This window comes from Alteriqipengyuania lutimaris, from assembly GCF_003363135.1.
Lineage (GTDB): Bacteria > Pseudomonadota > Alphaproteobacteria > Sphingomonadales > Sphingomonadaceae > Alteriqipengyuania > Alteriqipengyuania lutimaris.
Map to the genome: position 1 here is coordinate 2,138,748 of NZ_QRBB01000001.1, position 111,470 is coordinate 2,250,217.

Annotated in this window: 110 protein-coding genes, 1 tRNA gene and 1 pseudogene (2 of these 112 cut by a window edge); 43 read left to right on the plus strand and 69 right to left on the minus strand. The window is 65.3% G+C overall.

Annotation, left to right across the window (positions count from 1 at the left end):
* The 3 genes in view from DL238_RS10230 to rpiB are tightly spaced (at most 19 nt apart) and all read right to left on the minus strand, a layout consistent with a single transcriptional unit that may run on beyond the window.
* A protein-coding gene (locus DL238_RS10230; protein WP_115492166.1) for a hypothetical protein crosses the window boundary here: on the minus strand, nucleotides 1-131 show its 5' portion. It extends 91 nt beyond the left edge of the window; the window shows 131 of its 222 coding nt (coding positions 1-131); it begins with the start codon at nucleotides 129-131; its stop codon lies beyond the left edge, outside the window.
* 19 nt (nucleotides 132-150) lie between these two features.
* Complete coding sequence (gene glyA / locus DL238_RS10235; protein ID WP_115492167.1) at nucleotides 151-1,482, minus strand: serine hydroxymethyltransferase; 1,332 nt, start codon at nucleotides 1,480-1,482, stop codon at nucleotides 151-153.
* A gap of 3 nt (nucleotides 1,483-1,485) precedes the next feature.
* The gene (gene rpiB, locus DL238_RS10240; RefSeq protein WP_115492168.1) at nucleotides 1,486-1,950 is read right to left on the minus strand and encodes a ribose 5-phosphate isomerase B; all 465 of its coding nucleotides are present in this window, start codon (nucleotides 1,948-1,950) and stop codon (nucleotides 1,486-1,488) included.
* Nucleotides 1,951-2,146: 196 nt separating this feature from the next.
* Between rpiB and DL238_RS10245 the strand changes: the two genes are divergently transcribed.
* Nucleotides 2,147-3,400 carry a sensor domain-containing phosphodiesterase gene (locus tag DL238_RS10245; RefSeq protein WP_115492169.1) on the plus strand — a complete coding sequence of 418 codons (1,254 nt, stop codon included), beginning with the start codon at nucleotides 2,147-2,149 and terminating at the stop codon, nucleotides 3,398-3,400.
* Nucleotides 3,401-3,718: 318 nt separating this feature from the next.
* Here the strand turns inward: DL238_RS10245 and rpoD are convergent, their stop codons facing one another.
* From rpoD to DL238_RS10265, 4 genes are all read right to left on the minus strand, one after another.
* On the minus strand, nucleotides 3,719-5,719 hold the full coding sequence (rpoD, locus tag DL238_RS10250) for an RNA polymerase sigma factor RpoD (RefSeq protein WP_115492170.1): 2,001 nt from the start codon (nucleotides 5,717-5,719) through the stop codon (nucleotides 3,719-3,721).
* Between the two features lie 9 nt (nucleotides 5,720-5,728).
* The gene (gene dnaG, locus DL238_RS10255) at nucleotides 5,729-7,624 is read right to left on the minus strand and encodes a DNA primase (protein ID WP_115492171.1); all 1,896 of its coding nucleotides are present in this window, start codon (nucleotides 7,622-7,624) and stop codon (nucleotides 5,729-5,731) included.
* Nucleotides 7,625-7,689: 65 nt separating this feature from the next.
* Nucleotides 7,690-8,436, minus strand: a complete 747-nt coding sequence (locus tag DL238_RS10260; protein WP_115492172.1) for a hypothetical protein — start codon at nucleotides 8,434-8,436, stop codon at nucleotides 7,690-7,692.
* On the minus strand, nucleotides 8,433-8,885 hold the full coding sequence (locus tag DL238_RS10265) for a GatB/YqeY domain-containing protein (protein ID WP_115492173.1): 453 nt from the start codon (nucleotides 8,883-8,885) through the stop codon (nucleotides 8,433-8,435). The genes DL238_RS10260 and DL238_RS10265 overlap by 4 nt, the downstream gene beginning before the upstream one ends.
* Before the next feature lie 160 nt (nucleotides 8,886-9,045).
* Between DL238_RS10265 and carA the strand changes: the two genes are divergently transcribed.
* The 5 genes from carA (at nucleotide 9,046) to greA (ending at nucleotide 14,934) form a co-directional block, all read left to right on the plus strand.
* Nucleotides 9,046-10,224, plus strand: a complete 1,179-nt coding sequence (gene carA / locus DL238_RS10270) for a glutamine-hydrolyzing carbamoyl-phosphate synthase small subunit (RefSeq protein ID WP_115492174.1) — start codon at nucleotides 9,046-9,048, stop codon at nucleotides 10,222-10,224.
* A complete protein-coding gene (locus tag DL238_RS10275) occupies nucleotides 10,221-10,595 on the plus strand; it encodes a hypothetical protein (RefSeq protein ID WP_147291009.1) in 375 nt (124 codons plus the stop codon). The genes carA and DL238_RS10275 overlap by 4 nt, the downstream gene beginning before the upstream one ends.
* The gene (locus DL238_RS10280) at nucleotides 10,592-10,888 is read left to right on the plus strand and encodes a hypothetical protein (RefSeq protein WP_115492176.1); all 297 of its coding nucleotides are present in this window, start codon (nucleotides 10,592-10,594) and stop codon (nucleotides 10,886-10,888) included. Before DL238_RS10275 ends, DL238_RS10280 begins: the two co-directional genes overlap by 4 nt.
* Complete coding sequence (gene carB, locus DL238_RS10285; RefSeq protein ID WP_115492177.1) at nucleotides 10,889-14,344, plus strand: carbamoyl-phosphate synthase large subunit; 3,456 nt, start codon at nucleotides 10,889-10,891, stop codon at nucleotides 14,342-14,344.
* A gap of 122 nt (nucleotides 14,345-14,466) precedes the next feature.
* Entirely contained in the window at nucleotides 14,467-14,934 is a 468-nt protein-coding gene (gene greA / locus DL238_RS10290) for a transcription elongation factor GreA (RefSeq protein ID WP_115492178.1), read from the plus strand.
* Nucleotides 14,935-14,962: 28 nt separating this feature from the next.
* On the opposite strand, the gene DL238_RS16380 is transcribed toward greA, so the two are convergent.
* The 7 genes and pseudogenes from DL238_RS16380 to DL238_RS10320 all read right to left on the minus strand — a co-directional run bounded on the left by DL238_RS16380 (nucleotide 14,963) and on the right by DL238_RS10320 (nucleotide 17,676).
* Nucleotides 14,963-15,136: a hypothetical protein gene (locus DL238_RS16380; RefSeq protein ID WP_234031038.1), complete on the minus strand. Its 174-nt coding sequence runs from the start codon at nucleotides 15,134-15,136 to the stop codon at nucleotides 14,963-14,965.
* 77 nt (nucleotides 15,137-15,213) lie between these two features.
* Nucleotides 15,214-15,507, minus strand: a pseudogene (locus tag DL238_RS16560) (hypothetical protein); the annotation flags it as partial.
* Nucleotides 15,464-15,709, minus strand: coding sequence for a DUF4170 domain-containing protein (locus DL238_RS10300; RefSeq protein WP_115492179.1), 246 nt, complete (start codon nucleotides 15,707-15,709; stop codon nucleotides 15,464-15,466). The pseudogene DL238_RS16560 and the gene DL238_RS10300, both read right to left, overlap by 44 nt.
* Before the next feature lie 99 nt (nucleotides 15,710-15,808).
* A complete protein-coding gene (locus DL238_RS10305) occupies nucleotides 15,809-16,288 on the minus strand; it encodes a hypothetical protein (RefSeq protein WP_115492180.1) in 480 nt (159 codons plus the stop codon).
* A gap of 77 nt (nucleotides 16,289-16,365) precedes the next feature.
* Nucleotides 16,366-16,674, minus strand: a complete 309-nt coding sequence (locus DL238_RS10310) for a hypothetical protein (protein WP_115492181.1) — start codon at nucleotides 16,672-16,674, stop codon at nucleotides 16,366-16,368.
* On the minus strand, nucleotides 16,671-17,108 hold the full coding sequence (locus DL238_RS10315) for a phage holin family protein (protein ID WP_115492182.1): 438 nt from the start codon (nucleotides 17,106-17,108) through the stop codon (nucleotides 16,671-16,673). Before DL238_RS10315 ends, DL238_RS10310 begins: the two co-directional genes overlap by 4 nt.
* Before the next feature lie 22 nt (nucleotides 17,109-17,130).
* Entirely contained in the window at nucleotides 17,131-17,676 is a 546-nt protein-coding gene (locus DL238_RS10320) for a hypothetical protein (protein ID WP_115492183.1), read from the minus strand.
* A 167-nt stretch (nucleotides 17,677-17,843) separates the two neighbouring features.
* Between DL238_RS10320 and eno the strand changes: the two genes are divergently transcribed.
* The gene (gene eno, locus DL238_RS10325) at nucleotides 17,844-19,130 is read left to right on the plus strand and encodes a phosphopyruvate hydratase (RefSeq protein WP_115492184.1); all 1,287 of its coding nucleotides are present in this window, start codon (nucleotides 17,844-17,846) and stop codon (nucleotides 19,128-19,130) included.
* Here the strand turns inward: eno and DL238_RS10330 are convergent.
* From DL238_RS10330 to ribB, 3 genes are all read right to left on the minus strand, one after another.
* Nucleotides 19,127-19,402, minus strand: coding sequence for a hypothetical protein (locus tag DL238_RS10330; protein WP_115492185.1), 276 nt, complete (start codon nucleotides 19,400-19,402; stop codon nucleotides 19,127-19,129). The two genes, eno and DL238_RS10330, sit on opposite strands and share 4 nt — an antisense overlap.
* Nucleotides 19,403-19,465: 63 nt before the next feature.
* Complete coding sequence (gene ribH, locus DL238_RS10335) at nucleotides 19,466-19,894, minus strand: 6,7-dimethyl-8-ribityllumazine synthase (RefSeq protein ID WP_115492186.1); 429 nt, start codon at nucleotides 19,892-19,894, stop codon at nucleotides 19,466-19,468.
* 4 nt (nucleotides 19,895-19,898) lie between these two features.
* Nucleotides 19,899-21,167, minus strand: coding sequence for a 3,4-dihydroxy-2-butanone-4-phosphate synthase (gene ribB, locus DL238_RS10340; protein WP_115492187.1), 1,269 nt, complete (start codon nucleotides 21,165-21,167; stop codon nucleotides 19,899-19,901).
* A 363-nt stretch (nucleotides 21,168-21,530) separates the two neighbouring features.
* On the opposite strand from ribB, the gene DL238_RS16245 reads away from it, so the two are divergent.
* Both DL238_RS16245 and DL238_RS10350 read left to right on the plus strand, forming a co-directional pair.
* Complete coding sequence (locus DL238_RS16245) at nucleotides 21,531-22,265, plus strand: acid phosphatase (RefSeq protein WP_199798043.1); 735 nt, start codon at nucleotides 21,531-21,533, stop codon at nucleotides 22,263-22,265.
* Nucleotides 22,266-22,384: 119 nt separating this feature from the next.
* Entirely contained in the window at nucleotides 22,385-25,180 is a 2,796-nt protein-coding gene (locus DL238_RS10350) for a TonB-dependent receptor (protein ID WP_234031039.1), read from the plus strand.
* A gap of 225 nt (nucleotides 25,181-25,405) precedes the next feature.
* On the opposite strand, the gene DL238_RS10355 is transcribed toward DL238_RS10350, so the two are convergent.
* The 10 genes from DL238_RS10355 to DL238_RS10400 all read right to left on the minus strand — a co-directional run bounded on the left by DL238_RS10355 (nucleotide 25,406) and on the right by DL238_RS10400 (nucleotide 38,550).
* Nucleotides 25,406-26,884 (minus strand): tryptophan halogenase family protein, encoded by a 1,479-nt coding sequence (locus DL238_RS10355; protein WP_115492190.1) that lies wholly within the window; start codon nucleotides 26,882-26,884, stop codon nucleotides 25,406-25,408.
* Between the two features lie 12 nt (nucleotides 26,885-26,896).
* Nucleotides 26,897-27,919 carry a cupin-like domain-containing protein gene (locus DL238_RS10360; RefSeq protein WP_115492191.1) on the minus strand — a complete coding sequence of 341 codons (1,023 nt, stop codon included), beginning with the start codon at nucleotides 27,917-27,919 and terminating at the stop codon, nucleotides 26,897-26,899.
* Nucleotides 27,916-28,641: a SapC family protein gene (locus tag DL238_RS10365; protein WP_147291011.1), complete on the minus strand. Its 726-nt coding sequence runs from the start codon at nucleotides 28,639-28,641 to the stop codon at nucleotides 27,916-27,918. The genes DL238_RS10360 and DL238_RS10365 overlap by 4 nt, the downstream gene beginning before the upstream one ends.
* A 111-nt stretch (nucleotides 28,642-28,752) precedes the next feature.
* Nucleotides 28,753-31,818 carry a TonB-dependent receptor gene (locus DL238_RS10370; protein ID WP_199798044.1) on the minus strand — a complete coding sequence of 1,022 codons (3,066 nt, stop codon included), beginning with the start codon at nucleotides 31,816-31,818 and terminating at the stop codon, nucleotides 28,753-28,755.
* Between the two features lie 708 nt (nucleotides 31,819-32,526).
* Nucleotides 32,527-32,602, minus strand: a tRNA-Lys gene (locus tag DL238_RS10375).
* A 117-nt stretch (nucleotides 32,603-32,719) separates the two neighbouring features.
* Complete coding sequence (gene rodA, locus DL238_RS10380; RefSeq protein ID WP_115492194.1) at nucleotides 32,720-33,841, minus strand: rod shape-determining protein RodA; 1,122 nt, start codon at nucleotides 33,839-33,841, stop codon at nucleotides 32,720-32,722.
* A complete protein-coding gene (gene mrdA, locus DL238_RS10385) occupies nucleotides 33,838-35,937 on the minus strand; it encodes a penicillin-binding protein 2 (RefSeq protein ID WP_115492195.1) in 2,100 nt (699 codons plus the stop codon). The genes rodA and mrdA overlap by 4 nt, the downstream gene beginning before the upstream one ends.
* Nucleotides 35,937-36,494, minus strand: coding sequence for a rod shape-determining protein MreD (gene mreD / locus DL238_RS10390; RefSeq protein WP_234031040.1), 558 nt, complete (start codon nucleotides 36,492-36,494; stop codon nucleotides 35,937-35,939). The genes mrdA and mreD overlap by 1 nt, the downstream gene beginning before the upstream one ends.
* Nucleotides 36,491-37,459 (minus strand): rod shape-determining protein MreC, encoded by a 969-nt coding sequence (gene mreC, locus DL238_RS10395; RefSeq protein ID WP_115492196.1) that lies wholly within the window; start codon nucleotides 37,457-37,459, stop codon nucleotides 36,491-36,493. The genes mreD and mreC overlap by 4 nt, the downstream gene beginning before the upstream one ends.
* A gap of 47 nt (nucleotides 37,460-37,506) precedes the next feature.
* Nucleotides 37,507-38,550: a rod shape-determining protein gene (locus DL238_RS10400; RefSeq protein WP_115492197.1), complete on the minus strand. Its 1,044-nt coding sequence runs from the start codon at nucleotides 38,548-38,550 to the stop codon at nucleotides 37,507-37,509.
* Nucleotides 38,551-38,742: 192 nt separating this feature from the next.
* On the opposite strand from DL238_RS10400, the gene mutL reads away from it, so the two are divergent.
* Nucleotides 38,743-40,602, plus strand: a complete 1,860-nt coding sequence (mutL, locus tag DL238_RS10405) for a DNA mismatch repair endonuclease MutL (RefSeq protein ID WP_115492198.1) — start codon at nucleotides 38,743-38,745, stop codon at nucleotides 40,600-40,602.
* Nucleotides 40,602-41,123, plus strand: coding sequence for a hypothetical protein (locus tag DL238_RS10410; RefSeq protein WP_115492199.1), 522 nt, complete (start codon nucleotides 40,602-40,604; stop codon nucleotides 41,121-41,123). Before mutL ends, DL238_RS10410 begins: the two co-directional genes overlap by 1 nt.
* Before the next feature lie 4 nt (nucleotides 41,124-41,127).
* Here DL238_RS10410 and DL238_RS10415 read toward each other — a convergent pair whose 3' ends face one another.
* From DL238_RS10415 to DL238_RS10485, 16 genes are all read right to left on the minus strand, one after another.
* Nucleotides 41,128-41,613 (minus strand): MaoC family dehydratase, encoded by a 486-nt coding sequence (locus DL238_RS10415; protein WP_115492200.1) that lies wholly within the window; start codon nucleotides 41,611-41,613, stop codon nucleotides 41,128-41,130.
* A 19-nt stretch (nucleotides 41,614-41,632) separates the two neighbouring features.
* Complete coding sequence (locus DL238_RS10420) at nucleotides 41,633-42,370, minus strand: MauE/DoxX family redox-associated membrane protein (protein ID WP_115492201.1); 738 nt, start codon at nucleotides 42,368-42,370, stop codon at nucleotides 41,633-41,635.
* 31 nt (nucleotides 42,371-42,401) lie between these two features.
* On the minus strand, nucleotides 42,402-43,205 hold the full coding sequence (locus DL238_RS10425; RefSeq protein WP_115492202.1) for a DUF1206 domain-containing protein: 804 nt from the start codon (nucleotides 43,203-43,205) through the stop codon (nucleotides 42,402-42,404).
* Nucleotides 43,206-43,275: 70 nt separating this feature from the next.
* On the minus strand, nucleotides 43,276-44,376 hold the full coding sequence (ychF, locus tag DL238_RS10430; protein WP_115492203.1) for a redox-regulated ATPase YchF: 1,101 nt from the start codon (nucleotides 44,374-44,376) through the stop codon (nucleotides 43,276-43,278).
* Nucleotides 44,377-44,527: 151 nt separating this feature from the next.
* The gene (locus tag DL238_RS10435; RefSeq protein ID WP_115492204.1) at nucleotides 44,528-45,526 is read right to left on the minus strand and encodes an SDR family oxidoreductase; all 999 of its coding nucleotides are present in this window, start codon (nucleotides 45,524-45,526) and stop codon (nucleotides 44,528-44,530) included.
* A 34-nt stretch (nucleotides 45,527-45,560) separates the two neighbouring features.
* Nucleotides 45,561-46,163 (minus strand): CPBP family intramembrane glutamic endopeptidase, encoded by a 603-nt coding sequence (locus DL238_RS10440; RefSeq protein WP_115492205.1) that lies wholly within the window; start codon nucleotides 46,161-46,163, stop codon nucleotides 45,561-45,563.
* 82 nt (nucleotides 46,164-46,245) lie between these two features.
* On the minus strand, nucleotides 46,246-46,815 hold the full coding sequence (gene pth / locus DL238_RS10445; protein ID WP_115492206.1) for an aminoacyl-tRNA hydrolase: 570 nt from the start codon (nucleotides 46,813-46,815) through the stop codon (nucleotides 46,246-46,248).
* Between the two features lie 210 nt (nucleotides 46,816-47,025).
* Nucleotides 47,026-47,703 carry a 50S ribosomal protein L25/general stress protein Ctc gene (locus DL238_RS10450; RefSeq protein WP_115492207.1) on the minus strand — a complete coding sequence of 226 codons (678 nt, stop codon included), beginning with the start codon at nucleotides 47,701-47,703 and terminating at the stop codon, nucleotides 47,026-47,028.
* 128 nt (nucleotides 47,704-47,831) lie between these two features.
* Entirely contained in the window at nucleotides 47,832-48,740 is a 909-nt protein-coding gene (locus DL238_RS10455; RefSeq protein WP_234031041.1) for a TraB/GumN family protein, read from the minus strand.
* Nucleotides 48,741-48,745: 5 nt separating this feature from the next.
* Nucleotides 48,746-49,687, minus strand: a complete 942-nt coding sequence (locus DL238_RS10460) for a TraB/GumN family protein (protein WP_115492208.1) — start codon at nucleotides 49,685-49,687, stop codon at nucleotides 48,746-48,748.
* A gap of 56 nt (nucleotides 49,688-49,743) precedes the next feature.
* Nucleotides 49,744-50,169, minus strand: coding sequence for a hypothetical protein (locus tag DL238_RS10465; protein ID WP_115492209.1), 426 nt, complete (start codon nucleotides 50,167-50,169; stop codon nucleotides 49,744-49,746).
* Nucleotides 50,156-50,350, minus strand: a complete 195-nt coding sequence (locus DL238_RS10470) for a helix-turn-helix transcriptional regulator (protein ID WP_115492210.1) — start codon at nucleotides 50,348-50,350, stop codon at nucleotides 50,156-50,158. Before DL238_RS10470 ends, DL238_RS10465 begins: the two co-directional genes overlap by 14 nt.
* Before the next feature lie 94 nt (nucleotides 50,351-50,444).
* Nucleotides 50,445-50,915, minus strand: a complete 471-nt coding sequence (locus DL238_RS10475) for a hypothetical protein (RefSeq protein WP_115492211.1) — start codon at nucleotides 50,913-50,915, stop codon at nucleotides 50,445-50,447.
* Between the two features lie 301 nt (nucleotides 50,916-51,216).
* A complete protein-coding gene (locus DL238_RS10480) occupies nucleotides 51,217-51,603 on the minus strand; it encodes a hypothetical protein (RefSeq protein WP_115492212.1) in 387 nt (128 codons plus the stop codon).
* Nucleotides 51,603-51,731, minus strand: coding sequence for a hypothetical protein (locus DL238_RS16510; protein ID WP_267897137.1), 129 nt, complete (start codon nucleotides 51,729-51,731; stop codon nucleotides 51,603-51,605). The genes DL238_RS10480 and DL238_RS16510 overlap by 1 nt, the downstream gene beginning before the upstream one ends.
* Before the next feature lie 86 nt (nucleotides 51,732-51,817).
* Nucleotides 51,818-52,141 (minus strand): UrcA family protein, encoded by a 324-nt coding sequence (locus DL238_RS10485; RefSeq protein WP_147291012.1) that lies wholly within the window; start codon nucleotides 52,139-52,141, stop codon nucleotides 51,818-51,820.
* A gap of 197 nt (nucleotides 52,142-52,338) precedes the next feature.
* Here DL238_RS10485 and DL238_RS10490 point away from each other — a divergent pair, with 197 nt between their 5' ends.
* From DL238_RS10490 to ppdK, 3 genes are all read left to right on the plus strand, one after another.
* A complete protein-coding gene (locus tag DL238_RS10490; protein ID WP_115492872.1) occupies nucleotides 52,339-53,238 on the plus strand; it encodes a glycine--tRNA ligase subunit alpha in 900 nt (299 codons plus the stop codon).
* A gap of 118 nt (nucleotides 53,239-53,356) precedes the next feature.
* Nucleotides 53,357-55,759: a glycine--tRNA ligase subunit beta gene (gene glyS / locus DL238_RS10495; RefSeq protein ID WP_115492214.1), complete on the plus strand. Its 2,403-nt coding sequence runs from the start codon at nucleotides 53,357-53,359 to the stop codon at nucleotides 55,757-55,759.
* A 163-nt stretch (nucleotides 55,760-55,922) separates the two neighbouring features.
* Entirely contained in the window at nucleotides 55,923-58,592 is a 2,670-nt protein-coding gene (gene ppdK / locus DL238_RS10500) for a pyruvate, phosphate dikinase (RefSeq protein WP_115492215.1), read from the plus strand.
* Here the strand turns inward: ppdK and DL238_RS10505 are convergent.
* Nucleotides 58,589-59,344: a hypothetical protein gene (locus DL238_RS10505; protein ID WP_181883887.1), complete on the minus strand. Its 756-nt coding sequence runs from the start codon at nucleotides 59,342-59,344 to the stop codon at nucleotides 58,589-58,591. The two genes, ppdK and DL238_RS10505, sit on opposite strands and share 4 nt — an antisense overlap.
* A gap of 42 nt (nucleotides 59,345-59,386) precedes the next feature.
* On the opposite strand from DL238_RS10505, the gene DL238_RS10510 reads away from it, so the two are divergent.
* The 4 genes from DL238_RS10510 (at nucleotide 59,387) to DL238_RS10525 (ending at nucleotide 63,158) form a co-directional block, all read left to right on the plus strand.
* On the plus strand, nucleotides 59,387-60,169 hold the full coding sequence (locus DL238_RS10510; protein ID WP_115492216.1) for a ComF family protein: 783 nt from the start codon (nucleotides 59,387-59,389) through the stop codon (nucleotides 60,167-60,169).
* 296 nt (nucleotides 60,170-60,465) lie between these two features.
* On the plus strand, nucleotides 60,466-60,849 hold the full coding sequence (hisI, locus tag DL238_RS10515) for a phosphoribosyl-AMP cyclohydrolase (protein WP_115492217.1): 384 nt from the start codon (nucleotides 60,466-60,468) through the stop codon (nucleotides 60,847-60,849).
* Between the two features lie 32 nt (nucleotides 60,850-60,881).
* The gene (locus DL238_RS10520) at nucleotides 60,882-61,322 is read left to right on the plus strand and encodes a MerR family transcriptional regulator (protein WP_115492218.1); all 441 of its coding nucleotides are present in this window, start codon (nucleotides 60,882-60,884) and stop codon (nucleotides 61,320-61,322) included.
* 30 nt (nucleotides 61,323-61,352) lie between these two features.
* Nucleotides 61,353-63,158 (plus strand): acyl-CoA dehydrogenase C-terminal domain-containing protein, encoded by a 1,806-nt coding sequence (locus tag DL238_RS10525; protein ID WP_115492219.1) that lies wholly within the window; start codon nucleotides 61,353-61,355, stop codon nucleotides 63,156-63,158.
* A gap of 153 nt (nucleotides 63,159-63,311) precedes the next feature.
* On the opposite strand, the gene DL238_RS10530 is transcribed toward DL238_RS10525, so the two are convergent.
* From DL238_RS10530 to tyrS, 6 genes are all read right to left on the minus strand, one after another.
* Nucleotides 63,312-63,662: a hypothetical protein gene (locus DL238_RS10530; RefSeq protein WP_115492220.1), complete on the minus strand. Its 351-nt coding sequence runs from the start codon at nucleotides 63,660-63,662 to the stop codon at nucleotides 63,312-63,314.
* A gap of 142 nt (nucleotides 63,663-63,804) precedes the next feature.
* Entirely contained in the window at nucleotides 63,805-64,515 is a 711-nt protein-coding gene (locus DL238_RS10535; protein ID WP_115492221.1) for a helix-turn-helix transcriptional regulator, read from the minus strand.
* 12 nt (nucleotides 64,516-64,527) lie between these two features.
* Nucleotides 64,528-65,445 carry a cysteine synthase A gene (gene cysK, locus DL238_RS10540; protein WP_115492222.1) on the minus strand — a complete coding sequence of 306 codons (918 nt, stop codon included), beginning with the start codon at nucleotides 65,443-65,445 and terminating at the stop codon, nucleotides 64,528-64,530.
* A complete protein-coding gene (locus DL238_RS10545) occupies nucleotides 65,442-66,761 on the minus strand; it encodes an MFS transporter (protein ID WP_181883888.1) in 1,320 nt (439 codons plus the stop codon). Before DL238_RS10545 ends, cysK begins: the two co-directional genes overlap by 4 nt.
* 85 nt (nucleotides 66,762-66,846) lie before the next feature.
* The gene (locus DL238_RS10550; protein WP_181883889.1) at nucleotides 66,847-67,185 is read right to left on the minus strand and encodes a PilZ domain-containing protein; all 339 of its coding nucleotides are present in this window, start codon (nucleotides 67,183-67,185) and stop codon (nucleotides 66,847-66,849) included.
* A 115-nt stretch (nucleotides 67,186-67,300) separates the two neighbouring features.
* The gene (gene tyrS, locus DL238_RS10555) at nucleotides 67,301-68,524 is read right to left on the minus strand and encodes a tyrosine--tRNA ligase (RefSeq protein ID WP_115492224.1); all 1,224 of its coding nucleotides are present in this window, start codon (nucleotides 68,522-68,524) and stop codon (nucleotides 67,301-67,303) included.
* A gap of 91 nt (nucleotides 68,525-68,615) precedes the next feature.
* On the opposite strand from tyrS, the gene DL238_RS10560 reads away from it, so the two are divergent.
* Both DL238_RS10560 and DL238_RS10565 read left to right on the plus strand, forming a co-directional pair.
* Complete coding sequence (locus DL238_RS10560) at nucleotides 68,616-69,137, plus strand: DOMON domain-containing protein (protein WP_234031042.1); 522 nt, start codon at nucleotides 68,616-68,618, stop codon at nucleotides 69,135-69,137.
* Nucleotides 69,134-70,330 carry an exo-beta-N-acetylmuramidase NamZ family protein gene (locus DL238_RS10565; protein WP_115492226.1) on the plus strand — a complete coding sequence of 399 codons (1,197 nt, stop codon included), beginning with the start codon at nucleotides 69,134-69,136 and terminating at the stop codon, nucleotides 70,328-70,330. The genes DL238_RS10560 and DL238_RS10565 overlap by 4 nt, the downstream gene beginning before the upstream one ends.
* A 7-nt stretch (nucleotides 70,331-70,337) precedes the next feature.
* Here DL238_RS10565 and DL238_RS10570 read toward each other — a convergent pair whose 3' ends face one another.
* From DL238_RS10570 to DL238_RS10585, 4 genes are read right to left on the minus strand one after another with little or no spacing between them, the layout of a single operon-like run.
* Nucleotides 70,338-71,141, minus strand: a complete 804-nt coding sequence (locus tag DL238_RS10570; RefSeq protein WP_115492227.1) for a lipid II flippase Amj family protein — start codon at nucleotides 71,139-71,141, stop codon at nucleotides 70,338-70,340.
* Nucleotides 71,142-71,152: 11 nt separating this feature from the next.
* A complete protein-coding gene (locus tag DL238_RS10575; RefSeq protein WP_115492228.1) occupies nucleotides 71,153-72,049 on the minus strand; it encodes a DUF817 domain-containing protein in 897 nt (298 codons plus the stop codon).
* Between the two features lie 34 nt (nucleotides 72,050-72,083).
* Nucleotides 72,084-72,458, minus strand: a complete 375-nt coding sequence (locus DL238_RS10580; RefSeq protein WP_115492229.1) for a hypothetical protein — start codon at nucleotides 72,456-72,458, stop codon at nucleotides 72,084-72,086.
* 29 nt (nucleotides 72,459-72,487) lie between these two features.
* Nucleotides 72,488-73,669 carry a vWA domain-containing protein gene (locus DL238_RS10585; protein WP_115492230.1) on the minus strand — a complete coding sequence of 394 codons (1,182 nt, stop codon included), beginning with the start codon at nucleotides 73,667-73,669 and terminating at the stop codon, nucleotides 72,488-72,490.
* Between the two features lie 132 nt (nucleotides 73,670-73,801).
* Between DL238_RS10585 and DL238_RS10590 the strand changes: the two genes are divergently transcribed.
* Complete coding sequence (locus tag DL238_RS10590) at nucleotides 73,802-74,896, plus strand: L,D-transpeptidase family protein (protein ID WP_234031043.1); 1,095 nt, start codon at nucleotides 73,802-73,804, stop codon at nucleotides 74,894-74,896.
* Nucleotides 74,897-74,912: 16 nt separating this feature from the next.
* Here the strand turns inward: DL238_RS10590 and DL238_RS10595 are convergent, their stop codons facing one another.
* Complete coding sequence (locus DL238_RS10595) at nucleotides 74,913-75,758, minus strand: AAA family ATPase (protein ID WP_115492232.1); 846 nt, start codon at nucleotides 75,756-75,758, stop codon at nucleotides 74,913-74,915.
* 82 nt (nucleotides 75,759-75,840) lie between these two features.
* On the minus strand, nucleotides 75,841-77,142 hold the full coding sequence (locus DL238_RS10600) for a serine hydrolase (protein WP_115492875.1): 1,302 nt from the start codon (nucleotides 77,140-77,142) through the stop codon (nucleotides 75,841-75,843).
* A 118-nt stretch (nucleotides 77,143-77,260) separates the two neighbouring features.
* Between DL238_RS10600 and DL238_RS10605 the strand changes: the two genes are divergently transcribed.
* A complete protein-coding gene (locus DL238_RS10605; RefSeq protein ID WP_115492233.1) occupies nucleotides 77,261-78,484 on the plus strand; it encodes a bifunctional alpha/beta hydrolase/OsmC family protein in 1,224 nt (407 codons plus the stop codon).
* 98 nt (nucleotides 78,485-78,582) lie between these two features.
* Here the strand turns inward: DL238_RS10605 and DL238_RS16385 are convergent, their stop codons facing one another.
* A complete protein-coding gene (locus tag DL238_RS16385; RefSeq protein WP_183312836.1) occupies nucleotides 78,583-78,909 on the minus strand; it encodes a hypothetical protein in 327 nt (108 codons plus the stop codon).
* 14 nt (nucleotides 78,910-78,923) lie between these two features.
* On the opposite strand from DL238_RS16385, the gene DL238_RS10615 reads away from it, so the two are divergent.
* A complete protein-coding gene (locus DL238_RS10615; protein WP_147291013.1) occupies nucleotides 78,924-79,181 on the plus strand; it encodes a hypothetical protein in 258 nt (85 codons plus the stop codon).
* Nucleotides 79,182-79,212: 31 nt separating this feature from the next.
* On the opposite strand, the gene parE is transcribed toward DL238_RS10615, so the two are convergent.
* Complete coding sequence (parE, locus tag DL238_RS10620) at nucleotides 79,213-81,201, minus strand: DNA topoisomerase IV subunit B (protein WP_115492235.1); 1,989 nt, start codon at nucleotides 81,199-81,201, stop codon at nucleotides 79,213-79,215.
* A gap of 80 nt (nucleotides 81,202-81,281) precedes the next feature.
* Nucleotides 81,282-82,535, minus strand: coding sequence for a penicillin-binding protein activator (locus DL238_RS10625; RefSeq protein ID WP_115492236.1), 1,254 nt, complete (start codon nucleotides 82,533-82,535; stop codon nucleotides 81,282-81,284).
* A gap of 27 nt (nucleotides 82,536-82,562) precedes the next feature.
* Between DL238_RS10625 and rsmI the strand changes: the two genes are divergently transcribed.
* The 4 genes from rsmI (at nucleotide 82,563) to DL238_RS10650 (ending at nucleotide 85,823) form a co-directional block, all read left to right on the plus strand.
* Nucleotides 82,563-83,429, plus strand: a complete 867-nt coding sequence (rsmI, locus tag DL238_RS10630; protein WP_115492237.1) for a 16S rRNA (cytidine(1402)-2'-O)-methyltransferase — start codon at nucleotides 82,563-82,565, stop codon at nucleotides 83,427-83,429.
* The gene (locus tag DL238_RS10635) at nucleotides 83,426-83,782 is read left to right on the plus strand and encodes a YraN family protein (RefSeq protein ID WP_115492238.1); all 357 of its coding nucleotides are present in this window, start codon (nucleotides 83,426-83,428) and stop codon (nucleotides 83,780-83,782) included. Before rsmI ends, DL238_RS10635 begins: the two co-directional genes overlap by 4 nt.
* A 114-nt stretch (nucleotides 83,783-83,896) precedes the next feature.
* Nucleotides 83,897-84,874, plus strand: a complete 978-nt coding sequence (gshB, locus tag DL238_RS10640) for a glutathione synthase (RefSeq protein ID WP_115492239.1) — start codon at nucleotides 83,897-83,899, stop codon at nucleotides 84,872-84,874.
* 343 nt (nucleotides 84,875-85,217) lie between these two features.
* The gene (locus tag DL238_RS10650; protein WP_115492241.1) at nucleotides 85,218-85,823 is read left to right on the plus strand and encodes a DedA family protein; all 606 of its coding nucleotides are present in this window, start codon (nucleotides 85,218-85,220) and stop codon (nucleotides 85,821-85,823) included.
* Here DL238_RS10650 and DL238_RS10655 read toward each other — a convergent pair.
* The 4 genes from DL238_RS10655 to rph are packed head-to-tail and all read right to left on the minus strand — an operon-like array spanning nucleotide 85,820 to nucleotide 89,266.
* On the minus strand, nucleotides 85,820-86,719 hold the full coding sequence (locus DL238_RS10655; protein WP_115492877.1) for a tyrosine recombinase XerC: 900 nt from the start codon (nucleotides 86,717-86,719) through the stop codon (nucleotides 85,820-85,822). The two genes, DL238_RS10650 and DL238_RS10655, sit on opposite strands and share 4 nt — an antisense overlap.
* The gene (hemW, locus tag DL238_RS10660) at nucleotides 86,716-87,879 is read right to left on the minus strand and encodes a radical SAM family heme chaperone HemW (protein ID WP_115492242.1); all 1,164 of its coding nucleotides are present in this window, start codon (nucleotides 87,877-87,879) and stop codon (nucleotides 86,716-86,718) included. Before hemW ends, DL238_RS10655 begins: the two co-directional genes overlap by 4 nt.
* Nucleotides 87,880-87,926: 47 nt before the next feature.
* Nucleotides 87,927-88,556 (minus strand): RdgB/HAM1 family non-canonical purine NTP pyrophosphatase, encoded by a 630-nt coding sequence (gene rdgB / locus DL238_RS10665; protein WP_115492243.1) that lies wholly within the window; start codon nucleotides 88,554-88,556, stop codon nucleotides 87,927-87,929.
* A complete protein-coding gene (rph, locus tag DL238_RS10670; protein ID WP_115492244.1) occupies nucleotides 88,553-89,266 on the minus strand; it encodes a ribonuclease PH in 714 nt (237 codons plus the stop codon). The genes rdgB and rph overlap by 4 nt, the downstream gene beginning before the upstream one ends.
* 110 nt (nucleotides 89,267-89,376) lie before the next feature.
* Between rph and DL238_RS10675 the strand changes: the two genes are divergently transcribed.
* The 4 genes from DL238_RS10675 (at nucleotide 89,377) to DL238_RS10690 (ending at nucleotide 91,971) form a co-directional block, all read left to right on the plus strand.
* Entirely contained in the window at nucleotides 89,377-89,886 is a 510-nt protein-coding gene (locus tag DL238_RS10675; protein ID WP_115492245.1) for a DUF6438 domain-containing protein, read from the plus strand.
* A gap of 26 nt (nucleotides 89,887-89,912) precedes the next feature.
* A complete protein-coding gene (gene hrcA / locus DL238_RS10680; protein WP_115492246.1) occupies nucleotides 89,913-90,953 on the plus strand; it encodes a heat-inducible transcriptional repressor HrcA in 1,041 nt (346 codons plus the stop codon).
* Between the two features lie 23 nt (nucleotides 90,954-90,976).
* Nucleotides 90,977-91,609, plus strand: coding sequence for a nucleotide exchange factor GrpE (locus DL238_RS10685; RefSeq protein ID WP_115492247.1), 633 nt, complete (start codon nucleotides 90,977-90,979; stop codon nucleotides 91,607-91,609).
* 71 nt (nucleotides 91,610-91,680) lie between these two features.
* The gene (locus DL238_RS10690; RefSeq protein ID WP_115492248.1) at nucleotides 91,681-91,971 is read left to right on the plus strand and encodes a glycine zipper domain-containing protein; all 291 of its coding nucleotides are present in this window, start codon (nucleotides 91,681-91,683) and stop codon (nucleotides 91,969-91,971) included.
* A 54-nt stretch (nucleotides 91,972-92,025) separates the two neighbouring features.
* On the opposite strand, the gene DL238_RS10695 is transcribed toward DL238_RS10690, so the two are convergent.
* Genes DL238_RS10695 through DL238_RS10705 form a run of 3 tightly spaced genes read right to left on the minus strand, consistent with a single transcriptional unit; the run spans nucleotide 92,026 to nucleotide 93,627 of the window.
* Nucleotides 92,026-92,598 carry a hypothetical protein gene (locus tag DL238_RS10695; protein ID WP_115492249.1) on the minus strand — a complete coding sequence of 191 codons (573 nt, stop codon included), beginning with the start codon at nucleotides 92,596-92,598 and terminating at the stop codon, nucleotides 92,026-92,028.
* Nucleotides 92,595-93,125, minus strand: coding sequence for a vgr related protein (locus tag DL238_RS10700; RefSeq protein ID WP_234031044.1), 531 nt, complete (start codon nucleotides 93,123-93,125; stop codon nucleotides 92,595-92,597). Before DL238_RS10700 ends, DL238_RS10695 begins: the two co-directional genes overlap by 4 nt.
* Nucleotides 93,126-93,162: 37 nt before the next feature.
* The gene (locus DL238_RS10705; protein ID WP_115492250.1) at nucleotides 93,163-93,627 is read right to left on the minus strand and encodes a copper chaperone PCu(A)C; all 465 of its coding nucleotides are present in this window, start codon (nucleotides 93,625-93,627) and stop codon (nucleotides 93,163-93,165) included.
* A gap of 173 nt (nucleotides 93,628-93,800) precedes the next feature.
* Between DL238_RS10705 and dnaK the strand changes: the two genes are divergently transcribed.
* Both dnaK and dnaJ read left to right on the plus strand, forming a co-directional pair.
* Nucleotides 93,801-95,753 carry a molecular chaperone DnaK gene (gene dnaK / locus DL238_RS10710; RefSeq protein WP_115492879.1) on the plus strand — a complete coding sequence of 651 codons (1,953 nt, stop codon included), beginning with the start codon at nucleotides 93,801-93,803 and terminating at the stop codon, nucleotides 95,751-95,753.
* An 86-nt stretch (nucleotides 95,754-95,839) separates the two neighbouring features.
* Nucleotides 95,840-96,955, plus strand: coding sequence for a molecular chaperone DnaJ (gene dnaJ / locus DL238_RS10715; protein ID WP_181883890.1), 1,116 nt, complete (start codon nucleotides 95,840-95,842; stop codon nucleotides 96,953-96,955).
* A 5-nt stretch (nucleotides 96,956-96,960) separates the two neighbouring features.
* On the opposite strand, the gene DL238_RS10720 is transcribed toward dnaJ, so the two are convergent.
* The gene (locus DL238_RS10720; protein WP_115492252.1) at nucleotides 96,961-97,458 is read right to left on the minus strand and encodes a DUF2199 domain-containing protein; all 498 of its coding nucleotides are present in this window, start codon (nucleotides 97,456-97,458) and stop codon (nucleotides 96,961-96,963) included.
* Nucleotides 97,455-99,776, minus strand: a complete 2,322-nt coding sequence (locus tag DL238_RS10725; RefSeq protein WP_115492880.1) for a patatin-like protein — start codon at nucleotides 99,774-99,776, stop codon at nucleotides 97,455-97,457. Before DL238_RS10725 ends, DL238_RS10720 begins: the two co-directional genes overlap by 4 nt.
* An 85-nt stretch (nucleotides 99,777-99,861) precedes the next feature.
* On the opposite strand from DL238_RS10725, the gene radA reads away from it, so the two are divergent.
* The 9 genes from radA (at nucleotide 99,862) to DL238_RS10770 (ending at nucleotide 110,387) form a co-directional block, all read left to right on the plus strand.
* Entirely contained in the window at nucleotides 99,862-101,223 is a 1,362-nt protein-coding gene (radA, locus tag DL238_RS10730; protein ID WP_115492253.1) for a DNA repair protein RadA, read from the plus strand.
* 24 nt (nucleotides 101,224-101,247) lie between these two features.
* Nucleotides 101,248-101,817 carry a CvpA family protein gene (locus tag DL238_RS10735; RefSeq protein ID WP_115492254.1) on the plus strand — a complete coding sequence of 190 codons (570 nt, stop codon included), beginning with the start codon at nucleotides 101,248-101,250 and terminating at the stop codon, nucleotides 101,815-101,817.
* A gap of 10 nt (nucleotides 101,818-101,827) precedes the next feature.
* A complete protein-coding gene (locus DL238_RS10740) occupies nucleotides 101,828-102,253 on the plus strand; it encodes an iron-sulfur cluster assembly scaffold protein (RefSeq protein WP_115492255.1) in 426 nt (141 codons plus the stop codon).
* Between the two features lie 31 nt (nucleotides 102,254-102,284).
* The gene (locus tag DL238_RS10745; protein ID WP_115492256.1) at nucleotides 102,285-103,916 is read left to right on the plus strand and encodes an MFS transporter; all 1,632 of its coding nucleotides are present in this window, start codon (nucleotides 102,285-102,287) and stop codon (nucleotides 103,914-103,916) included.
* Complete coding sequence (gene alr, locus DL238_RS10750; RefSeq protein WP_115492257.1) at nucleotides 103,913-104,977, plus strand: alanine racemase; 1,065 nt, start codon at nucleotides 103,913-103,915, stop codon at nucleotides 104,975-104,977. The genes DL238_RS10745 and alr overlap by 4 nt, the downstream gene beginning before the upstream one ends.
* A gap of 77 nt (nucleotides 104,978-105,054) precedes the next feature.
* Entirely contained in the window at nucleotides 105,055-105,624 is a 570-nt protein-coding gene (gene phaR / locus DL238_RS10755; protein WP_115492258.1) for a polyhydroxyalkanoate synthesis repressor PhaR, read from the plus strand.
* Between the two features lie 150 nt (nucleotides 105,625-105,774).
* Nucleotides 105,775-107,319, plus strand: coding sequence for a proline--tRNA ligase (gene proS, locus DL238_RS10760; protein WP_115492259.1), 1,545 nt, complete (start codon nucleotides 105,775-105,777; stop codon nucleotides 107,317-107,319).
* 108 nt (nucleotides 107,320-107,427) lie between these two features.
* A complete protein-coding gene (gene rnr, locus DL238_RS10765; protein WP_115492260.1) occupies nucleotides 107,428-109,785 on the plus strand; it encodes a ribonuclease R in 2,358 nt (785 codons plus the stop codon).
* An 80-nt stretch (nucleotides 109,786-109,865) separates the two neighbouring features.
* Nucleotides 109,866-110,387, plus strand: a complete 522-nt coding sequence (locus tag DL238_RS10770) for a peroxiredoxin-like family protein (protein ID WP_115492261.1) — start codon at nucleotides 109,866-109,868, stop codon at nucleotides 110,385-110,387.
* Nucleotides 110,388-110,416: 29 nt separating this feature from the next.
* On the opposite strand, the gene DL238_RS10775 is transcribed toward DL238_RS10770, so the two are convergent.
* Nucleotides 110,417-110,875 (minus strand): universal stress protein, encoded by a 459-nt coding sequence (locus tag DL238_RS10775; RefSeq protein ID WP_115492262.1) that lies wholly within the window; start codon nucleotides 110,873-110,875, stop codon nucleotides 110,417-110,419.
* A gap of 169 nt (nucleotides 110,876-111,044) precedes the next feature.
* Between DL238_RS10775 and DL238_RS10780 the strand changes: the two genes are divergently transcribed.
* Nucleotides 111,045-111,470 carry the 5' end (the start) of a pyruvate dehydrogenase complex dihydrolipoamide acetyltransferase gene (locus tag DL238_RS10780; protein WP_115492263.1) on the plus strand. 951 nt of this gene lie beyond the right edge of the window, so 426 of the gene's 1,377 nt are visible here — the first part of the coding sequence; its start codon is at nucleotides 111,045-111,047; its stop codon lies beyond the right edge, outside the window.

Genomic DNA, 111,470 nt, shown 5'->3' on the forward strand with positions numbered 1-111,470 from the left:
ACTCCGACCGCTGCGCCGGTCAGGACGGGCTTGGTGGAGGGATGGTCCATCCCTTCCTTCAGCATGCCCGAAAGCTCGCGCCGGGCATCTTCGACCCAGTCCTGGCCGTTATCGGGATCGCGATCGTTCATCGGCGTTGTCCTTGGTTTCTCAGCGGCCGGGATAGACCGGGAACGCGGCGCACAATTCGCCGACTTCGGCGCGCACCGCCTGTTCGATCTGAGCATCGCCTTCGGGCCCGTTCTTGGCAAGCCCGTCGACCACACGTGCGATCAGCTCGCCGATCTTGGTGAACTCGTCGGTGCTGAAACCGCGCGTCGTGCCCGCGGGGCTGCCCAGACGCAGGCCGCTGGTGACGAAGGGGCTGCGCTTGTCGAACGGGATGCCGTTCTTGTTGGAGGTGAGATAGGCGCGATCGAGGCCCTTCTCGGCGTCCTTGCCGGTCACATCCTTGGCACTTAGGTCCACCAGCATCGAGTGGTTGTCCGTCCCGCCCGAGACGATCCGCAGGCCGTGTGCCTCGAGGCTCTGGGCGAGGGCGCGGGCGTTATCGACCACGCGGCTCGCGTAATCCTTGAACTCGGGCCGCAGCGCTTCGCGGAAGGCGACCGCCTTGGCCGCGACGATGTGCATCAGCGGGCCACCCTGCATGCCGGGGAAGACCGCCATGTTGAGCGGCTTGGAATACTTCTCGTCGTTCCACAGGATCACGCCCGAGCGCGGACCGCGCAAGCTCTTGTGCGTGGTGGTGGTCACGATGTCGCAATGCGGGAAGGGGGAGGGGTGCGCGCCGCCCGCCACCAGCCCCGAGATATGGCTCATGTCGCACAGCAGGATCGCGCCCACTTCGTCGGCGATCTTGCGGAAGGCCGGGAAATCCCAGGTCCGCGAATAGGCGGTGCCGCCGCAGATGATCAGCTTGGGCTTGTGCTCGCGCGCGGTCGCCGCGACCGCATCCATGTCGATCAGCTCGTCGCCTTCGCGCACGCCATAGGCTACGGGATTGAACCACTTGCCGCTCATGTTGACCGGCGAACCATGCGTCAGGTGGCCACCCGAATTGAGGTCCAGCCCCATGAAGGTGTCGCCCGGCTGCAGCATGGCGAGGAACACTGCCTGGTTCATCTGGCTGCCCGAGTTGGGCTGCACATTGGCGAATTCGCAGCCGAACAGCTGCTTCGCGCGGTCGATCGCGAGCGTTTCGATCACGTCGGCATATTCGCAGCCGCCGTAGTAGCGCTTGCCCGGATAGCCTTCGGCATACTTGTTCGTGAACACGCTGCCGGCGGCCTCGAGCACCGCCTTGCTGGCGATATTTTCCGACGCGATCAGCTCGATTTTGTCACGCTGGCGGGCAAGCTCGTTGTCTACTGCCGCAGCGATCTCAGGGTCCGCATCGGCGAGACTGTCATGCCAGAACCGGTTCATCGGGTCGGCTCCCTTCGCGTCGGGGGCGGTGAGGTCGGCGGTTTGCGTGGCCATGATCTATGCGCTTTCGGAAGTTGGCGTGGCGGTTGCGGGCGGTGCGGAGAGCTTGTCGACCCGGCCCTGGTGCCGGCCGCCCTCGAACGCGGTTTCCAGGAAAGTCTGTACGCAGGCCTTGGCCTGTTCGATGCCGATCAGGCGTGCGCCCATCGCGATCACGTTCGCATCATTGTGCTCGCGCGCAAGCCGGGCCGAAGTCGGCTCGGACACCATCGCGCAGCGGCAGTTCGGATTGCGGTTGACGCTCATCGAAATGCCGAGGCCCGAACCGCACAGGGCAATGCCGCGCATCGCCGTGCCGTCGGCGACGACGCTCGCCAGCTTGTAGCCGTAGTCGGGGTAATCCACCCGCTCGCCGTCGGCCGGCCCGAGATCGGCGACCTCGTGCCCCTTCTCGACAAGCCATTCGTGCAGAGCGGCCTTCATTTCGATGGCGGCATGGTCTGAAGCTATCGCGATACGCATGGGGAGGCACATAAGGCCTTCCGGCGCGCTATGCTACCCGGAGGAACACGCTCTTTCGCAGGTGCGTGCGCTTGCCTGCGGATCAGCAGAAGAAACGACCAGAGAGGCCGTCACGCGTCGCATGATGAGCGGCGCGTTTACCGGTCTGGTCAGTGTATTCATAAAATAAAGAGGATTGCAGAACCATACGGACCGTATGACTGCGAATCTTGCCCTTGCCGCTCCTACCGCCGGTTCCGATGCGGGTACGCCGATCCGGTTCGAAGCGATCGAGAACGAATCCGTGCAGCGGATCCTGAAGGCGACGAGGGAGCATCTTGGCACGGAGATCGCCTTCGTCGGGCGCTATGTCGAGGGCGACCAGCGTGAGCTGATGCACGTCGATACCGATCTCGACCTGCCGATGGGCGCGGGATTTCGCGAGCCGCGCGAGGACAGCTTCTGCTGGCACATTCTGGAAGGACGCCTGCCGGAACTAATCCCCGATGCGCAGGCCATCCCGCTGGCGCGGAGCTTGCCGGTGACGGGCATGCTCCCGGTGGGATTGCACCTCAACGTGCCGCTTCGCCTTTCCGACGGGAGCGTGTTCGGCAGTTTCTGCTGCGTGAGCAGGGATGCAGACCGCACGATCACCCAGCGCGACATGAACGTCCTGCGCGCCTTCGGTCGCCTCGCCGCCGAACAAATCGAAACCTCGCTGGCCGGAGAAGAGCAGCGCCTTGTGACGAGGCGCAAGATCGACGACGTCATGGCCGCCAGGGGCCTGTCGATCGCGATGCAGCCGATCCACGAGTTGAGCACGAACAGGGTCGCAGGGTTCGAATGCCTGTCCCGATTCGCCGCGAACGGCGACCTGCGCAGCCCGGACCTGTGGTTCGGCGAAGCGAAAACGGTCGGCATGGGCGTGGATCTCGAAATATTCGCGATCGAATGCGCGCTCACCGAAGCGCGCAGGATGCCGGGTGACATCTACATATCGCTCAACGCCTCGCCCGAAACGATCCTGAGCGGACGGGTGGCGCAGGCCCTGCGTACGGCCGGCGACCGGCGGATCGTCCTCGAAGTGACCGAGCACGAGCAGGTGGGCGATTTCGCAGGTCTGGCCGAAGCCCTGAGAGAGATTGCGCCATTCGCGAAGATCGCGATCGACGATGTCGGCGCGGGCTATGCCGGGCTACGATACCTCGTGGATCTTGCGCCCGACATTCTCAAGCTCGATACGAGCCTGACGACCAACATCGATACCGACCTTGCGCGGCAGGCAATGACCGCGGCCATCGTCCATTTCGCCAAGGCGATCGGCAGCGAAGTGGTGGGCGAGGGGATCGAACGGCAGGGCGAACTGGACATGCTGCGCGAGCTCGGCGTGCATTACGGGCAGGGCTATCACTTCGCCAAGCCGATGCCGTTCGTCAGGGCGAACCAGTATCTGCTCAAGAGCATGATCTGAGAGCAGGCACGAGGGCCGAGCTCGCGCATCGCGGCAGAGGTCCTTTCGGCTATCCTGCGCCCCGCTATCAACGGCACCGATGATCGTGTGTCGCCCGGGCGCGAAGCCCATGAAGCGGAAGATGTTGCGTCTCGACCTCTTCAGGCAGTGACCTCCGGCCGCGCAACCTTGGCATAGGCATCGGCAAGGGCGTGGACGAACCGCGCCGGATCGGGGTCGGGTGGCCGTCGATAAGCGCTCGCGGCGATCGAACAGCGCGGCCTATTGAGCTGATCCAGACGGACATGAAAAACCCCGCCGAAGCGGGGCCTTTCGAAGTTACTGATCCAGGAAGCTGCGCATCTTGCGGCTGCGGCTCGGGTGCTTGAGCTTGCGCAGCGCCTTCGCCTCGATCTGGCGGATACGTTCGCGCGTCACGCTGAACTGCTGGCCGACTTCCTCCAGCGTATGATCGGTGTTCATCCCGATGCCGAAGCGCATGCGCAGCACGCGTTCTTCGCGCGGCGTCAGGCTGGCGAGCACGCGGGTGACGGTTTCCTTGAGGTTGCTCTGGATCGCGGCATCGACGGGGATGATCGCGTTCTTGTCCTCGATGAAATCGCCGAGGTGCGAATCTTCCTCGTCGCCGATCGGCGTTTCGAGGCTGATCGGCTCCTTGGCGATCTTCATCACCTTGCGCACCTTTTCGAGCGGCATCGAAAGACGCTCGGCCATTTCCTCGGGCGTGGGTTCGCGGCCCTGCTCGTGGAGGAACTGGCGGCTCGTGCGAACCAGCTTGTTGATCGTCTCGATCATATGGACCGGGATGCGGATCGTGCGCGCCTGGTCGGCGATCGAGCGGGTGATCGCCTGCCGGATCCACCACGTCGCATAGGTGCTGAACTTGTAACCGCGGCGGTACTCAAACTTGTCGACCGCCTTCATCAGGCCGATGTTCCCTTCCTGAATCAGGTCGAGGAACTGCAGCCCGCGGTTGGTGTACTTCTTGGCGATCGAGATCACGAGGCGCAGGTTCGCCTCAACCATTTCCTTCTTGGCGATGCGCGCCTCGCGCTCACCCTTCTGGACCATGTTCACGATCCGGCGGAACTCGGGCAACGCCATGCCGGTCTGGCTGGCGATATCGCTGATTTCCTGACGGATACGCTCGATCGAGTCGCCTTCCTTCTCGGCGAAGGCGCCCCACTTCTTGTCCTTGGTGCGGCTGGTCAGCCATTCGTCGTCCAGCTCGTTGCCGATATAGGCATCGAGGAAGTCGATCCGCTTGATCTTGTGACGCTCGGCAAGGCGCAGCATCTGGCCGCCCAGTGCGGTCAGGCGGCGGTTGAAGGCGTAGAGGTTGTCGACCAGGAATTCGATCTTGGTCGCGTGGAACTGCACGCTTTCGACTTCCGCCGTCAGCTGTTCGCGCAGCGCCTCATATTTCTTTTCCTTGGCGGCGGGGAAGACATCGCCCCGGCCAAGCGTGTCGACGCGTTCGCCCTGCAGCTTCTCGAACTTCTTGAACAGGTCGGTGATGCGCGCGAAGCGCTCCAGCGCGTCGGGCTTGAGCGCGGCCTCCATCTGGGCCAGCGACATCGTATTGTCTTCTTCGTCGTCGTCGTCGCGGCGCTTGCTCTCGCCGTCGCCATCCTCGTCGCCGTCTTCGGAATCGTCGTCCTCATCCTCGTCTTCGCGGATGGTCGGACCGGCGGTTTCTTCCGAAATCTCGCCGCTGTCATCCTCGTTCTCCTCCTCCATCTTGTCGACGGGAGGTTCCTTGGAGAGCATCGCGTCGAGATCGAGGATCTCGCGCAGCTGCATCTCGCCTTCGTTGAGCGCGTCGGACCACTGGATGATGGCGTGGAAGGTGATCGGGCTTTCGCACAGCCCGATGATCATGGTGTCGCGACCCGCCTCGATACGCTTGGCGATGGCGATTTCGCCTTCGCGGCTGAGCAGTTCGACCGCGCCCATTTCGCGCAGGTACATACGCACCGGATCGTCGGTGCGCGCATCGACGGTCTTCTTGGCAGCAGCGGCAGCGGGCTTGTCGGTCTTTTTCGTATCCGATTCGGCCGCGATCTCCTCGACCTCATCCTTTTCGGCTTCGACCTCGTCGTCCGATTCGACGATCTGCACGCCCATCTCCGAGATCGCGGCCTGGATATCCTCGATCTGGTCGGAGCTCATCTCGCCTTGCGGCAGCGCCTCGTTCAGCTCGTCATAAGTGACGTAGCCGCGCTTTTTCGCCTTTGCGATCAGCTTCTTGATCGACGCCTCGTTGAGGTCGATCAGGGGAGCATCTTCGGTTTCTTTGGTCTTCGCTTCGGACGCCATAGGGCCTTGCTAATCCGTTTCCTGGCCGATGCGTTCCCCGTTTTCGGGAGAAGCCGCAGCGGCTTTTGAATTTTCAACCGGTCGCGGTCGCGCGATCCGTCTCGTTGCCATCTGGCCCAAGCGTGCGTCGAACGCCAGCTTCCGCTTGAGCAGTCGCTGCTGTTCGGCGAACGCGCCCTCCGGATCGTGATCGAAGCGCTCCGTCGCGGCGGCCAATGCTTTCTCGAGCGCCGGCCCTTCGACCAGCAACTCGATGGCTTCGGCCAGGTCCTCGCGCGCGGTCGCTGCATCTGTGGCCTCATCGAGGAGGCCGGATACGGAGTGTTCAGCGGACCGGGAGCCCCAGCGTGCCCCAGATATGGCCTTTCCGCCGTCGGCTTCAAGCGTTTGTGCGCGGCTCATCACCGGTTCGAGCAAAGAAACCGTTGACGGATCGGTTTCGCCCAGCTCGCTCAGCGCCTCGCGATGGGTCTCGACCAGCTCCGGAAAGGTCGCGAGCTTGGCCAGCACATCGGCCAGCAGACGGGCCCGCGCGCCGCCCTGGGCAAGGTTGGCGAGCCGCTTTGCGAGGTCGGGTGCGAGCGGTTCGGGCGCGTCGCGCTTCCATGCTTTTCGTGGCTGAAACGGCGCTTTTTCGCGCTTGGGAAAGGCGAACGCGGAAAAACGATCGAGCAGTTCGCGGCGGTAAAGCGCGCGCACGTCGGGCTCTTCGATGGTCTCGACATGCGCCATCAGGCGGGCCTTCAGGCCGGCCTTGGCCTCGGGGCTGTCGAGCGGCGCGGCGCGCGCCTCGAGCGTCCACAGCGCCTCGAGCAGACCTTGCGCTTTTTCGAGCACCTGTTCGAAAGCGGCAACACCTTTGGCCTTGATCAGGTCGTCGGGATCGAGCCCAGAGGGCAGCCACGCGATCCTCAGCGTGTGTCCGGGCCTGAGCAGCGGCAGCGAACGCTCGATCGCGCGGCGCACTGCACGCTGGCCCGCAGCATCGCCATCGAAGCACAGGATGGGGGAGGGGGCGTGGCGCCACAATTCCTCGATGTGGTTCTCGGTCAGCGCGGTGCCGAGCGGGGCGACGCCTTCCGCGATCCCCGCATTGGCGAGTGCGATGACGTCCATGTAGCCTTCGACGACGACGATCCGGTCGGCCTTGCGCGCCGCCGCACTGGCGCGGTGGATATTGTAGAGCGTGCGACCCTTGTCGAAGAGCGGGGTCTCGGGCGAATTGAGATACTTCGGCGCGCTTTCCTTGGGCGTCAGGATGCGCCCGCCAAAGGCGATGACCCGGCCGCGCACATCGTGGATCGGGAGCATCAGGCGATCGCGGAAGCGGTCGTACGGGTCCTTGCCGTCGATCGCGATCCGCAGGCCCCCTTCGACCAGCAGTTGCGGCGGCAGGGAGCCGAGCGCGGCGGCGAGCGCCTGCCTTTCGTCGGGCGCGTAGCCGAAGCCGAATTCGCGCATGATGGCGGTCGAGAAACCGCGCTTGGCCAGATAATCGCGCGCCGCACTACCGCGCGGGCTTGCGAGTTCCGCGACGAAGAATTCCTGCGCCGCGCCCATCGCATCGTGCAGCCCGGCGCGCTTCTTCGCCCGCTGCGCTTCGCGCGGGTCGGGCGCGGGCATGTCCATGCCTGCCGTGACCGCCAGTTCCTTGACCGCATCCATGAAGGTGAGGCCGCGCTGGTCGGTCATCCAGCGAATCACGTCGCCATGGGCACCGCAGCCGAAGCAATGGTAGAAGCCCTTCTGGTCGTTGACCGTGAAGCTGGGCGTCTTCTCGTCGTGGAACGGGCAGCAGGCCTTCCATTCGCGGCCCGCGCGCTGCAGCTTGGTCGTGCGCATGATGACGCTGGAAAGCGTCACGCGGGTGCGCAACTGATCGAGCCATTGGGGGGAAAGCGCCATCGCGTCGCCGACCCTACTCCGGTGCCGGTCGAGTGACCAGAGTCGAAGGTGCCCCGCCACCCATTTCAGGGAGCGGAGCCGCGATCTCCGCCGTCCTCTGAATCCTTCGCGCGGGGCGGGAAGGGGCCCGAGGCCATCCCGATCTTTTCATCGGCGCGCAGGGTGAACGCCTCTTCCGCGCCTTCGGGCGGAAGATTGCTCTGCCAGAAGAAGGTGATCGTCTCTCCCGTCGACCAGCCATCGCCGCCCACGATCCGCCAGGCCAGCGTGCCGTTGTCGTCGAGCACGCGAACGACGCCGTCCGGCCCCAGCGCTTCGCGCGCCTGTTCGCGGTCGTAGCCGATCGCGCCGTTGAAACCGGTCGCTGCGCGCAGAGTGGCGAACAGGCTCGCCGTCTCGACCTCGTCCAGCCCGACCGGGCGTAGGAAGGGCGGATCGTTGGGCTCGTCGACCCCCGGCGTCACGATATGGACATAGGTATAGACGGTGCCCTCGGGCAGGTCCTCCGGGTCGCACTCGTCGTATTCCTGGGGGCAGGCGACGTAGCTGACGATATCGCCGATCGAGCGATTGCCCGCGACGATCGATCCCTCGACTTCGGGGCCCAGCGGCCCCTCGATCCGCGCGCCGAGTTCGATTTCGTCGAAATCCGCGGCGACGAGCGTGCGCGGCTCGGATGGCGCATCCGGCGCTGTCGAGGCGCTGGTCGTGGGCGAGGGGGTCGGCTCGCTGTCGCCGGCCTCGCCGGAACAGGCGGCAAGCGTGCAAGCCAGCGCGCCCGTGAGCGCGAAAGTGGCGACGAGCGCCCTCATGAAAGCGATTCCTTCACCCAGCCGCTGGTGCGCGTCATGTCGAGCGTGGCGCCATGGCGCGCTTTCAGCTCGGCCATGACCTTGCCCATCGACTTGATGTCGGCCGCGTCCAGATCGGTCTTCACCTGATCGATCGCGGCACGGGTTTCCGCCTCGTCCATCTGACGGGGCAGGAATTCCTCGATCACCTGCAACTCGGCCTCTTCCTGCGCCGCCAGTTCGTCGCGCCCGCCGTCGCGGTACATCGCAATCGATTCCTTGCGCTGCTTGGCCATCTTGAGAAGCACGTCGGTGACAAGCTCGTCGTCATCGACTTCGCCCTTGGCCGTACGCTGTTCGATGTCGCGGTCCTTGATCTTGGCCTGAATCAGCCGGAGCGTGGCCGTCCGCTCCTTGTTGCCGCTCTTCATTGCGGCGATGGTTTCCTGCTTGATAGTCTCGCGAATCATGGTTTCCGGTTTGCCTTTATCTCTTACCCACCAGACGTGCCGCTATAACAAATGTTCCTGTGGGTGGGAGATGGCTCGGGCGCTTGACGAGCGTGGAATGCAGGCCTAGCCGGATGGCTTAGCGCACATCGCCGGAAACACTAAAGGAACGGATAAGCCCATGGCTTCAGCCGAGATCACTCCTGCGCAGCCTGAAGGCGCGACGGGCTTGCTGCTTCTTGCCGATGGCACGGCGCTTTGGGGCATCGGCTGCGGCGCCGAAGGCAGCGCGGTGGGCGAGGTCTGCTTCAATACTTCGATGACCGGCTACCAGGAAGTGATGACCGACCCCTCCTATGCCGGGCAGATCGTCACCTTCACCTTCCCGCATATCGGCAATGTCGGTGCGAACCCCGAAGATATCGAGAGCAAGGTCGAGAGCGCGCTGGGCTGCGTGATCAGCGAAGTGCCCACCGGGCCGAGCAACTTCCGCTCCGAGGTCGATCTCGACACCTGGCTGAAGGACGAAGGCAAGATCGGTCTCGCGGGCGTCGACACCCGCGCGCTGACGCGCCTCATCCGCCTCAACGGCGCACCTAACGCGGTGATCGCACACAGCGCCGACGGTGTGTTCGATCTCGACGCGCTGCTAGAGAAGGCGCGCGACTGGCCGGGACTGGAGGGCATGGACCTCGCCCGCCGGGTGAGCCGCAAGGCACACGAGGGCTGGCGCGGCGGCCACTGGGAGCTGGGCAAGGGCTACGGCGATAGCACGGCGGAAAAGCCGCACGTGGTCGCGATCGATTACGGCGCGAAGGACAATATCTTCCGCCAGCTGGTCCGCGCAGGCGCGCGGGTGACGGTAGTGCCCGCCGAAACTCCGCTGGAGGACGTGCTGGCGCACGAGCCCGACGGCGTGTTCCTCTCCAACGGCCCGGGCGATCCGGCCGCGACCGGCGCTTATGCGGTGCCGGTAATCCAGGGTCTGCTTGAGCGTGACGTGCCGATCTTCGGCATCTGTCTTGGCCACCAGTTGCTCGGCCTCGCGGCGGGCGCGAAAACCTCGAAAATGTTCCAGGGCCACCGCGGCGCGAACCATCCCGTCCAGCGTGTCGGCGAAGGGTGGGGCGAGGCGACGGGCCTGGTCGAAATCACCAGCATGAACCACGGCTTCGCAGTCGACGGCGACACGCTGCCCGCGAATGTCGAGCAGACGCACGTCTCGCTGTTCGACGGCACCAATTGCGGCATCGCGATCAAGGGCAAGCGGGCGTTCGGGGTGCAGTACCATCCCGAGGCGAGCCCGGGGCCGCAGGACAGCTTCTACCTGTTCGAGAAGTTCGTGGGGATGCTGGGGTGAGTGAAATTCCAGACATGCGGGGGGTCGCTGACGTTACTAGGACGCTAGCATCAAAGAGTTCACTCAACCCTACGCTCATTTTAGCCGCAATCGTCGTGCCGATTTCGTTGCTACTTAGCTTCTTATCGGATGGTCAAACGCAGCTGATATTTTTTAGCCCCGCGGCGATCGTTATTCTTTTAGCCGTTTTTCAGATTGTCTGGTTCTCGATATTCGATCGGGACCGCTTGGATGATCATAAGCACACAGAAAATAAGATGATAATCGCTCAAATGAGGCCGCATTTTGGGGATTCAGAGGATACTAATTTTATACAGGGCGACGGTGAATTAATCGAGAACCCGATGCTTGAAAGGGGAGATGGAAAATGAACGTCTATCTTCTTTCTTTCAATCCTTTTGCCACAAATTTCTCTTACAACCAGCTTCTCTCTTACATTAAAGATAACAGGAAGGTTTATCAGTTTTATAGTCCGTATGCCGGGACATATATTCTAAAATCAACTGATGATACCGCATCATTACAGGACAGCTTCAAGGGATTTTTCGAGGGAAGCCACTTCATCATCACGAAGTTGCATGTTTTCGAGACCGGCGGTTTTCTGAATCAAGAAGCTTGGAACTGGATGGCTGCGGGCCAAAACCCCTTTTTGCCAGGAAATTAGATGCCCAAACGTACCGACATCTCCTCCATCCTCGTCATCGGCGCGGGGCCCATTATCATCGGGCAGGCGTGCGAGTTCGATTACTCGGGCACGCAGGCGATCAAGGCGCTGAAGGAGGAGGGCTATCGCGTCATCCTCGTCAATTCGAACCCGGCGACGATCATGACCGATCCCGAGTTCGCCGACGCGACCTATATCGAGCCGATCACGCCCGAGGTGGTCGAGAAGATCATCGCCAAGGAAAAACCCGACGCGCTGCTGCCCACGATGGGCGGGCAGACTGCATTGAACTGCGCGCTCAAGCTGTTCGAAAGCGGCGCGCTTGAGCGGCACGGGGTGCAGATGATCGGCGCCGATGCCGACGCGATCGACAAGGCGGAGAACCGCCAGCGTTTTCGTGAGGCCATGGACAAGATCGGGCTGGAAAGTGCGCGCTCGCGCACGATCAATGCCGACGATCTGGCCGCCGAAGACCGCGCCGAGTTCACACGTCGCGCGGCCGAGCTCTCGGGCAGCGAACTGGAAACCTTCGAGACCGAGTGGCGCCGCGGGGAGCAGCGCCGCAAGGAGAAATACGTCGCCGCCGCCGTGCAGCGCAGCCTCGACGCGCTCGACTTCACCGGCCTGCCCGCGATCATCCGCCCCAGCTTCACGCTCGGCGGCACAGGCGGGGGCATCGCCTACAACAAGGCGGAGTTCGAGCAGATCGTACGCTCCGGCCTCGACGCATCGCCCACCACAGAAGTCCTGATCGAGGAATCGCTCCTCGGCTGGAAGGAATACGAGATGGAGGTGGTGCGCGACCGCAAGGACAATTGCATTATCATCTGCGCGATCGAGAACGTCGATCCGATGGGCGTGCACACCGGCGACTCGATCACCGTCGCCCCCGCGCTGACGCTGACCGACAAGGAATACCAGATCATGCGCAGCGCCAGCATTGCGGTGCTGCGCGAGATCGGGGTGGAGACGGGCGGATCGAACGTCCAGTTTGCGGTCAATCCGAAAGACGGTCGCCTGATCGTGATCGAGATGAACCCGCGCGTCTCGCGCTCTTCGGCACTGGCGTCGAAGGCCACCGGCTTCCCCATCGCGCGCGTCGCGGCCAAGCTGGCGGTTGGCTACACGCTCGACGAGATCACCAACGAGATCACCGGCGCAACGCCTGCCAGCTTCGAGCCGACGATCGACTATGTCGTCACCAAGATTCCCCGCTTCGCCTTCGAGAAATTCAAGGGCGCCGAGCCCTACCTGTCGACCGCGATGAAGTCGGTAGGCGAGGTCATGGCGATCGGTCGTTGCTTCGCCGAGAGCCTGCAGAAGGCGCTGCGCGGGCTGGAGACGGGGCTCGACGGGCTCGACCCGGTCGAGGAGCTCGAAGGCGCGTCGCATGACGAGATCGTGGCCAGCATCAGCCGGCGCACTCCCTCGCGCCTGCTCGGGATCGGGCAGGCCTTCCGCGAAGGCGTGCCGTTCGAAACGATCCGCGACACGACCACCTACGATCCGTGGTTCCTGCGCCAGATCGAAGCCATCGTGGCGGCGGAGAAGGACGTGCTCGACAATGGCCTGCCGCGCGAAGCGGCAGCGTTGCGCAAGCTCAAGGCGCTGGGCTTTTCGGATGCCCAGCTCGCGCGGCTTGCGGTCAAGTCGGTCGGTGCGGCGCGCGGGCAGGAAAACGCGCGCTCGGGCCTGCTCCACGATGCGATGCAGGCGATGGCCGGCGCGACGAACGCCGCCGAAGTGCGCAAGCTGCGCCACAAGCTGGGCGTGCTGCCCGTCTACAAGCGGATCGACAGCTGCGCGGCCGAATTCGAGGCGGCCACGCCCTACATGTATTCGACCTACGAGGCCCCGGCCTTCGGCGCTCCGGCAGACGAATCCGATCCGTCAGATCGTCGCAAGATCGTGATCCTGGGCGGCGGGCCGAACCGGATCGGGCAGGGCATCGAGTTCGACTATTGCTGCGTCCACGCCTGCTTCGCGCTGAGCGAGGCCGGGTTCGAGACGATCATGGTCAACTGCAATCCGGAAACTGTCAGCACCGATTACGACACCTCCGACCGCCTCTATTTCGAGCCGCTGACCGCCGAGGACGTGCTCGAGATCCTGAGCCGCGAGATGGTGAATGGCGAGCTGGTCGGCGTGATCGTGCAATATGGCGGGCAGACCCCGCTCAAGCTGGCGCAGGCGCTGGAGGACGAGGGGATCCCGATCCTCGGCACCAGTCCGGACGCGATCGACCTTGCCGAAGACCGCGAACGCTTCGCCAAGCTGGTCAACAAGCTGAAACTCAAGCAGCCCGAAAACGGCATCGCCAAGAGCCGCGACGAGGCGGCGGGCGCGGCGCGCCTGATCGGCTATCCGGTGCTGCTGCGCCCCTCCTACGTGCTTGGCGGCAGCGCGATGCAGGTGGTCGATTCCGAAGCGCAGCTGGATGATTACATCGCCAGTGCGGTGAAGGTGTCGGGAGAGAGCCCGGTGCTGGTCGACCAGTATCTGCGCGACGCGATCGAATGCGATGTCGACGTGCTGTGCGACGGCACCGACATCGTCGTCGCCGGCGTGATGCAGCATGTGGAAGAGGCGGGCGTGCACTCGGGCGACAGTGCCTGCACCCTGCCGCCCTATTCGCTGAGCGCGGAGGTGGTCGAGGAGATCGAGCGGCAGTCCGAAGCGCTGGCGCGCGAGCTCAAGGTCGTCGGCCTGATGAACGCGCAGTTCGCGGTCAAGGAAGGCGAGATCTACCTGATCGAGGTCAACCCGCGTGCGAGCCGCACGGTGCCCTTCGTCGCCAAGACCATCGGGCAGCCGATCGCCAAATTCGCCGCGCGGATCATGGCGGGCGAAAAGCTGGCCGACCTGCCGCCGATCAATCGCGAGCTGAACTACGTGGCGGTCAAGGAAGCGGTGTTCCCGTGGGGCCGCTTCCCCGGCGTGGACCCGGTTCTGTCGCCCGAGATGAAATCCACCGGCGAGGTGATGGGGCTGGACGGCGATTTCGCAATGGCCTTCGCCAAGGCCCAGCTGGGCGCAGGGATGATCCTGCCGCGCGAGGGCAGGGCCTTCGTTTCGGTGAAGGATGGCGACAAGCCCGCTATCGTGGATGCGGTGCGCGGGCTGGTGGACGCCGGGTTCGAGATCGTCGCGACCGGAGGCACCCACGCCTACCTGACCGACCAGGGCCTGCCGGTCACGCTGGTCAACAAGGTGGCGCAGGGGCGGCCGCATATCGTCGACCGGATCATCGATCACGAGATCGATCTGATCCTGAACACGACCGAGGGCTGGCAGAGCCTGCGCGACAGCCAGTCGATCCGCGCCAGCGCGCTGGAGCACAAGGTGCCGTACTTCACCACGGCGTCGGCCGGGCGGGCAGCTGTGGAGGCGATTACCGCGCTCACGTCGCATACGCTTGAAGTTCGGTCCCTCCAGTCCTATTATTCAGCGGCCTGACGACGCTACCTTCCTGAAAAACCTTCTCCGTCACTTCCGCCCCGCAAGGGCGCGGCGCGGGATAGACTTTCGGAAAAGATGGCGGCGGCGGTCGGGTCACTTTGTATAGATCGGGGGTACCCATGGAAAAAGTTCCGATGCTGGCAGAAGGTTACGAGCGGCTTACGACCGACTTGAAAGCCCTGCGCGCGGAACGTCCGAAGATCGTCGACGCGATTGAAGAAGCGCGTGCACATGGCGATCTGTCGGAAAACGCCGAATATCACGCCGCGAAGGAGCGGCAGGGCCAGGTCGAGGCGCAGATCGCCGAGATCGAGGACCGCGTGACCCGTGCGCAGATCATCGATCCATCGACCCTCTCGGGTGACAAGGTCGTGTTCGGCGCGACCGTGACCCTGCTGGACGAGGACGACAAGCCGATCAAATACCAGATCGTCGGCCAGACCGAAGCGGACGCCAAGTCGGGTCGTATCTCCTACAACTCGCCATTGGCGCGCGCGCTGATCGGCAAGAAGGTGGGCGACGAGATCGAGGTGACGGTGCCGTCGGGCGACAAGTTCTACCTCGTCGAGAAGATCGAATTCGTCTGATCTGCTGAGCTCCTGCCTTCGCGGGACCTCACTTCAGCACCTTTTCCATTGCGAAGTTGTGGATGGCGACACCGTCCACTTCGAAGTCGCGCCTGTGCGACACGTGGTAACCGGCGCGTTCGAACGCGCCGTGGTAACCGGCGCGTTCGAACGCGGGGCGGGCGAGTTCGCTCGCCTCGGTGTAAAGCCGCGTTGCGCCCAAGGCGCGCGCTGCGCTCCGCCAAGGCCGCGCCGCGTATGGTCCGGGTGGCAATAGAGATGGTCGAGGTGTGCGCCATCCGCGCCGGGCGGCTCCAGCAATGCGTAGGCCACCGGCCGGTCCGCCGCGTTAGCGGCCACGATGATTGCATCGCCATCCGCGGCACGCGCGAGGTAGCGTTCTGCCCTGCCATGGCGAGCGGCCCATGCGGCCACCTGGGCGGGCGCATAGGCGCGTGGACCGATGGTCCGGATCGCGCGAACGGCGAGTTCGGCAAGGACCTCCGCATCCGCCGGGCGGAACGGGCGGATGCGGTAGGTCATGCCAAGGTCAGGCTGCGGGTTCGAGCAGCTTGTGGATATGCACGATGACATACTTCATCTCGGCATCGTCGACCGTGCGCTGGGCGTTGGCGCGCCATGCCTCTTCGGCCTGTTCGTAGCTGCTGAATACACCGACCACGTGGATGCTTTCGGGGTCCTGGAATTCGACCGAACGCGGATCCTTCACGCGGCCGCCCATCACCAGATGGAGCAGCTGTGGGCTGGTGGTTTCCTGAACCTGATTGTCTGACATATCTATCTCCATCGAATTTAAAAAAGCCCGCGAGCCATAACGCGCGCGGGCTTTCGGGCAAGGGTGGTGCCTTGCTATTATGAAAGGACGCCAGATCCCTTAGAAAGGAAGGCGCGCCTTGAGGTCGCGATAGCCGCGACCGGTCTTGCGAGCGGCACGGCGACCGGCGTGGCGTGCGGCGTCACGCTGGCGTTCGGCGTAGTAATGCGCATTGCGGCGGGCGGCACGGCTTCCGAAAGCGACATCGTCGCCGAAATCGACCAGACGGTCGCCGCTATGGCGGGTCACGTCACCGACCTTGGTGGCGGCAACGCCGGCATATGCCATCGCCAGATCGGCGAGGTGATCCGCGAAACCGATCGCACGGCCGGTCACTTCACGACCCTTCGAGGTGCGCGAACCGATGGCGAGACCAATGAGAGCGACGGCGCTGACGGTCAGGATCGGGTGCTCCTTGACGAACTCGGTCGCGCTGTCGGTCGCGTCGCGTGCCATGTCGGCAATACTGCGATCTTCGTTGCGCTGCTCGCTCTCTTCGATCTTGCGGCGCAGTTCGTCGCGCTGTTCCTGGGTGCTCATGCGTGTTCTCCAACCTCGTTGTGTGCGTTATTAATCAAGCGCGGGGAGAGGCTTAGAGTTCCGCGATTTCGGGACAATCAGTCGATTTCGTCCCACGCGTAGTCCTCATCGTCCGATTCGTCGGACTTGCCGCCCAGCGCCCACCAGCCCAGGATGGCCGCGAACACCGCGCCGATGCCGTAAGAAGCGGGCTTGTGCTTCTCGAAAAGTTCCTTGCCTTCGGAAAAGATGTCGCTGACGCCCATCAGGGCCGAGCTGGCGATCCGCGCACCGATGCCCTTTTCCTCTACGTCGCCCTTGAGATGGGCGATGTCGTCCTTGACCAGGGCCCGTGAGGCATCGCGCAACGCGCGGTCTTCTTCCATCCGCAGCTTGCGTGCGCTCATGCGCCGTCTCCCTTGAATGCCCGGCTGACCCGCTTGAACCGGCTGCGGGCGAGCAGGCCGACGATGGCCATCAGGACCAGCAACGTGCCAACGACGATGCCCGTCGCGGCGAAAGCTCCGACGATCGGGGTGAGCGCGATGATCAGGCCGACTACCAGGCCGATGAGGGCGAGGTGCAGGAAGGCCAGTGCGCCCAGCGCAAAGACCACTCCCGATCCCGTTTCGCGCGAGGCATAGCCCGCACGCGACTTCTGGAAGGCCACTTCGGCCTCCACATAAGTACGCCCGTCCTCGTATAACGCATAGGCGTCGTCGAAGAGCGAGCCCAAGGGCTCTTCATCGGCACGCGTGGTGCGCGGCGGGGCCTGCGAATGGATGGAGCCTGCCGCATCGGGCGACGCGACAGGCTCACCAAGATCGGTGCGATCTGGCACAGCTTCTCCTCAGCCGACCCGCTTAGCGGCGGAACAGGCGTGCGAAGACGTAGCCGCCGAATGCCGCCATGCCGACGGACAGGCCGGGGTTCTTCTTCACGAACTGGCGCGCTTCGTCGCCAAGCTCGTCGTAGGATTTGGTGTCGATATGCGCGGCCGCGTCCTGCAGGCCGCGTGCTGCGTTTCGGGCGTGATCGCCATACTTCGGACCGAAATTGTCGTCGATCTTGGCGGCATTTTCGGCCACCATGCGGCTCAGCGAGACAAGTGCCTCGCTCGCCTTGTGCTTGCCTTCGACGGCCAGCTCGCCGCCCTTGGCCTTCGCCTGCTCGGCATATTCCGAACCCTTGGCGCGGGCCTCTTCCTTGTAGCCCCTGGCGCGGGTTGCGGCTTCGCCGCGCAGCGCCTGGGCGCCGGCCTTCGCTTCATCGAGCGCGGAGTTGAAGCGCGTTTTGGCTTCTTCCTTGCCGCCGGTTCCCTGGGCTGCTGCCGAACCACTTGCGGCACCTGCCGCGTCGGTCGTCAGCGGAACAGCACTCGTTTCAGTAGTCTTGTCGTCAGCAGCCATGGGTTTTTCCCTCTTTTCGCGTTTCGTGTTCGACAGGCCGAACCCGGCACAGTCCTCGTTTTTGCAACGCAGCTTGCATGGCTTCGTTCCATTGCATAAGCCGCGCCGCAACCGAGGCTGGCGGACCGCCCCCCGGGCCTGAATAGCACGATCCGACCGGAGGCTCCATGACTGCCATTATCGACCTGCACGCGCGTGAAGTTCTTGACAGCCGGGGCAATCCGACCGTCGAAGTCGATTGCCTGCTGGAGGATGGCAGTTTCGGTCGCGCCGCCGTGCCTTCGGGCGCGTCGACCGGCGCACACGAAGCGGTCGAGCTGCGCGATGGCGACGCAACCCGCTATCTCGGCAAGGGCGTGCTGAAGGCGATCGACGCGGTGAACGGCGAGATCGCCGACACGCTGCTGGGCATCGATGCCGAGGACCAGCGCGATGTCGATACGCTGCTGATCGCGCTCGACGGGACGGACAACAAGGCGCGCCTCGGCGCGAACGCGCTGCTCGGCGTCAGCCTCGCGGTGGCCAAGGCGGGCGCGAACGCGCGCGGACTGCCGCTGTGGAGCTATGTCGGCGGCTTGTCGGCCCATGTCCTGCCGGTGCCGATGATGAACATCATCAATGGCGGCGAACACGCCGACAACCCGATCGACATCCAGGAATTCATGATCATGCCGGTCGGCGCGGAAACGCTGGCCGAAGCGGTCCGCTGGGGCGCGGAGGTGTTCCACACGCTCAAGAAAGAGCTCTCCTCGCGCGGGCTGTCCACCTCGGTGGGCGACGAGGGCGGCTTCGCGCCGAACATCGCGAGCACGCGCGACGCGCTCGACCTTATCATGCATTCGATCGAAAAAGCGGGCTTCAATCCCGGCAGCGACATGGTCCTCGCGCTCGATTGCGCGGCGACCGAGTATTTCAAGGACGGGCAGTACGTCCTGTCCGGCGAAGACACGACGCTGAGCGGAGAGGCGATGGCCGATTATCTCGCCGCGCTGTGCGCCGACTATCCGATCCGCTCGATCGAAGACGGCATGAGCGAGGACGATTTCGAAGGCTGGAAGGCGCTGACCGAGAAGATCGGCGACAGGGTCCAGCTGGTCGGCGACGACCTTTTCGTCACCAACCCCGCGCGCCTGCGCGACGGGATTTCACGCGGCCTCGCCAATTCGCTGCTGGTGAAGGTAAACCAGATCGGCACGCTGTCCGAAACGCTCGATGCCGTCGATATCGCGCACCGTGCGGGCTACACCGCGGTGATGAGCCACCGTTCGGGCGAGACCGAGGATTCGACCATCGCCGATCTCGCGGTCGCCACGAATTGCGGGCAGATCAAGACCGGCAGCCTCGCGCGGTCAGACCGGCTTGCCAAGTACAACCAGTTGATCCGGATCGAGGAAGAGCTGGGCGACAGCGCGCATTACGCGGGCCACGCCTGCTTCGGGAAGCTCAGCCGCTAGGTTTGCCTCGCACCTGACGGCGCTTTATCGCTCCGGTTCTTCGGGTGGAACCAGTACTGCCACACGCCCCAGGCGTTGATGAGCAGCAAGACGGCGTTCATCGCCGCGAGCGGGATCGCGTCGGAGGTGAGCCCGATATAGACCCACAGCATCGCCACGGCGCAGAAGAGCACAAAGCCCCAGGCAGTGGCGCGACGCCCCATGTCGAAGGCGATGAGCGATGCGGCGATAATCGTGCCGATCGAGGCGATCCAGTCGAGTGGTCCGTTCATGGCGAGGCTAATCCCTCGCCGACCCGAAAGGGTGCGCAAATGCGCAAAGGTTAGGTTTCGCGGCTAGCCACGCGGGCCGAAGCGGCCTGCCAGATCGAGCAGGACCATGGCGGCGCGGGCCGCTTCGCCACCCTTGTTCTTCTGCGCCGGATCGGCGCGAACCTGGGCCTGGAGCTCGTTCTCGACCGTCAGGATGCCGTTGCCGATGGCGATGCCGTCCATGGTCAGCGCCATGATCGCGCGCGCGCTTTCCCCCGCCACGATCTCGAAATGATAGGTCTCGCCGCGGATGACCACGCCGATGGCAACGAAGCCGTCATACTGGCCGCTGTCGGCCGCCAGCGCGATCGCGCCTGGAATTTCGAGCGCGCCGGGAACGGTCAGCACGTCGACGTCGTGGCCGGCCTCGACCAGCGCTGCGCGCGCGCCCTCGATCAGCTTGTCGTTGAGGTCGGCGTAGAAACGCGCTTCGATGATCAGGAAACGGGCCATCAGTTCACTCCGGGATAGGGCGTTCGCCCACCACGGAGATGCCGTAGCCTTCGAGGCCGACGACATTGCGGTGGGAATTGGTCAGCAGGGTCATCTCGGACACGCCGAGATCGGCGAGGATTTGCGCGCCGATACCATATTCGCGCAGGGTCTCGCCCCCGTCGGGCGTGCCCGCGACCTCGCGGCGCAGGTTTTCGGGCTGGCCGGGCATCAGGCACACGATCAGTCCGCTGCCGTCTTCGCCGATCACGCGCATCGCGCGCTGGAGCGTGTCGCGCCGGTCGCTCTGGCGACCGAGGACGTCGTCGAACAGCGAGATGCGGTGCATCCGCACGAGGGTGGGGCTGTCGGCCAGCACGCGGCCCTTCTGAAGCACGACCGAGACGCTGCCGTCGATGGTGCTGCGATAATTGATCGCGCGCCATTCGCCGCCATGCTCGCTGGTGAAGGTGCTTTCGCCCGCACGCTCGACGAGGTGATCGTGCTTCATGCGATATTCGATCAGGTCGCGGATCGTGCCGATCTTGAGCTTGTGACGGCGCGCGAAGTCGACGAGGTTGTCGAGCCGCGCCATCGTGCCGTCCTCGTTCATGATCTCGCAGATCACGCCCGAGGGGTTGAGCCCGGCGAGGCGTGAGATATCGACCGCCGCCTCGGTATGGCCCGCACGCACCAGCACTCCTCCGTCGCGTGCGATCAGCGGGAAGACGTGGCCCGGCGTGACGATGTCCTGCGCGCCGCGCGAGGGATCGATCGCGACCGCAACCGTGCGCGCACGGTCGGCGGCGCTGATGCCGGTGGTGACGCCTTCGCGCGCCTCGATGCTGACGGTGAACGCGGTTTCGTGGCGGCTGCCGTTGCTGCGGCTCATCAGTTCGAGGCCGAGCGCCTCGACGCGCTGGCGCTGCAACGTCAGGCAGATCAGGCCGCGACCATGCGTGGCCATGAAGTTGACCGCATCGGGCGTGGCCATCTGTGCGGGGATCACGAGATCGCCCTCGTTCTCGCGATCCTCGTCGTCGACCAGCACGAACATGCGGCCGTTGCGCGCTTCCTCGATGATTTCCTCGATCGGCACGAGGACGGGCGCGTCCTCCTGCCGATCGAGAAATGCGTCGAGCTTGCGTAGCGTTTCCGCCGTGGGGTTCCAGTCGGCCTCCCCGCAATCGCGCAGCGTATTGGCATGGAGCCCTGCCGCACGGGCGAGGGCGGCACGGGTCATCTCACCGCTGGAGATCGCGTTGCGTACGCGGGCAATGGTCGATTCGCTCATGCCGTCGCTGTATCACAACATAATGTGATGTCCAACGCGGATCGATCACATTGCGATGGTATTCACTCGGGGCGATGGCGCCGCGCAGGGCTCAATTTCCGGGACCGCTGGACGGTCGCTCTTTATAATCAGACCGGCGATCCTCAAACGCTCGAGCCGTCGCGTACGCCATGCGGGCCGAGCATTTCAATGATGAATCAACCCATCGCCTGTAAAGGAAACACCCCTCTGCCCGAGCCGCGCTTCTGCCGGCTCGAGCAGACGATGCGCCCGGGGACATGTGTCGGCCGCAACAGTCTTTATAGCGTAATAACGTCTCGCCACTGGAGCGCCCAACAAGTTCACAGGTGTCGGGGGCCGACAATGCGCAAAGCCATAATCGTGTTTCTTCTGGCGATCGGTGTGGCCGCGCCCGCGGGATCGCAGGCGCCGGAGGACGGGTATCTCAGACCCGAACTCCGGCCCGATCTGGTCGAGGTCCTGCCGCCTCCGCCAGCCCCCGATTCGGCGCGGGCCCAGGCCGACCGGCGGATATACCGCGAGAGCCGCAAACTGGAGGGAACGCCCCGCTGGGACCTCGCCACCAGCGACGTGCGCGGCGGTATGCTCGAGCATTTTTCCTGCGCTCTGGGGGCCCGGCTCGACGAAGACGACGTGCCCGCGCTCCATCACCTCATCGAGAAGGCGGGGAACGACCGCCGCGTGGTCGGCGATGCCAAGCGGCACTACCAGACGAAGCGCCCTTGGCTCGATAACGACCTGCCGATCTGCGAGGCGCGGACCGATCATCTCGCAGGCAATGGCGACTATCCGTCGGGACATGCTGCGCATGGTCAGCACGTGGCAATGATCCTCGCCGCGCTGGCGCCGGATCGCGTCACGCAGCTACTCGCCCGGGGGCGCGAATTCGGGGAAAGCCGCTGGGTCTGCGGCTCGCATAGCCAGAGCGCGGCCGAGGCGGGAACGCTCGCCGGCGCAGTGATCTTCGCGGCCGAGATGAACTCCGAGGAATTCCGCAGCGATCTGGAAGCTGCGCGTCAGGAACTTGCGGCGGCACGTGCCACCGCACCCGCACCGCAAGGCTGCGGCACCCAATAACGACAACGAGATCTCCGCCGTCCGAAGGGGCGAGCGGGACGCGGCATCGGGCGAGGAGCTTGAGCGGTGCGCCGTCGGCGCTGTCCGACTCAAATGACAAGGGATCGATTCAAATGCTTGTGAAGCCAACATCTCTTCGCCGCACTGCGCGGCTGCTGGGCGGAGCCGCGCTGGTCGCGCTCGCCGCAGCTCCTCTCGCCGCGCAAACCGCGCAGGAAACGCCCGACGAGGATTCGGCGGTCGAAGATGCCCCGGTCGAAGGCGCCCCGGTCGAAGACAACGTCATCGTCGTCAGTGGCTACCGCGAGGCGCTCGAGCGCGCGATTGACATCAAGCGCGACACGATCGGCTTCTCCGACTCGATCGTGGCCACCGACATCGCCGACTTCCCCGAACAGAACCTGTCCGAAGCGCTGCAGCGCGTCCCCGGCGTGACGATCGAGCGTGACAAGGGCCTCGGCACAAGGGTCAACGTGCGCGGTCTGCCGACCGAGTTCACGCATGTTCAGATCAACGACCTGGCGACCGCGTCGGGTTCGGGCGGGCGCGATGTCGAGTTCGACATGTTCGCATCCGAACTGATCCAGACCGTCACGGTCTACAAGTCGCCCACCGCGGCGCAGGAAGAAGGCGGAATTGCCGGCAGCGTCGCCATCCGCACCGCGCGCCCGTTCGACTATTCGGACACCCGCGTGGTCGGCTCGGTCGAAGGCGCGTACAACTCGATTTCGGAGCAGGTCGATCCGCAGGCATCCCTGCTGGTCAGCAACACCTGGGGCGATTTCGGCGTGCTGCTGTCGGCCGCTTACGGCCAGCGCACCAACCGCACCGATTCCAATTCGGGCATTAACTTCCGCCCGATCTCGCGCTGGACCGATCGCGGCAACGCGCAGACCGACCAGGCGATCGCCGTTCTGGAACGCGATGCAGGCATAACGCTCGATCCGGATGACGACGATCAGACCGCCCGCGTGGTCTTCCTCGATAAGGTCGGCGACCGGGTGTATCTGAACGACCAGGAGCGCCTCGGTTTCTCCGGTTCGCTCCAGTACAAGCCGAGCGATGACCTTAGCGTCACGTTCGACGGCTTCATCGGCTCCTACGACACGGCTGAGGACGAATACGATGCCGCCGCCTATTCGGCATCGAGTCGCTCCACGCTCGACACGATCCACGAATACGACGACACCACGCTCGCCGATTACGGGATCGTGGTGCTGCGCGATGTCTCCTACACCGCGACCCAGCACGAATTCCTGAGCAAGGAACGCCTCAACGAAACCGATTACCGGCAGTTCGGCGGAGAGCTGAACTGGAGCCCGGGCGACTGGTCGATCGACATTCTCGGCGGCTATTCGGGCGCGGACAAATCGTCCGACTACGCCAATCTCAAGCACGTGGCCTACGCGCCGTCGCGCACCCGCTATACCGAGACCGGCGGCGAGACGATCCCGAGCGACGATCCGAACACGATCGACATGTACAACTCGCCCGCTTCCTATCTCTTCGAAGCCTACGAGACGACCTACGAGGAAATCTCGGACGACAAGTACGCGGCGCAGATCGACCTCGGTCGCACGTTCGATCGGGGCGGGCTGCTGGGCCTCAGCGCCATCCGGATCGGCGCGCGCTACACCGACAAGACGAAAGAGCGCAATTACGGCGAAGAGAAGATCCAGGGCCCGACCCGTGGTGACAGCTCCTACGTCAACACCCGCACGCTTGCGGACAGCGAGCTGCAGGACGTGATCGATATCGTCGGCGGCAAGGATTACCAGGCACGCGACCTGACGTGGGCGCAGATTTCCAACGAATACGCGCGCGATTTCTTCCGCCCCGACGGGTTCGTCTCGCCGTTCGACGAGGGCGCCTATTACCGGGTCGAGGAGAAGACCTGGGCGGCCTACGCGATGGCCGATTTCGACTTCGACCTGGGTTCGGTGCCGGTCTTCATCAACGCAGGCGCGCGTTACGTCAAAACCGACGTGCGTTCGTCCGGGTACTTCCAGATCCAGAACCCGGACGGGTCGACCGGCTATTCGGATGATCCCGTGTCGAGCGAGGGCGAGTACGACAAGGTGCTGCCCGCCATCAACGCGACCGCCGAGCTGTTCGACGGGCTGATCCTGCGCGGCGCGGCCTCGCAGACGCTGATCCGCCCGGCGCTGACCGATCTCGCCTACAAGCGTACCGCCAGCTTCAACGAGTTCCGCTTTACGGACGGCAACCCGAACCTGAAGCCGACCTATGCCGACCAGTGGGAAGCGGGCCTCGAATATTATTTCGGGTTCGGCGGGCTGCTGGCCGCATCCTACTTCTGGAAGAACATCGAAGGCGTCGTCCAGAACGAGCTGACCGGCGTGGTGCGCGACGTGACCAAGTACAACGCCAACGGCACGATCGACGGGGTTTACGATTTCGACGTCTACCAGCCGGTCAACGCCGAAGGCTCCTACGACGTCAGCGGCGTGGAACTGGTCGCGGTCCTGCCGTTCGGTGCGGTCGTGCCGGCGCTCGAAGGCTTCGGCATCAACGCCAACGTCACCTTCCTCGACAGTTCGCTGACCGGGGAATCGGACCTCGACGTTCCGACCTCGCCGGTCGGCCTGGCGGACAATGTCTACAACGTCACCGCGTTCTACGACAGCGGGCCGGTGCAGGTTCGCCTCAGCTACAACCGCAAGGGCGCCTACGTCGAGCGGATCGAGCGGAACATGTACCCGGTCTATCGCGACGCATACGGCCAGTTCGACTTCGCCGCGAGCTATCAGGTCACGCCGAATTTCCGGCTCGAATTGCAGGCGATCAACCTGACCGACGAGGCGACGACCGGATATACGATCGATCCGTCCTTCCCGACGACCTACGAGTTTTCGGGCAGCCGCGTCAGCCTGGGCCTTCGCGCCCAGTTCTGATCGCAGGACACGGCCAACTGAAGAGTGCACCGCCCAAGCCCGGGCGGTGCATTCACCGGGTCTGGCAAGAAGCGGGCATCGCAGACGAAGCAGATCGTCGCAGGCTGTGTCGGGTCCCCGCACGCAGGTTCAGGCGTCTGGGCCCAGCGAAGCCCAGCAAGAAGACACGTCTCCTGCTGATTCACCTCCTCCGGGCTACCCTTGCAACATCGGGCGGCCGGCTGCTCAACCGAGCAAGGACTTCAGGTAGTCGTCATGGCCTGGCAATCCGGCGCTGAGCTGCTTCGAACCCTGTGCGAGCGTGGCGAGCGACCGCTCGAGATCTTCCGTGCCGATCAGGCTCGCAAAGGGATGGTAGGCTTCGGGAACGATGCCTTGGCCCAGCATGACCTGCGCCCACGAATCTACTCGGAACAGCTCGTCCTGGTCCTGATAGGCGTGGCCCCGTTCGCGGAAGGCGTCGATCCGCTCCTGCAGGCTGTGCGGAAGGTCCATTTCGGCCTGCCGCCGCCAGAACGGTTCGTCCCGGCGGTTGAGACAGTAGTGAAGGATGATGAAGTCACGCACATGCTCCAGTTCGCGGCGCGACACGTCGTTAAACCGCTCGACCATTGCGGGGGAGATGTCCTCCACCGGGAAGAATTGCAGCAGCCGGATGGCGGCGATCATGATGAGGTGGATGCTCGTCGATTCGAGCGGTTCGACGAAGCCTGCGGTCAGGCCGATCGCGATGCAGTTGCCGTTCCACACCTTGCGCCGCATCCCGGTGCGGAAGCGGATCAGGCGCGGCTCGGTCGTGAAGGCGCCTTCGGTGCGCTCCTCCAGCAGGGCGCTCGCGGCATCGTCCGACAGGTATTCGCTGCAATAGACGAGGCCGTTGCCGACGCGCTCCTGCAGCGGGATGCGCCACTGCCAGCCTGCCGCGTGCGCCGATGCCCGCGTGTAGGGCTGGGCGGGGCCGACGCGTTCGGTCTGCACGGCCAGCGCCCTGTCGGTGGGCAGCCATTCGCTCCAGTCCTCGAAGCCGGTCCCCAGCGCCTGTTCGATCAGCAGCGCGCGAAAGCCGGTGCAATCGATGAACAGATCGCCCTCGACCCGCTGGCCATCCTCCAGTTCGAGCGCCGCGATATGCCCGTTCTCGGGCCTGCGCTCGACCCGCGCGATCCGTCCCTCGCGGCGCGAGACGCCCAGCGCCTCGGCATGGCGTCGCATGAACTTCCCATAGGCTGTCGCGTCGAGGTGGTAGGCGTAGTTGAGTGGGGTGTCGGGCCCGCCCGCGAACTTGCCGGCAAGCGCCGCCTGATGCTCGGTGCAATAGTGGCCGAACGGCTCGGCGAGCCCGAGCTCCCGCGCGCGCAGCCAGATATGGTGGAAGTCCGCCAGCCACGTCGATCGCCCGGTAGTGCCGAAGGAGTGGAAATAGCTCTCCTCCTCGGCGCCCCATCCTTCGAACAGGATGCCAAGCTTGAAGCTGGCGCCCGTCGCCTTGACGAAGTCCCGCTCGTCCACGCCGACGAGTTCGTGGAAGCGGCGTGCGGTGGGGATGGTCGATTCCCCCACGCCGACCGTGCCGATCTCATCCGATTCGACGAGCGTGACATTGAGGGCCTGCCCGAGGTTTTTCGCGAGCGCCGCCGCGACCGTCCATCCCGCGGTACCGCCCCCGGCGATGACGACGTTCCTGATTCTCTGCCGATCCGTCATGAAGGCACCCGGTTAGCGGTTGAGGCGATGGAGCAGGCGCGCGCGCAGCTTGCGCGCCTCGAGATCGGTCATCGGGCCCAGCGGCCCGCGCGCATCTTCGGGCAGGTGCGCACCGGCGCGATCCGCCTCGCCGAAGACGTAATAGTCGAACAGCGCAGCCCACCCGCGCTTCTCGTGCTCGGGCCGGTCGCGCAAGCTGAGGAGCGCGTGGAGCAGCGTCGTCTCGGGCGTGTCGATGTGGGCGGGCACGGCATTCCACCAGTAATTGATCATCACGTTGAACACGTCGAGCGCCTCGACCTGATGCCACCACAGGGCCGGGTAGAAGAGCACGTCGCCCGGCTCCAGCTCGGCGACGATGGCGTTCTCGAGCGCCTGCTCGAAACGCGGGAACGCTTCCAGGTCGGGCGCCCGGAAATCGACCATGCTGACCACTTGTCCTGCGGGCGTCGGGTCGAGAGGGCCGGGGTACAGGTTGCCGACCTGATCGGGCGGGAAGAGCGTGAAACGCCGATGCCCGACCATGCAGCAGGCAAGGTTGTTCGAGATGTCGTAATGCGCGGGCACCGTGGTGGCGTTGCCGATCCATACGCTCGCCAGCGGCGGGCGATGCGTGAAATCGGGATGATCGAGCGGCAGGTCGTTCGCCTGTCGCAGTCCGGGCAGGAACCGGTCGATATCGGTCGACCCGATATAGCGCACGTCACCATCCGCGTCCGCGATCATCGCCGCCAGCGTGTCCTCGAAATCGGCGCGGCCCGCCGTGAAATTCATACCGCGCGCGCCGGGGGCGTAGTGGAGACGCCCTCCTTCGCTTTCGGGACTGTGGAAGACCGTGACCGTCTGACCCGATCCGAATTGCGTCATATACTGCACCGCTGCCGCGGGCGACTTGCGCCCCTGTTCGACCAGCGGCCAGTCGGACGCCAGCCCCTCCATCACCACGGGTTCCTGCGCGGCGAAGAGATCGTCGAAGGGGATCGCGTCGGCCGTGACATTCGCCAGCCGTCGGGCCGGGGTGGGGCCCTTGGTCATGCTCCGGCTGGCGCAGAAACGCCTCCGGCCTGCGCCTTGCGATTTGCCAGACGCTGGATGTTATCGAGCGATGCGGCAGCGAAGAATATGGGCGCCAGCAGGCCGTCGCGGTGCAACGTCTCCAGTTCGGCGCCGCCGATGGTCGCCAGACGCTCGCCATCGATGACGAAGACCTGCGAAATGGCATAGACCTCGTCCTCGGACACGCGGACGTGGAGATCGACCGGGCGGAGAAGGTCCAGTCGCTCCAGCGCCGCCATCAGCCGGTCGAGCATGGCTTGCCCGGTATAAATCGTGCGCAGCACCTCGGCGATCTCATCGAGAAAAGGCGAATGGCCGCCCTGCGGGAGAAAAATGGGCGTCCCCTCGGTGCGCGAGAGGCGCGTGTCATCGATATCGACAAGGATCTTGGGTTCGCCCGCTTGGTCCTCTGCGATCGCGAAAGGTCCACGACGCAGGACCGCGGGGACGTAGATACCGGCATCCCACGAGCCATCCTCTGACAGGAAGAGATTCTCATCGCGGTCGAGACCAAGAATAGCGGCCGGGCGAAGCGGCCCTTCCGCGCTCTTGCGGAAGACGATGGGAAAATGGCGCTGGAGAGCCGCGAACTCGGAGGGAAGGGCGAGGACCTGGTTGACCGTCTCCTCGGTCCGTCGACCACGCGCAGTAACGATTCGCAGGTCATGATGATCGACGTTGTTCAGCAATTCCATGGTCATCGATGCCCAGGCGACCTCCTCTTTCCATGCACGATCCTGCCGCGCATGCACGTCGGGCTCAAGAAACAAAAATGGGCCGCTACTTGCGTAGCGGCCCGAGTCGGGAGGATTTCAGAAACGATAGCGCGCGCCGAGGAAGACGCGTGGCTTCAGCTCTTGAGCAAACCACAGCTGCTGCTCGTCGCGCCCGTAGGAGCGAACGGGTTCGCTGAGGATGTTGATCGCCTCCAGCGAGACCGAGAAGCTGTCGTTAACATCGTAGCTGACATTGGCATCCAGCGTGCCGAACGGCTCGAAGAACACCGGGCTGCGGCCACCCCCGCGGTTGACGCCCGCGAGGAACTTGTCGCGCCAGTTGTACGCGACCCGGCTCGATAGCGGGCCCTGTTCGTAGATCGCCGTCACGTTGAAACTGTCGGCGAGACCGACGAGTGCGTAGACGTTGGTGCTGGGATCCGAAAGGATATCCACATTGACGTCGCCGTAGACCTTGGTGAACGACCCCGACACACCGAAACCGGAGGTGCCGAAGAAGTACTGTCCCTGGAGTTCGAACCCGTGGATGTTGCCGTTCTGGTTGTTGATCGGCGTCGTGACATCGAATTCGAACAGCGGATCGTTGCCATTCGCGATGATGTCCCGAGCGGCGAGCACATTATCGACGAAGGCCTGGTCCAGCTGGCCGTTTGCACCGAGGTTGGCCTGGAACTGCGCCGAAGCCGCAGCCACATCGCCGCCATTTGCGTCGATCAGCGCCGTCAGCGTGAACAGGCTCACATCGCTCAGCACCGCGCCCAGACGTTCGATCTCGGCCAGAGCTGCACCCGAACGCGTGCCCGGCGCGCCCGATGACGGATCGCGCAAACCGAAGAGGTTGATCCCCGTACGGCCGACGCCGACGAAGTTCTTCACATCCTTGAAGAAGAAGGCGCCCGATACATAGCTGGACGGTGCGAAGTACCATTCCAGCGAAACATCGAAGTTGTCGGAGACCAGCGGAAGCAGGTTGGGATCGCCCTGCGAACCGCCGGTCACGCCGCCCAGCGCAACGGGCCGGTTCGGCGCGCCTGCCGACTGCGAGGCGAACAGGTTGCCGTAGTCGGCACGTGCCAGCGTCTTGCTGTACGAGATGCGCGCGACGACGTCTTCCGCGGGCTCGATGCGGAAGTCGAAGGCCGGAAGCAGGTTGTTGTAGCTGCCGTTGGCCGTGAGTTCGGTCGTGCTGTCGCCGATGACGACGGTGAAATCGTTGTCCGAATCCCACTCGATACGCTCGGGCGCGGCGACGATTGCGAGCGAATTGACCTCGGTATTCTCGAACCGGGCACCCGCCACGAGAGCCGCCGGGCGGCCGAAGAGTTCGCCGTCCCACGTGACCTGGGCATAGAGCGCGAAGATCTGCTCCGACACCTCGTCATAGTCGTTGCTGGTGACGTTGATGGGATTGCCCAGCCCTTCGTAGTAGGAGGCGAAGGCCTGGTAGAGGTCTACCGCGTTGCCACGGAAGGCGATGTCCGCATTGGTCGCGTTGTACTTATCGAACTGGCACGAAAGGCAGTATTGCTCGATCAGGTCGCCGGCGATCGCCTCCACGTCACCGACATTGTTGATCCCCCAGTCGCCCAGCGTCTGCTGCGTCTGCACGCGTGCGCTGGTCATCTGCGAATCGATGTAGCTCATGCCGATATCGAAGCGGCTGTTGCCTTCGAACTCCCATCCCAGGTTCGCGCTTACCTGATCGACCCGCTGGCGCTGGTTCGCTGCGTTCGTGCGCTGCACCTGCGTACCCAGATCCCCGATATCGAGGACGCCGTTATTGTTGCCGCGATCGTCCGCCGTGCCGAGAATACCGTCGGTACCCGCGCCGCCGTCGTTCAGGACCCAGCTCTGTTGCGGAATCTTGCCGCTGTAATCGACCGAGTGCGCGTCGACCACGGGGGCGCCGAAGGACACCAGTGTGGAGCTCGCCCCATTCGCGGCATTCGGGCTCGATTCCGATTCGGAGTGATTGCCGTCCAGCGTCAGGGTCAGGCCGGAGACGACTTCCCATTCCGCATTCAGGCCAGCCGAATAGAGCTCGGTCCGCGTGGAGCGATAGTTCTGCTCCATGCCGAGATCCTTGGTGCCGTATCCGCTGCCCTCGCTGATGAATACCGCGGTCGGCACGGCATCGGTATTATCGAAGGTGATCGAATCGAACGGGCGGTTGAACCAGTTCGTCTGGTCCGAGCGCTCTTCGTTCAGATCGTTGCGCGCATAGAGGCCATCGGCGGTGAAGGTCAGCGTATCGGTCGGCCGATACTGGAGCGTTGTCGACACGTTGATCCGCTCGCGCTCGAGCTCGGAATAGTGATACCGGCTGTCGTTCGGCACGGCGACCAGCGTTTCGGGATTGTCCGGCGCTCCGCTTACCTCGGTGGTCGGCCCGCGACCGGGGAAGGACGAGAACGGCGTGATGTTCCAGTCGTTGGACGTCGCGCTTGCAGCGGTGCTTTCGCGCTTCTGATACGCGCCGAACAGCGATACGCCGAACATGTCTTCGGGATCGGTCCAGGTGACGACGCCCGAAAACTCGGGGTCGACGCGGAAATCGTCGTTGCTGAGATCATAGAGCGCCTTCGCGCCGATGCTGCCCCGGAGCCCTTCGCCCACCACGTCCAGCGGCCGGGTCGTGACGATGTTGATCGCCGCGCCGATGCCGCCCGACGGAATGGATGAGCGACCGGTTTTGTAGACTTCGAGGCGCTGGACGCCTTCCGACGCAAGGTTGTTGAAATCGAAGGAGCGACTTGTCGCGCGGGCGAAGTCGACGTCGCCATCGCCGCCGGCCGCATTGACGAACGATGTCGCGAGCTGGCGTCCGTTGACCGTCACCAGGTTGAACTGCGGACCGAAGCCGCGAACCGTGACCTGCGAGCCTTCGCCATTGACGCGGTTGATCGACACGCCCGGGATCCGCTGCAGCGATTCCGCCAGGTTCGTGTCGGGAAACTTGCCGATCTCTTCGGCCGAGATAGCATCGACCACGCCGCTGGCATTGCGCTTGATGTCGACCGCACGATCGAGACTGGCCCTTATGCCGCTCACCACGATGACGTTTTCATTTTCGACAGGCTCATCGGCCTGGAGTGGCTGATCGGCATCGCCGGAATTCTGAGCCAGGCCAGGCCCGGCCATGCAGGCGATCGCAAGACAGGACACACCCGTTTTCCAACCGACAGAATGGCTCCCGAAAAACCGATTCTTATTACGCGCAGCGCAGCGCACTGGTTCAAGCATCCCAATTCTCCCCTTGGCCGGTCAATGGCCTTGGCGCCCGTCGGTATTGTTCCTTGGTAGCGCTAACATCCGAGATAGTGGGTTTATTGTTGGAATGTCAATCCCACTACACTTCGAAATCCGTGATTTTATATCCGGAGAGGCAGTCGAAGGGTAGTACACGGCCACTCAAGGGGTAGCGTTAACAGGACTGAGGGTTATGTTTACTCGGACTTTTTGTGCACCTGCACAATCGGGTCGATTCTCTTGGCTGAGCGTCGGGAAAACGCACAAATCTGGACTTCCGGCGAGTACCGGGGGAACCGTAAATGCGGCCATTCGATCACAAGACGAGTACGCCGATCCGGTTCTTTTCAGGCCATCGAACCGATGATCCACCCTTGCAAACTGGGTTCTGAAACGAGCGCATCGGTGAGTATCGGATGCCGGCAAGCCGGACAGGGTCCCGCCAGCGGACCCGGCTTCACGGAAGCGGGAGTTCCGGCCCGGTCAGTGGGCACATCGCGCTGGAGAACCACGCCGCTCATGGATTGGCAGGTGCTTCGGCACGGCGCTGAGGAGGGAAGGAAGAACCCCTCCTGAAAATCTTGGGAGGTGTGAAAAAAATGGTGGACGCACTAGGGTTCGAACCTAGGACCCGCTGATTAAGAGTCAGCTGCTCTACCAACTGAGCTATGCGTCCACATCGGCCTGATAGACAATCGGCCGCGCTGGCGATTCGGTGACGATTCGCCAGCGGGAGGCGTGCACATAGGGCTTTGCGCGAAAGGTGCAACCCCTGTCGTTCGGCAGGCCCCGCTCAGCTCGACAGAAGGCCGCCCCCGCGCCCCTGCGTGTTCCAGCGATGGATCATCATCAGCGCACCCAAGCACAGCATATTGGTCAGCATCGAGGAGCCGCCGTGGCTCATAAAGGGCAGGGGGATGCCCACGACCGGAGCCAGACCCATCACCATCATGAGGTTGATCGCGATGTAGAAGAACATCGTGGCGACGAGACCTGCCGCGAAGAGGCGGTCGAACCGCGTCTGTGCGTTGCGGGACACGGACAGACCCCAGCGCAGGATCAGTCCGAAGGCGACGATCACGAATATCCCGCCCAGCAGGCCCCATTCCTCCGCCATCGTGGCGAAGACGAAGTCGGTGTGCGGTTCGGGCAGGTATTGCAGGTGGCTCTGCGAGCCCTCGTTGAAGCCCTTGCCCGAAAAGCCGCCCGATCCGATCGCGATCTTGGACTGGGTGATGTGATAGCCGCTGCCCAGCGGATCGCTCTCGGGATCGAGGAACGTGGTCACACGGCGCTGCTGATAGGGTTTGAGCGCGAAATTATAGGCCAGCGGCACCGCAACCGCCGCAGCGGCGCCCGCGCTCAGAAACCAGCTCAAGGGCAGGCCGGCGAGAAACATGACGACCGCGCCCGAGAACAGGATCGCGAGTGCGGTGCCGAGGTCGGGCTGCATCAGCACCAGCGCCACGGGCAGGCTTACGATCACCCCCGCCGGCACGAGCGCACGCCACGATCCGATCATGCCCGTGGGCAGGGTAGCGTAGAAGCGGGCAAGGGCGAGGGCGACCGCGGGCTTCATCAGCTCCGAAGGCTGGATGCGAATCGGGCCGACCTCCAGCCAGCGCTGACTCCCGCCGCCCATGGCGCCCATGGCCTCCACCGCGACCAGCAGAAGGAGAACGCCGATATAGCCCGGATAGGCGACGAGCTTCGCGAAATCGCGCGAGAAACTGGAAATGACCAGCGCGATCACCATGCAGACCGCGAAGCGGATGAGGTGGGAATCGGCGAAGGGGGACATGGTTCCCCCGCCGGCGCTGTAGAGCACGGCGGCCCCGAACAGGGTCAGCAGGAAGAGCGGGGTCAGCATCGACCACGGCTGCCGCGCGATCGGCGCGGGAATGATCGAACTCATTGCGCATCCCCCTGGGCCCGACCCTGAGCACGGCCCGGGACACCCGCCTGGGCACCCCGGTCGCGCTGGTTCGTCTCGTCGAGATCATTGCGCGGCCGGCGACGCGGGTTCTCGCGCGCGAAGGCTTCGCGCCGCTGCGCCTCAATCCGCGCCTCGGCATCGACCCGCTCCTGAATTTCGCGGTCGAGCGGCGCGGTGGGCGGGATGGTCTCGCCCGCTGCACGGGCATATTCCTGGTACCGGCGCTGGAGCCGCTGCTGCGCGGTGCCGCCCCACTGCTCTTCGAATGTGCGCAAGGCGTCCATGGCCTTCTGCGGATCGAACAGGAAGGTCATCACGTCGCGCGCGATCGGATAGGCCGCGCTTGAGCCGCCGCCATGCTCGATCACCACCGCACCGGCATAGCGCGGATTGTCGAACGGCGCGTAGAACACGAAGAGTCCGTGGTCGCGGTATTTCCACGGGCCGCTCCGGCCATCGGACACGCTGAGCGAGACGACCTGCGCCGTCCCCGTCTTGCCCGCCATCAGGATGTCGTCGATCGGCAGGCGCGCGCGCCCGGCGGTGCCCGGGCCGTTTACCACATCGCTCATCGCCTGGTGGATGTAGTCGATCTGGTCCTTGTTGAAGTCGAGCGAGGCGAACCGCTTGCGCTCGTTGGTCTTGATCAGCGAAGGCGTGACGATCCGCCCCGTGGCGAGCCGGGTAGCCATGACCGCCAACTGGAGCGGGCTGGTGAGGTAATAGCCCTGGCCGATCGATGCGTTGACCGTGTCGTAGGGTTGCCATTCCTGGTCGTACTTCTCCAGCTTCCATGCCGGGTCGGGCACGGTGCCGTAGAACTGGCTGGCGACCGGCAGGTCGAATTCCTGCCCCAGCCCGAACCGACGGGCATAGGCGGCGACCTTGTCGAAACCCACCTGCTGCGCGAAGTGATAGAAATAGCTGTCGCACGACTGGTAGATGCCCTTGGCCATGTCGACCCGGCCGTGGTTGCTCCAGCAGTTGAAGAAGCGGTTGCCGATCCGCCGGCCGCCGCCGCACATGATCGCTTCGTTCGGATCGATCCCTTCGTGCATGAAGGCCATCGCGTGCATCGGCTTCACCGTGGAGCCGGGGGGGTAGAGCCCTTTCAACACCTTGTTGCGCAGCGGCACCCGCTCGTTCTCGCTCAGCATCGCATATTCGACGCTGCCGATCCCGTCGGAGAAGGAATTGGGATCGAAGCTGGGCATGGAGGCCATGCACATCAGATCACCGGTAAGGCAGTCCATCACCACCACCGATCCGCTCTCGAGGCCGATGCGGCGCGCCGCATAGTCCTGCAACGGGCCGTCGATCGTCAGCTGGATCGGGTCACCCTGGACGTCGGGGCGCGTGCTCAGGTCGCGCACGATGCGGCCCGATGCGGTCACTTCCACGCGCCGGGCGCCGGGCGTGCCGCGCAGGCGCTGCTCGAACTGCTTCTCGAGCCCGTCCTTGCCGATCTTGTAGCCCGGCGTGATCAGGATCGGGTTGCGGTCTTCCTCGAACTCCTCGCGGCTCGCGGCACCGACATAGCCGAGCAGGTGCCCGACCGAGGGGCCGGTGGGATAATAGCGCGAAAAGCCGCGCTGTGGCACGACGCCCGGCAGCTCGGGCAGCCGGATACTGACGGCGGCGAAGGCATCGTAATCGAGCCCGCTCGCCACCTCGATGGGGGCATAGCCCGCGCTCTCGTCGATCTTCTTGCGCAGGTCGCGCATCTTCGCATCGTCGAGGTCGAGCAGCTTGCCCAGCGCTTCGAGTTCCCGCTCGCCGTCCTGCAGACGCTCGGGAATGATATCGACGCGAAAATCGGCCTGGTTGGAGGCGAGGGGGGCACCGTTGCGATCGACGATCCAGCCCCGCCGCGGCGGGATCAGGGTCAGGTTCACCCGGTTGCTCTCGCTCTCCACCGCATACTTGTCGTTCTCGGCAATCGCGAGATAGCCCATGCGGCCCGCCAGCAGGATGCCGACCGACAGCCCCCCGATGCCGAGCACGAAGCTGCGCCGGTCGAAGCTGTTGGTCAGCGTGCTTTCGTTGAGCACTTGCTTGGTCAGGCCGAAAGGCATCAGGCGATGGTCCGGAACCGCATTCCGCGGAGTTTGTCGAGGCGTGAAACGATGAAGGCGATGAACGGGTAGGCGATGATCGATAACAGCAACTGGGGCACGATGGCGGCGAACAGCGGCATGCTGAGCCTGCTGCCCGACACCAGCGTCGCGACCAGAATGTAGATCACGGCGATGGCGGCCGCGATCAGCCAGTCCTGCGCGAAACCGCGCCACGGGAAGCGCATTTCGATCAGCTCGATCGCGAGCATCGCCGCAGAGAACAATAGTATAGCAGAGCCGAATGGCTGGCCACTGAACAGGTCATCCCACATGCCGAAGATGATGCCCGACCAGATCGGCAGGACGCCGGGACGCAGCAGCCGCCAGGCGAGCAGGAAGAGGAAGCCGATCGGCGGCAGCAGCGGGCCTGCGGTCGCGATCGGGATGCTCTGGATGTAGGAGGCGAGCATGATCGTCGCCCACGGCACGAAGATCATGAGGAACGGCGAGTGTTCCTTGTTGATCTGCCGGCTCGCGGGTCCGCGCCGGTTGTGAGAGGCGCGCGGATCGATCACGGAGTGACCACGCCGCCCTGCTCGGTGGTCGGAGGCGTTTCGTCCCCGTCTTCCTGCTGGACCGTTTCGTTCGAGCCGATCGCCTCTTCGATCGGCGTTTCGGCGCCGCGCAGCGCCTCGGGCTGCCACAGCGGCTCGACCGCAACGAAGTCGGTCGCCGCGGGATTGCTGATGATGCGTGCGACCGCGCCATCGTCGGTCAGGCGGGTCACGATGGCGACCGCGATGCCGGGCCGGTAGAGCCCGCCCGCGCCGCTGGTGACGAACACGTCCCCGCGCTCGAGCGGATTGATGCCGAGGTTGATCAGGCGGATATTGATCAGGCCGTCGCCGCGCCCTTCGGCAAAGGCGACGGTGTTGTCGCCCGCGCGGCGCACGGGCAGCACGCTCTCGCTATCGGTGATGAGCAGCACGCGCGCGGAATTGCGCGAAGCCTCCAGCACGCGGCCCACGATGCCGCGTTCGGATCGCACCGGCATGCCCGGCTGCACCCCGTCGGAGCGGCCCGCGCCGAGATAGGCAAAGCGGCGCGTGCTGGTGGCGCTCGACCCGATCAGGCGCGCGACGGCGACCGGTTCCACATCGGTTTTCCCAAGACCGAGAAGCGCCTTCAGCCGGCGGTTCTCCTCCTCGGTCGCACGCGCTTCGGCGAGGCGAATCCGGGCGATCTCGACCTCTTTCTTGAGATCGGCATTCTGCTGCCCGGCTTCGAGGTAGCCCTGGACCGATTCGATGAAACCACGCCCGCCGCTACGCGCGGAGGCCGAAACCTGCGCGGCGGGCTGAGTCGCGTCGCCGAACAGCCCGCGCAGACCGGTGAAGGAGGCGGGCTGAATGAGCGAGACGGCCAGCAGGATGACACCCAGCAGCATGGCGAGCACGACCAGCACGTAGCCGGTGAAGGCGCCGAACTGGGCCTTCTTGGAATGCCCCGATATCCGCTGTTTCGACCCCGACAGGGGCATAGTTCCTCCGTCCGGTTAGGGGCCATCGGCCCCGGGCCTCGGTCGCCTCAGGCCGTCATCAACACGCCGCGGTAGACGGGGTCTTCCATCGCGCGGCCGGTGCCGATCGCGACGCATGACAGCGGATCTTCCGCGATGCTCACGGGCAGTCCGGTTTCCTCGCGCAGATGCTCGTCCAGCCCGGTGATCAGCGCACCGCCGCCGGTCAGGACGATACCCTGGTCCACGATGTCGGCGGCGAGTTCGGGCGCGGTGTTTTCGAGCGCGATCCGCACGCCTTCGACGATCGCACCGATAGGCTCGGAAAGGGCTTCGGCGATATGGGACTGGTTGATGGTGATCTCTTTCGGAACACCATTGACGAGGTCGCGGCCCTTGATCGTGATCGCTTCGCCGATCCCGTCGGCGGGGGCCACGGCCACGCCGTAGTCCTTCTTGATCCGTTCGGCGGTCGATTCGCCGATCAGCAGGTTGTGGTGTCGGCGCACGTAGGAAACGATCGCCTCGTCCATCTTGTCGCCGCCGGTCCGCACGCTCGTGGTGTAGGCGAGGCCGCGCAGCGAAAGCACCGCGACTTCGGTCGTGCCGCCGCCGATGTCGACGACCATCGAACCGACCGGTTCGGTCACCGGCATGTCCGCGCCGATCGCGGCCGCCATCGGCTCGAGGATCAGGTACACCGCGCTCGCGCCGGCATTGCTCGCCGCATCGCGGATCGCGCGCCGTTCGACCGAGGTCGAGCCCGAGGGGACGCAGATCGTGATTTCGGGGTAGCGGAACAGGCTCTTCTTGCCGTGCACCTTGCGGATGAAGTGCTTGATCATCTCTTCCGCGATTTCGATGTCGGCGATCACGCCGTCACGCAGGGGGCGGATCGCTTCGATCGAGTCGGGCGTCTTGCCCATCATCATCTTCGCATCGTCGCCCACGGCCTTGACGCGCTTGATGCCGTTCAGCGTTTCGATGGCGACGACCGACGGTTCGTTCAGGATGATTCCCTGATCGGGCACATAGACCAGCGTGTTCGCAGTGCCGAGGTCGATCGCCATGTTCTGCGTGCCGAACTTGAGAAGATTCGAGAAGAAACCCATAGGTATTATCGTTCCGTGCCGATCTTGCGACCGGCCTTGACTGAGGTTGAAGGGACGGGCCGTTGGTGCGAGTCCACCAGAACGCAGCCCTTAACGCCCCGAAACATAAAACGCGACGCCTTTAAGCAAAAAACGGGCGTAAGTGCGCGGCGTCCGTCGAATTTTTCCACCGTCCCGGCTACAAACCCGCAGATGGCCACCATCAGACGACTGCCCGAAGCGCTCATCAACCGCATTGCCGCGGGCGAAGTCATCGAACGCCCGGCCGCCGCGCTCAAGGAATTGCTCGAAAATGCGATCGATGCGGGCGCGACCCGCATCTCGGTCAGCCTCGAGGAAGGCGGGATCGGTTCGATCGAAGTGGTCGACGACGGCTGCGGGATGGACGAGGCCGCGCTGTCGCTCGCGCTGGAGCGGCACGCGACCTCGAAACTGCCCGAGGATCTGGTGGGGGAAGGGCACGCGCTCGAACATGTCGCGACGCTCGGCTTTCGGGGCGAGGCATTGCCCAGCATCGCGAGCGTGGCGCGCTTCACGCTCGAAAGCCGCCCCCACGACAGCGAGCAGGGCTGGCGCAAGGTGGTCGACCATGGCCGCGTGGTGGAGGACAAGCCCGCCGCCGTCCCGCCGGGCACCCGCGCGCGGATCGAGGACGTGTTTCGCGAGGTCCCTGCGCGGCGCAAGTTCCTGCGCACCCCGCGCAGCGAATATGCCGCATGCCAGGATATCGTCCGCCGCCTCGCGATGGCGCGGCCCGATATCGGCTTCACCTTTTCCAATAATGGCCGCCGCATCCTCCAGCTCCAGCGGGGCGAGGCGCTGCCCGAGCGGGTCGTGCGCCTGATCGCGCGCGAGCTGAAGGACAACTCGGTACCCATCGAGCTTGCCCGCCAGATCGAAGGGGGCGGCGAGATGGCCCTCACCGGCATTGCCGGGCTGCCGACCTACAACCGCGGCGTGGCCGACCACCAGTACCTGTTCGTCAACGGACGTCCGGTGAAGGACCGGCTGCTGGTTGGCGCGGTGCGCGGTGCCTATGCCGAAATGCTCGCGCGCGATCGCCACGCGGTGCTCGCGCTGTTCCTCGACCTGCCGCCCGAGGAGGTCGACGTGAACGTGCATCCGGCGAAGAGCGAAGTGCGCTTTCGCGACCCGCAGGGCGTGCGCGGCATGATCGTGGGCGGATTGCGCGCCGCGCTGTCGACCGGGGACAAGCGCAGCGCGCAGGCGCCCGATGCCAGTGCGATGGCGAAGTGGCAGGCCGAACCGGTTGCGCCGCCGTCCCCTTCCATCTTCGACCGTTTCGCAGGCCCGAGCGCACCTTCCGCACTCCACGAGCCGCGCATGAACTGGGGCGAGGGTGCGCCCGCCGATGCGCTACCCTCGGGCCGCGCGATCGAAGCCGAGCCGCTGCCGGAGAACACTCCCGACTATCCGCTCGGCATCGCGCGCGGGCAGATCGCCAACACCTATATCGTCGCCGAGGCGGCCGACGGGCTGGTGCTGGTCGACCAGCACGCCGCGCATGAACGCCTGACGCTCGAACGGCTGCGCAATGCCGATGCGGGCGCCGCGACCGCGCGCAGCCAGGCGCTGCTCATGCCCGAAGTGGTCGAATTGTCCGAAGCCGAATGCGACCGGATCGAAGCGATCGCCCCCGATCTCGACAAGCTGGGCCTCGCGGTGGAGCGCTTCGGCCCCGGCGCGATGCTGGTCCGCGCGATCCCGCACGCGCTGCCCAAGGCCGATCCGCATGCGCTGCTGCGCGACATTGCGGACGACCTCGCCACCAATGGCGTGCTGTCGGAAGGCGAGGGCGCCAATGGTGGCGGGGGAGGCTCGCTGCTCCTGACCGAAAAGCTCGAATACGTCTTGGCAACAATGGCTTGCCATGGTTCGGTGCGAGCGGGCAGAACGCTCCGCGTAGAGGAAATGAATGCGTTGCTGCGCGAAATGGAGCGCACGCCCCGCTCGGGCCAGTGCAATCACGGCCGCCCGACCTGGGTGAAGCTGTCGATGGAAGAAGTAGAAAAACTGTTCGGGAGACATTGATGCGTATCGGGGGGAACATGGCCGGCAAGCTCGCGCTGATAGCGGCGGGTCTGGCGGTCACGGGTTGTGCGAACGAGGCACCCGACAGCGAGGCGCAGCAGCGCGCCGATGCGGAGGCGGTGGCGCAGGTGATGGCGCAGCAGACTCCGCCACCGATCGAGCTGGCGCTCCAGCCGATCACCTACGACGATATCGTGGCGGACGAACGCCTGTCGGGGCCGGGCTGCTCGTTCTATCCGACCGACGCGGAAGATCCCTTTGCAATCCTGGGCAGCGATCTCGCCTTCGTGAAATACGAGGGCAGCGTCCAGCGTCTCGCCGCCGACGCGGGGAGCGGGGAGGGGCCCTTCGATACGCGTGAGAAATATGACGGGCGCGAATACGTGCTCAAGGTCGCGTACGACGAAGCGGCCGTCGAACAGGGCGATGGCTACTGGGCTGCGCCTGCGACGGCGCGCGTGGAAGACGGGTTCGACCGGCAGGTAGCACAGCATGACGGCAGGCTCGCCTGCGGCGGCTGACCGGCTAGTGCGGTGATCGTTCGGGGGTCTCGCCCTGCGAGGCTTCCGGATCGCGCACCGCCATGATCCCGTTGGAAATCATGGTCAGCACCGGTTCGCCATGCTGGTTGAACACGGTCTGACGGCTCTTGGTGAAGCCCATGTGCGGCTTGGTCCTGCTCTGCCGCTTCTCGATCAGCTCGGCTTCGACGCGCAGGGTATCGCCCGGATGGACGGGCTTGAGCCAGCGCAGCTCGTCGATCCCCGGCGAACCGAGCGAGGCGGATTGCTCTTTCCGGAACTGCTCGACGAACATGCTCATCGTCATCGCACACGTATGCCATCCGCTGGCGGCAATGCGGCCGAAATGGGTTTTGGCGGCGGCATCATCGTCGAGATGGAAGGGCTGGGGATCGTATTTGGAGGCGAATTCGATCACCTCCTCGCGGGTGACCTCGTAATGCCCGAAAGCCTGCTTCGTACCGACTTCCAGATCCTCGAAATATCGCATGCGTTACGCCCTTCGCCGTTCAGAGCGCGGGGCGTAGCAGCATCCAGATTCCCATGGCAATCATCGCGAGGTTCTCGGTCAGCGAGACGAAACCGAGCGGCACGTTGCTGCCCCCGCCGACACAGGCGCACTTGATCTCGCGCTTCTGGACATAGACCGCGTAGAACACGCTGACCGCGCCGACCGTACCGATGAACAGCGCGATGGGGATCGAGAGCCAGGGCAGGATGCGCCCCGCCATCAGCACCGCCGCCGTCGCCTCGAGGTAGGGATAGGCATAGGCGTAAGGCACCCACCGACGGCCCAGCTGGTCGTAGCCGACGAACATGGTCGAGAACTGCTCGACATCCTGCAGTTTCAGCATGGCGAGCATGGCCATCGAAAAGGCGACAAACCATTCGATGGTGCGAATGGTCGGTGCGCCCAGCAGGCCGATGCTCAGCGTAACCGCCAGCGCCGCCGCCACCGCGAAGACCGCGAGGACGGGGCGGTAGCTGGTTTCGTCCGGTTCCTTCACCGATTTGCCGAGGAACTTCCTCAGCTCCTCGTAACCGCCGATCCGCTTGCCCTCGATGAAGGTCTGCGGGGTGGTCTTCACCCCGTGTTTCTCCTTGAAGGCGTCGGTCTGCTCGCGGGTGGTGAGGTGGTGATCCTCGACCTTGTAACCCGCATTCTCGAGCAGCCATCTGGACTTGGTGCCATAGGGGCACACGTGCTTGTCCATCACCATGCGATGCAGTTCGGCGGTCTTCGTCATAGGCGGAATATATACCCCCTGGGGGTATCGTTCAACCCGCCCGGAACTTGGGCACCTTGCCACCCGAGCTCAGCTCCGGAATAATCCGGTAGCGGGCGAGGATGAAGCTGAAGAGGCCGAACAGGAGGAGGCCGATCGCGACCAGCGTGAACCAGATGCCGTCATCGGCCAGGCTGGCGACCGCATCGCCGATGGTTTTCACCTGGTCGCTGCCCTGCGACATGAAGCCCGCGCTCACCAGCGACCAGCCGATGATCACGAACACCACCGCACGCGCGGTATAGCCCGCTCCGCCGAGCCAGCGGGTAACGTCGGGCGCCTGCGGGCTGATCCGGTTCATGAAGCTGCCGGTGAGGCCCTTCTTGCCCTGGCTGAACGCGGCGATGAAGAAAGTGAGGCCGAGAATGCCGAGCAGGATGCCGCCGAACTCGACGCCGAGCACGCCCGATGCCGCTTCCTGCGCACCGCCGCCGGACCCGCCACCGCTATCGGTCGCGAACTTGAACGCCGACCAGGCGAGGGCGAGGTGGCCGATCGCGCTACCGGCATGGCCGATCCGCTTGCCCCAGCCCTTGGCGTCCGAGCCTTCGTTCTCGATGTCGAACAGCGGGGAGCAGAAGCGGAACAGCGCATAGCCGAACAGGCCGAGCACCATGATCCACAGGATCGCGGTTCCGGCGGGGAAATTCTCGATCGCCTTGAAGATGCCCGCAGTCCCTTCGGCAATGCGTCCCGCGCTGGTGAGCGCGATCAGACCGACGACCGTGTAGAGGATCGCGCGGCTGAAATAGCCCACGCGCACCAGCCAGTTAAACTTCTCGGATTTGTCGACCATCGCGCGTTTGCCCCTGTTTGCAATTGTTTCCAATCCCAACGGAGCAGCGGCGTTATGGTGCCGAGAATCCTCAGACGTTGAACTTGAACATCAGCACGTCGCCGTCCTGCACGAGGTATTCCTTGCCTTCCTGCCGCAGCTTGCCCGCATCCTTGGCGCCGCTTTCGCCGCCCAGCGCGATGTAATCCTCGTAGGCGATGGTTTCGGCGCGGATGAAGCCGCGTTCGAAATCGGTGTGGATCTCGCCCGCCGCCTGCGGTGCCTTGGCCCCGGCGGGGAAGGTCCACGCGCGCGCTTCCTTCGGGCCGACGGTGAAGAAGGTCTGCAGGCCGAGCAGCTCGTATCCCGCGCGGATGATTTTTGCCAAACCGCTTTCGTCCAGCCCGAGTTCGCTCAGGTACTCGCTGCGATCCGCCTCTTCCATCTCGACCAGTTCGGATTCGATCGCGGCGGAAACGACCACCGACTGCGCGCCTTCGGCGGCAGCCTTCTCGGCCACCAGCTTCGAGAGCGCATTGCCCTGCGCCGCGTCTTCCTCGGCCACGTTGCACACGTAGAGCACGGGCTTGGCGGTCAGCAGCTGCGCCTGTTCGAACAGGCGCGCTTCCTCGTCGTCGCCCGGTTCGACAAGCCGCGCAGGCTTGCCGTCCTTGAGAAACTCGAGCGCCTGGCCGAGAATGCTGGCGAGCGCCTTGGCTTCCTTGTCGCCGCTGGTTGCACGGCGCTTGGCATTCTCGACCCGCTTCTCGACGCTTTCGAGGTCGGCCAGCATCAGCTCGGTCTCGACCACTTCGGCGTCGGCGATCGGATCGACCTTGTTGTTCACGTGCTGGATGTCGTCATCCTCGAAACAGCGCAGCACATGGACGATCGCATCGACCTCGCGGATATTGGCGAGGAACTGGTTGCCGAGGCCTTCGCCCTTGCTGGCGCCCTTCACGAGGCCCGCAATGTCCACGAAGGCGAGCTGGGTGTGAATGATCTTGGCGCTCTTGCTGATGGCGGCCAGCTTCTCCAGCCGCTCGTCGGGCACCGCGACCTGGCCCACATTGGGCTCGATCGTGCAGAAGGGATAGTTCGCGGCCTGCGCGGCCTGCGTCTGCGTCAGTGCATTGAACAGCGTCGACTTGCCGACATTGGGCAGGCCGACGATACCGCATTTGAAACCCATGATCTTCCTTGGTCCGGACAGGCGGGCCAGCGGCCCGCGATGCTGTGATTGAATGGGCCCGCACCTAACGCTCAGGCCCGCCCGTGCCTAGTGCGATGTTCGCCGATGCGGCACAAGCGGGCCATCACTGGATCACTGGGGAGCGGGGCCGTCAGTCGACGTTGTGCACGGCCTTGATCAGCGGGCCGTAGCCCGATCCGCCCAGCCATCCGACCTGCGTGGCAGCCGTCACCTCGTTGATCTTCATCTGCGGCTTGGCGCCCGGGTGGACTTCGGTGCGCAGCGGGCGGGTGCCGCCGGGCATGGCGATGATCTGCGCGATCGCGCGCGGGACATCCATCGGGTCCGCGCTGCGGCCCGAGCCGTCTTCTTCGCCCATGCTCGCAACCACTTGCGGATAGCCGTCCTTGTGGATCGCCGCCGCGCGATCCTTCAGCGCGGAGGTGTAGATATTGCGGTTGACCCAGACTTCGGTCGGATATCCGCCGGGTTCGATGATCGCGACCTCGATATTGTGCGGCACCAGTTCGTAGGCCATCGCCTCGCTCATCGCCTCGAGCGCGAATTTGGTCGGCGAGTAATGGCCCGAGTAGGGGACAATGACCCGGCCGAGCTGGCTGGAGATCGGCACGATCAGCCCGCCGCCCTTCGCGCGCATTCCGGGCAGGACCGCCCGCGCCATGCGGTGCGCGCCGATGACGTTGGTACCGAAGATCAGCTGCGTCGCCTGCATGTCCTGAAGCTCTACGGGTCCGGAAATGCCGATCCCGGCATTGTTGACCAGCACATCGATCCCGCCGCCTGCAAGCCGCTCGGCCTCGGCGACGCCCGCCACGACCTGTTCGTCGGACAGCACGTCGATCTCGATCACGGTGATGTCGAGGTTTTCGTCCGCGGCAAGGGTGCTCAGCTCTTCCGCTTCGGGGCGGGGCAGGCCGCGCATGGTGGCGAAGACCTTTGCCCCCAGTCGTGCGTAATGTTCGGCGCCAAGGCGGCCAAAGCCCGAGGAACAGCCCGTGATCAGCACGCTCTTGCCGGTGAGGTCGGGCGTCGACGAGAGCGCATCGGTCTGAGCGCGGGCGGACATCGCGGCAAGCGCGCCGGTCGCGGCGGCTCCGGCCATCAGGCTGCGGCGGGAAAGGGTGGGCATGGGCGAACTCCTTGCTTGCAGCTGCGTGCGGGTCTCAACTTTCGTCTGCACCTTCCTTAGGGGCGAAAACGCCGAGACGGTGCATCTCCTTTTGTACGTACCACAAGGCGAAGACATCGTAGAGCGCGTGGGCGATCATCACCGTGAGCAGGCTGCCGCTGATCCAGTACAGATAGCCGAAGAGAACCCCGATCGCGAAGATGATCATCGCGATGGGCGACTTCGCGAGATGGACGATGGCGAAGAGCGCGGAGGCGATCCCGATCGCGAGCGGCACGCCGACGTAATCCGACGCGAGCGTTTGCACTCCTGCGCGGAACAGCGCCTCCTCGCCGATCCCGGCTCCCAGCGAGACCATCACGATGGCCCACAACGGCAGCGGCTTTTCGAGAAAGGCGAAGTTGTCCGCCTGCGCGCGGACCAGCCTTTCCGACAGGCGCGGCAGGCCTTTGAACGCCGCGTAGGCGACGCCCACCAGAACCCCGGCCAGCGCGATGCCCGACACGATCTCGTCGGTGTGGAAGGAAACGAAGGCGTCGTTCGGGCGACCCGAGAGCCGCCACAGCACGAGACCGGTCACCGTAAAGGCGACCGCCTGCAGGGTCAGCAGGCCGAGCAGCGCCGCGCGCCCCGGCATGGCCTTTTGGGTTCTCGGCGATCGCTCCATCGCGCGGATCAGTCCTCCGCTGAGGCCAAGGGCGACGTGCCTGCCATGCCCCCTAGTCCTGCATCCGGAGCGCGACATCGTTCATGAAGCGCGCGTCGTCGCCCTCGGCCAGCCACGCCGCCTCGCTCGCCATCGCGCCGAGCATGGTGGCGAGATCGTCCATCTCCGCCTTGGCGTAATTGCCCAGCACATGGCCCGTGACCCGGTCCTTGTGCCCGGGATGGCCGATGCCGATCCGCACGCGGCGAAAATCGGGGCCGAGATGCTGGTTGATGCTGCGAAGGCCGTTGTGCCCGGCGAGTCCTCCGCCGACGCGGACCTTCACCTTGAAGGGGGCGAGGTCGAGCTCGTCGTGGAAGACTGTCAGCGCGTCGGGTTCCAGCTTGTAGAAGCGCAGCGCCTCGGCAACGCTGCGCCCGCTTTCGTTCATGAACGTCGCGGGCTTGAGCAGCAGCACCTTTTCGCGCCCGATCCGCCCTTCCTGGACCCAGCCCTGGAACTTCTTCTGCACGGGGCCGAAATCGTGCGCTTCGGCGATGACGTCGCACGCCATGAAGCCGATATTGTGCCGGTGAAGCGCGTAGCGCGGTCCGGGATTGCCGAGGCCGGTCCAGATTTGCATGCAGCGCCGTTAGCAAATCCTCCCCCGAACGGGGAGGGGGACCATGCACACCGTGGTGGAGGGGCAGGTTAGGCGCGAACGACTTCTTGAGCGGTTCCAGGTGGGGAGGCTGCCCCTCTACCCCTCTCCCGCCAGGGGAGGACCATAAAAAACGCCGGACCTCTATGCGAGGCCCGGCGTTTCGGATTGCTTCGAACGAGAGGCAGACGATCAGTCGTCGGTCTGCTCGGGCTCGCCTTCCACGGTCTCGGCATGCTGCTCGATGACCTCGGTTTCGGTGACTTCTTCCTCGTCGCCCTCGGCGCCTTCGGCCTTCTTGAGCGCCGACGGAGCCACCAGGGTGGCGATGGTGAAGTCGCGATCGGTAATCGCCGAAGTGCTGCCTTCGGGCAGGTCGACTTCGCTGATGTGGATCGAGTCGCCGACTTCCTTGCCCTTGACGCTGATCACGATCTCGGACGGGATCTTGTCCGCTTCGCAGACCAGTTCCAGCTCGTGACGGACCACGTTGAGCACGCCGCCCTTCTTGAGGCCGGGCGATTCCTCTTCGTCGGCGAAGACCACGGGGATGGCGACGTCCACCTTGGCGCCCTTGGCAAGACGGAAGAAGTCCACGTGCTCGGGCCGGTCGGTGACGGGGTGCAGCGCAACGTCCTTGGGCAGGGTGCGCACCTTCTTGCCGCCGATTTCGATCTCGATGATCGAGTTCATGAAGTGGCCGGTGTCGAGCTGACGCCGCAGCAGGCGTTCCTCGATGTGGATCGTGGTCGGTTCTTCCTTGCCGCCGTAAATCACGGCGGGGACACGGCCTTCGCGACGCAGTGCCCGGGAGGCTCCCTTGCCAGCCCGGTCGCGCGTCTCGGCCGGCAGGGTGATGGCGTCGCTCATCGTATGCTACCTTTCGAATGCGTAATTGAGAATGTTCCGGTCCGCCACGCCTCCAGGGATGCACATGGCGCCGAAGCGCGGCCCATTAGGGGCAAAAGCGCGGTTTGGCAAGCGCCGTCGGTGCCGCGTCAGTTCAGGCGGGTGACGCGATAGCCGCGCGCCTCGAGCAGCGCGACCAGACCGTCCTCGCCCAGCATGTGCGCCGCACCGACCGCGATCAGCGGGCGTTCCCCTCGCCGCAGAAGCGGCTCGATTTTCGCCAGCCACTCGGCATTGCGCCGGGTCAGCAGCGCGGTGCGGATTTCGGGATCGGCGAGCATGCCTTCGTGGCTCAGCCGCTCCAGCCCCGCGACATCGCCGGCAAGATAGAGGTCGATCGGCCGCGCGAGCACGTCCGGATCGGACTGCGATTCCTCGACGATCGAGGACAGCATCGTGCGCTGGGCATTCTGCGACAGGCCATCGAAGGCCGCGAACTGCGCCTTCGCGCCTTCCAGCTCGATCACTTCGCGATCCGAGAATTCCTCGATCAGCGCGCGGTCCACGCCGTTCGCGGGGTCGGCCCGCGTCCTCACCGCCTGCGCGAGCATGAGCGCGGCGCCCCAGCTTTCGATGCGCGCGAAATCCCGCAGCGAATAGCTGCTGTCGTCGACCAGCTCGGTCAGCTGCGCGCGCTGATCCTGCGCCACGCGCGCAGTCAGCGGAGGCAGGCCGGCCGATGTGGCGAGCGGAAGGAACGCCGCCGCCATTGCATGGCCATCGTCGAGCTCGGCGATCTCCACCGCAAGAACATCGGCCTGCGCGACCACGTCATCGACCGCGCCCCCGCGCCACTTCACGTCGTCGGGCAGGGCGTGGATGGTGCCGAGCAGCCATCCTTCGACCTGCCCGGCATCGTCGCCCCCATCGACGCGGGCGACTTCCCACAAGAGCGGGTTGGCGGTTTCCGCGCCGCCATTCTCGCGCCCGTCCGGCTGGCCGCAGGCAGCGACCAGACAGGCTAGGAAGGCGAGAAGGGCGGGGCGCAACGACATCATTCGGCTCACTGGACGCGGGTCATTTCTATACCGCGCTCGGCCAGCTTGTCCTGCAGTTTCTGGTTGCCGGCCATGTGCCCGGCACCCACCGCCATGAAGATCGTGCCCGGGCTGTCGAGCCGCTCGTCGATCCAGACGGCCCAGTTCGCGTTGCGGGCGTAGAGCATGCGCTCTGCCAGGACCGGATCGGCCTCCATCGCCTCGTTCATCAGCTCGCCCAGCTGCTCCACATCGCCTTCCGACCATTCGGCGACGATCTTCTGGAGGAAGGGGGTGATCTCATCGATCTGCTCGGCGGTCTGGATCAGGTAGTCCACCTGCGCATCCTGCGGCAGCTCGTCGAAGATCGCGAACTGCGACTCCACGGTTTCGAGCGCGTCGCGCCCCATGCGCTCGCCGATGGTGCGCTCGAGCACGGTCTCGGTGCCGTTTTTCTGGTCGAACCCGCCGAGGGCGTAGGCGGCGTTGCTAAGCTGGAGCGCCGCGAACCACGGATCGAGCTGGTCGAGAGCATTGACCGGAATGCCGAGGTCGTTGAGCGTGGCTTCGTAGGTCGCACGCTCTTCGTCGTCCATCAGGCTGCGCACCGTGGTGCCTTCGGGCAGCATCGCGATCTGCTGCACCAGCGCCGGTACTTCGGTCATCGCTTCGGGCGTCATGTCGATCTCGGTCACCAGCGTATCGCTCTCGTCGAGCGCCGTCTTGACCGGGCCGGTATACCATTCGACGTCGTCGGGCAGCACGTGGACGGTGCCGAAGACGTAGATCGTCGTGTCCTCGTCCGCGATCCGCCACAGGGCAGGCCCGCCCATCTCCATCGTCCCGGCAGGCACCTGCGTCGATGCGACCGGGGTGGGGGTGGCCTGCGTCTGGGCGCAGGCACCCGATCCGATGGCCAGCGCGACGGTGGCGATACCGGTGAGAAGGGGTTTGGCTGAAATGGTCATATCGGTGTCCTCTCGATTTGCTAACGAAAATGGGCGTTGAACATGGTTCGCAGTGGTCAGCGCAGCCCGAGCTTGCGCAGACCGTAAACGGCGCAGATGATGAAAATCATGACGGAGACGATAGCCAGCGCGCTGGGGAAGGGCACCAGGCCGATATTGGCGAGAAAGTACCAGATGCCGAATACGATCATGCCGCCATACACCCCGCAGAGATGCGCCCAGAGATTGTCCATCAGATCGAGCTCGTCGACGCGTTTGAAATAGTCTCGCGTGAACCATATCAGGCCGATCGCCAGGATGGCGCAGGCGAGCAGAGGCACCCAGACGGGTGCCTCGCCGTCCTCGTAAAGGCCTCCCATCACGCCGCCGGCCATTCCGGCGATCAGGCTGCCGAGCAAGGCCAGCGCCACGTAGCGGTAGAAGCGGTTGCGGCGCTTTTTCAGCCGTGCCTCTCCGGTCGGTTCGGGATCAGTCCTCGTCATGGAAAATCTCCTCAATCGTCGCCTCGAAAAGGCGCGAAATCTTGAATGCGAGGCCGAGCGAGGGATCGTGCTTGCCCGTCTCGATCGCGTTGACCGCCTGGCGCGAGACATCGAGCCGTCCGGCCAGTTCGGCCTGGCTCCAGTCGCGTTCGGCGCGCATGACTTTGAGGCGGTTTTTCATACGACCCCGCTCCGCGCTTCGAAGCTGAAGGGGGGCGAATGGGACTGTCCCGGCGCCCGAAAACCTGGCACCTCTATCAGGGTGGTTGCCTCGGTCATTCCCTGTCACCTCCCAAGGCAAACCTGTCGCGCAGCATCGCGGAGGCGAAGCCGGCATAGAAGGCGAGGGAAACGATCATGGCGAGCAGGGTCGCGTCATTGGCATACCCGGCGGCGTTCATGGGCATACGGTCGGGCGCGCCACCGGCGGACACACGATATCCGGCCACGTAGGCGAGGTCGGAGACGCTCAATATGAAGAGAACCGAGAGATAGATCGCGACGAGCACGATGCTCCAGCGCATGCCGACATGGCACTGGCTGCGAAAATAGTCGTCCGACCCATACGAAAATCCCGCATTGATCAGTCCGGCGACGATCACGCCATAGCCGATCGCCATCCAGTGAAGGTCGGGAAGAAAGACGTATTGGACCAGGCAGATAATCGTCGCGACCAGGCCTAGCCACATGACGACGAACTGCAGGTTCCGGCCCTCGGGTGTGAGGGCGTGGGGATCATAAGGCATCAGCGACTATCCCTATATGAAGCCAGTCCGCTCGCGGTCGGCCAGCTGCGGCAGGTCGAGGTGCGCGGCCGTTTCGGTCCGGGTCCGATCGTGCATGGGCACGCGAAACGGCGCGAATATGCGTCACCATCGCCGCTCAGTAGCTGTGGTTGAGCAGCATCAGGACGATCCACGCCGACATCAGCGCGATGTAGATGGCATTGCTCTTGCGGCTGCGAGGGCTGGAAGAAGCGGATTTGGAAAGATGGGTCATGATGTTCGTCTCCTTTGACGAAGAGGTCGGAAAATGGGCGATCGTAGCTCAAAAACCGCGGAAACGCTTGATGAAATAGCCGAGGAGAAACGCGCCGAGCACGATGGTGCTCGCAAGTTCGGCAGGGAAACTCGCCGCCTCTCCATTGCCGGTCCAGCCGCTGTAGAAACCGACCGCGAAAGGCGCGAAAACGAGGTAGGCAACGCCGAGGAGGAAGGCCGTATTTGCGCCGGCGGCCCAGAGCGAGGCGACATATTCGTCCGCTTTTCGGGTCGCGAACATGACGATGATCGCCGGCAGCATGACCAAGAGCCCCACGAACGCAAAGGGCTCCGGTGCACCCAGGAGATCCGTCGCCACCCAGGCTGCAAAACCCAGCAGCGCCAGCCAGCTGGCGACCGTATGCCGCCGGACGAGGGTACTCTTGTCGGCCATCAGAAGGGGGCCGCGAGTAACAGCTTGGCGGCGATATTGCCCACGCCGTAGCCGGCGAGGAAGATCGTCGCGAGGGCGAGCGCGGCCCTGCCCAACGGCGGTTTCCTGAGGTCGAATTCGATTTGCATGTTGTTGTCTCCGGCATGTAAAGTCGAGGAACGGTCGGGCGAGCCTTGTTGGGGCAGGGCCTGCCCGACCACCACATCCTCGCTCCTTACGCCTCGGGATCGAGAGCAATCGTCGCGAGGCGGGTTTCACGGGCGTCGGCGATCGCGAGTTCCGCCTGCTGCGCGGCCTTGCCGGCGACCTGCGCGCGGCATTCGGCTTCGATGTGCTGAGCGGTCACGCCCCTAGTGCCGGTAGCGCACACCTTGCGGACGGCACGATCGATGCGGGTGTCCAGCACCGCGCGGTCGGCGGCCTGCGACAGGTCGAGATCGGCGACCGAGATATCGACCGAACGGTCGGCGGCGACGGCCGCAGTGGGGAGGGCGATTGCGGCGAGAGCGGCGGCGAGGATTACGTTACGGGTGTTCATGTCATTCACTCCATTCTTGGATATTGGGTCCAGATGTCGTTTCAACCTGTCGTTGTGTCAGGTTGTGCTGACTTTATGTCGCGATTCGCTGTCCATGTCAACAACTCCTGACAAAATGTTTTGCAGACCTGTCTTTTTGGCAGAAATGCGCGCCCCCGTTGACGCTGCGCACGCCCTTCGCCATTGCCCTTCGCCTGATGGAACGCGACCCGACGAACAGTTTTCAGGACATGATTCTCGCCCTGCACGATTTCTGGGCAGGGCAGGGATGCGTGATTCTGCAACCCTACGACATGCGGATGGGGGCGGGCACGTTCCACACCGCGACCACCTTGCGCGCGCTGGGGCCGGAACCGTGGAATGCCGCCTTCGTGCAGCCCTGCCGCCGACCCACGGATGGCCGCTACGGCGAGAACCCGAACCGGCTGCAGCACTATTACCAGTACCAGGTCATCCTGAAGCCGAGCCCGGCCGACATCCAGGATCTCTATCTGGAATCGCTGCGGGTGATCGGGATCGATCCGCTCAAGCACGATATCCGCTTCGTGGAAGACGACTGGGAATCGCCCACGCTGGGCGCCTGGGGGCTCGGCTGGGAAGTCTGGTGCGACGGGATGGAAGTCACCCAGTTCACCTATTTCCAGCAGATGGGCGGGTTCGACTGCAAGCCGGTCGCGGGCGAGCTGACCTACGGGCTCGAACGCCTCGCAATGTACATCCAGGGCGTCGATAACGTGTACGACCTTTCCTTCAACGGGCAGGGGACGAGCTACGGCGACGTGTTTCTCGAAAACGAGAAGCAGATGTCGAAGTGGAATTTCGAGGTCGCCGAGACCGACGCGCTGTTCGACCTTTTCGCCAAGGCTGAGAAGGAGTGCGAGAACGCGCTCGCCAACAATGTCCCCATCGCCGCCTACGAGCAGGCGGTGGAAGCGAGCCACATCTTCAACCTGCTGCAGGCGCGCGGCGTGATTTCGGTGCAGGAGCGCGCGAGCTACATGGGCCGCGTCCGCGACCTCGCGCGCGGCTCCTGCGAGAAATACGCCGAGCTGAAAGCGCCCGAATGGGCCGAGAAATACCCGGAGTGGTCGCTGTGAGATCCATTCCCAATCCCGTCACCCCCGCGCAGGCGGGGGTCCAGATGACCCATGAAGCGCGCGCCACAGCGCTCGGTTGGGCCCCTGCCTGCGCAGGGGCGACGAAGGGAGGTCGGGCATGACCGATTTCCTCCTCGAACTGCGCTCCGAAGAAATCCCCGCTCGAATGCAGGCGGGGGCGCGCGCCGAACTGGAAAAGCTGTTCCGCCGCGAAATGGACGCGGCGGGCGTCGCGATGGACGAGGTCACCGTCTGGTCGACCCCGCGCCGCCTCGCGCTGATCGCGCGCGGGCTGCCGACCGAGACGCAGGCCGTCAGCGAGGAAGCCAAGGGGCCTCCTGTGGGCGCGCCCGATCAGGCGGTCGACGGCTTCTGCCGCAAGAACAATGTCACGCGCGACCAGCTGGAAGTGCGCGAAGTGAAGGGCCGCGAGACGTACTTCGCGGTGATCGACACGCCGGGCAGGGCGGTGCGCGATGTGCTGGCCGAGGCAATCCCGGCCATCATCCGCGATTTCGCCTGGCCCAAGTCGATGCGCTGGGGCGCGGCATCGATCTCGACCGAGAGCATGCGCTGGGTGCGACCTCTGTCCGGCATCGTCGCGCTGCTGGGCGACGAGGTGGTCGAGTGCGAGGTGCATGGCGTTACCTCGGGCGCGGTCACGCTGGGGCACCGGTTCCACGACTCGGGCGACATCACCATCGGCGATGCGGACGACTACGCGGTCAAGCTGCGCGCCGCGCATGTGATCGTCGATCACGAGGAACGCGCCGCTTTGATCCGCACAGGCGCCGCGCAGGTTTCGACCGAAGCGGGGCTGAGCCTGGTCGAGGACGAGGGGCTGGTGGTCGAGAATGCGGGCCTCACCGAATGGCCGATCCCGCTGCTCGGCCGGTTCGAGGAGGATTTCCTCACCGTCCCGCCTGAGACGATCCAGCTCACCGCGCGGGTCAACCAGAAGTATTTCGTGTGCGAGGACGCGCAAGGCACGCTCGCCAACGCCTTCATCTGCACCGCCAATATCGAGGCGGCGGACGGCGGCGCGGCCATCGTCGACGGCAACCGCAAGGTGCTCGCCGCGCGGCTGTCCGACGCGCGCTTCTTCTGGGAGGTCGACCAGAAGAAAACCCTCGCGCAGCATGCCGAGGGACTGGCGCGCATCACTTTCCACGAGAAGCTCGGCACCGTCGCCGACAAGGTCGAGCGGGTCGCCAAGCTGGCTCGCTGGCTGGTGGAAGAAGGGATTGTTCAGCCCACTTCCGCTCGTCCTGAGCCTGTCGAAGGGCGAGGGGGCGAAACCGTCCGCACTTCGACAAGCTCAGCACGAACGGTTTCGGAACTGGCCGACATGGCCGAACAGGCCGCGCGGCTGTGCAAGGCCGATCTCGTCACCGAGATGGTCGGCGAATTCCCCGAGCTGCAGGGGCTGATGGGCGGCTACTACGCCCGCGCCGAGGGCCTGCCCGATGCCGTCGCCGACGCGATCCGCGATCACTACAAGCCGGTCGGGCAGGGCGACGAGGTGCCGACTGCTCCGGTGACGGTGGCGGTGAGTCTGGCGGACAAGCTGGATACGATCGTAGGCTTCTTTTACGAGATGATGCCTCCGTCTGGCTCCAAAGATCCATTTGCGCTACGTCGAGCAGCGCTGGGTCTTATAGCGATAATCGAAACCAACCGACTAAGGTTCGATCTTTCGCAGCCAATTGTTCTAGCCATGGCATATCTTGGCAGGTTGATTGGGCGCGAATTGGCCAAGCCCGTAAATGAATTAGTGGCAGCACTTGAGGAAGTTGGCTTGAGCGATCAAGAACATCTAATCTCTTCTGCTCGTGAACGTGTTCTAGCCACCGCCCTATCAGACGAAGCTAAGCAACGGATCGTACTTGAGAGAGTAAGACCCACACTCTCAGCAGTCCTCGACTTCTTCGCCGATCGCCTCAAGGTCCAGCAGCGCGAGGCAGGCGTCCGTCACGACCTGATCGACGCGGTGTTCGCGCTCGGTGGCGAGGACGATCTCGTCCGCCTGCTCGCCCGCGTCCATGCGCTCCAGAGCTTCATGGATACAGAGGACGGTCGGAACCTCCTCGCGGGGTACAAGCGCGCGGCGAATATCCTCAAGAAGGAAGACTGGCAGGGCGTCGACGATGCCCCCCATACCGGCGAGGAAGACCCGCTCGTGCTGGTCGACGATCCGGACATGAAGGAAATCGTCGCCGCGCAGCTCGAAGAGGGCCGCAAGAGCGCGAATTCGCTGTCCTACACGCCCGAACCGGCCGAAAAGGACCTGATCGATGCGCTCGACGTGGCGGGCCCCAAGGCCACCACCGCCATCGAAGGCGAAGACTTCGAAGGCGCGATGGCCGCGCTTGCCAGCTTGCGTGCGCCGATCGACGCGTTCTTTCACAGTGTGACGGTGAATGACGAAGACGCCGCCAAGCGCTCCGCGCGCCTCGGCCTGCTTGCCCGCTTCCGTGACGCAGTGCACAATGTCGCGGATTTCTCGAAGATCGAGGGTTAGGGAATAAAAAAGAGTGAAAAAGACGCGATCTGTCACCCTGAGGCCGGATTGTCGTTTGAACACAAGGCTTTGCTCAGGGTGACACTTGGGTGACACGTGTCACCCCCGTAACCATGAAGTGTCAGCATAAGCAGCAGTGATCGACAAGGAATAGCGCATCGGCATGACCCAGACAGTCTACCACTTCGGCGGCGACGCGGACCATTCGGACCCGCGCCAGAAGGACAAGAAGTTCGCTGGCGGCAAGGGCGCGAACCTGGCCGAAATGGCGAGCATCGGCCTGCCGGTGCCTCCGGGCTTCACGATCACAACCGAAGAGTGCCTTGCCTATCTCGACGGCGCGCACGAATTCTCGGACACCCTGCGCGACGCGGTGGCGCAGGGTGTCGCCCATGTCGAGGCGACGGTCGGCAAGAAGCTGGGCGATGCGGCGGACCCGCTGCTCGTCTCGGTCCGCTCGGGCGCGGCGATCTCGATGCCCGGGATGATGGACACGGTCCTCAACCTCGGCCTCAACGACGAGACGGTGAAGGGCCTCGCCGAAACCAGCGGCGACGCGCGCTTTGCATGGGATTCGTACCGCCGCTTCATCCAGATGTATTCGGACGTCGTGCTCGGCATCGATCACGGGCTGTTCGAGGAAGCGCTGGAGATCATGCGCGAGGATCACGGCTTCTACTCGGATACCGAGATGGAGGCGCAGCACTGGGAAGCGCTGGTCGGCGAATACCAGAAGATCGTCGAGCGCGAGCAGGACAAGCCGTTCCCGCAGGATGTGCAGACGCAGCTCTGGGGCGCCATCGAGGCGGTGTTCGACAGCTGGGACAGCGAGCGGGCGAAGATCTACCGCCGGTTGAACGACATTCCCCACGACCTCGGCACCGCGGTGAACGTGCAGGCGATGGTGTTCGGCAACATGGGCGACACCAGCGCCACCGGCGTCGCCTTCACCCGCGACCCCTCGACCGGCGAGAAGTACTATTACGGCGAATGGCTGGTGAACGCGCAGGGTGAGGATGTGGTGGCGGGCATCCGCACGCCGCAATACCTCACCAAGGCGCGGCGCGAGGAAGCCGGTGCCGACAAGCCGAGCATGGAAGAGGCCATGCCCGATGCCTATGCCGAGCTCGCCCGCGTGTTCGACCTGCTCGAAAAGCACTACAAGGACATGCAGGATATCGAGTTCACGGTGCAGCAGGGCCAGCTGTTCCTGCTCCAGACCCGCACCGGCAAGCGCACCGCCAAGGCCGCGCTCAAGATGGCGGTGGAGATGGAAGGCGAAGGCCTGATCGACCGCAAGACGGCGGTATTGCGGATCGACCCGATGGCATTGGACCAGCTGCTTCACCCCACGCTCGACCCCGAAGCCCCGCGCGATATTCTGGCCACCGGCCTGCCGGCCTCTCCCGGTGCGGCAAGCGGGAAGATCGCGCTCGACGCGGACACCGCCGAACTGTGGGCCAATCGCGGCGATGCGGTGATCCTCGTGCGCGTGGAAACCTCGCCTGAAGACATCCACGGCATGCACGCCGCCAAGGGCATCCTGACCGCGCGCGGCGGGATGACGAGCCACGCGGCAGTGGTCGCGCGCGGCATGGGGCGCCCCTGCGTTTCGGGCGCGAGCGGCGTCTCGATCGACCGCAAGGCGCGGACCCTGCGGATCGGCCAGGCCGAATTGGCGGAGGGCGATGTCATCACGCTCGACGGCGGCAACGGGCAGGTCATGCGCGGCCAGGTCGACACGATCGAGCCCGAGCTTGCGGGCGATTTCGCCAAGGTCATGGAATGGGCCGACGAAGCCCGCCGGATGGGCGTGCGGACCAACGCCGAAACGCCCGAGGATTGCAAGACCGCGCGCAGCTTCGGCGCGGAAGGCATCGGGTTGTGCCGGACCGAGCATATGTTCTTCGACGCCGACCGGATCATGGCGGTGCGCGAGATGATCCTCGCCGAGCGCGAGGATGGCCGCCGCGCCGCGCTCGCCAAACTGCTGCCCGAACAGCGCAGCGATTTCGAGGCGATCTTCGAAGTGATGGCGGGCCTGCCGTGTACGATCCGCCTGCTCGATCCGCCGCTGCACGAGTTCCTCCCGTCCGACGATGGCGACTTCGCCGATCTGGCGCAGGCGACGGGCATGGATGAAGAGCGGCTGAAGCGCCGCGTGGCCGAACTGCACGAATTCAACCCGATGCTCGGCCATCGCGGCTGCCGCCTCGGCATTACCTATCCCGAAATCTACGAGATGCAGGCGCGCGCGATCTTCGAAGCGGTGTGCGCGGTGAAGGAAAAGAGCGGCAAGGCGCCGCTGCCCGAAGTGATGATCCCGCTGGTCGCGACCAAGCGCGAGCTGGAGATCCTGCGCGCGCTGGTCGACCGGGTGGCCGAAGAGGTCTTCGCGGAGAAGGGCACCCGGGTCGAGTATCTGGTCGGCACGATGATCGAACTGCCGCGCGCCGCGCTGATGGCGGGCGAAATCGCGGAGGAAGCGCGCTTCTTCAGCTTCGGCACCAACGACCTGACGCAGACCACGCTCGGCCTCAGCCGCGACGATGCGGGGCGCTTTCTGGGCGCTTATGTCGACCGCGGCATCTTCGCCCGCGACCCGTTCGTCAGCCTCGATATTGATGGCGTGGGCCAGCTGGTCGAAATCGCGGCCGAGCGCGGGCGCGCGACGCGCGGCGACATCAAGCTCGGGATTTGCGGCGAGCACGGCGGCGATCCCGCCAGCATCGGCTTCTGCGAGAAGGTGGGGCTCGACTATGTCAGCGCCTCACCCTTCCGCGTGCCGATCGCGCGGCTTTCCGCCGCGCAGGCGGCATTACGGAAGGCCTAGCGCCAGCCCGTCAGGCTGAGGATCTCGAAGGTCTCGCTGACCTTGCCGTCATCCTCGCGCAGCGCGTCGAATGCGGTCCGCGCGCGGTCCAGCCCCGAGCGGGTGAGCGCAGGGGGCGCATCGGCAAGCACGCTGCCGAGGCCCTGCGCCCGCAGATCGCCGACGAGCCGGTCGAGGGCGGAATAGCGGACGGTCAGCGTGTGGCTGTCGACCACGTGCTTGGCGAAACCGGCGCGGCTCATCAGCCCGCTGGCGGCGGGCCGGTCGACCTGCGGGTGGATGCGGGCATGCTGCGTCTCGCCATCCGCCGCCTGCATGATGCGACGCAGGGCCGGCAGGCTGCCCGCGCCGGTGAACTGGGCAATGAACAGCCCGCTCGCGCTCAACGCATTGCGATAATGGAGCAGCGCGCCGGGCAGGTCGTTGAGCGTATCGAGCGTGAAGAGGCTGACGATGAGGCCGAATGCGCCGCCCCCATGCGGCGCCTCCTCGTCGAGACTGCCGGGATCGCCATGCGAGACCGCGAAACCCCGCTGCGCCAGCGAATCGCGCAGGAGGCCCGGCCCGTCGCCCACGACCAGCGCCTCGCACGCTTCGAAGCGCATGAAATCGAGCCGCTCGAGCACATCTTCCGCCGCCTGCGCGCGCAAGAACTGCTCGGCCGGGTCGAGCGTCGAAAGCGCGGTGTGCCGGTATGCGCGCGCCACGCGGCGCTCGCGACTGAAGATGCTGGGGATGGTACGTTCGGCCATCGCGCTTGCCTACATAAGGGGAGGGGGGCAGCATAGAGTGCGATGGCCTCCGGTACCCTTCCGCGCGCGCTCGCACCGCTGATCGACTTCGTCTATCCGCCGCGCTGCCCCGTCTGCGGAGAGGGGATCGCGGCGGGACCCGGCCTGTGCGCGGATTGCTGGGCAATGCTTGAGTTTCCGGGGCAACCTGCCTGCTCGCGTTGCCAGATCCCCCTGTCGGGGCGATGGGACGGCGAGCAATGCGGCGCCTGCCTCGCACACGCGCCCTCGCATTCGGGCGTCAGCGCTGCGGTTCTCTATACCGAGCCGGCACGGCAGATCGTCCTGCGGTTCAAACATGGCGGCCGCATCGGCCTTGCCACGCTGATGGCGCGGCTGATCGCGGCGCGGCTGCCGGAGGGGACCGGCGAAGCGGTTCTGGTGCCGGTGCCGCTCCACCGCACCCGCCTTTGGCTGCGCGGCTACAACCAGGCTGCGCTCCTCGCCCAAGCCCTGGCCCGCGAATCCGGGCGGGTGGTGGCCGTCGACGCGCTCAGCCGGACGCGTGCAACCTCGACGCTCGGCGGGCTCGGGAAGGCGGCGCGCGCCCGAGAGCTTCGGGGCGCGATCATTGCCAATCGCCATCGCGAAGGATCGATCGCGGGGAAAGATGTCGTCCTGGTCGACGACGTGCTGACCAGCGGCGCGACGAACGCCGCATGCACCGGTGCCTTGCTAGGGGCCGGTGCCCGCAGCGTTCATATCGCGTGTTTCGCCAGGGTCATGGATGCCTCGGCCCTGAAACGCGAAACGCCCGAGACCAATATGGTCCCGGGCGCCGCGTGACGAAATTTTCATGGTTCGCGCGGCCATTCCCCCGAAAGGCCGAGATACGAACCAAATCCCTCGTCTCCACAAACGCCGGAAAAACCCCCATCCGGCGATGTGTTCCCCCTGAACCCGGCGCGTCTGCGCGGCGCCTCAGCCTGAAGGGTGACCGTGCGTCGGTCACTGAGCACAGTCTTTCCAAACCGGCGCCCGCTTGCAACGCTGCCGTTGTACTAGTGAAAGGAATCACCGCAAAGTGTTGTGGAAGAGCAACAATCAGGCCAGTGGGAGGCCACAGGCCGACAGGACGTAACATGACGAGCGAAATCGACACCCGGGTGCGTGAGACCGGAGAGCAATTCCTGCCCAAGTTCGGCGCAGACGGGCTCCTTACAGGAGTGGTGGTGGATGCGTCGACACGCGAGGTTCTGATGGTCGCGCATCTCGATCGCGAAGCGCTCGACAAGACACGCGAAACAGGGCTTGCGCACTTCCATTCGCGTTCTCGCGGGACGCTCTGGTGCAAGGGCGAGACCAGCGGCAACGTGTTGCGCGTACAGGATATTCTGGTCGACTGCGATCAGGATGCACTGGTCATCCTCGCCGCCCCCGCAGGACCTGCCTGTCACACCGGTGCACGAAGCTGCTTTTATCGCAAGTTGGGCTCAGATGGCCGATTAGAGCCGATTTCCGGTTGACCTTTACGTAAAGGGCACTAGATCGGGAGGGCATGACCCAAGCGACCGCCAAGAGCCCCTATTCCGGTGCCGGAGCGCATCTCGAGCGTCCCGACGCTCAGGATCGTGCGTCCTATTCGATCTCCGATCTGACGGCCGAGTTCGATTGTACGGCACGCGCCTTGCGCTTCTACGAGGACGAGGGGCTGATCGCGCCGACCCGCCACGGGCTGTCGCGCATCTATTCCCAGCGTGACCGTGCGCGCCTCGCCTGGATCATGCGCGCCAAGAACGTCGGCTTCAGCCTGGCCGAGATCAAGGAGATGATCGATCTCTACGACCTCGGGGACGGCCGTGTCGAACAGCGCCGCGTCACGCTCGAGAGGTGCCGCGCCCATGTCGCCAAGCTCAAGCAGCAGCGCGACGATATCGATTCCTCGATCACCGAACTGACCGATTTCATCGATCACGTCGAACAGATCGAACAAGACTAAACGCATCCCCCAACCCCGAAGGACATCCCGATGCCGAGCTATACCGCCCCCACACGCGATTTCCGTTTCATCATCAACGAGATGCTGGAGCTCGAAAGCTACGGCAACCTGCCCGGCTTCGAAAACGCGACGACCGACATGGTCACCTCGATCCTCGACGAGGCGGGCAAGTTCACCGCCGAGGTTCTGCAGCCGCTCAACCAGATCGGCGACCAGGAAGGCTGCACGCGGCACGACGATGGCAGCGTGACCACGCCGACCGGCTTCAAGGATGCCTTCAAGCAGTTCCGTGAGGCAGGCTGGGGCACGCTTTCGATGCCCGAGGAATTCGGCGGGCAGGGGCTGCCGCACGTCGTGGCCTTCGCGATGGAAGAGATGATCTCGTCCGCGAACCAGTCCTTCGGAATGTATCCGGGCCTCACCAACGGGGCGATTTCCGCGCTGATCGCCAAGGGCAGCCAGGAGCAGAAGGAAAAGTATCTGCCCAAGATGGTCAGCTGCGAATGGACCGGCACGATGAACCTGACCGAGCCGCATTGCGGCACCGATCTGGGCCTCATCCGCACCAAGGCCGAACCGCAGGCCGATGGCAGCTATGCGATCACCGGGACCAAGATCTTCATCTCCGCCGGTGAGCACGACATGGCGGAGAACATCATCCACCTCGTGCTGGCCAAGACGCCCGGTTCGCCCGACAGCTCCAAGGGCATCTCGCTGTTCGTGGTGCCCAAGTTCCTCGTCAACGACGATGGATCGGTGGGCGAGCGCAACGGCGTGATGTGCGGCTCGATCGAGCACAAGATGGGCATCCATGGCAATTCGACCTGCGTCATGAACTATGACGATGCGAAGGGCTGGATGGTCGGCGAGGAGAACAAGGGCCTCGCCGCGATGTTCATCATGATGAACGCCGCACGCCTCGGTGTCGGTATCCAGGGCCTCAGCCAGGCCGAAGTCTCGTACCAGAACGCGGTTACCTACGCGCTCGATCGCCGTCAGGGCCGCGCGCTCACTGGCCCGGCAGAGCCGGACGAGAAGGCCGATCCGATCTTCGTCCACCCCGACGTGCGACGCATGTTGATGGACGCCAAGGCCTACAACGAAGGCATGCGCGCCTTCGCGCTGTGGACCGCGCTGCAGCAGGACCTGAGCCATGCGCTGCAGGACGAGGACGAGCGTCAGCTGGCGGACGACCTCGTCGGCCTGATGACCCCGGTCATCAAGGGCTACGGCACCGACAAGGGCTACGACGTCGCGAACAACATGCAGCAGGTCTATGGCGGGCACGGCTACATCGCCGAGTGGGGCATGGAGCAGTTCGTCCGCGATTCGCGGATCGCCATGATCTACGAAGGCACCAACGGCGTGCAGGCGATGGACCTCGCCGGGCGCAAGCTCGCCCAGCACGGCGGCCGCGCGGTGCAGGCGTTCTTCAAGCTGGTCGACGACGAGGTCGCGGCGGCGAAGGACGAGGACGGCATGGCCGATCTCGCCGCGGCGCTCGAAAAGTCGGTCGGCGAACAGAAGGCCGCGACCATGTGGTTCATGCAGAACGCGATGCAGAACCCCAACCACCTCGGCGCGGGCGCGCATCACTACATGCACATCATGGGCATTACCTGCCTGATGCTGATGTGGGTCAAGATGGCGCGCGTCGCCAAGGCCGCGCTGGCGAACGGCGGCGCCGACAAGGCATTCTACGAAGCCAAGGTCGCCACGGCGCACTACTTCGCCGACCGCTTCGTTCCCGATGCCGGCGCGCTGCGTCGCAAGATCGAGAGCGGCAGCGAGTCGATGATGGCGCTGGGCGAAGAGGCCTTCGCCACCGCCGCCTGACACCCGAGTCGCAGCGTCACGCTGGGACTTAGTTGATGAAGTACAGACGCGGGGTGCCCTCAACATAGGGCATCCCGCGTTTTTCGTTTGATTCAGGGTTCAAAGAGCCGATGCGAAGCTAGCAGCTGCGGTTCGAGTAGGAAAATCGGAAGCTCAGGCGGCTGGCGATACAGTGGCCTGAAGCAACCTCAGACCGATCCAGCATCCCGCCGCGATCGCAAGGGCCGATGCGGGTATGAACCATATTGGATGGGGCATCGCGAACGTATTCATCGCCGCCAGCGCGGCCAGCAGCACGCCCACCGCGACCGCCGCCCACGTGCCGCCGATCCAGCCGGAGAGCACCGCACCAAGGACTGCCGCGACGGCGTAAATCACCACGACCGCCACGAACATCGTCGTTCCCTCGAGGCGCGAATGGACCGTCTTTTCCAGCAGCATTATTGCCAGTCCCGACCCGAAAACGCCCAGCACCGCGCCCCCGATCAGCTTTACCCAGATCATGAAATTTCCCCACCTGTGACCAATGGAGATGGCCTAGCACCGCTCCCGCCGGAGGGTCTTGAACAAACCGGTCATTCCCGGGCGAGGAAATGCGGCGGCATCGAAGGATCCCTTCGGCGCAGATGGCCGGGCGTGGCTCCGGTCAGCTTGCCCAGCTCTCGGGTGAAGTGCGCCTGATCGGCAATCCGTGCTTGGCCGAAAGATCGGCCAGCGACGCCTCTCCGGACGCGAATTCGGGGTCGCGAAGGATGCGTTCGAGCCGCTGCAGCCGTAACCAGCGCTTGGGCGAGGTTCCGACGTCGCGCGCGAAGGTCCGCCGCACGCGGCGTTCGGACATACCCAGCCGTTCGGCGAGCTGTGCGACATCCGTTGCAAGGAGCGGCGGTGCGCGAGGCTCCAATGCCCCACATTCCACCCGCTGCGCAATCCAGTTTGCGAGCAGCGCAAGCCGTGCATCATCGCCATCGCAGGCAACCAGTGCGTCGCGCAGCCGCGTGGCCGCTGAGCCGATCAGTTCTTCCAGAGGCGCGGGCGGATCGCCATCGCCGCCCGGCAGACCCGGGAAAAGCGTGCGTCCCACATCGGGGAACAGCCGCGCGCCGATGAGGGCGCGCGGGCCGTCGCATCGCGCATGCCGGGCCGCTTCCTGAACCGGAGTGACCCAGCCGATGGCATAGCGATGCTCGGCGGACCCTTCGCTCGCCTTCCACCAGTGCGTCCCTTCGAGCGAAAGGACGAGCTCGACGAAAGGCTTGGGCAGGCCGGACGACGCCCGCCCGTCGTCGCGCATGATCCACAGTTCCGTGGCGATCCCGCGCAATTCGGGAGGAGCGGCATCGGCGCGGAACTCCACCTGACGGGAGGCCTATTCGGGCAGAAAGTCCGGCACCGACAGATACCGCTCGCCGGTGTCGTAGTTGAAGCCAAGGACGCGCGAACCTTCGGGCAGGTCGGGCAGCTTCTTCGCGATCGCGGCGAGCGTGGCGCCGCTGGAGATGCCGACCAGCATGCCTTCCTCGCTCGCCGCGCGGCGGGCCATTTCCTTGGCGTCTTCGGGATCGACCTGGATTGCGCCGTCGATCGCCTGCGTGTGCAGGTTCTCGGGCACGAAGCCCGCGCCGATGCCCTGGATCGGGTGCGGGCCGGGCTCGCCGCCGCTGATCACGGGGGAGCCTGCGGGCTCGACCGCCCAGGCCTTCATCTCGGGCCAGTGGCGCTTGAGTTCTTCGGCGCAGCCGGTCAGGTGGCCGCCGGTGCCGACGCCGGTGATCATCGCCTCGACCGGACGGTCGGTGAAATCGCCGAGGATTTCCTTGGCAGTGGTGCGCACGTGGACCTGCCAGTTGCTCTCGTTATCGAACTGGCTCGGCATCCAGGCGCCTTCGGTCTGTTCGACCAGCTCCTGCGCGCGGCTGATGGCACCCTTCATTCCGCCTTCCTTGGGCGTCAGGTCGAAGGTCGCGCCATAGGCGAGCATCAGGCGGCGCCGCTCGAGGCTCATGCTCTCGGGCATGACCAGCACCAGCTTGTAGCCCTTGACCGCGGCGACCATCGCGAGACCGATGCCGGTGTTGCCGGACGTGGGCTCGATGATCGTGCCGCCGGGCTTGAGCTTGCCGGATTTCTCCGCATCCTCGACCATGGCGAGTGCGATGCGGTCCTTGATCGAACCGCCGGGGTTCGCGCGTTCGCTCTTCACCCAGACCTCATGGTCGGGGAACAGGCGCGAGAGGCGGATATGCGGCGTGTTGCCGATGGTTTCGAGGATCGAGTCGGCTTTCATGGGATCTTCTCCTGCAAGGTCTGTTCAGGGGTTTCCTCTTCCAACGACGCAGGCGGGTCGAAGGTCCGGGTGTGCCGCAGAACGGGGAATATCCGGCTCCACATCGCCACGGTGACGATCGCGCCGACCCCGCCGAAGATCACCGCGCCCGCCGGGCCGATGACGCTGGCGAGGAAGCCGGAGAAGGCGTCCCCACCTTCGTTCGAGGCGCTGATCGTCAGCAGGCTGGCGGAGGAGACGCGCCCGCGCTTCTCGTCCGGCGTGTGCAGCTGGATCAGCGACTGGCGGATATATACGCTGAACATGTCCGCCGCGCCCACGATCACGAGCATCGCGAGGCTCAGCGGCATGAAGCGCGAGAAGCCGAACACGATCGTGGCGATGCCGAAGGCGGCAACCGCCCACAGCATCTTGGGCCCGACATTGGTCTTGAGCGGGCGGAAGCTGAACCAGAGCGCGGTCACCGCCGCGCCGATCGCGGGGGCGGCGGCGAGCTGGGCGAGGCCGGTCTCGCCCACCTTCAGGATGTCGTAGGCAAAGGGCGGGAACAGTGCGGTCGCGCCGGCGAGGAACACCGCCATCAGGTCCAGCGTGATTGCGCCCAGCACCATCTTGTTATGGATCACGTAGCGCCAGCCATCGACGATCTGGCCGATGGGGCGCTGCGCGCCGGTGATGGGCGAGCGGGGCACCTTGCCGATCGTGCTGATCGCGATGATCGATACGAGGAACAGCCCGCTCGCGATGGCATAGGGCAGGGCGGGCATCGCGTCGTAGGCGTAGCCGCCGACCGCGGGGCCGACGATCATCCCCGTCTGCCACGCGATCGAGGACAGCGCGATGGCGTTGGGCAGGATCGCCTTAGGCACGAGGTTGGGGGCGAGCGCGGACAGCGCTGGGCCGTTGAACGCGCGCACCACGCCCAGCAGCACCGCGACCGAGAACAGCGAGGTGAGGTCGATATGTCCGGTATAGGTGGTCCACGCGAGATAGGCCGCGCCGAGGAACTGGAGCCCGATGGTCAGCCGCGACACGGTCTTGCGGTTGAAGCGGTCCGCGGCGAGGCCGGAGAAGGGCGAGAGGACGAACAGCGGCAGGAACTGCAGCAGCCCGATCAGCGCAAGCTGGCCCGACGCCTCGAACGCATTCAGCCCGTTGCCGCGCGCGATCGTATAAGTCTGCCACCCGATGATCAGCATCATCGCGTACTGGCCGACGATCATGGAGAACCGCGCGACCAGGTAGGCGCGGAAATTGTGAATGCGCAGCGGTGAGCTGTCGCGGGTTTCTTCGGGTGCCGTCACACGCAGGCCCATGGCAGGCGGCTACGCGAGACCAAAGCAAATTTTCGCAAGCCCGTCCCAAGCCTGGCTTGGTCGCCGGCCGGTTCGGGCGGTGGAACTAGCTGCGGCGGCGCAGGCGCGGGTTGGGCTGGAGCTGGTCGATCATCTGCAGGAAATCGTCGACCCGGATGATCCGTTCGAACTGGAAGCCGGCGCGGTTGTCCTTCTCCCAGATCATGTAGGCCTCGATCCGGCCGATCACGGGGAAGCTGACGATCACGCGATCGCCCCGCTGGCCGCCCTCGGCGTTGTCGATCATGAAGCCGGTGGCGGAAACGTTGCTGACATGGAACGCGACGTCGCCCTTGCCGAAATACTCGGCAATGACGTTGTAATCGATCGGATGGCGGATCGCCGCGCGCTGATCGGTCACACTGAGATGCGAAGCCACAGTCATTTCCTCCGGGAGCGGGGATCGCTCTACCCTCGCCGCCAGTTATGGAATCCAATCGCTGATTTTGGGTTAAAACGCCTTGTCCTAATTCGGGACAAAAGGCCCGTATTCCGAAGACTTAACCGACGATGATACCGTGCTTCTTGCGCCCGAGAGAAAGCCGCCGCTGCGCGCCCGCTTCGACGGTTAACACGAGGCCGGGATCGGACTGGACCTCGTCGTCCAGACGCACCGCGCCCTCGGCGATCTTGCGCTTGGCTTCCTTGTTGGAGACGGTGAATCCGATCGCGGTGAGCGCGGCGGGCAGGGCCATGCCTTCGCCCACCGCCAGCGTCGGCAGATCGCCGCCCGCACCGCCGGCAAAGGTCTCGCGCGCGGTTTCCTCGGCCTTCGCGGCCGCATCCTCGCCGCGCACGAGCGTGGTCACGGCATTGGCGAGTGCGACCTTGGCATCGTTGATCTCCGCCCCCTCGAGCCGTTCGAGTCGTTCGATCTCGTCCAGCGGGATATCGGTGAACAGGCGCAGGAAGCGGCCCACGTCGCGGTCGTCGACATTGCGCCAGTACTGCCAGAAGTCGTAGCCGGGCAGCATGTCTTCGTTGAGCCAGACCGCGCCATTCGCGGTCTTGCCCATCTTGCCGCCGTCGGCGGTGGTCAGCAGCGGGGTGGTGAAGCCGTAGAGCTCGGGCCCGCCGGTGCGCCGGGTCAGCTCGATCCCGTTGACGATATTGCCCCACTGGTCGCTGCCGCCCATCTGCAAGCGGCAGCCGTAACGCTCCGCCAGCTCGCGGAAATCGTAGGCCTGCAGGATCATGTAGTTGAATTCGAGGAAGGTCAGCGGCTGTTCGCGGTCGAGCCGCAGCTTCACCGAATCGAAGGTCAGCATCCGGTTGATGGTGAAATGCGGGCCGATATCGCGCAGGAAATCGACGTAGTTCAGGCCCGAGAGCCATTCGTCGTTGTTGATCATCACCGCGTCGGTCGGCCCGTCACCGAAGGTCAGCAGGCGTTCGAACACCGTGCGGATGCTGGCGATATTGGCCGCGATCACCTCGTCGGTCATCAGCTGGCGCGATTCGTCCCGGCCCGAGGGATCGCCCACCTTGCCGGTGCCGCCACCCATCACGACCAGCGGCTTGTGCCCGGTCTGCTGGAGCCGCCGCAGCAGCATGATCTGCACCAGGCTGCCGACATGGAGCGAAGGAGCGGTCGGATCGAAACCCACATAGCCGGTCACCACATTCTGGGACGCCAGCAAATCAAGGCTTTCCGCATCCGTGATTTGATGCGTATAGTGCCGCGCGTCGAGCACGTTCAGAAGTTCGGATCGATAGGCGGGCACTTGTTCCTCCGGGGGGAAAGAACGCGCCCGCTAGCATGGGGGATCGGAAATGCAAACGTACAGGTTGAAGCCGCATCCAACCACCCCGCCCATGGAAGTCAGCGCGATATCGGTCACGATGATGCGCCTGATGGGTGGCGAACTGCTGCTGCGCTACCGGATCAACAACGCCGCCAGGGTGGTCGTGCCGCGCGGCTACGCCCATCGCAGCGCGGAGGATCTGTGGCGGCGCACATGCCTCGAATTCTTCCTCTACGACCAGAACGGCCGCTATCGCGAATTCAACTTCGCCCCCGCGGGCGACTGGGCGGCCTTCCGGTTCGCATCCTACCGCAAGCTGATCGGCGACTACGTGCCCGAAACCGCGCCGCAGATCGAATACCAGCGCGGCCCGCAGGTCATCACGGTTTCGGTGCGGCTCCCCGCACGCCTGCTGGACGGGGTCAGGTCGGCCTCGCTATGCGCGGTGATCGAAGAGGAAGGCGGGCATCATTCGCTCTGGTCGATCGCGCATCGCCGGGACGAGCCCGATTTCCACGATCCGATGAGCTTCGCGATCCGTTTCGGATGCAGCGAAGCGCCCAAACCAAAGCAGGCCCTCCAGCACGCATGAAATTCGGTATCGACCGGCTCCTTTCCGAGCCGGAATTGCTTGAAGCCCTCAAAGGCAGGCGCGTCGCGCTCGTTGCCCACCCGGCGTCGGTCACGCGCGATCTGGAGCACAGCCTCGACGCACTGGTCGCCGCGGGGGTGAACGTGTCGTCCGCCTTCGGCCCGCAGCACGGGCTGAAGGGCGACAAGCAGGACAATATGGTGGAAACGGCGGACGAGACCGATCCCACCTACGGCATTCCCGTGTTCAGCCTCTATGGCGAGGTCCGCCGCCCAACGGGCCAGATGATGTCGAGCGCGGACGTGTTCCTGTTCGACCTGCAGGACCTGGGCTGCCGCATCTACACCTTCGTCACCACGCTGCTCTACCTGCTCGAAGAGGCGGCGAAGACCGGCAAGAGCGTGTGGGTGCTCGACCGGCCCAATCCGGCGGGCCGCCCGGTCGAAGGCACGCTGCTGGTGCCGGGTCAGGAAAGCTTCGTCGGGGCGGGGCCGATGCCGATGCGCCACGGCCTGACGATGGGCGAGATGGGCCACTGGTTCATCGATCACTTCGGGCTCGACGTCGATTACCGCGTGATCGCGATGGACGGGTGGCAGCCCGACGGCCCAGGTCATGGTTGGCCCGAGGACCGCATCTGGATCAATCCGAGCCCCAATGCCGCCAACGTGAACATGGCGCGCGCATACGCCGGTACGGTGATGCTGGAGGGGGCCACGCTGTCCGAAGGAAGGGGGACGACCCGTCCGCTCGAAGTCCTGTTCGGCGCACCCGATATCGATGCGAAGGCGGTGCTGGCCGAGATGCGCCGCATCGCGCCGAGCTGGCTGCAAGGCTGCGCGATCCGCGAATGCTGGTTCGAGCCGACCTTTCACAAGCACGCAGGCGCGCTGTGCCATGGCCTCATGATCCATGCCGAGGGGCGCTTCTACGATCACGCCCAGTTCCGCCCGTGGCGGTTGCAGGCGCTTGCCTTCAAGGCGATCCGCCGGCTCTATCCCGACTACGACCTCTGGCGCGATTTTCCCTACGAGTACGAGCTCGACCGGCTGGCGATCGACGTGATCAACGGCGGGCCCGCGCTGCGCGAATGGGTGGACAACCCGTCCGCCTCGCCGGTCGACCTCGACCGGATGGCGACCAACGACGAGACCGAGTGGCGCGACGGCATCGCGCCGCACCTGCTCTACTGAGCCGGGATCAGAACGCGCCCGCGATCCACGCCACCGCCAGCGCGCCGGGCACGAACACCGCCTGCGCGATCAGCGTGCCCGCGAGGCGGCTGAAGCTGATCCACACGATCGTGCGGCGGAACTCCGCCTCGCTCGTCTTCCCGTCGACCACGTCGTCGGTCATCACCGAGACCTGCGGATCGATCAGCGCGAAGAGCAGGATGGTGGCGACGCCGTTGATCACCGCGGAAAGTTGCGACGCGGTGACCCGGAACTCGGGATTGAGATAGCCCGCGTAGATCGACGCGAGCACGCCCACCACCAGCAGCGCCTGCGCCAGCGCGTTGGCGACCAGCACGAACCAGCTGACCCCGCGCGGCTTGCCCAGCCCGGTGACGGTCCCGCGCGCGGGCGCGGCGATCGATTCGCGGATCACCCTGAGCCCGGTGGGCGAGGCGGTGCGCAGCAGCATGCGACCCATCGAGCGGTGGTGCTGGAAATGTCCGATCGCAACCGCGAACAGGCGTTGCGCGGTCGGCACCAGCACGATCCCGATCAACACTGCTAGGCTGGCCGAGACCAGCACCATCCGGAAATCCGCAACCAGCGCCTCGCCCCCGCCGAACTGCAGGCGGTTCTCCACGCGTTTGGCGAGGAAGGGGCCGAGGAAGCCGTTGGCGGTGCGCGAGACCAGCACGAGGACGTTGAACAGCGCGAAGCTCATCGCGATGCGGCGCGTGCGCACGCCTGCGATGCGGGCGGCATAGGCCAGCGTGCCGATCAGGTGGATGACGAAGGTCAACAGGCAGATGACCAGCAGCTGGGCGTCCATTGCGCGCCGCCTTAGGCGCGTGCCGGCGCCTCCGCCATCGGTTTCGCATCGCCTCGCGACGATTTGTCCGGCCGGCGGATCGGCTGCACCAGCGCCACCAGCACGAAGCTGATGATCATCAGCAGATACCAGCTACCGTACTTGGCGAGGCTGACCATCTTCCACCCCGTCTCCTGCCCCGGGTAGGACCACGCGCGGGCAAAGGTGCCGATGTTCTCCGCAAACCAGATGAACAGCGCGACCAGCCCGAAGCCGAGCAGCAGGGGCATCCAGCGGTGCACGCGGAAATTGCGGAAGTGGACGCTGGTGCGCCAGAAGATCAGCGCGGTCGCGCCGAACAGCAGCCAGCGCAGGTCCAGCCAGTAGTGGTGGAGGAAGAAGTTCGCGTAGACGCCGACAGCCAGCAGCCACGTCGCCGAGCGCGGCGGGTAATGCGCGAAGCGGAAATCGAAGATCCGCCACACGCGCGCGATATAGCTGCCCACCGCGGCGTACATGAAGCCGGAAAACAGCGGCACGCCCGCAATCCTGAGCAGCGAAGGCTCGGGATAGACCCATGACCCGGCATAGGTCTTGAACACCTCCATCACCGTACCGACCACATGGAAGATCAGGATCACCTTGGCCTCGTCCCACGTCTCCAGCCTGAAAGCGAGCATCGCAATCTGGATGCTGAGCGCGGCGAGCGTCAGGAAATCGTACCGGGCGAGGGGGGCGTCATCAGGGTAGAGGAAATGTGTCGCCAGCAGCAGCGCGAGCAGCAGGCCGCCGAACAGGCAGGCCCAGCCCTGCTTGAAGCCGAACAGCAGGAATTCGTAGATCCACAGCCGCCAGCCCGAACCGGGATCGAAGGCTTCGAGCCGCGCGCGGACTTGCTGGAAGCGGCTCGCGCCGAAGGTTTCAGCCATCGATCTCAGCCGCCGTGGTCGGTCTGGTGGAGGCCTACTTGCGCTTGATGGGCTGGATCACTGCGGGGCCGCCTTCGGGCACCGGGCGGATATCGTCGGTATCATTGGCCATCACCAGCACGTCGCAGCCATCGACATCGTGGTCGACCGCCTTGTAGAGCATCGGCGCGGGCGCTTCGCTGTCGCGTTCGTCTAGCGGCGGCTGGCCGCTTTCCTGTCGCGTATGTTCAATCGTGTCGCGGCAGGTGGCGCGCTTGACGAAATCGCCCAGATCGCCGGTCGCGAGCGGGGCGGGGCGCGAATAGCCGGGCATGTCGAAGGGGAGGGGCTGCGGCGTATCGGCAGGCACCTGGTTTGCGGGGCCGAACCCCATCACGAACGGCACGGCAAGCAGGATGGCGAGGCGCATGAACAGTCTCCCTTGCCGCGCAGCATACCCTAACCCTGCTTGCGGCTCAATTCGCGCATTGCATCGTCCAACCCGTCGAGCGTGAGCGGATACATGCGGTCATTGACCAGCTGTTTCATCATGCTGGTCGACTGCGAGTAGTTCCACTGCCGTTCGGGGATCGGGTTGAGCCACACGGTCGCCGGGTACGTGTTCGTCATCCGCTGCATCCAGGTGGCGCCCGCTTCCTCGTTCATATGCTCGACCGAGCCGCCGGGATGCGAGATTTCGTAGGGGCTCATCGCGGCATCGCCCACGAACACGACCTTGTAGTCGTGGCCGTACTTGTGGAGGATGTCCCAGGTCTTGGTCCGCTCCTGCCAGCGGCGGCGGTTGTCCTTCCACACGCCTTCGTAGAGGCAGTTGTGGAAGTAGAAGAATTCGAGGTTCTTGAACTCGGATGTGGCCGCGCTGAACAGCTCTTCGGTCACCTTGATGAACGGGTCCATCGACCCGCCGACGTCGAGGAACAGCAGCAGTTTTACCGCATTGCGGCGTTCGGGCCGCATGTGGATGTCGAGCCAGCCCTGCTTGGCGGTGCCGCGGATGGTCTGGTCGATATCGAGCTCGTCCGCCGCCCCCTCGCGCGCGAAACGGCGAAGGCGGCGCAGCGCCATCTTGATGTTGCGAGTGCCCAGTTCCTTGGTGTTGTCGAGGTTCTTGAACTCGCGCTTTTCCCACACCTTCACCGCGCGCTTGTTCTTGCTCTCGCCACCGATGCGCACGCCTTCGGGGTGGTAGCCGGAGTGGCCGAAGGGCGAGGTGCCGCCCGTGCCGATCCACTTGCTGCCGCCCTCGTGCCGCTCCTTCTGCTCCTCAAGCCGTTTCTTGAGCGTGTCCATGAGCTCGTCCCACGAGCCCATCTTCTCGATCTGCGCCATTTCCTCTTCGGTGAGGTATTTTTCGGCGACGGCCTTCAGCCAGTCTTCGGGGATATCGACCTGTTCCTGGCCGTAGTCGGTCATGATCCCCTTGAAGACCTTGGCGAAGACCTGGTCGAACCGGTCGAGCAGCCCTTCGTCCTTCACGAAGGTGGCGCGGGCGAGGTAATAGAACGCCTCGGGCGTCTGCTCGATCACATCCTTGTCGAGCGCTTCGAGCAGCGTGAGATGCTCCTTGAGGCTGGCGGAAATGCCCGCGGCGCGCAGCTCGTCGACGAAATTCAAAAACACGTGGGGATCGCTCCTTTGACGGACCGGATTCCTAGGATGCTCGCGGCAAAGGGGCAACAGTGGGCGCTCGATGGCAGGCCCGGCCGACGAAATGCATTGAACCGAATCGCCCGCAGGGCCAGCTTGCCGAACATGGTTAAGACCTTTTTAACCTTTTCGTGCGTGGTCATGGCGCTGGTTGCGGGGTTCCTGCTTTTCCTCCCGCAGGTGATCGCCTCGCAGAAAAACCCCTCGGCGGCCCCGCGAAACGATATTGTTTTCGTGTCCAATCCGGTGGTGCAGGAGGTGCCGCCATCCCCCGCACCTGTCCTCACCAGAACGCGTCTCCTCACAAGAACGCGCGTCGCGGGAGCGACGCTGCCGCCGGCGGTCGACGCGGCGCTGGAATCGGGCGTACTGATCGTGATCAGCAAGGGATCGCAGCACATGTTCGTCTTCAGGGACGGCGCGCTGTGGGATACGTCGCCCGTATCGACCGGAAAGCCCGGCAAGGACACGCCCTCGGGCGTCTTCCCGATCCTGCAGAAGCGCGTCCACCACCGGTCCAACATCTATTCGAACGCGCCGATGCCGCACATGCAGCGCCTGACCTGGGGCGGGATCGCGCTCCATGCGGGCCACCTTCCGGGCTACCCGGCGTCGCATGGCTGCATCCGCCTGCCGAGGGATTTCGCGCGCGCGCTCTATCGGCTGACGGACATGGATTCGACCACCGTGGTCGTTGTCGACCAGGCGCTGGCGGTGCCCGGCGAGGCGATGCGACTGGCGCGCGCCATGCCCGCTCCCAAACCCGGCGAGCGCGGCCATCTCGTCCAGCGGCCCGAGCCGCGGCTGGCCGACCTGGGCGGCGCGCCGATCAATCTGCTGCCGGAAGAGGGCGAGGAAGCGACTGGCGCGCCGGCGACTTCGCTGGCGCAGAACGAGGCTCGACCGGTCGCCACGCCCCGAGCCGAAGAGCCCCGGGTGCGAACTGCGCGCATCGAACCGGAGCCGGTGATCGGCGGGCAGACGATTCAGCTGGCGGCGAAGGGCAGCGTCGACGAGGCGGAGGCCTATTGGTCGCGCATCAGCACGCGCTTTCCCGAGCTGGAGGACTATCGCAAGACGATCACCCCGGCGGTCGTCCGCTCGAAGCAGTATTACCGGCTTCAGGTCACGGGACCGGACGCGAGGGCGATGTGCAATGCGATGAAGCAATCGGGCGCCGACTGCTTCCCGGTCAGCTGAGGCGGCCTCCAGCCCCTCAGCTCTGACGCCGGCTCATGAAAGCCAGCCGTTCGAACAGCATCACGTCCTGCTCGTTCTTCAGCAGCGCGCCGTGCAGCGGGGGGATCGCCTTGTTGGGGTTGGCGTCCTGCAGCACTTCGACCGGCATGTCCTCGTTCAGCAACAGCTTGAGCCAGTCGAGCAGTTCGCTGGTGCTGGGCTTCTTCTTGAGGCCGGGGACTTCGCGGATGTCGTAGAAGATCTCCATCGCCTTGCTGACGAGGTTCTTCTGGATGCCGGGGAAGTGGACCTCGATGATCTCGCGCATCGTCTCGCGGTCGGGGAAGGCGATGTAGTGGAAGAAGCAGCGGCGCAGGAAGGCGTCGGGCAGCTCCTTCTCGTTGTTCGAGGTGATGACCACGATCGGGCGTTCCTTCGCCTCGATCCGCTGCTGCGTTTCGTAAACGTCGAAGCTCATCCGGTCGAGCTCCTGCAGCAGGTCGTTGGGGAACTCGATGTCCGCCTTGTCGATCTCGTCGATCAGCAGCACGGGCAGCTCGGGGCTTTCGAACGCTTCCCACAGCTTGCCCTTCTTGATGTAGTTCGAGATGTCGTGGACGCGCTCGTCACCCAGCTGGCCGTCGCGCAGGCGGGCGACCGCGTCGTATTCGTACAGGCCCTGGTGCGCCTTGGTGGTGGACTTCACGTTCCATTCGATCAGCGGCGCGTTCACCGCCTTGGCGATCTCGTGCGCCAGCACCGTCTTGCCCGTACCCGGCTCGCCCTTGACCAGCAGCGGGCGGCGCAGCGTTACCGCCGCGTTGACCGCCACCTTCAAATCGTCGGTCGCGATATAGTCCTGCGTGCCTTCGAAACGCTCCATCGGGTCTCACCTTTCAAGTCCTGTTTCGCAACCTGCTAGGGGGAGCAATGCGCCGCCGCAAGGGGGCCCCCGGCCGCCGTTCCTATTGCGCGTCCTGTCGGGCGAGGGCCAGGATGCGCCGGGCGAGGAGCAGCAGGGTCGCGGTATCGACCGCGCCCGCCGGGTCCATCTGGCTGATCGCGAGCATGTGCCAGCGGCCCGCCTCGTCGCGCAGCAGCCAGCTCATGTTGAGCACGCCGGTTTCCGACCCGCCCTTGTAGCCGACATAGCTCCAGCCCGCCTCGTCGGCATCGTTGAGCGCGGTGCTGATGCTCATGATCTCGCGCGCCGTATCATCGGGCAGGGCGGCGAGCACGCGCATCAGGGCGCGTTCGTCGCGCATGCTGGCAAACCATTCGACCTCCTCGATCAGCACCGGCGTGCCGGAGGCGAAAACCTCCTCCACGCGCCGCTGCGTCAGCCCATCGGTATCGAGCGTCTCAAGCATCGTGCGGCGCCCGGCTTCGTCGGCCGCGGCATAGGCCATGCCCGCGTCGCCCGCCTTCACCGCGAACATTTCTCGCGTGGTCAGGAAAGGGAAGCTCTTCGAAGGATCGGAGTGGCCGCTCGCGCGCATCTCGGCCTCGATCGCTTCGCGACCCACCGCCTCGATCACCAGGTCGGTCGCGGTGTTGTCGCTGATCGAGATCATCAGCGTCGCGGCGGTGTGGAGCGTTACCGGCGCGCCGTCGGGCCAGTCCTGCATGATCCCGCTCGGAAAGCTTTTGGCGTCGAGCGTGACGACATCGGCCCACGACAGCCGCCCTTCCGCCACCGCGCGCGAAAGCGCGGCCAGCACGTAGAGCTTGAAGGTCGATCCCAGCGCGTACTGCTTGGCGGGATCGCCGTAGGCAAAGATCGCTTCGCCATCGAGCGGACCGAACCAGGCCGCCGCGCTGCCGCCGAGCGCCGCCATGTCGGCGGAGATTTTCGTGGGGCCGTCGTCGAGCTGCTGGATGTCGTTCAGCAGCAGCCCGGTCACGAGAAAGGGCGCCGCCGGATCGAGCGTCAACGGCCCCGCCGCGGTCGCATCCTCGAACCGCAGGCTGACCGTTGCGCGGTTGGCATTTACCGGTTCGACCGATTCTACGCCGACGAGCGGGCCGAGCTCCGTTGTCAGCTGATTCCCGATCTGCGCGAGCTGAGTGGCCGGGACCTGTGCGAGGAAGGCAGGTGCGAACACCTCCGCGGCGTCCTTTTCCCCGCGCAGGACCGCGACCACATCGGCCGCGCGCGCCTCGAACCTGCTTTCGCCTTGTTCCACAGCGGAGTCCGGCATCTGGGCCATGGCCGGCGCTGCCATCGGGCTGGCGAGGGCGATTGCCAGCATTGCGTGACGGATCATGGAGTCCTCCTGTTCGTTCCACGGGATCATTGGTCTAACACGCTTGAAGTCCGCCGCGAGTGCAACGATTGCGCTGCGAGACGCGAACGAGCACCACCACGAGGGGAAAATCGCCCACATGCCGACCGAGCCGATCACGATCAAAACGCCCCGGGGCCACGAACTTGCCGGATCGCTGGAGCTTCCGACCGGGCTGGTGCGCGGTGCGGCGCTCTTCGCGCACTGCTTCACCTGCACCAAGCAGAGCCGCGCCGCAGTCGAGGTGACGCGCGCACTGGCGCGGCAGGGGATCGCCTGCCTGCGCTTCGACTTCACCGGGCTGGGCGGCAGCGGCGGCGATTTCGGGCGCGCAGGCTTTGCCAGCGATGTCGAAGACCTCGTCGCCTCCGCCAACCACCTGTGCGACCGGTTCGAGGGCAAGATCCTCCTCGTCGGGCACAGCCTGGGCGGGGCGGCCGTGCTGGCGGCGGCGGACATGATCGGGCGCGACCGGGTCGCCGCCATCGCGACGATCGGCGCGCCGGCGGACGTTCCGCATGTGCTCGGCAACATCAAGGGCGATCTCGCCGCGATCGAGCGCGAGGGGGAAGGCGAGGTCACGATTGCGGGGCGCGCCTTCCAGCTGAGCCGCGAATTCCTCGACAAGACCCGCGCGATCGAATTGCCCGAGGAAGTCGCACGGCTCAAACTGCCGATCCTGATCGCGCATTCGCCGACCGACGAGATCGTGGGCATCGAGAATGCGGGAGCGCTGTTCGAGGCGGCCAAGCATCCCAAGAGCTTCGTCAGCCTCGCCGGCGCGGATCACTTGCTGACCAAGGCCGAAGACGCGCATTTCATCGCCGACATGATCGCCGCTTGGGGCGCGCGCTACATCCCGATGCGCGACGACTGGCCGATGCCCGAAGAGGGCGTCGTCGTGTGCACGGGCCACGGCAAGTTCGGCACCGAGGTCCACACGCCCTCGCACCGCTTCATCGTCGACGAGCCAACCGGCTACGGCGGCGACGATACCGGGCCCACGCCCTACGACCTGCTTACCGCCGCACTGGGCACATGCACCGCGATGACGATGAAAATGTACGCCGACCGCAAGGGGCTGCCATTCGAGGGTGCGCGCGTGGCGGTGACGCATGAGCGTAATCACGGGGACGAGTGCAATCATGTTGCGGCAATGGAGGAAGGCAAGCAGGTCCAGGCGCTCCACCGCACGATCACGCTGTTGGGCGACGACCTGACCGCCGAACAGCGCGCCAAGCTCATCGAGATCGCGGACAAGTGCCCGGTGCACAAGACGCTGGAGGGGCACCTGCATGTGCATACCCGGGTGGAGGAAAAGTAGCGCGCCCCGACCGGGCATAGCGCCGATGCACTAGTATACTGGTATGATTCCAGGCATTTTCACTTCCCCCTATTGAGGTGCTGGTCTTGTCGACCGCATCATAGACAGGGAGAAAAGCAGTGCATTCTTTTGATGAAGCGACGAACGCTCCGACGATCACGATCCTTTCCGATGACGAAATCGGCTTCGTTGGCGGTGCCGACCGCGGCGACGCCGCTGTGGCTGGAGCAATCGCCGGCGGCGGTGCCGGGTGGGCCGCTCTTCGCGGAGCAAGTTGGGGCGCTCGCCTTGGAGCGGCGGCCGGACCGGTAGGTGCCGTCGGAGGCGCAGTGCTCGGGGCCGTTGCGGGCGCAGCGATCTACGAAATCTTCGACGAAGACTAGGATTGGCAACGCCGCGCGCCGACAAGGCGCGCGGCGTTCCATTCGGGACAGAGCCGATGATCAAATTTGCAATCGTCGCTTTTTGCCTGGGCCTGCTGCTCATGCCCTTCGAACCCGTCACGCCCTATGGCGGCTTCGCCACGCTGTGCTTCATGGCATCCGGCATGTTTCTCGGGTTCGAACTTCGCGCGAACCGGATCGACTATGCCGGCGGCTACGCGGTGCTCGAAACGATGTATGGCGCCGCGCCGGTCATCCTGCCGGTCGCACTCTTCCTCGTTCGCCAGATATTCGCCGCGCCCCCCATCGGCTGACAGCTAGCGAGGGACACGCAAGTCCGACCGATCAGGCGTCGATCAGCTCGCGGTCCAGATCTCCCGCCTTGTTCTGGATGAACTGGTAGCGATGCTCAGGGTTACGGCCCATCAGCTGGCCGACCAGTTCCTTCACCGCCGCGCGGTCCTCGAACTCGGGGGGCAGGGTGATCCGCAACAAGCTGCGGCTGTCGGGGTGCATGGTGGTCTCGCGCAGCTGCGCGGGGTTCATTTCGCCGAGCCCCTTGAAGCGCGAAATCTCGATCTTCTTGCCCTTGAACACGGTCTCTTCCAGCTCGCGCCGGTGTTCCTCGTCGCGCGCATAGCGGCTCTCCTTCCCGCTGGTCAGCCGGTAGAGCGGCGGCTGCGCGAGGAAGAGGTGCCCCTTGCGAACGAGGTCGGGCATTTCCTGGAAGAAGAACGTCATCAGCAGCGTCGCGATATGCGCGCCGTCGACGTCGGCATCGGTCATGATGACCACGCGGTCGTAACGCAGTTGGTCGGCGTCGCAGTCCTTGCGGGTACCGCAGCCGAGCGCGAGGATCAGGTCCGCGATCTCGCTGTTGGCGCGGATCTTGTCCGCGCTGGCGCTGGCGACGTTGAGGATCTTGCCGCGAATCGGCAGGATCGCCTGCGTCTTGCGGTCGCGCGCCTGCTTGGCGCTGCCGCCCGCTGAGTCGCCCTCGACGATGAACAGCTCGGTCTCCGCGCCGGTCTCTCCCGAACAGTCGGTCAGCTTGCCGGGCAGGCGCAGCTTCTTGGCGTTGGTCGCGGTCTTGCGCTTCACCTCGCGCTCGGCGCGGCGGCGCAGGCGTTCGTCCATGCGGTCCATCACCTCGCCAAGCAGCGCCTTGCCGCGCTCCATATTGTCGGCGAGGAAATGGTCGAAGTGGTCGCGCACCGCGTTTTCGACCAGCTTGGCGGCCTCGGGCGAGGTCAGCCGGTCCTTGGTCTGGCTCTGGAACTGCGGATCGCGGATGAAGACCGATAGCAGCACTTCGGCGCCCGCCATCACATCGTCGGCGGAGATATCCTTGGCCTTCTTCTGGCCGACCAGATCGCCGAATGCGCGCAATCCCTTGGTCAGCGCAGAGCGGAGCCCCTGCTCGTGCGTGCCGCCATCGGGGGTGGGCACGGTGTTGCAGTACCAGCTGGTCGCGCCTTCGGAGAATAGCGGCCAGGCGATAGCCCATTCGACGCGGCCCTGCGAGGTGCCGTCGACCTCGGGGAAATCCTGGCTTCCGGCGAAGGGCTGCGCGGTGACGCACTCGCGGCCGTTGACCCGCTGCGCGAGGTGATCGGCCAGCCCGCCGGGAAACTTGAAGGCTTCCTCGGCAGGGACGTCGTCCGAAGCGAGGCTTTCCGCGCATTTCCAGCGGATCTCGACCCCGGCGAACAGGTAGGCCTTCGACCGGGCGAGCTGGAACAGGCGTTTCGCGCTGAACTTGCGCTCGCCGAAAATCTCCGGGTCGGGCGTGAAGCTGACCGTCGTGCCGCGCCGGTTGGGCGTCGCGCCGATCTCTTCGATCGGGCCGAGCGTCTGACCCTTGGAGAATTCCTGAGCGTACAGCGTCTTGTCGCGCGCCACCTCGACCCGCGTGTGCTGCGACAGCGCATTGACCACGCTGACGCCGACGCCGTGCAGGCCCCCGGAGGTCGCGTAGGCCTTGCCCGAGAACTTCCCGCCCGAGTGCAGCTTCGACATGATGACTTCGAGCGTCGACATGCCCGGATATTTGGGATGCTCGTCCACCGGCATGCCGCGTCCGTTGTCCGCGATGCTCAGCCGGTTTCCTTCTTCCAGTTTGACCTCGATCCGGCTGGCATGGCCCGCCACCGCCTCGTCCATCGCATTGTCGAGGACTTCGGCGGCGAGGTGATGGAGCGCGCGGTCGTCGGTCCCACCGATATACATGCCGGGGCGGCGACGCACGGGCTCGAGCCCTTCGAGCACCTCGATCGAGGAGGAATCATAGTCGCCGCTGGAGGTCGGCGTACCGTCGAACAGATCATCGGACATGGAACAGACAGTGGGCGCACGCGGCCCGCTTCACAAGCCGCACGCCGCCACTGTCCGCAGGATTTGCGCGCCTGGCGGCGTCAGAACCCGTCGGGTGCGGGCGAGACGACCACCACCTGCCCGTCGCGCACCTCGCGCACTTCGAGCGCGCGTTGCGAAGTGCCGTCGGAGCGGAAGCGGAAGGCCCCGTCGAGGCCGAGGAATCCGCCCTGCGCGGTCAGTTCGCCGGTGGGGAAGGGCGTGCCGGGCCGCCAATCGCCCCCGGCGACGCGCAGCGCCAGCAACACGCTGTCGTAGCCAAGCGTCGCGATCCGGTAGGGCGAATCCCCGAAACGGCTGCGATAGCTTTCCGAGAAATTGCGATAGCGCCCGTCGGACAGCGCGGAGAACAGCGAACCGTCCATCACGCCCGCGTCGGGAATCGCGCTCTCGCCACTCCACAATTCGGTGCCGAGCAGGCGCGGGCCGGTGCCGTCCAGGCCGCGCAGCTCGCTGGCCGCGACGATCGCGAGGCGCGGGCTGTCGGCGATCATCACCGTGTCGAACCCGCCGCGGGCCTGCAGGCGCCGCGCTGCGCTGGCAGCCGAGCCTTCGTTGCGCGAATAGCGCTCGGTCGCGACGAGACTGCCGCCGATGCTGCGCAGCGCCTCGATCAGTGCGAGCTCGGCCTGTCGGCCATATTCCCCCTGCGGGACCAGCGCGGCATAATTGCGGGCGCCCTGCCGCTGCGCATATTGCACGCTGCGGTCGACCGATTGGGATGGCGAAACGCCCATCAGGTACACGTCGGGCGACGCGACGCTCACATCGTTGGAGAAAGCGATCAGCGGAATGCCGGCGGGCCGCGCCTCTGCCACCACATCGGCGACATTGCTGCCCAGGAGCGGGCCGAGGATCAGCTGGTTGCCCTCGGCCACCGCGCGACGAGCGGCGCTCCGTGGGTCGCCGGCGGTGTCGTAGGTCGTGATCCGCAGGTTGTTCGCATTGGTATCGAGCAGCGCCATCGTCGTCGCATTGGCGACCGACTGGCCGACGCGGGCGTTGTCGCCGCTCATCGGAACGAGGAGCGCGACCCGGTGGCGCGTTTCGTCGCTCGGCAACGGAGCCGGCTGGGCGGGCGTGGGCGTACCGCGCGGAATCGGCGGCGGCGTGCGCGCATCGCCGGTGACCGGGCCGGGGGTCGACTGCCCCTGCGGCTGCTGGCCCTGCGGCTGCTGGGTCGGCGGGGGCGGGGAGGTCGGCGCGCTCACGTCCGGGATGATCTGGCAGCCCGCGAGCAGCAGGCCCGTGCCCATCGCGAGGATCAGGCGGCGGCAATGGCGAAAGCCGATCATGGTTGCGGAATTCCCCTGCGTTGGTCCATGGCAGATCTCGTGGATAACGACAGCGACGCTCTCACCAACGCCGCCCTTGCGCCAGGCCTGTATATCGTTGCGACGCCGATTGGCAATCTGAACGACATTACCTTGCGGGCAGTCGACGTGCTTTCGCGGTGCGATGGTGTCGCGTGCGAGGATACCCGCGTGACGGGCAAGCTGATGAAGCATCTGGGCCTCTCGAAGCCGCTGTGGCGCTACAACGACCATGCGGAGGAGCGCGACCGTGCGCGGCTGGTGGAGAGCATGGGCACCCGCGCCGTGGCGCTGGTCAGCGATGCGGGCACGCCGCTGATCTCGGACCCCGGCTACCGCCTCGTCAATGCCGCGCGCGAAGCGGGGGTCGAGGTCCAGACGATCCCCGGCCCCTGCGCCGCGATTGCCGCGATCACGCTGGCGGGATTGCCGAGCGATCGCTTCCTGTTCGCAGGCTTCCTGCCGGTGAAGGAAAAGGCGCGGGCCGACATGCTGGCCGAGCTCGGCGGGATCGATGCGACGCTGGTGTTCTACGAGAGCGCGGGGCGGCTGGCGAAATCGCTGGCAGCGATCGACAGCGCGCTCCCCGGCCGCCGGGTCGGCGTGGCGCGCGAGCTGACCAAGCTGCACGAGGAATGCCGAGTCGATAGCCCGCAGGCGCTGATCGCCCACTACGAAGCCAAGCCGCCCAAGGGCGAGATCGTGCTGCTGGTCGAGCCGCCACACGAAACCGAGGCGAGCGCGGAGAATGTCGACGCGCTGCTGCGCGAGGCGCTGAAGACGCAGAAGGCATCGCAAGCCGCAGCCAAGGTCGCCAAGGCCACAGGCGCGGACCGCAAGGCGCTTTATGCCCGCGCGATGGAACTGCGCGGATGAGTGTGAAACGCGAGCGGGCCGAGAAGGCCGGGCGCGGCGGGGAGGAAGAGGCTGCCCGCTGGCTCGAGGGCGAGGGGTGGGAAATCCTCGCCCGCCGCCGCAAGACGAAGCTCGGCGAGATCGACCTTGTCGCGCGGCGCGAGAACCTGATCGCCTTCGTCGAGGTGAAGTGGCGGCGCAGCGTGCCCGACCTCAACCTTGCAATCGACGAGCGGCGGCTGGCGCGGGTCGCGGCGGCGGTCGGCGCGGTGGCGCACGAGTATGCTACCAAGGGCGAGGATATCCGGATTGACGTGATCCTGCTTGCACCCGGCGCGCACCCTCGCCACATCGCCAACGCCTGGATGCCGTGAGATCCTTCCCGCACCGCTCATCCTGAGCCTGTCGAAGGATTGCCTTTCTTTTGGTGCGGCATCCGAAGAGAAGAACGGCCCTTCGACAAGCTCAGGGCGAGCGGGAAAATCGATATGACTTTAAGAACCGCCTTCCAGATGGACCCGATCGAAAGCGTGAAGATCGCGGGCGATTCCAGCTTCGCGCTCATGCTTTCGGCGCAGGAGCGCGGACACGAGGTGTGGCACTACGACGTGAAGAGCCTCGCATGGGAAAGCGACGGCAGCCCGGCGGGTAAGATCACCGCCTTCGCGCGGCCGCTGAAGGTGCGCCGCAAGGAAGGCGATCACTTCGAGTGGACAGGCGAGGCCCGCGTGATCGACCTTGCGAAGGATATCGACGTCGTCTGGCTGCGGCAGGACCCGCCCTTCGACCTCGGCTACATCACCGCGGCCCTCCTGCTCGACCGGCTCAAAGGCACCACGCTGGTGGTCAACGACCCGCGCGAGGTGGTGAACGCGCCCGAGAAGATGTTCGTGCTCGACTACGCGCGCTTCATGCCGCCGACGCTGATCGCGCGCCGCCTCGCCGATATCCAGGCCTTCCAGAAGAAACACGGCGCGGTGGTGGTCAAGCCGCTGCACGGCAATGGCGGCAAGGCGATCTTCAAGATCGACGAGAGCGGCACCAACCTTTCCGCACTTTCCGAAGTCTTCGACAAGCAATGGCCCGAGGCGCACATGGTGCAGGCGTTTCTGCCCACGGTGGCCGAGGGCGATAAGCGCATCGTGCTGGTCGACGGCGAGGTCGCGGGCGCGATCAACCGCAAGCCGGGCGAGGGCGAGTTCCGCTCCAACCTCGCGCAGGGCGGCTCGGCCGAGGCGGCAGAGCTGACCGCGCGCGAGGAAGAGATCTGCGCCGCGATGGGGCGGGAGCTCAAACGCCGCGGCCTCGTATTCGTTGGGATCGACGTGATCGGCGGCGAGTGGCTGACCGAGATCAACGTGACCTCGCCCACGGGCATCGTCGCGATCGACCGGTTCAACGGCACCGATACGGCAGGCGCGCTGTGGGATGCGGCCGAGCGGCGGCACGCGTATATGCAGCGTTAGCCTCACTCCTTTTCTCGTCGCCCCGGACTTGATCCGGGGCAGGGCTTTCTTTTGGGGGCTATCGCAAGAAGAAGCACTATCCCGGGTCAAGCCCGGGATGACGATGAGGGGAGAGGTGGGGCGAGTCTTTTGCAGCGCCTCCGTCCTCTTGCTAGCGCCGCTTCAGTCCAGCTCATACGCCACCGTCGTCACCACGCGGACCTTCTGGAACGGCGTATTCGCCCCGCTCGAGTCGCAATAGTCGCAGTCGGCGCCGGTCTCGGAGAAGCTGTCGACCAGGTCGCGATATCGATCTGCGCAGACGCTCCCGGCCCCTCTTCGCCCCTCCAAGCATTGGTGCCGCATGGACGAGATGATTGTCTCCATCATCGAACGGCTCGGCTATCTCGGCATCGCGATCCTCATGGCGCTCGAGAACATATTTCCGCCGCTCCCATCCGAAGCGATCATGGGGGCAGGCGCGCTCGCCGTGGCGAGCGACCGGATGAGCTTCTGGCCACTACTGGCGTTCGGCACGGCGGGCACGGTGGCGGGCAATTACTGCTGGTTCTGGGTCGGCGACCGGGTGGGCTACGAAAAGCTCGGCCCCTTCATCGACAGGTGGGGCCGCTGGCTGACCCTCGAATGGGAGGATGTCGAACGCGCGTCGGACTTCTTCCAGAAACACGGCCAGTGGGCTGTCTTCTTCCTCCGCTTCTTCCCCGTGATGCGCACCATGATCTCGCTGCCCGCAGGCCTCGCGCATATGAACGTGTGGCGCTTCCTCGTTTTCACCACCGCAGGCGCGGCAATCTGGAACGTCATCCTGATCCTCGGCACGCAATGGCTCGTCGGCGCATTCGCCGACGTGCAGGACCTCGTCGGCTGGGTCCTGATCGGATCGCTGGCCCTCGCGGTCGTCGGCTACGGCTGGCGGCTCTACACCTGGAAGCCCCGCGCCGAGCGCTAGGGCTCGCGCTTCTTTTCCCGGGGATGCGCGTCGCGATAGGTATCGAGCAGGCGCGCCGCGTCGACCTCGGTATAGATCTGCGTCGAGCCTAGGCTGGCATGGCCGAGCAGCTCCTGCAGGCTCCTGAGGTCCGCACCCGCGCCGAGCAGGTGCGAAGCGAAGGAGTGGCGCAGCGCGTGCGGCGTCGCATTCGAAGGCAGGCCGATCTCCGCGCGAACCTCGGCCACGGCGCGCTGGACGAGACCCGGGGCCAGAGCGCCGCCCCGGCTCCCGCGGAACAGCGGCTTGTCGGGTACCAGATCTTGCGGGCAGGCGGAGACATAGTCCGCGATCGCCGTGCGGATCGCAGGCAGGATCGGCACGATGCGGGTCTTCCCTCCCTTGCCTGTCACCCGGATCGTTTCGCCCGGCGAAGCATGCTCGCCCGTGAGCGAGAGCGCCTCGCCCAGACGCATTCCCGCGCCGTAGAGCAGCAGCAGAACCGCGCGGTCGCGCAGGCCGGTCCACTCCTCGCGCCGCCCCTCGCCGATCCGTTGCGCCATGTGAACCGCCTCGTCGGGCGTCACCGGGCGGGGCAGGGTGCGCTTGATGCGGGGGCCGCGCAGGCGCGGAGCCTGCGGGTCGTTCGCGCCCGTTTCGGCACGCGCGAAGGCGAGGAAGGCACGCAGCGCGGAAAGCTCGCGCGCGGCGGACCGGTTCGAAAGGCCATCGGCGCGGCGGCGCGCGAGCTGGGCGCGCAGGGCAGGGGCCTCCAGCTTCGCGACCGAGTGCCAGTCGTTCAGCCCGGTCGCATCGAGCAGCCGCTCGGCGGCCCGAACATAGGCGCGCACGGTGTGCGGCGAGAGGCGCCGCTCTGCGGCAAGGTGGGTTTCCCAGCGTTGCAGCGGACCGGTCACGCCGCGCACAGGTCCGCAGGCACCAGCTCGGCCAGCAACGCGTCGAGCAGCGGCATCCCCTGCTCGGTCACGGTGATCCGGCTTCCGTCGCGCTCGACGAAGCCGAGCCCGGCATAAAACGTCGCGCGCCGTTCATCTATCAGCCCGCCGGGCATGGTGCCGAAGCGCGCGGCGAGTGCGGCAAGATCGACGCCCTCGGCAAGGCGCAGCCCCATCAGCAGCGCTTCGCTCAGCTGCTCTTCGCGGCCAAGCGCGCGCTCCTCCGCCATGCCGTGGCCGTGCTCGGTGACGCGGCGCAGATACGCCTCGGGCTTCTTGTGCCGGATCGTCGCGTGGCCGCCGCGCCTTCCATGCGCGCCCGGGCCGATGCCGACATAGTCGCGGTAGCGCCAGTAGGTGAGGTTGTGGTGGCTTTGTGCACCTTCATGCGCGTGGTTGCTGATTTCGTAGGCGGGGAGCCCCGCCGCGCGCGTCTGCTCCTGCGTCTGGACGAACAGGTCGGCGGCCTCGTCCGGGTCCATCGGCGTCAGCCGGCCGCGTGCCACGGCCCCGGCGAACCCCGTGCCCGGCTCGATCGTGAGCTGATAGAGCGAGAGATGCTCGGTCCCGAAGGCGAGCGCGCGCGCCAGCTCCGCTTCCCACTCGGCGGCGCTCTGGCCGGGGCGGGCGTAGATCAGGTCGAAACTGACCCGCCCGAACAGCGCCTGCGCGCTTTCGAGGGCGGCGATCGCTTCGGCAGCGCTGTGTTTGCGGCCGAGGAAGGCGAGCGCCTCGTCGTGGAGCGATTGCACGCCCAGCGACACGCGGTTGACCCCGGCGGCCCGGAATTCGGCGAACTTGCCCGCTTCGTAGGAGGTCGGGTTCGCCTCCAGCGTAATCTCGGCATCGGGGGCGAGGCCCCACAGGCGCTGCGCCTCTTCGATCAGCGCTCCCGCCAGCGCGGGCGGCATCAGCGAAGGCGTGCCGCCGCCGAAGAAGATCGATCCGATGCGCGCATCCGCGGTCAGCCGATGCTCGTGCGCCATGTCCGCCAGCAGTGCCGCCCGCCATGCGTCGGCATCAACGCTCTCGCGAACATGGCTGTTGAAGTCGCAATAGGGGCACTTCTTCAGGCAGAAGGGCCAGTGGATATAGAGCGCAAGATCGGTGGCGGCGGGCATGTGGGGGATCTAGGCCGCGCGGCCCCGCATGGCCAGTGCACGGTCGCTTACTCGCCGAATTGCTCCGCCACCAGCTTGGCAAAGGCGTCCGCACGGTGGCTGATGCCGCTTTTGTACTCGGGCTCGAGCTCCGCGAAGGTTTGCTCGTGGTTCTCGGGCACGAAGACGGGATCGTAGCCGAAGCCCATCTCCCCGCGCGGCGGCCAGGTGAGCGAGCCGGGCGCGACGCCTTCGTATACCGCATGTTCGCCATCGGGCCAGGCAAGCGCGAGCACGCAATGGAAGCTCGCGCTGCGATTGACGTCGGGGCCCTGCTGCGCGAGCAGGCCTTCGACCTTGCCCATCGCCATATACCAGTCGCGGCCCGGCTCGCCTTCGAACCACTGCCGCTCCGCCCAGTCGGCGGTGTAGACGCCGGGGCGCCCATCGAGCGCGGCGACCGACAGGCCACTGTCGTCGGAAAGCGACACGATGCCCGAGCCTTCCGCCGCCGCACGCGCCTTGAGCAGCGCGTTCTCGACGAAGTTGGTGCCCGTCTCCTCCGGCTCGGGCAGGCCGAGCGATCCTGCGGACAGGCACTCCACCCCATAAGGCGCGAGCAAGGCCTGAATTTCCTTCAGCTTGCCCGCATTATGCGTCGCGATGACGAGCTTGCCCGAGCCGATGCGGCGGGTCATTTCACCGCAGCGTCCTGCGCCTTGAAGATCTCGCCGCAGCCCATCTGCGCCAGGCGCAGGAGGCGCAGCAGCGCTTCTTCGTCGTAGGCCGCGCCTTCGGCAGTGGCCTGCACTTCGGCGATCTTGCCGCCTTCGATCAGTACGAAGTTGGCATCGGCATCGGCGTTGCTGTCCTCGTCGTAATCGAGGTCGAGCACCGGGGTGCCCTTGTAAACGCCGCAGGAAACCGCGGCGATCTTGCCGGTGATGGGGTCTTCGACGATCGCGCCCGACTTCTTCAGCCCGTCGATGGCGAGCCTGAGCGCGACCCACGCGCCCGAAATCGCCGCCGTCCGGGTTCCGCCATCGGCCTGGATCACGTCGCAATCGAGCGTGATCTGACGCTCGCCGAGCTTTTTCATGTCTACGACCGCGCGCAAGGAGCGCCCGATAAGCCGCTGAATTTCCTGCGTTCTGCCCGACTGCTTGCCGCGCGCCGCCTCGCGGCTGCCGCGGGTATGCGTGGCGCGCGGGAGCATCGAATATTCGCCCGTGACCCAGCCCGCACCCTTGCCGCGCATCCACGGCGGCACGGAATTCTCGACGCTCGCGGTGCACAGCACGCGCGTATCGCCGAAGCTGATGAGGCAGCTGCCCTCGGCATGCTTGGTGTAGCCGGTTTCGATGGAAATGGCGCGCATCTGGTCGGGCGCACGGCCTGAAGGTCTCATGGAATGTCCTCTGATCTGTCTGTTCGCCAGCGCCGTAGCGGCCTATTCATCGGGTGGCCAGTGGACTTGCCGCAAGCAGGTCCGAACCCGACAATGAAAAGGCCCTGCCGATGCTCCGCCATGCACTTCCCGTTCTTGCCGCCCTCCCGCTCGCGGCCTGTGCCACTCCCGCGATCGAAGACACGCCCGCTTCATCGATCGAATATAGTCTCACGCCATGCTTCGGCTTCTGCCCTTCCTTCTCGCTGGCGGTGAACGAGGACGGGAAAGGCACCTTCGACGGCGAGCGCTTCGTTGCGCACGAGGGTCCGGCCCAGTTCACCGCCAGCCGCGCGCAGGCGGCAGCCTTCGCCCGCCGTCTCGCCCCATTCCGCCCCGAAAGCTCGGTGTCCTACGGCTACGAGAATTGCGACGGGCCGGTGGCGACCGACAGCCCATCGGTGAAAATCACCTGGCGCGAGCCGGGCAGCGAGCCGGTGACCCTCAAGTGGTACATGGGATGTCGCCAGCCCGGCCTGACCGAGAACCGCGACGCGCTCTACAAGGCATGGCGGGAGCTGCCGGTGGACGAGCTTGTCGGCTCGGACGAAGAGCGCCAGACCTATGGCAGAGTCGACTGATCGCCCATCGACACTAGATAGGTGCAATGACCACTCCACCGCTGACCGAACTGACCGACCGCACGCGCGACATCTTTCGCCTGGTGGTCGAGCAGTACCTCAGCACCGGCCAGCCCGTCGGCTCGAAGACGCTGGCGCAGGGCGGGGCGGTGGACCTCTCGCCCGCGTCGATCCGCAGCGTTCTGGCCGATCTCGAAAAGCTCGGCCTGCTCGCCGCGCCGCATGTCTCGGCCGGGCGCAAGCCGACCGAGAGCGGATTGCGGCTGTTCGTCGACGGGATGATGCAGATCAGCCAGCCCAGTGCGGAGGAACGCCGCGCGATCGAAGCGCGACTGGGCGATCCGGGGCCGATGGAGGCGCGGCTCGAACAGGCGAGCACCATGCTCTCCGACCTCTCGGGCGCGGCGGGGATGGTGTTCGTGCCTACCGCCGAACGCAGGCTGACACAGATGAGCTTCGTGCCGCTCGACGCGAAGCGCGCGCTCGCCGTGCTGGTCGATGCCAATGGCCAGATCGAGAACCGGCTGATCGAGCTTGCAGGCGTGGACGTGGGCACGCTCGAAAGCGCGTCGAACTACCTTTCCGCCCGGCTCGCCAATCGCAGCCTCGGCGAAGCGATCAAGGAGATCGAAGCCGAGATCGAAGGCGGGCGCAGCGCGCTCGACGAAGCGAGCAAGACGCTGGTCCAGAAAGGCATCGCGATGTGGAGCGAGGATGCCGAACGCAGCCCGGTGTTCATCGTGCGCGGTCAGGCCAAGCTGCTCGACGACGAAGCGGTAGGCGATGTCGAACGCGTGCGGCAGCTGCTCGACCAGCTGGAGAACAAGCAGGCCGTGGCGCAGGTGCTGGAGCGGGCGCGCGCGGCGCAGGCCACGCGAATCTACATCGGCAGCGAAAATCGCCTCTTCGCGCTGAGCGGTTCCTCTGTTATCGCCTCGCCCTTCCGCGACCGGGATGGGAACATCGTGGGCGTGCTGGGGGTTATCGGCCCCACGCGCTTGAACTACGCACGTATCGTTCCCATGGTCGATTTCACTGCACAATCGCTGGGCCGGTTGACCGGCTAACAGGGCACAATTCACGAAGACTTATGCAAGACAACAACGATCCCAAGGACGAACCCGTTCGCGAGAACGACGCTCTCGACGCAGAGGCGGAGAAGGAACTGGCCGGCGTGCCCGAACATCTTCGCGACCAGGGCGAGGATGACGATGACGACGCGGGCGAGAGCAATGGCGGCGTCGACCAGATGGCCGAGGCGATCGCCAGCCTGAAGGAAGACCTCGAAAAGTCGCATCAGGAAGTCCTCTACGCCCGCGCCGAAACGCAGAACGTGCGTCGCCGGCTGGAAAAGGACATCGCCGATACCCGCGCCTATGCAGCGACCGGTTTCGCGCGCGACATCCTGTCCGTGTCGGACAATCTGGTGCGCGCGATCGAATCCATTCCCGAAGACCTGCGCGAAGACGACAAGTTCAAGGGACTGGTCGCCGGGATCGAGGCGACCCAGCGCGAGCTGGAGCGCGTCTTCAGCCAGCACGGCGTGACGCGGGTGGCGGCCAAGGGCCTGCCGCTCGACCCCAATGTGCACCAGGCGATGATGGAAATCCCGAGCGACGAGGCAGAGCCGGGCACGGTCATCCAGGAAATGCAGGCAGGCTATCTGATCCGCGATCGCCTGCTGCGTCCTGCGCTGGTCGGTGTCGCGAAGAAGCCGGACTGAGTTCGACGCTCCGGAACCGGAAGACCTCCCCAAAGCTTTGATGGTGATCAAGGTTAAGAGGAGAGTCTCCCATGAAATCGCGTTTCGCCCTTATTCCCGTCGCCCTGGTCTCGGCCCTGTCGCTTAGCGCGTGCGCTGAAAACTACTCCGCAGAAGGTGGCCTAGGCGGTGCCGCTCTTGGTGCCGCCGCCGCCGCCGTAACCGGGGGCGACATCACCCGCTACGCGCTCGCTGGTGCCGCCGCGGGTGCGCTGGCCGGCTATTTCGTCGACAAGGACGATAGCTGCGATGGTTACGACCGTGACGGCTATCTCGACGAAGACTGCTTCGGCACGCGCGGCTATCCTGCCGATCCGCGCTGATCGGTTCGATAAGCTGGATGACCGAAAGGGCCGCCCTGCAAGGGGCGGCCTTTTCTATTGCAGGTACAGGACGAGGTAGCGCACGCTCAGCGCCACCAGCACGACCGCATGAACGCGGCGGCTGCGCGAGACGATCAGGATCGCCATCATCGCGACGAACAGCACGGTCGGGCCGATGGTCAAGGGACTGAGCAACTGCTCGCGCACCTGCGGCAGGCTGAGCAGGTAGACCCACTGGACCACCACCAGCGCGATGAGCATGCCCATCACCGTGCGGCAGACGCGGAAATAGTGCGTGTCGAGGCTGGTGAAGCGATCCGGATCGCTCGGGAAAACGAGCCGCGCGGCGAGGTAATACGCGCTCGCGAAAACCACGACCGCCAGCAGCGTCGACGACGTGACCGACACGAAGTTCTGCACGCTCCACGAAAACATCCAGAACGACAGCAGGTCGAGGATCACGAAGATCGCGAGCAGCGGGGTCAGCCAGCCGATGGTGAACTGGTCACCGCCGGCGTCGCTGGCGAAGCGGAGTTCGAGCGTGCGGCCGAGGCCGGACAGGACTTCCACCAGCGAAAGGCCGAGCGCGAGCGCGTAGAGCGCGAAGATGAATTCGAATTCGGTCACGTGTCCGCGCCGGGGAATCGCACCAGCAGATCGTAGGCGTCCCGGTCGGCGATGCCCGCCACGCGCACGCCGTTCCTGAGCCAGAAGGCGTGCTTCACGATTTCCGCCTGCTGCTCGATCCCGTACTTCTCGAGGCTCCAGCCCGGCTTGAGGCTGTAGTCGTAGCGGCACCACGGATGGCGGTGGAGCGGCAGGTACCATTCGCCCTTGCTCTGGGTCTGCCACACATGCGTCATCTCGTGGATGAAATGGCCCTGCCGGTGATGGTTGCCGGCGGAAAAATCGTCGCAGTAGCCGGCCGCGCCGGGGTGGAAGTGCAGGTGGCCCTGCGGTGCCATGGTGGTGTTCTTCGGCTGGAAGAACGCCCACTTGCGCCGCCGGATCGTCACCTTGCGATAGTCGATCGCGGTGCCGAACACCGACCTGGCAAGCGCAACCTCGCCCGCCGTCAGCCGCCGCTCCCCACCCGCGGGGCAGGGAGCGACCGCATTGTCATGGGTAGCGGCGTCGATCGGATGATCGGGCACGTTGGTCGATTCCGCGCTGGCGTCGCTATCTCGCGATTCAGCGCTCCGCGTCGGCGGGCATGATCTCGGCCTCGAACTCCATCGTCGATCCGCCCGCCATGGTCAGCGTGACCGTGGTCTCGCCGCCCGCTTCGAGCGAGGGATCGAGTTCGAACGCCATCACGTGCAGATCGCCCGGCGCGAAGCTGGTGGTTTCGCCCGGCTGGACGGTCACGATGCCGATAGAGCCCATCTCGGTGTCGTCGTATTCCATGTAATCGTGCAGTTCCGCGCTCGCCGCGCCTTCGACATCGGCACGGCGGATGGAGACGGCGCGGTCGCCGCTGTTCGCAAGCTCGAAATAGACGACCCCCGGATTGCCTTCCACTGCGGGCAGGAACAGGCGGCCTTCCGAGGCGGTCAGCGGGGCGGCGACTTCCTCGGTCTCCGCAGGCTCTTCGGAGCAGGCGCCGAGCGCGATCGTGCCCGCAACAAGTGCGACGGACGGCAAAAACGATTTCATCTTCAAGTATCTCCCTGACTTTCGTCCCGGTGTACGACTACGCGCAAGCGTCTCTTGTGCCAAGGACAAGCACACCTATATCCGCGGCTGAACCAGAGCTGCCGAGCGGCGCGCCCTTGGACGGGGCGTCGCAGAGTGCAGTGTCCAACATAGCCAATAGGATGCGGGGTATCATGGCAAAAGTAATCGGTATCGACCTCGGTACGACGAACTCGTGTGTCGCGGTCATGGACGGGGGTAAGCCCAAGGTCATCGAGAATGCGGAAGGCGCGCGCACCACGCCGTCGATCGTCGCGTTCACGAAGGACAGCGAGCGTCTGATCGGCCAGCCGGCCAAGCGCCAGGCGGTCACCAATCCCGACAACACCGTCTTCGCGGTGAAGCGCCTGATCGGGCGCCGTTTCGAAGATCCCATGACCAAGAAGGACATGGAGCTCGTCCCTTACGACATCGTCAAGGGCAACAACGGCGATGCGTGGGTCGAAGCGGGCGGCAACGAATATTCGCCCAGCCAGATTTCCGCCTTCATCCTGCAGAAGATGAAGGAAACCGCCGAGAGCTATCTCGGTGAGAACGTGACGCAGGCGGTCATCACCGTGCCCGCCTACTTCAACGACGCGCAACGCCAGGCGACCAAGGACGCGGGCCAGATCGCTGGCCTCGAAGTGCTGCGCATCATCAACGAGCCGACCGCGGCCGCGCTCGCCTACGGCCTCGACAAGGACGAGAACAAGACCATCGCGGTCTACGACCTTGGCGGCGGTACGTTCGACATCTCGATCCTCGAAGTCGGCGACGGCGTGTTCGAGGTGAAGTCGACCAACGGCGACACCTTCCTCGGCGGTGAAGACTTCGACAGCGCGATCGTCGAATATCTGGCCGACCAGTTCAAATCCAAGGAAAACATGGATTTGAAGAGCGACAAGCTGGCCCTGCAGCGCCTCAAGGAAGCCGCCGAAAAGGCGAAGATCGAGCTTTCGAGCGCGCAGCAGACCGAAGTGAACCTGCCCTTCATCACCGCACGCATGGAAGGCGGCAGCTCCACGCCGCTGCACCTCGTCGAAACGCTGACCCGCTCCAAGCTGGAACAGCTCGTCGGCGACCTGGTCAAGCGCACGCTCGACCCGTGCAAGAAGGCGCTCGAAGACGCCGGCCTCAAGACCGGTGAAGTCGACGAAGTGATCCTGGTCGGCGGGATGACCCGCATGCCCAAGGTCCGTGAAGTCGTGGAAGACTTCTTCGGCAAGAAGCCGCACACCGGCGTGAACCCCGACGAAGTCGTCGCCATGGGCGCGGCGATCCAGGCGGGCGTGCTGCAGGGCGACGTCAAGGACGTGCTGCTGCTCGACGTCACCCCGCTGTCGCTGGGAATCGAAACCCTGGGCGGGATCATGACCAAGATGATCGACCGCAACACGACGATCCCGACCAAGAAGACGCAGGTCTACTCGACCGCCGAGGACAATCAGCAGGCGGTGACGATCCGCGTGTTCCAGGGCGAGCGCGAGATGGCGGGCGACAACAAGCTGCTCGGCCAGTTCGACCTCGTCGGCATTCCGCCGGCGCCGCGCGGCGTGCCGCAGGTAGAAGTCACATTCGACATCGACGCCAACGGCATCGTGAACGTGTCCGCCAAGGACAAGGGCACGGGCAAGGAACAGCAGATCCGCATCCAGGCCTCGGGCGGTCTCAACGACAGCGACATCGAATCGATGGTCAAGGACGCCGAGCGCTTCGCCGAGGAAGACAAGAAGCGCCGCGAAGCTGCCGAAGCGCGCAACCAGGCGGATAACCTGGTCCACGCGACCGAGAAGCAGGTTCAGGAAAACGGCGACAAGATCGACGCATCGCTCAAGTCCGACGTCGAGGCAGCGATTGCCGAGACGAAGACCGCGCTCGAAGGCGACGATGTCGATGCGATCAATACCAAGGCACAGGCGCTGACCGAAGTGGCCATGAAGATGGGCCAGCAGATCTACGAGAAGGAACAGGCCAGCGGCGGCGATGCCGGGGCGGGCGGTTCCGATGCGGATGCCGCGTCCTCGCAGGACGACGACGTGGTCGATGCCGAGTTCTCCGAGGTCGACGACGGCGCTGGCGACAGCGACAGCGCCGACCGGTCCTGAGCCGGACGGTTATGAAAAACGGGCACCGCGCAGGCCATCCGGTCTGCGCGGGCCTGCCCACGCTTGCTGCACCGGTGCTCTGAATAATGGCTTCCGAAACTGATCTTTACGAACTGCTCGGCGTGTCGCGCGACGCGGACGCCGCCGCGATCAAGGCCGCCTATCGCAAGATGGCGATGAAGTATCACCCGGACCGAAACCCGGGCGATGCCGAGGCGGAGGCGCGCTTCAAGGCCGTCGGCGCGGCCTATGAAGTCCTCAAGGACCCGCAGAAACGCGCGGCCTACGACCAGTACGGCCATGCCGCCTTCCAGCAGGGCGGGGGCAGTGGCCACGGCGGCCATCACGCCGACTTCGGCGATATCGGCGATATCTTCGAAACGATCTTCGGCAGCGCGTTCGGCGGTATGCGGCAGAATGCCCGGCGCGGCGCGGACCTGCGCTACGACCTCGAAATCACGCTGGAAGAGGCCTTCCACGGCAAGTCGACCACGATCGAGATCGAGGTGTCGCAGCAATGCGACGTGTGCACCGGGTCGGGTGCGGAGCCGGGCACCGGCACGCGCGCCTGCAACATGTGCAATGGCTACGGCAAGGTGCGCGCGCAGCAGGGCCTGTTCGTGGTCGAGCGGCCATGCCCCAATTGCCATGGGCGCGGCGAGGTGATCGAAAGCCCCTGCCGCAATTGCCGCGGCGACGGGCGCGTCGATGCGCCGCAATCGCTTTCGGTCGACATTCCCCCCGGCGTCGATACGGGCACCCGCATCCGCCTGTCGGGCAAGGGCGAGGCGGGACCGCGCGGGAGCCCGTCGGGCGATCTCTACATCTTCATCCACGTGCGCCAGCACGCGGTCTTCGGACGCGAGGGATCGAACCTGATCGCGCGCGTACCGATCAGCTTCACCACCGCCTCTCTGGGCGGGAGGGTCGACATTCCCGACCTCGACGGGTCGAGCAACACGATCGACATTCCCACCGGCATCCAGTCGGGCAAGCAACTGCGCCTGCGCGGTGCGGGCATGCCCGTGCTGCAAGGGCGCGGACGCGGCGACCTGGTGGTGGAAGTCACGGTCGAGACGCCGACCCGGCTGTCGAAGCGGCAGAAGGAGATCCTCGAGGAATTCCGCGAGACCGAAACGGGCGAGGAATGCCCTGAAAGCCGCGGCTTCTTCGACCGGATCAAGGAAGCCTTCGGGGCCTGATGGCCCTAATGCAGGTATTCTGCGTAAGTCTCCGCCAGCCTCTGCTGACTGATGCCCATTCGCTGCTCGACAGCAAGAGGATGATCGGTTGGTTCCAGCCAGATCAGTGGACGCAGGGGCGGGGCCTGAAGTTCCACGTTTGTCTTCAGGTTCACGGTGTCGGGATAAACTGCGAGATTGGCGGATAACCAGCCGAAGAATGGGCCGATATCGCTGCGGTTCGGGTCTTCCCAATGCTCCATCAAGAGCTTGAAGCTTTCGAAACTGACGGACACCCAGACACCCCAGCAAAAATGCTCTTTCAGCCCGGTGACCGGAATCTCGATGGTGCCGCGCAAAAAGTAGAACCGATCGTCGGTCACACAGGTATCAGTGGTCAGCTCGCAGCGCGCTTCCCGTTCCTCGGGAGGGATCGAATAGTAATAATCCGGGGCGTCTGAAGCGAGAGCAGGCATCCCCGCGTGCGTTTCCCCGCATACGCGACACTTAAAACTGAAGCTCATGCTGTTCCCAATCGCGTCTCGATTTCATCGCGCAGGGCCTTCAGCGATTCTTCGCCGCAGCGCCCGGCTTCCACCTCCTCGTCGATGATGGCGAGGAGAGCGCGCCGCAGGATCGCGCGTCGCTTCTGCGGCTCGACCGGCCGGTCGCTGGTCGACAGCACGATATCGACCATGCGCTCGCACCCGTGCAGGCGTCCCCACAGGTAATCGTTCTCGCGATAGGCGCGGCTGAAGAACGCGCCGAAATCGTAGAACTCAATGCCGCGCAGCGTGGCCGAGGTGCCGCCCTCGCGTATCGCCTGCGCGTCTTCGGGGCTGATCCGGTCGACCTTCACCGGCTCGAACTCGTTCATCCCCTGCATGCCGAGGATCGGCAGCGTCGCGACATCGTAGAAGGGGAAGCCGAGATAGGCGTACATCATGCGCCGCCGCAGCTCGCGCGGCATGTCGCCCAGCGCATGCGCGAAGGCTTTCTCCGAATTGGTATCCAGCGTCAGGAGATCGCGGACACCGGCCACGTGGTCGAGCACGGCGCCCGGGTCGATCATCACGTTGCGCGCCAGATCCTTGAACTGCGGACCCAGCGGATCGAGCCCGTCGTTCTCGAAATAGGCCGCCAGGATCAGGTAGATCGAAGCGCGCGCACGATCGATCGCCTCGTTGGGAATGTCGGGATCGCGTTCCCAGTCCCGCGCGGTCCGGCGCGCCAGCAGCCGCAGACGACGCACGCGAAAGGCGAGGTCGAAGCTGCGGAAAAAGGCCACCGCCTCCGGGCTCGCGCCGCCGCCATCGCTCACCAGCGTTTCCAGGCCTCGTTCGCGCAAGGCGCCGCGCAGCCGGTGGGTGATCGTCTGGACGTCCGGCTCGAAATCCTTGGGCGCGGCCTTGCGCACCAGCTCCGCGATCCGTTCAAGGATCCCGACGAACTTGAGCTCGGCATAGCCTGCGAACGTATAGCCTGCCTGCTCCGCCGCCGCCTGCTGCGCCTTGCCGCGCCAGTTCGCGAGCCTGCGCGGGGTGGGACGGTCGAAGAAGACGGTGCGGTCGAACAGCTTCTCCACCGCGCTTTCCACCTGCGGGCGCATCTGCGCGATCATCGCCTGCAGCTTTTCGGCATGGCGCGACTGTTCGGCAATTCCTTCGAGGTTGTCGCGGATCGGCTGCTCGCGCGGCAGCGTGGAGAGCGAGCCGAAAATGCTCTCGAAAAAGCCGACCGGCTCGCGCACACGCGCCTCGTCGCGGACATAGCGATCGGGCTGCGGGTCGATATAGGCGAAGCGCCGCTCGACCTCGCGCACCGCGGGGCGTCCGCGCAGCGCATCGATCGCGCCTTCGAACGGCCGGTTTACCAGCACCGACCCGTCGATCAGCGAAACCCCTTCCGCGGTGCCGTCGTCCATATGGGCGGGCATGATCCGCCGCAGGAATGCCTCGCGGCCGTGCCAGGCGCGCCCCGTCTCCTCCGCCAGTGCATCGATCTCGTCGATCCGCAGCGGGGGGAAGGCACCGGGAAAGCTTGCGGTGGCACGTGCGGCAAAGGCGAGCTCAAAGGGATCGGCCAGCCACTGCCCCGCCGCTTCGGGCGTCCTCGAGTTGAAGGAGATCGGCATGCGATGCTCGCTCTCCTTCACCACGGGCGGACTGTTGAGCCGCAGGTGCGCGAGATAGCCGTGGAAATCGGTCGTCGGCACGTAGAGATCGATCGGATGCCCGGGCGGCAGCAGCGGGCCGTCCGCAGGCACGCTGTCCATCGCCTCCAGCGCTTCCAGCAGCATGCGCGACATCGTCTCGCCCGAAAAGGGCGGCTGGAACCAGCGCCCGCGCACCAGCTTGGACACTTTCTCGCGCACCTCGGCGCGGGTTTCGGGCGCAACGCTTTCGGACACGAGGTTGCCCGGGCGGCGCAACACGAAATTGGCGAGCGGCTGCGCCCACACCTTGGCGAAGCGCCAGCCCATCCGCGCGTCTTCCGCCGTCAGCCGGTCGATATCGGCATTGTCGAGCCACATGTCGGTCAGCGGCTCGAGCGAACGGCCCGAATGGATCGCCTGCGCAAGGAACACCGCGTTGATCCCGCCCGCGCTGGCTCCGCTGAAAATGTCGGGCAGGACCCGCAGCCGCAGCTCGTGCTCGTCGGCCAGCAGGTCGAGCAGTTCGCGATAGGCGGCGGCGACGCCCGAGGGGGAATCCTCTCCCGAATGCAGCGCACGGCTCGCGCGGGCGAGGTTCCAGACCTCCTTGGTGACACCGTGCATGTAGACCGCAAGGCTGACCCCGCCATAGCAGACGAGCGCGATCCTGAGTTCCTTCTGACGCATCGATACCATTTAGAAGGGAGAGGCGCCTCAGCGCAACTTGCGTTCCGCAAATGTTCTGCCTAGGTCCCCGTCTTAAGGAGACCGCATGGCCAAGCCCAAGAAACGATATGTCTGCCAGAACTGCGGATCGGTCGCCTCGCGCTGGCAGGGCCAGTGCGCGGACTGCTCTGAATGGAATTCGCTGGTGGAGGATGCGCCCGCCACCGTCTTCAGCCAGAAGCACGATCTTTCGGGCGGCGGACGGCGGCTGGAATTCGTCGCGCTGAACGAGGCAGTCGAGCCGCCCAGGCGCGCGACCACCGGGCTGAAGGAGTTCGACCGTGCGCTGGGCGGCGGACTGGTGCCCGGTGCGGCGATCCTGATCGGCGGCGATCCGGGCATCGGCAAATCGACGCTGCTGCTGCAGACCGCAGGCGGAATCGCCAACCGGGGCGGCGATGTCGTCTATGTCAGCGGCGAGGAAGCCTCGGCCCAGGTGCGCCTGCGGGCCGAGCGGCTGGGGCTGGCCGATGCGCCCGTTCGCCTCGCCTCCAGCACCAATGTGCGCGACATCCTGACCACCTTGGGCGCAGGCGACGCGCCCGACCTGCTCGTCGTCGATTCGATCCAGACGATGTATTCGGACACGATCGAGGGGGCGCCCGGCACGGTCAGCCAGGTGCGCGGCTGCGCATTCGAGCTGATCCGTTACGCCAAGGAACGCGGCAGCGCGCTGGTGCTGGTCGGCCATGTCACCAAGGACGGCAACATCGCGGGGCCGCGCGTCCTCGAACACATGGTCGATGTCGTGATGAGCTTCGAGGGGGAGCGCAGCCACCAGTACCGCATCCTGCGCGCGCTCAAGAACCGCTTCGGCGCGGTCGACGAGATCGGCGTCTTCGCGATGGCGACCGAGGGGCTGGAGGAAGTCGCCAACCCTTCGAGCCTGTTCCTCACCGGGCGCGACACTCCGCTGGCGGGCAGCGCGGTGTTCCCCGCCATGGAGGGGACGCGCCCCGTGCTGGTCGAGATCCAGGCTCTGATCGTGAAGCTGCAATCGGGCGCGACCCCGCGCCGCGCGGTGGTCGGCTGGGACAATGGCCGCCTCGCGATGCTGCTGGCGGTGCTCGAATCGCGCTGCGGGCTCAATTTCAGCTCGGCCGAGGTCTATCTCAACGTCGCGGGCGGATACCGGCTGGCCGATCCAGCGGCGGATCTCGCGGTGGCCGCAGCGCTGGTTTCCGCGCTGGCCGACAGGGCCTTGCCCGATCGCTCGGTATGGTTCGGCGAGGTCTCGCTGGCGGGCGAAATCCGCCCGGTCGCGCACGCAGGCCTGCGGCTTCGCGAGGCGGCGAAGCTTGGATTTACATCCGCTTTCGGCCCGTTAAGGGAGGAAAAAGCTTCACCGGACATTCAATTCGCCGGACTAAAGCAGCTGGGCCAGCTGGTGGACCGCGTGATGCGGTAGGAAAAGCGTGGTAGAGGGGCGTTCATGACGGGGTTCGACATTATCGTCCTGCTGGTCGTCGCGGTCGCGGCCGCAGGCGGCTTCATGCGGGGTTTCGTGCAGGAAATCCTTTCTCTCGCCGCATGGATTCTCGCGATCTTCGCGATCCAGAACCTGCACACGCCGCTCCAGCAGTTCATCGAGCCGCGCTTCGGCACGCCGACCACCGCCGCGATCCTCGCCTTCGCGCTGCTGCTGCTGATCCCCTATGCGGCGATGAAGCTGATCGCCTCGCTGGTCGGCTCGAGAGCGCGCGAATCGCTGCTCGGGCCGCTCGACCGGGTGCTCGGCTTCGGCTTCGGTGCGGTGAAGGGCGCGATCATCGTGGTGATCGGCTTCTCGCTGCTGGTGCTGGGCTACGACACGGTCTGGGGCGTACAGGGCCGGCCGACCTGGATCATCACCGCCCGCACCTATCCTTCGATCAATGCCGGGAGCGAGCAGATGGTCGGCTATATCCGCGAACGGCGCGAGACCATCCGCGCCGAACAGGACCCCGACGACGAAGCAGGTACCGTGACCGGCGCGTCCGCGCTCGAACAGCCGGGCGAATGATGGCGCGCGAGTGACCAGGCTCTATACCCCCGATATCCTCGCGCTTGCGGTCGAACTGGCGGATCACCCCCGGCTCGCCACGCCCGATGTCAGCGCCCAGGTCCGCTCGCGCACCTGCGGCGGAACGCTGACGCTCGATCTCGCGCTGGACGATGCGGGCCGGATCGATGCGCTTGGCCTCGCGGTGTCTGCCTGCGCGATCGGGCAGGCGGCCGCGGCGATCTTCGCGCGCGAGGCACGCGGGCGCGGGGCCGAGGAAATCCTCGCCGCGCATGGCGAGATCGAAACCTGGCTCGCAGGCGACGGACCCGAGCCCCGCTGGCCGGGGATCGCAATTCTGGCCCCTGCAACCGAGTATCCCGCGCGGCACGGGGCGATCATGTTGCCATGGAACGCGGGCGTGGACGCGCTTTGCAAGGAGCACCAACAGCGCTAGATCGGCAGAAAAAGAGAGGGGATCTGTCATCATGAGCGCAGCCGACGCCGGCGCCGCCACGCGCGAGCCGACCGAGAAGGAAATCCGCCTCGTCATCGCGGCGAGTTCCGCCGGGACGATCTTCGAGTGGTACGATTTCTTCATCTACGGCACGCTCGCTGGGCTGATAGGCGCGGCGTTCTTTCCCGCCGATAACGAAACGCTGCAGATCCTGCTGGTCTGGGCGGGCTTTGCAGTCGGCTTCGGCTTCCGCCCGCTCGGCGCGATCCTCTTCGGCTTCCTCGGCGACCGGCTGGGCCGCAAGTACACCTTCCTCGTCACCGTCACGCTGATGGGCATCGCGACGGCTGGCGTCGGCATGATCCCCAGCGCGGCGACCATCGGCATCGCGGCGCCGATCATTGTGATCGCCTTCCGCATCCTGCAAGGGCTCGCGCTGGGCGGCGAATATGGCGGGGCGGCGATCTATGTTGCCGAGCACGCACCGGCCGAAAAGCGCGGGTTCTACACCAGCTTCATCCAGGCGAGCGTCGTGGGCGGGTTCGTGCTCTCGATCGCTGTGGTGATCGCTTGCCGCTGGCTCATCCCCGAAGACGATTTCGCCGCCTGGGGCTGGCGCATGCCGTTCCTGCTCTCGATCATCCTGCTCGCGATTTCGCTGTGGATGCGGCTCAAGCTGTCGGAAAGCCCGGTCTTCCTCGCGATGAAGGAGGCCGGAGAGACCGCGGGCAATCCCTTCCTCGAAAGCTTCACCTATCCTGGAAACAAGCGCCGCCTCCTCGTCGCCTTCGCGATCACCGGCGTGCTGACCACGATCTGGTACACCGCCTTCTTCAGCGGCCTGTCGTTCCTGCGCGGCCCCATGAACATCGAGGAGCGCGTGGTCGAATGGATGCTGCTGTTCGCGGGGCTGATCGCGATGAGTTTCTACATCGTTGTCGGCCGCTGGTCGGACAGGGTGGGGCGCAAGGCGCCGATCATCCTTGGGGGAGGGCTGGCGCTGGCGCTGCTCTTCCCGATCTTCTGGGGCATCGGAGCGCTCGCCAATCCCGGATTGAATGACGCGGCGCGCGACGCGCCGGTCGTCGTCACCGGGCAGGACTGCACGCCCGATCCCTTTGCCGAGCTGTTCGGGCGCGAACAGAGCGAATGCGGCAAGGTCCTCGACGTGCTGACCTCCAGCGGGGTGCCCTACACTCTGCAGGAGGGCGGACGTCTGGGCATCACCGTGGGCGGCGAGACGGTGGCTCTCACGCCCGCGATGCTGGCCGAGGATGCACAGCTGCGCAGCGGGATACGCGATGGCCTGAGCGCGCGCGGCTTCGATCTGTCCGACCAGATACCGCCCGCGATCAATATTGCCGGCATCATGCTCCTGCTGCTGGCGATGGGCGCATTGTCGGCGCTGACCTACGGTTCCGTCGCCGCCGTGCTGACCGAACTGTTCCCGGCCCCGATCCGCTATTCGTCGATGTCGATCCCCTACCACTTCGCAGCGGGCTACCTCGGCGGGTTCCTGCCGCTGATCGCCGGGATCATCGTGGCCCGGTCCGGCGATATCTATGCGGGGCTCTGGTATACGTGGATTGTCGTCGCGATCGGGCTGGTCATTGCATGGTGGGGCTTGCCCGGCGGGCCGCCACGTGATTTCGAGGCCCGGTGACCAGCACCCCGAAACCGCCCCCGCCGACTCTCCGCCTCGCGATCGACACCGGCGCGCTTGCCGCCAACTGGCGCGCGCTCGACGCATTGTCGGGCAGCGCGCGCGCCGGGGCGGCGGTGAAAGCGGACTGCTACGGCCTCGGCATCGACAATTGCCTGCCCGCGCTGGTCGAAGCGGGCGCGCGGGACTTCTTCGTGGCGCACTGGAGCGAGGTCGCGCCGCTCCTCGCCCATGTCGCGCCCGAGCAGATATCCGTGCTGCACGGCCCGATGACGGCCGCTGAAGCGCAATACGCCATCGCCACCGGGGTTCGCCCGGTCATCAACTCGCTTCACCAGGCGCGGCTCTGGCACGAGGCGGGCGGCGGCGCATGCCACCTGATGGTGGACACGGGAATCAACCGGCTCGGCATTACGCCGGGCGAGTTGAGCGATCCACTCCTGAAGCATCTCGATGTGCATGTGCTGATGTCGCACCTTTCCTCCGCCGAGGAAACGACGCCTGCCAATGGCCACCAGCTGGCCGCCTTCCGGGCCGCGCAGGCGCTCATCCCGCATCGCGAGACGAGCATCGCCAACAGCGCAGGGATCGCGCTGGGCCGCGATTATCACTGGGACCTAACCCGCCCGGGCCTCGCGCTCTATGGCGGCGTCCCGAGCCCCGCGCTGGCCGACCATATCCGCCAGGTCGCCTTCCCGCAGGCGGCGGTGATCCACACCCGCAAGCTCGAGGCGGGCGATACGGTGGGCTACAACCGCGAATTCACCGCCAGCGCGCCGATGCGCGTCGGCACGGTGTCGCTCGGCTATGCCGACGGCTTCCTGCGCAGCTGGGGCGGGGAGGGCTTCCTTGTGCACGAGGGACGCAAGCTGCCGCTGCGCGGCAAGGTCTCGATGGACATGGTGGTGGTCGATCTGGCCGATGCGCCGGAGGTCGGGATCGGCGACTGGCTCGACGTGCCCTACCACCTGCCCGATGCGGCAGCGCGCTGCGGCCTGTCGCAATATGAATTGCTGACCGTGCTCGGCCACCGGTTCGCGCGTAGCGTGAAGGGCGAATAAAGGCGCATTGCGCGAGCGATGCTGCAAATGCTAAGTGCTGATGCTGCGCAGCATTCATCCGGAGCCCGAAGGTCCACATGGCTAACAAGCAACGCAAGGATGGCGATCCCATCGTCATCAAGAAATACGCCAACCGGCGGCTCTACAACACGCATTCCTCCAGCTACATCACGCTCGACGATCTTGCAGGCATGACCCGCGAAGGGGTCGACTTCACGGTGGTCGATGCGAAGAGCGGTGACGACATCACCCATGCCATCCTGACGCAGATCATCGTCGAGGAGGAAACGCATGGCGAGCAGATGCTGCCCGTCAGCTTCCTGCGCGAGATCATCTCGATGTACGGCAATTCGATGCAGGCGATGATGCCGAGCTACCTCGAAGCGAGCATGGCGAATTTCCGCGCCAATCAGGAAAAGATCGCCGAGGCGTGGAAGAGCGGGATGGCGGGCAATCCCTTCGCCAAGATGGCCGAAACCAACCTCGCGATGATGCGCGCCGCGACCGACGCCTTCACCGGGCAGGGCGCCGCGACCAAGAGCGCGGGCCGTGCGGAGAGCAAGGCGGACGAAACCGCGCAGGAGCTTGCCGCGATGCGCGACCAGATGGCCGCGATGCAGAAAAAGCTCGACGAGATGGGCAAGTAGCGCAAACCCCCGCGAACCGCTCGCCATGAGCTTGTCGAAGGGCTGTTCTTCTTTCTAAGAACGATCTCCAAGAAAAATGCGGCGCTTCGACAAGCTCGGCACGAGCGGGCTTGGGTAGGGTGGAGCGCCATTTCACAAGGCAATTCCCACGTGTCCAACATCCGCCACGCCCTTTCCGTCAAACGCGAAGACGATTTCGCCGCCTGGTATCAGGCCGCCATTGCCGAAGGGCAGATGGCCGAGGAATCGGGGGTGCGCGGGTGCATGGTCATCAAGCCGTGGGGCTATGGCATCTGGGAACGCATCCAGCGCCTGCTCGACGACAGGATCAAGGCGACCGGGCACGACAATGCCTATTTCCCGCTGTTCATCCCGCTCTCCAATTTCGAGCGTGAGGCGGATCACGTCGAAGGCTTTGCCAAGGAAATGGCGGTCGTCACACACCACCGCCTGATCGCGGACGGGAAGGGCGGGCTGATCCCCGATCCCGAGGCCAAGTTGGAAGAGCCGCTGGTGGTGCGCCCCACGTCCGAAACGATCATCGGTGATGCGATGGCGCGCTGGGTGCAGAGCTGGCGCGACCTGCCCTTGAAGCTCAACCAGTGGGCCAACGTGGTCCGCTGGGAAATGCGCACCCGCATGTTCCTGCGGACCAGCGAATTCCTCTGGCAGGAAGGGCACACCGCGCACGCCACGCCCGAAGAGGCGAAGGATCACACGCTGACCATGCTCGAGGTTTATCGAGCAATGGCGGAGGAAGACCTCGCGCTGCCGGTGGTTGCGGGCGAGAAGCCCGAGCACGAGCGGTTTCCCGGCGCGGTCGAGACCTGGTCGATTGAGGCGATGATGCAGGACGGCAAGGCGCTGCAGGCTGGCACCAGCCACTATCTCGGCACCAATTTCGCCAAAGCCTCGGGCATCAAGTACCAGGCGCAGGAAGGCGGCGAGCAGTTCGCACACACCACCAGCTGGGGCGTTTCGACCCGTCTGATCGGCGGCGTGATCATGACCCATGGCGACGATGACGGCCTGCGCGTGCCGCCCCGCATCGCCCCGTGGCAGGTGGTGATCCTGCCGATGCTTCGCGGCAACGACGACGATGCGGCGCTGATCGACTATTGCGACGGCCTTCGCGCCACGCTGACGGGGCAACACGCACTGGGCGAGCCGGTGCGCGTGCTGCTCGACACCAAGCCCGGCAAGCCCGCGCAGAAGCGGTGGGACTGGGTCCGCAAGGGCGCGCCCATCATCATCGAAGTCGGCGGGCGCGACATGGAGAACGGCGTGGTCACGCTGATCCGCCGCGACGATCTGTGGGACATGGAGACCGGCAAGCTGAATTCGCAGGCGCCCACGCGCGAAATCGCGGGCCAGACCATTCCGGGCGTGCTCGGCGACATCCAGCAGGCACTGTTTACGCAGGCCGCCGAACGCCGCGATGCCAATATCGCGACCGGGATCGACAGCTGGGATGGCGTGGTCGAATTCTTCGCCAATAACGACAAGTATCCCGGCTGGGTCGAGGTGCAGTGGGCGAAGCCGACCGGCGATGCGCTGGAACAGGTGATCGAGAAGCTGAAGGCCGAGAAGCTGACCGTGCGCAACGTGCCGCGGGACGCGGCGCCTGCGGACGGCACCTGCATCTTCACCGGCGAGCCGGCTGTGGAGCGGGTCTACGTCGCGCGGGCCTATTGATCTCAAATCGTCCCGCATCAAGTCCGAGGTGACGTCGTGCTTATCGATCCGGGGGCATAATTGAGCGGCGGGATAGCGCCGGGGGGTCCGTGCGTTTAAGCCCCCATCATGGCAAAAAAACCAAAAAACATGCCCAAGGGCCTGCCGACACAGAAGCAGGTTCTCGAATTCATCGAAACGTCCGACGCCACCGTCGGCAAGCGCGAGATCGCCAGGGCCTTCGGGCTGAAGGGGCAGGAGAAGATCGCGCTCAAGAAGCTGCTGAAGGATATGGCCGAGGAAGGCCTGATCGACGGCAAGAAAACCGCCTTCCACCGGATGGGCGGCCTGCCCAAGGTGACCGTGCTGCGCGTGGTCGAAATCGACGATGGCGAGCCTGTCGCCGTGCCCGAGAAGTGGGAGCCGGACGATGGTGCGAAGCCGCCACGGCTGACCGTGATTGAAAAGAGCCGTGGCCGCGGCTCCAAGGGCATGCCCGCGCTCAAGGTGAACGACAGGATCCTCGCGCGGACCGAGGAAACGCCCAAGGGCTGGCGCGCGCATCCGATGAAGAAGCTGCCGCAGCAGACCGAAGGGCTGATCGGCGTCGTCGAGAAGGACGGGCGCGGCAAGTTCTGGCTTGCGCCGGTGGACAAGAAGGTGCGCAATTCCTCGCCCATCTCCGATGTCGGCACGGCCGAGGAAGGCCAGCTGGTCTCCGCCGAACCGACCGGGCGCGGCCCGCGGGCGGGGGTTCGCGTTACCGAAGTGCTGGGCGATCCGCTCGCCCCCAACAGCTTCTCCATGATTGCCATCGCCAAGCACGGCATTCCGCACGTCTTCCCCGAAGCCGTGGTGAACGAGGCGCAGGTGGCGGCCAAGCTGCCCGTGACCACGGACAGGCGCGAGGATCTGCGCCACGTGCCGATCGTCGCGATCGACCCGGCGGACGCGCGCGACCACGACGATGCGATCTGGGCCGAGCCCGACACGGCGCAAGACAACAAGGGCGGCTTCCGCGCCATTGTCGCGATCGCCGATGTCTCGCACTACGTCCGCCCCGGCAGCGCGCTCGACAAGGAAGCGCGCAAGCGCGGCAACTCGGTCTATTTCCCCGACCGCGTCATCCCGATGCTGCCTGAAGTCCTGTCCGCCGATGTCTGCTCGCTCAAGTCGGGCGAGGACCGCGCGGCGATGGTCTGCCACATGCGGATCTCGGCGCAAGGCAAGCTGCTCGACTGGCGCTTCACCCGCGCAGTCGTCCGCATCGCGGAGGTCATGGCCTACGAGGAGGCGCAGCGCCGGATCGACGACAAGGCTGGGGACGAACGGCTGGACAACCTGTGGAAAGCCTGGGGAGCGCTGTGGAAAGCGCGCGAGGCACGCGATCCGCTCGACCTCGATCTGCCCGAGCGGCAGGTGGTCCTCGACGACGAAGGCGGGATCAAGGAAATCGCGATCCGCGAACGCCTCGACGCGCACCGCGTGGTCGAGGAATTCATGATCTCCGCCAATGTCGCGGCGGCCAAGGCGCTGGAGAAGAAGAACTCGCCGGTGGTCTATCGCGTCCACGAACAGCCGAGCCGCGAGAAGCTGCTGGCGCTGAAGGAATATCTCGGCACGCTGGATATGAAGCTGGCCATGGGGCAGGTCATCACGCCGACCTTGTTCAACCGCTTCCTGAAGGACGTCAGCGACGAGCAGGAAAAGGCGCTGCTAATGGAAGCGGTGCTGCGCACGCAGACCCAGGCCTATTACGGACCCGACAATCAGGGCCATTTCGGTCTCGCGCTGGGCAGTTACGCGCATTTCACCTCGCCGATCCGCCGCTATTCCGACCTGCTGGTGCACCGCGCGCTGGTCGATGCCTTCAAGCTCGAGCAGCCAAAACCAGCGGGCAAACTGCCCGAATCGAGCGGGCTAAGCGATGTCGACCGCAGCGATCTGGGCAAAATCAGCGAGGCGATCAGCCGTACCGAACGCCGCGCAATGGAGGCGGAGCGCGACACGATCGACCGCTATGTCGCCGCATGGCTGGCGGGCCGCGTTGGCGAAACCTTCGACACGCGGATTACCGGGGTGCAGAACTTCGGCTTCTTCGCCACCATCGTGGGGCTGGGCGGTGACGGGCTGGTCCCGATCTCCACCATCGGCGACGAGTATTTCCATTTCGACGAAGCGGCCAAGGCGCTGGTCGGATCGGATACCGGCACCCGCTACGAAACCGGGCAGAAGCTGCCGATGAAGCTGGTCGAGGCCAATCCGCTGACCGGCGCGCTGCGCTTCGAGGTGCCCGGCGGCGATGCCTCGAAAGCGCGCGAGGGACGCCCCTTGCGCAGCAGGCCCAAGTGGTCGCCCGGGAAGGGCGGAGCGAAGCAGGATGGCCCCCGAAAGGACGGCGCCAGGAAGGATCGCGCGGGCAAGCATGAGGTCGGCAAGCGCGGGCGGCCCGGCAATATCCGGCACCAAGGCCGCAAGAAGAAGTAATCGGGACACAGGTACGGGCCAAAGGAGAAGGGAACGCGGCCCCTCGGCGCGCCGTTCGTTGGGCAAAGGAGAATCTCCCGATGCCCACGCTCATCCCCGGCCAGACCGTGCCCGATCTCGAACTGCAGCTCACCATCCAGGCGCGTTTCGAACTGTCCAAGCAGAAGCCCGACACCTTCACGATGCTGGTGTTCTATCGCGGCAAGCACTGCCCGATCTGCAAGAAATATCTCGAAGAACTGGGCGGCAAGGTGGACAGGTTTACCGCGCTGGGCGTGTCTCCCTTCGCGATCTCGATGGACAGCAAGGACCGCGCGATGGTCGCGCACGAGGACTGGGACACGCACGACCTGCCGCTGGCCTACGGCCTGCCGGAGGATCAGGCGCGCGATTGGGGCCTCTACATCTCGGAAAAACGCCCCGACAGCGACGAGCCGGAGCGGTTCTCGGAACCCGGCCTGTTCCTGATCACGCCCGACGGCACGCTCTTCTTGGCGCAAACGCAGAGCGCACCCTTCACCCGTCCGCCGCTCGACGAGCTGCTCAGCGGGATCGAACTGGTGCGCGACAAGGACTATCCCACGCGCGGCACGGCGACCTAGGCTTCCGGCCTCTCACCGGGCCAGAACAACTAGGACCCCGCGATCCTGTCCAGTTCCTCGATCGGGAGGCGCCCGGGCAGGATGACCAGCGGACAGGGGAGCCCGCCGATATGGGCGGAGAAATGCGAGACCAGCGGCCCCGGCGGACCGTCCGCCGCCGCGCCGAGCACCAGCGCGACTACGTCGGGATGTTCGGCGAGGTATTCGCGCACGATCCGATCGCCGTCGCCCACCTTCACCGCGATGTTGGGCATCTTGCCGCTTTCGGAATAGACATTGCCCGCCGCGCTGGTCGCGATCGCTTCCGCCCGGTCGCGCGCTTCCTGCTCGATCGTTGCCTGCACGCCGCCGAAAGCGTTGAAATTCTGCGGCTGCACGATGGCGAGGATCTGCACGGACCCTCCGCTCGCGACCGCCCAGCGCATCGCGAACCGCAGCGCTTTGCGCGCCTCCTCGGTTTCGTCGATAATGACCAGATACTTGCCCATTCACATATCTCCCGCGTCGCTTTCGACACAATTTGCGCATGATAGCAAGGTGCTTGCCCCGCTTGCCCAAATTGGCCAAAGCGGCGCAAGACAGTGACATGCCGCTACGGCGGGGCCATAGCCCTCGCCGGACACGCGACCGGCCGATGCAAACGCAGGACCCTATTGTATGCCCACACCGATCAAGATGCCCGCACTTTCACCGACGATGGAGGAGGGCACGCTTGCCAAGTGGCTGGTCAAAGCGGGCGATACGGTCTCGGCGGGCGACCTGCTGGCCGAGATCGAGACCGACAAGGCCACGATGGAATTCGAAGCGGTCGACGAAGGCACCATCGCCTCGATCGAAGTGGACGAGGGCACCGAGGGCGTTGCGGTCGGCACGGTGATCGCGATGCTGGCGGGCGAGGGCGAGAGCGTGGAAGACGCGGCCAAGGCCGCGCCCGACCAGGCTGCCGACAAACAGACCGAGTCCAAGCCTGCCAACCAGGAAGACCCGGCGAAGGAGCCCGCGAAGGCACAGCCGCGCGAGAGCGCCGAGCCCCAGTCTTCCGGCACCCAGTCTTCCGGCACCAAGTCGTCCGCCGCAAAATCC

Excerpts from the sequence above, each read along its gene's own strand:
- DL238_RS10485 (WP_147291012.1), bottom strand. The coding sequence starts at position 52,141 with ATGAACACCCGTAACGTAATCCTCGCCGCCGCTCTCGCCGCAATCGCC.
- DL238_RS10440 (WP_115492205.1), bottom strand. The coding sequence starts at position 46,163 with ATGCCGGGGCGCGCGGCGCTGCTCGGCCTGCTGACCCTGCAGGCGGTC.
- DL238_RS10505 (WP_181883887.1), bottom strand. The coding sequence starts at position 59,344 with ATGGCCGAACGTACCATCCCCAGCATCTTCAGTCGCGAGCGCCGCGTG.
- DL238_RS10595 (WP_115492232.1), bottom strand. The coding sequence starts at position 75,758 with ATGGAGCGTTTCGAAGGCACGCAGGACTATATCGCGACCGACGATTTG.
- phaR (WP_115492258.1), top strand. The coding sequence starts at position 105,055 with ATGGCTAACAAGCAACGCAAGGATGGCGATCCCATCGTCATCAAGAAA.
- rpiB (WP_115492168.1), bottom strand. The coding sequence starts at position 1,950 with ATGCGTATCGCGATAGCTTCAGACCATGCCGCCATCGAAATGAAGGCC.
- DL238_RS10705 (WP_115492250.1), bottom strand. The coding sequence starts at position 93,627 with ATGAAATCGTTTTTGCCGTCCGTCGCACTTGTTGCGGGCACGATCGCG.
- DL238_RS10435 (WP_115492204.1), bottom strand. The coding sequence starts at position 45,526 with ATGCCCACCCTTTCCCGCCGCAGCCTGATGGCCGGAGCCGCCGCGACC.
- DL238_RS16245 (WP_199798043.1), top strand. The coding sequence starts at position 21,531 with ATGCGCAAAGCCATAATCGTGTTTCTTCTGGCGATCGGTGTGGCCGCG.
- rodA (WP_115492194.1), bottom strand. The coding sequence starts at position 33,841 with ATGAGTTCGATCATTCCCGCGCCGATCGCGCGGCAGCCGTGGTCGATG.
- DL238_RS10300 (WP_115492179.1), bottom strand. The coding sequence starts at position 15,709 with ATGTCAGACAATCAGGTTCAGGAAACCACCAGCCCACAGCTGCTCCAT.
- DL238_RS10420 (WP_115492201.1), bottom strand. The coding sequence starts at position 42,370 with ATGACGAAGACCGCCGAACTGCATCGCATGGTGATGGACAAGCACGTG.
- ppdK (WP_115492215.1), top strand. The coding sequence starts at position 55,923 with ATGACCCAGACAGTCTACCACTTCGGCGGCGACGCGGACCATTCGGAC.
- ychF (WP_115492203.1), bottom strand. The coding sequence starts at position 44,376 with ATGGGTTTCAAATGCGGTATCGTCGGCCTGCCCAATGTCGGCAAGTCG.
- DL238_RS10465 (WP_115492209.1), bottom strand. The coding sequence starts at position 50,169 with ATGACGAGGACTGATCCCGAACCGACCGGAGAGGCACGGCTGAAAAAG.
- DL238_RS10260 (WP_115492172.1), bottom strand. The coding sequence starts at position 8,436 with ATGAGGGCGCTCGTCGCCACTTTCGCGCTCACGGGCGCGCTGGCTTGC.
- rph (WP_115492244.1), bottom strand. The coding sequence starts at position 89,266 with ATGAGACCTTCAGGCCGTGCGCCCGACCAGATGCGCGCCATTTCCATC.
- DL238_RS10580 (WP_115492229.1), bottom strand. The coding sequence starts at position 72,458 with ATGCGCCTCGCCATCCTGCTTGCCGTGCCGTTCGTGATGGGGTTCGGC.
- DL238_RS10575 (WP_115492228.1), bottom strand. The coding sequence starts at position 72,049 with ATGGCTGAAACCTTCGGCGCGAGCCGCTTCCAGCAAGTCCGCGCGCGG.
- DL238_RS10400 (WP_115492197.1), bottom strand. The coding sequence starts at position 38,550 with ATGGGTTTCTTCTCGAATCTTCTCAAGTTCGGCACGCAGAACATGGCG.
- DL238_RS10460 (WP_115492208.1), bottom strand. The coding sequence starts at position 49,687 with ATGACCATTTCAGCCAAACCCCTTCTCACCGGTATCGCCACCGTCGCG.
- DL238_RS10605 (WP_115492233.1), top strand. The coding sequence starts at position 77,261 with ATGCCGACCGAGCCGATCACGATCAAAACGCCCCGGGGCCACGAACTT.
- DL238_RS10685 (WP_115492247.1), top strand. The coding sequence starts at position 90,977 with ATGCAAGACAACAACGATCCCAAGGACGAACCCGTTCGCGAGAACGAC.
- DL238_RS10525 (WP_115492219.1), top strand. The coding sequence starts at position 61,353 with ATGCCGAGCTATACCGCCCCCACACGCGATTTCCGTTTCATCATCAAC.
- DL238_RS10245 (WP_115492169.1), top strand. The coding sequence starts at position 2,147 with ATGACTGCGAATCTTGCCCTTGCCGCTCCTACCGCCGGTTCCGATGCG.
- DL238_RS10735 (WP_115492254.1), top strand. The coding sequence starts at position 101,248 with ATGACGGGGTTCGACATTATCGTCCTGCTGGTCGTCGCGGTCGCGGCC.
- DL238_RS10770 (WP_115492261.1), top strand. The coding sequence starts at position 109,866 with ATGCCCACGCTCATCCCCGGCCAGACCGTGCCCGATCTCGAACTGCAG.
- DL238_RS10355 (WP_115492190.1), bottom strand. The coding sequence starts at position 26,884 with ATGACGGATCGGCAGAGAATCAGGAACGTCGTCATCGCCGGGGGCGGT.
- eno (WP_115492184.1), top strand. The coding sequence starts at position 17,844 with ATGACTGCCATTATCGACCTGCACGCGCGTGAAGTTCTTGACAGCCGG.
- DL238_RS10725 (WP_115492880.1), bottom strand. The coding sequence starts at position 99,776 with ATGCGTCAGAAGGAACTCAGGATCGCGCTCGTCTGCTATGGCGGGGTC.
- DL238_RS10600 (WP_115492875.1), bottom strand. The coding sequence starts at position 77,142 with ATGATCCGTCACGCAATGCTGGCAATCGCCCTCGCCAGCCCGATGGCA.
- dnaJ (WP_181883890.1), top strand. The coding sequence starts at position 95,840 with ATGGCTTCCGAAACTGATCTTTACGAACTGCTCGGCGTGTCGCGCGAC.
- DL238_RS10690 (WP_115492248.1), top strand. The coding sequence starts at position 91,681 with ATGAAATCGCGTTTCGCCCTTATTCCCGTCGCCCTGGTCTCGGCCCTG.
- DL238_RS10635 (WP_115492238.1), top strand. The coding sequence starts at position 83,426 with ATGAGTGTGAAACGCGAGCGGGCCGAGAAGGCCGGGCGCGGCGGGGAG.
- radA (WP_115492253.1), top strand. The coding sequence starts at position 99,862 with ATGGCCAAGCCCAAGAAACGATATGTCTGCCAGAACTGCGGATCGGTC.
- DL238_RS10615 (WP_147291013.1), top strand. The coding sequence starts at position 78,924 with ATGATCAAATTTGCAATCGTCGCTTTTTGCCTGGGCCTGCTGCTCATG.
- DL238_RS10560 (WP_234031042.1), top strand. The coding sequence starts at position 68,616 with ATGGAAGTCAGCGCGATATCGGTCACGATGATGCGCCTGATGGGTGGC.
- DL238_RS10745 (WP_115492256.1), top strand. The coding sequence starts at position 102,285 with ATGAGCGCAGCCGACGCCGGCGCCGCCACGCGCGAGCCGACCGAGAAG.
- DL238_RS10570 (WP_115492227.1), bottom strand. The coding sequence starts at position 71,141 with ATGGACGCCCAGCTGCTGGTCATCTGCCTGTTGACCTTCGTCATCCAC.
- DL238_RS10450 (WP_115492207.1), bottom strand. The coding sequence starts at position 47,703 with ATGAGCGACGCCATCACCCTGCCGGCCGAGACGCGCGACCGGGCTGGC.
- DL238_RS10265 (WP_115492173.1), bottom strand. The coding sequence starts at position 8,885 with ATGATTCGCGAGACTATCAAGCAGGAAACCATCGCCGCAATGAAGAGC.
- glyS (WP_115492214.1), top strand. The coding sequence starts at position 53,357 with ATGACCGATTTCCTCCTCGAACTGCGCTCCGAAGAAATCCCCGCTCGA.
- mutL (WP_115492198.1), top strand. The coding sequence starts at position 38,743 with ATGGCCACCATCAGACGACTGCCCGAAGCGCTCATCAACCGCATTGCC.
- DL238_RS10425 (WP_115492202.1), bottom strand. The coding sequence starts at position 43,205 with ATGGTCGACAAATCCGAGAAGTTTAACTGGCTGGTGCGCGTGGGCTAT.
- gshB (WP_115492239.1), top strand. The coding sequence starts at position 83,897 with ATGACTTTAAGAACCGCCTTCCAGATGGACCCGATCGAAAGCGTGAAG.
- DL238_RS10650 (WP_115492241.1), top strand. The coding sequence starts at position 85,218 with ATGGACGAGATGATTGTCTCCATCATCGAACGGCTCGGCTATCTCGGC.
- dnaK (WP_115492879.1), top strand. The coding sequence starts at position 93,801 with ATGGCAAAAGTAATCGGTATCGACCTCGGTACGACGAACTCGTGTGTC.
- DL238_RS10320 (WP_115492183.1), bottom strand. The coding sequence starts at position 17,676 with ATGGCTGCTGACGACAAGACTACTGAAACGAGTGCTGTTCCGCTGACG.
- DL238_RS10490 (WP_115492872.1), top strand. The coding sequence starts at position 52,339 with ATGGAACGCGACCCGACGAACAGTTTTCAGGACATGATTCTCGCCCTG.
- DL238_RS10470 (WP_115492210.1), bottom strand. The coding sequence starts at position 50,350 with ATGAAAAACCGCCTCAAAGTCATGCGCGCCGAACGCGACTGGAGCCAG.
- DL238_RS10675 (WP_115492245.1), top strand. The coding sequence starts at position 89,377 with ATGCTCCGCCATGCACTTCCCGTTCTTGCCGCCCTCCCGCTCGCGGCC.
- hemW (WP_115492242.1), bottom strand. The coding sequence starts at position 87,879 with ATGCCCGCCGCCACCGATCTTGCGCTCTATATCCACTGGCCCTTCTGC.
- DL238_RS10330 (WP_115492185.1), bottom strand. The coding sequence starts at position 19,402 with ATGAACGGACCACTCGACTGGATCGCCTCGATCGGCACGATTATCGCC.
- DL238_RS10475 (WP_115492211.1), bottom strand. The coding sequence starts at position 50,915 with ATGCCTTATGATCCCCACGCCCTCACACCCGAGGGCCGGAACCTGCAG.
- DL238_RS10370 (WP_199798044.1), bottom strand. The coding sequence starts at position 31,818 with ATGGCCGGGCCTGGCCTGGCTCAGAATTCCGGCGATGCCGATCAGCCA.
- DL238_RS10415 (WP_115492200.1), bottom strand. The coding sequence starts at position 41,613 with ATGCGATATTTCGAGGATCTGGAAGTCGGTACGAAGCAGGCTTTCGGG.
- cysK (WP_115492222.1), bottom strand. The coding sequence starts at position 65,445 with ATGAAAGCCGACTCGATCCTCGAAACCATCGGCAACACGCCGCATATC.
- DL238_RS10510 (WP_115492216.1), top strand. The coding sequence starts at position 59,387 with ATGGCCTCCGGTACCCTTCCGCGCGCGCTCGCACCGCTGATCGACTTC.
- rnr (WP_115492260.1), top strand. The coding sequence starts at position 107,428 with ATGGCAAAAAAACCAAAAAACATGCCCAAGGGCCTGCCGACACAGAAG.
- ribB (WP_115492187.1), bottom strand. The coding sequence starts at position 21,167 with ATGAGCGAATCGACCATTGCCCGCGTACGCAACGCGATCTCCAGCGGT.
- DL238_RS10550 (WP_181883889.1), bottom strand. The coding sequence starts at position 67,185 with ATGACTGTGGCTTCGCATCTCAGTGTGACCGATCAGCGCGCGGCGATC.
- DL238_RS10310 (WP_115492181.1), bottom strand. The coding sequence starts at position 16,674 with ATGAGCGCACGCAAGCTGCGGATGGAAGAAGACCGCGCGTTGCGCGAT.
- mrdA (WP_115492195.1), bottom strand. The coding sequence starts at position 35,937 with ATGCCTTTCGGCCTGACCAAGCAAGTGCTCAACGAAAGCACGCTGACC.
- DL238_RS10775 (WP_115492262.1), bottom strand. The coding sequence starts at position 110,875 with ATGGGCAAGTATCTGGTCATTATCGACGAAACCGAGGAGGCGCGCAAA.
- rpoD (WP_115492170.1), bottom strand. The coding sequence starts at position 5,719 with ATGGCGTCCGAAGCGAAGACCAAAGAAACCGAAGATGCTCCCCTGATC.
- DL238_RS10365 (WP_147291011.1), bottom strand. The coding sequence starts at position 28,641 with ATGACCATGGAATTGCTGAACAACGTCGATCATCATGACCTGCGAATC.
- hisI (WP_115492217.1), top strand. The coding sequence starts at position 60,466 with ATGACGAGCGAAATCGACACCCGGGTGCGTGAGACCGGAGAGCAATTC.
- DL238_RS10520 (WP_115492218.1), top strand. The coding sequence starts at position 60,882 with ATGACCCAAGCGACCGCCAAGAGCCCCTATTCCGGTGCCGGAGCGCAT.
- glyA (WP_115492167.1), bottom strand. The coding sequence starts at position 1,482 with ATGGCCACGCAAACCGCCGACCTCACCGCCCCCGACGCGAAGGGAGCC.
- ribH (WP_115492186.1), bottom strand. The coding sequence starts at position 19,894 with ATGGCCCGTTTCCTGATCATCGAAGCGCGTTTCTACGCCGACCTCAAC.
- DL238_RS10305 (WP_115492180.1), bottom strand. The coding sequence starts at position 16,288 with ATGAGCACCCAGGAACAGCGCGACGAACTGCGCCGCAAGATCGAAGAG.
- DL238_RS10455 (WP_234031041.1), bottom strand. The coding sequence starts at position 48,740 with ATGATGTCGTTGCGCCCCGCCCTTCTCGCCTTCCTAGCCTGTCTGGTC.
- DL238_RS10280 (WP_115492176.1), top strand. The coding sequence starts at position 10,592 with ATGAACGTCTATCTTCTTTCTTTCAATCCTTTTGCCACAAATTTCTCT.
- DL238_RS16510 (WP_267897137.1), bottom strand. The coding sequence starts at position 51,731 with ATGCAAATCGAATTCGACCTCAGGAAACCGCCGTTGGGCAGGGCCGCG.
- DL238_RS10720 (WP_115492252.1), bottom strand. The coding sequence starts at position 97,458 with ATGAGCTTCAGTTTTAAGTGTCGCGTATGCGGGGAAACGCACGCGGGG.
- DL238_RS10625 (WP_115492236.1), bottom strand. The coding sequence starts at position 82,535 with ATGATCGGCTTTCGCCATTGCCGCCGCCTGATCCTCGCGATGGGCACG.
- DL238_RS16385 (WP_183312836.1), bottom strand. The coding sequence starts at position 78,909 with ATGGAACGCCGCGCGCCTTGTCGGCGCGCGGCGTTGCCAATCCTAGTC.
- carA (WP_115492174.1), top strand. The coding sequence starts at position 9,046 with ATGGCTTCAGCCGAGATCACTCCTGCGCAGCCTGAAGGCGCGACGGGC.
- pth (WP_115492206.1), bottom strand. The coding sequence starts at position 46,815 with ATGCAAATCTGGACCGGCCTCGGCAATCCCGGACCGCGCTACGCGCTT.
- dnaG (WP_115492171.1), bottom strand. The coding sequence starts at position 7,624 with ATGGCGCTTTCCCCCCAATGGCTCGATCAGTTGCGCACCCGCGTGACG.
- carB (WP_115492177.1), top strand. The coding sequence starts at position 10,889 with ATGCCCAAACGTACCGACATCTCCTCCATCCTCGTCATCGGCGCGGGG.
- DL238_RS10590 (WP_234031043.1), top strand. The coding sequence starts at position 73,802 with ATGGTTAAGACCTTTTTAACCTTTTCGTGCGTGGTCATGGCGCTGGTT.
- hrcA (WP_115492246.1), top strand. The coding sequence starts at position 89,913 with ATGACCACTCCACCGCTGACCGAACTGACCGACCGCACGCGCGACATC.
- greA (WP_115492178.1), top strand. The coding sequence starts at position 14,467 with ATGGAAAAAGTTCCGATGCTGGCAGAAGGTTACGAGCGGCTTACGACC.
- DL238_RS10530 (WP_115492220.1), bottom strand. The coding sequence starts at position 63,662 with ATGATCTGGGTAAAGCTGATCGGGGGCGCGGTGCTGGGCGTTTTCGGG.
- DL238_RS10565 (WP_115492226.1), top strand. The coding sequence starts at position 69,134 with ATGAAATTCGGTATCGACCGGCTCCTTTCCGAGCCGGAATTGCTTGAA.
- parE (WP_115492235.1), bottom strand. The coding sequence starts at position 81,201 with ATGTCCGATGATCTGTTCGACGGTACGCCGACCTCCAGCGGCGACTAT.
- mreC (WP_115492196.1), bottom strand. The coding sequence starts at position 37,459 with ATGCCCCTGTCGGGGTCGAAACAGCGGATATCGGGGCATTCCAAGAAG.
- DL238_RS10545 (WP_181883888.1), bottom strand. The coding sequence starts at position 66,761 with ATGGGCCTGCGTGTGACGGCACCCGAAGAAACCCGCGACAGCTCACCG.
- DL238_RS10480 (WP_115492212.1), bottom strand. The coding sequence starts at position 51,603 with ATGGCCGACAAGAGTACCCTCGTCCGGCGGCATACGGTCGCCAGCTGG.
- rsmI (WP_115492237.1), top strand. The coding sequence starts at position 82,563 with ATGGCAGATCTCGTGGATAACGACAGCGACGCTCTCACCAACGCCGCC.
- rdgB (WP_115492243.1), bottom strand. The coding sequence starts at position 88,556 with ATGACCCGCCGCATCGGCTCGGGCAAGCTCGTCATCGCGACGCATAAT.
- DL238_RS10360 (WP_115492191.1), bottom strand. The coding sequence starts at position 27,919 with ATGACCAAGGGCCCCACCCCGGCCCGACGGCTGGCGAATGTCACGGCC.
- DL238_RS10410 (WP_115492199.1), top strand. The coding sequence starts at position 40,602 with ATGCGTATCGGGGGGAACATGGCCGGCAAGCTCGCGCTGATAGCGGCG.